This window comes from Streptomyces sp. NPDC111606 (assembly GCF_055656945.1).
Window position 1 is genome coordinate 509,613 of the sequence record NZ_JBVKBY010000002.1, and the last position, 113,061, is coordinate 622,673.

At 69.8% G+C, this 113,061-nt stretch carries 103 protein-coding genes, 2 tRNA genes, 1 pseudogene and 1 riboswitch (2 of these 107 running past the window's edge); of the genes and pseudogenes, 70 read left to right on the plus strand and 36 right to left on the minus strand.

The annotated features are described in order from the left end of the window. The 3 genes in view from ACZ7M7_RS10165 to ACZ7M7_RS10175 are tightly spaced (at most 42 nt apart) and all read right to left on the minus strand, a layout consistent with a single transcriptional unit that may run on beyond the window. Positions 1-172 carry the 5' portion of an Mrp/NBP35 family ATP-binding protein gene (locus ACZ7M7_RS10165; RefSeq protein ID WP_472114685.1) on the minus strand. The gene continues 962 nt to the left of window position 1, outside the view, so the window shows 172 of its 1,134 coding nt (coding positions 1-172); it begins with the start codon at positions 170-172; its stop codon lies beyond the left edge, outside the window. Between the two features lie 42 nt (positions 173-214). Then, positions 215-826 (minus strand): DUF1003 domain-containing protein, encoded by a 612-nt coding sequence (locus ACZ7M7_RS10170; RefSeq protein ID WP_383628185.1) that lies wholly within the window; start codon positions 824-826, stop codon positions 215-217. Continuing rightward, entirely contained in the window at positions 816-2,117 is a 1,302-nt protein-coding gene (locus ACZ7M7_RS10175; protein ID WP_472114689.1) for a magnesium transporter MgtE N-terminal domain-containing protein, read from the minus strand. The genes ACZ7M7_RS10170 and ACZ7M7_RS10175 overlap by 11 nt, the downstream gene beginning before the upstream one ends. Positions 2,118-2,328: 211 nt before the next feature. Here ACZ7M7_RS10175 and ACZ7M7_RS10180 point away from each other — a divergent pair, with 211 nt between their 5' ends. Further along, positions 2,329-3,072: a hypothetical protein gene (locus ACZ7M7_RS10180; protein ID WP_383603159.1), complete on the plus strand. Its 744-nt coding sequence runs from the start codon at positions 2,329-2,331 to the stop codon at positions 3,070-3,072. A gap of 56 nt (positions 3,073-3,128) precedes the next feature. Here the strand turns inward: ACZ7M7_RS10180 and ACZ7M7_RS10185 are convergent, their stop codons facing one another. Next, positions 3,129-3,641 carry a hypothetical protein gene (locus tag ACZ7M7_RS10185; RefSeq protein ID WP_472114692.1) on the minus strand — a complete coding sequence of 171 codons (513 nt, stop codon included), beginning with the start codon at positions 3,639-3,641 and terminating at the stop codon, positions 3,129-3,131. Positions 3,642-3,696: 55 nt separating this feature from the next. Then, positions 3,697-4,812 (minus strand): magnesium and cobalt transport protein CorA, encoded by a 1,116-nt coding sequence (locus ACZ7M7_RS10190; protein ID WP_383603153.1) that lies wholly within the window; start codon positions 4,810-4,812, stop codon positions 3,697-3,699. Positions 4,813-5,320: 508 nt separating this feature from the next. Between ACZ7M7_RS10190 and ACZ7M7_RS10195 the strand changes: the two genes are divergently transcribed. Further along, complete coding sequence (locus tag ACZ7M7_RS10195; RefSeq protein ID WP_383603150.1) at positions 5,321-5,905, plus strand: suppressor of fused domain protein; 585 nt, start codon at positions 5,321-5,323, stop codon at positions 5,903-5,905. A gap of 40 nt (positions 5,906-5,945) precedes the next feature. Here ACZ7M7_RS10195 and ACZ7M7_RS10200 read toward each other — a convergent pair whose 3' ends face one another. After that, positions 5,946-7,172, minus strand: a complete 1,227-nt coding sequence (locus ACZ7M7_RS10200) for an MFS transporter (RefSeq protein ID WP_472114695.1) — start codon at positions 7,170-7,172, stop codon at positions 5,946-5,948. Positions 7,173-7,330: 158 nt separating this feature from the next. Here ACZ7M7_RS10200 and ACZ7M7_RS10205 point away from each other — a divergent pair, with 158 nt between their 5' ends. The 3 genes from ACZ7M7_RS10205 (at position 7,331) to ACZ7M7_RS10215 (ending at position 9,733) form a co-directional block, all read left to right on the plus strand. Beyond that, positions 7,331-7,972: a DUF6758 family protein gene (locus ACZ7M7_RS10205; protein ID WP_383603147.1), complete on the plus strand. Its 642-nt coding sequence runs from the start codon at positions 7,331-7,333 to the stop codon at positions 7,970-7,972. Positions 7,973-8,191: 219 nt separating this feature from the next. Continuing rightward, complete coding sequence (locus ACZ7M7_RS10210; RefSeq protein ID WP_383603144.1) at positions 8,192-9,049, plus strand: PHP domain-containing protein; 858 nt, start codon at positions 8,192-8,194, stop codon at positions 9,047-9,049. 78 nt (positions 9,050-9,127) lie between these two features. Then, positions 9,128-9,733, plus strand: a complete 606-nt coding sequence (locus tag ACZ7M7_RS10215) for a MarC family protein (RefSeq protein WP_383603141.1) — start codon at positions 9,128-9,130, stop codon at positions 9,731-9,733. Between the two features lie 102 nt (positions 9,734-9,835). Here the strand turns inward: ACZ7M7_RS10215 and ACZ7M7_RS10220 are convergent, their stop codons facing one another. Next, positions 9,836-9,988: a hypothetical protein gene (locus ACZ7M7_RS10220; RefSeq protein ID WP_383603138.1), complete on the minus strand. Its 153-nt coding sequence runs from the start codon at positions 9,986-9,988 to the stop codon at positions 9,836-9,838. A 217-nt stretch (positions 9,989-10,205) separates the two neighbouring features. Here ACZ7M7_RS10220 and ACZ7M7_RS10225 point away from each other — a divergent pair, with 217 nt between their 5' ends. Further along, positions 10,206-11,099: an NYN domain-containing protein gene (locus tag ACZ7M7_RS10225; protein WP_472114700.1), complete on the plus strand. Its 894-nt coding sequence runs from the start codon at positions 10,206-10,208 to the stop codon at positions 11,097-11,099. A 39-nt stretch (positions 11,100-11,138) separates the two neighbouring features. On the opposite strand, the gene ACZ7M7_RS10230 is transcribed toward ACZ7M7_RS10225, so the two are convergent. Together ACZ7M7_RS10230 and ACZ7M7_RS10235 are read right to left on the minus strand one after the other, a co-directional pair. Next, the gene (locus tag ACZ7M7_RS10230; protein WP_472114703.1) at positions 11,139-12,044 is read right to left on the minus strand and encodes an alpha/beta fold hydrolase; all 906 of its coding nucleotides are present in this window, start codon (positions 12,042-12,044) and stop codon (positions 11,139-11,141) included. Positions 12,045-12,146: 102 nt separating this feature from the next. Further along, positions 12,147-14,666 (minus strand): DEAD/DEAH box helicase, encoded by a 2,520-nt coding sequence (locus ACZ7M7_RS10235; protein WP_472115219.1) that lies wholly within the window; start codon positions 14,664-14,666, stop codon positions 12,147-12,149. A 472-nt stretch (positions 14,667-15,138) separates the two neighbouring features. On the opposite strand from ACZ7M7_RS10235, the gene ACZ7M7_RS10240 reads away from it, so the two are divergent. Beyond that, positions 15,139-15,921, plus strand: a complete 783-nt coding sequence (locus tag ACZ7M7_RS10240; RefSeq protein ID WP_427840045.1) for a ferritin-like fold-containing protein — start codon at positions 15,139-15,141, stop codon at positions 15,919-15,921. Between the two features lie 171 nt (positions 15,922-16,092). Here ACZ7M7_RS10240 and ACZ7M7_RS10245 read toward each other — a convergent pair whose 3' ends face one another. The 4 genes from ACZ7M7_RS10245 to ACZ7M7_RS10260 all read right to left on the minus strand — a co-directional run bounded on the left by ACZ7M7_RS10245 (position 16,093) and on the right by ACZ7M7_RS10260 (position 18,067). After that, complete coding sequence (locus ACZ7M7_RS10245; RefSeq protein WP_383603124.1) at positions 16,093-16,362, minus strand: hypothetical protein; 270 nt, start codon at positions 16,360-16,362, stop codon at positions 16,093-16,095. A gap of 186 nt (positions 16,363-16,548) precedes the next feature. Next, positions 16,549-16,776, minus strand: a complete 228-nt coding sequence (locus ACZ7M7_RS10250) for a DUF3107 domain-containing protein (protein ID WP_062711803.1) — start codon at positions 16,774-16,776, stop codon at positions 16,549-16,551. 141 nt (positions 16,777-16,917) lie between these two features. Beyond that, positions 16,918-17,559: a TetR/AcrR family transcriptional regulator gene (locus tag ACZ7M7_RS10255; RefSeq protein ID WP_383603121.1), complete on the minus strand. Its 642-nt coding sequence runs from the start codon at positions 17,557-17,559 to the stop codon at positions 16,918-16,920. Between the two features lie 283 nt (positions 17,560-17,842). Continuing rightward, the gene (locus ACZ7M7_RS10260; RefSeq protein WP_383603118.1) at positions 17,843-18,067 is read right to left on the minus strand and encodes a hypothetical protein; all 225 of its coding nucleotides are present in this window, start codon (positions 18,065-18,067) and stop codon (positions 17,843-17,845) included. Between the two features lie 275 nt (positions 18,068-18,342). Here ACZ7M7_RS10260 and ACZ7M7_RS10265 point away from each other — a divergent pair, with 275 nt between their 5' ends. From ACZ7M7_RS10265 to moeZ, 12 genes are all read left to right on the plus strand, one after another. Continuing rightward, positions 18,343-19,398: an alpha/beta fold hydrolase gene (locus ACZ7M7_RS10265; protein ID WP_472114708.1), complete on the plus strand. Its 1,056-nt coding sequence runs from the start codon at positions 18,343-18,345 to the stop codon at positions 19,396-19,398. An 8-nt stretch (positions 19,399-19,406) separates the two neighbouring features. Further along, entirely contained in the window at positions 19,407-21,038 is a 1,632-nt protein-coding gene (locus ACZ7M7_RS10270; protein WP_472114711.1) for a DUF3152 domain-containing protein, read from the plus strand. Between the two features lie 56 nt (positions 21,039-21,094). Next, positions 21,095-21,187: an Ms4533A family Cys-rich leader peptide gene (locus tag ACZ7M7_RS10275; RefSeq protein ID WP_370264589.1), complete on the plus strand. Its 93-nt coding sequence runs from the start codon at positions 21,095-21,097 to the stop codon at positions 21,185-21,187. A gap of 192 nt (positions 21,188-21,379) precedes the next feature. Beyond that, entirely contained in the window at positions 21,380-23,098 is a 1,719-nt protein-coding gene (locus ACZ7M7_RS10280) for an ABC transporter substrate-binding protein (RefSeq protein ID WP_472114715.1), read from the plus strand. Between the two features lie 4 nt (positions 23,099-23,102). Next, positions 23,103-24,098: an ABC transporter permease gene (locus ACZ7M7_RS10285; RefSeq protein WP_472114718.1), complete on the plus strand. Its 996-nt coding sequence runs from the start codon at positions 23,103-23,105 to the stop codon at positions 24,096-24,098. Next, positions 24,095-25,156, plus strand: a complete 1,062-nt coding sequence (locus ACZ7M7_RS10290) for an ABC transporter permease (protein WP_472114721.1) — start codon at positions 24,095-24,097, stop codon at positions 25,154-25,156. Before ACZ7M7_RS10285 ends, ACZ7M7_RS10290 begins: the two co-directional genes overlap by 4 nt. Beyond that, complete coding sequence (locus tag ACZ7M7_RS10295; RefSeq protein ID WP_472114724.1) at positions 25,153-26,817, plus strand: dipeptide ABC transporter ATP-binding protein; 1,665 nt, start codon at positions 25,153-25,155, stop codon at positions 26,815-26,817. Before ACZ7M7_RS10290 ends, ACZ7M7_RS10295 begins: the two co-directional genes overlap by 4 nt. A 212-nt stretch (positions 26,818-27,029) precedes the next feature. Further along, positions 27,030-28,739 (plus strand): DUF3492 domain-containing protein, encoded by a 1,710-nt coding sequence (locus ACZ7M7_RS10300; RefSeq protein ID WP_472114727.1) that lies wholly within the window; start codon positions 27,030-27,032, stop codon positions 28,737-28,739. Beyond that, a complete protein-coding gene (locus ACZ7M7_RS10305; RefSeq protein WP_472114730.1) occupies positions 28,736-30,115 on the plus strand; it encodes a hypothetical protein in 1,380 nt (459 codons plus the stop codon). Before ACZ7M7_RS10300 ends, ACZ7M7_RS10305 begins: the two co-directional genes overlap by 4 nt. 392 nt (positions 30,116-30,507) lie before the next feature. After that, a complete protein-coding gene (locus ACZ7M7_RS10310; protein ID WP_383603093.1) occupies positions 30,508-31,548 on the plus strand; it encodes an NAD-dependent epimerase/dehydratase family protein in 1,041 nt (346 codons plus the stop codon). Then, a complete protein-coding gene (locus ACZ7M7_RS10315; RefSeq protein ID WP_472114733.1) occupies positions 31,536-32,420 on the plus strand; it encodes a spherulation-specific family 4 protein in 885 nt (294 codons plus the stop codon). The genes ACZ7M7_RS10310 and ACZ7M7_RS10315 overlap by 13 nt, the downstream gene beginning before the upstream one ends. Before the next feature lie 63 nt (positions 32,421-32,483). Further along, positions 32,484-33,662 carry an adenylyltransferase/sulfurtransferase MoeZ gene (moeZ, locus tag ACZ7M7_RS10320; RefSeq protein WP_383628210.1) on the plus strand — a complete coding sequence of 393 codons (1,179 nt, stop codon included), beginning with the start codon at positions 32,484-32,486 and terminating at the stop codon, positions 33,660-33,662. A gap of 83 nt (positions 33,663-33,745) precedes the next feature. On the opposite strand, the gene ACZ7M7_RS10325 is transcribed toward moeZ, so the two are convergent. The 3 genes from ACZ7M7_RS10325 to ACZ7M7_RS10335 form a co-directional block, all read right to left on the minus strand. Further along, positions 33,746-35,296, minus strand: a complete 1,551-nt coding sequence (locus ACZ7M7_RS10325; protein WP_472114736.1) for an alpha/beta hydrolase — start codon at positions 35,294-35,296, stop codon at positions 33,746-33,748. 135 nt (positions 35,297-35,431) lie between these two features. Then, the gene (locus tag ACZ7M7_RS10330) at positions 35,432-36,979 is read right to left on the minus strand and encodes an alpha/beta fold hydrolase (protein ID WP_472114739.1); all 1,548 of its coding nucleotides are present in this window, start codon (positions 36,977-36,979) and stop codon (positions 35,432-35,434) included. A gap of 131 nt (positions 36,980-37,110) precedes the next feature. Further along, complete coding sequence (locus tag ACZ7M7_RS10335; RefSeq protein WP_472114742.1) at positions 37,111-39,927, minus strand: lysylphosphatidylglycerol synthase transmembrane domain-containing protein; 2,817 nt, start codon at positions 39,925-39,927, stop codon at positions 37,111-37,113. Positions 39,928-40,113: 186 nt separating this feature from the next. Between ACZ7M7_RS10335 and ACZ7M7_RS10340 the strand changes: the two genes are divergently transcribed. The 5 genes from ACZ7M7_RS10340 to nudC all read left to right on the plus strand — a co-directional run bounded on the left by ACZ7M7_RS10340 (position 40,114) and on the right by nudC (position 50,334). Beyond that, entirely contained in the window at positions 40,114-40,521 is a 408-nt protein-coding gene (locus ACZ7M7_RS10340; RefSeq protein ID WP_472114745.1) for an MGMT family protein, read from the plus strand. 257 nt (positions 40,522-40,778) lie between these two features. Continuing rightward, entirely contained in the window at positions 40,779-44,171 is a 3,393-nt protein-coding gene (locus tag ACZ7M7_RS10345) for an ATP-dependent helicase (RefSeq protein WP_472114748.1), read from the plus strand. A 114-nt stretch (positions 44,172-44,285) separates the two neighbouring features. Further along, positions 44,286-47,822 carry a UvrD-helicase domain-containing protein gene (locus tag ACZ7M7_RS10350; protein ID WP_472114751.1) on the plus strand — a complete coding sequence of 1,179 codons (3,537 nt, stop codon included), beginning with the start codon at positions 44,286-44,288 and terminating at the stop codon, positions 47,820-47,822. A 10-nt stretch (positions 47,823-47,832) separates the two neighbouring features. Then, on the plus strand, positions 47,833-49,236 hold the full coding sequence (locus ACZ7M7_RS10355) for a dipeptidase (RefSeq protein WP_472114754.1): 1,404 nt from the start codon (positions 47,833-47,835) through the stop codon (positions 49,234-49,236). Between the two features lie 156 nt (positions 49,237-49,392). Continuing rightward, complete coding sequence (gene nudC, locus ACZ7M7_RS10360; RefSeq protein ID WP_383603065.1) at positions 49,393-50,334, plus strand: NAD(+) diphosphatase; 942 nt, start codon at positions 49,393-49,395, stop codon at positions 50,332-50,334. Positions 50,335-50,402: 68 nt separating this feature from the next. Here nudC and ACZ7M7_RS10365 read toward each other — a convergent pair whose 3' ends face one another. After that, complete coding sequence (locus tag ACZ7M7_RS10365; RefSeq protein WP_383603062.1) at positions 50,403-50,645, minus strand: mycoredoxin; 243 nt, start codon at positions 50,643-50,645, stop codon at positions 50,403-50,405. Positions 50,646-50,830: 185 nt separating this feature from the next. On the opposite strand from ACZ7M7_RS10365, the gene ACZ7M7_RS10370 reads away from it, so the two are divergent. The 5 genes from ACZ7M7_RS10370 (at position 50,831) to ACZ7M7_RS10390 (ending at position 54,728) form a co-directional block, all read left to right on the plus strand. Further along, a complete protein-coding gene (locus ACZ7M7_RS10370) occupies positions 50,831-53,026 on the plus strand; it encodes an ATP-dependent DNA helicase UvrD2 (RefSeq protein WP_472114757.1) in 2,196 nt (731 codons plus the stop codon). Positions 53,027-53,191: 165 nt separating this feature from the next. After that, positions 53,192-53,518 carry a hypothetical protein gene (locus ACZ7M7_RS10375; RefSeq protein ID WP_383603057.1) on the plus strand — a complete coding sequence of 109 codons (327 nt, stop codon included), beginning with the start codon at positions 53,192-53,194 and terminating at the stop codon, positions 53,516-53,518. 174 nt (positions 53,519-53,692) lie between these two features. After that, on the plus strand, positions 53,693-54,061 hold the full coding sequence (locus tag ACZ7M7_RS10380; RefSeq protein WP_383603054.1) for a WhiB family transcriptional regulator: 369 nt from the start codon (positions 53,693-53,695) through the stop codon (positions 54,059-54,061). Next, the gene (locus ACZ7M7_RS10385) at positions 54,058-54,381 is read left to right on the plus strand and encodes a hypothetical protein (RefSeq protein WP_383603051.1); all 324 of its coding nucleotides are present in this window, start codon (positions 54,058-54,060) and stop codon (positions 54,379-54,381) included. Before ACZ7M7_RS10380 ends, ACZ7M7_RS10385 begins: the two co-directional genes overlap by 4 nt. Positions 54,382-54,518: 137 nt before the next feature. Further along, positions 54,519-54,728 carry a hypothetical protein gene (locus ACZ7M7_RS10390; protein ID WP_383603047.1) on the plus strand — a complete coding sequence of 70 codons (210 nt, stop codon included), beginning with the start codon at positions 54,519-54,521 and terminating at the stop codon, positions 54,726-54,728. Positions 54,729-54,734: 6 nt separating this feature from the next. On the opposite strand, the gene ACZ7M7_RS10395 is transcribed toward ACZ7M7_RS10390, so the two are convergent. Next, positions 54,735-56,102, minus strand: coding sequence for an ABC1 kinase family protein (locus ACZ7M7_RS10395; protein WP_472114762.1), 1,368 nt, complete (start codon positions 56,100-56,102; stop codon positions 54,735-54,737). Next, positions 56,095-57,315 (minus strand): annotated as a pseudogene (locus tag ACZ7M7_RS10400) (ThiF family adenylyltransferase). The gene ACZ7M7_RS10395 and the pseudogene ACZ7M7_RS10400 overlap by 8 nt, the downstream one beginning before the upstream one ends. Positions 57,316-57,635: 320 nt before the next feature. On the opposite strand from ACZ7M7_RS10400, the gene ACZ7M7_RS10405 reads away from it, so the two are divergent. The 4 genes from ACZ7M7_RS10405 to ACZ7M7_RS10420 all read left to right on the plus strand — a co-directional run bounded on the left by ACZ7M7_RS10405 (position 57,636) and on the right by ACZ7M7_RS10420 (position 61,584). Next, a complete protein-coding gene (locus ACZ7M7_RS10405) occupies positions 57,636-58,232 on the plus strand; it encodes a M48 metallopeptidase family protein (RefSeq protein WP_369273287.1) in 597 nt (198 codons plus the stop codon). A gap of 149 nt (positions 58,233-58,381) precedes the next feature. Next, positions 58,382-60,118: a TerD family protein gene (locus ACZ7M7_RS10410; RefSeq protein WP_472114766.1), complete on the plus strand. Its 1,737-nt coding sequence runs from the start codon at positions 58,382-58,384 to the stop codon at positions 60,116-60,118. An 11-nt stretch (positions 60,119-60,129) separates the two neighbouring features. Beyond that, positions 60,130-60,810: an AIM24 family protein gene (locus ACZ7M7_RS10415; protein ID WP_383603037.1), complete on the plus strand. Its 681-nt coding sequence runs from the start codon at positions 60,130-60,132 to the stop codon at positions 60,808-60,810. A gap of 18 nt (positions 60,811-60,828) precedes the next feature. Further along, positions 60,829-61,584, plus strand: a complete 756-nt coding sequence (locus ACZ7M7_RS10420) for an AIM24 family protein (RefSeq protein ID WP_383628229.1) — start codon at positions 60,829-60,831, stop codon at positions 61,582-61,584. A gap of 153 nt (positions 61,585-61,737) precedes the next feature. On the opposite strand, the gene ACZ7M7_RS10425 is transcribed toward ACZ7M7_RS10420, so the two are convergent. Together ACZ7M7_RS10425 and ACZ7M7_RS10430 are read right to left on the minus strand one after the other, a co-directional pair. After that, positions 61,738-62,253, minus strand: a complete 516-nt coding sequence (locus tag ACZ7M7_RS10425) for an NUDIX hydrolase (protein ID WP_383603031.1) — start codon at positions 62,251-62,253, stop codon at positions 61,738-61,740. After that, the gene (locus ACZ7M7_RS10430; RefSeq protein ID WP_383603028.1) at positions 62,250-63,713 is read right to left on the minus strand and encodes a zinc-dependent metalloprotease; all 1,464 of its coding nucleotides are present in this window, start codon (positions 63,711-63,713) and stop codon (positions 62,250-62,252) included. Before ACZ7M7_RS10430 ends, ACZ7M7_RS10425 begins: the two co-directional genes overlap by 4 nt. Positions 63,714-63,906: 193 nt before the next feature. Between ACZ7M7_RS10430 and ACZ7M7_RS10435 the strand changes: the two genes are divergently transcribed. From ACZ7M7_RS10435 to ACZ7M7_RS10450, 4 genes are all read left to right on the plus strand, one after another. Then, positions 63,907-65,025 carry an SDR family oxidoreductase gene (locus ACZ7M7_RS10435; RefSeq protein ID WP_328423660.1) on the plus strand — a complete coding sequence of 373 codons (1,119 nt, stop codon included), beginning with the start codon at positions 63,907-63,909 and terminating at the stop codon, positions 65,023-65,025. Positions 65,026-65,113: 88 nt separating this feature from the next. Further along, positions 65,114-65,575: a molybdenum cofactor biosynthesis protein MoaE gene (locus tag ACZ7M7_RS10440; RefSeq protein ID WP_369273293.1), complete on the plus strand. Its 462-nt coding sequence runs from the start codon at positions 65,114-65,116 to the stop codon at positions 65,573-65,575. 141 nt (positions 65,576-65,716) lie between these two features. Beyond that, positions 65,717-65,884, plus strand: coding sequence for a hypothetical protein (locus ACZ7M7_RS10445; protein ID WP_383603023.1), 168 nt, complete (start codon positions 65,717-65,719; stop codon positions 65,882-65,884). 62 nt (positions 65,885-65,946) lie between these two features. After that, a complete protein-coding gene (locus tag ACZ7M7_RS10450) occupies positions 65,947-67,044 on the plus strand; it encodes a YlbL family protein (RefSeq protein ID WP_472114771.1) in 1,098 nt (365 codons plus the stop codon). A 95-nt stretch (positions 67,045-67,139) separates the two neighbouring features. Here ACZ7M7_RS10450 and ACZ7M7_RS10455 read toward each other — a convergent pair whose 3' ends face one another. Continuing rightward, positions 67,140-67,682 carry a PPA1309 family protein gene (locus ACZ7M7_RS10455; protein WP_383603018.1) on the minus strand — a complete coding sequence of 181 codons (543 nt, stop codon included), beginning with the start codon at positions 67,680-67,682 and terminating at the stop codon, positions 67,140-67,142. Positions 67,683-67,846: 164 nt separating this feature from the next. Here ACZ7M7_RS10455 and ACZ7M7_RS10460 point away from each other — a divergent pair, with 164 nt between their 5' ends. The 4 genes from ACZ7M7_RS10460 (at position 67,847) to ACZ7M7_RS10475 (ending at position 73,460) form a co-directional block, all read left to right on the plus strand. Further along, positions 67,847-70,807, plus strand: a complete 2,961-nt coding sequence (locus tag ACZ7M7_RS10460; protein ID WP_383628351.1) for a UPF0182 family membrane protein — start codon at positions 67,847-67,849, stop codon at positions 70,805-70,807. Between the two features lie 57 nt (positions 70,808-70,864). After that, positions 70,865-70,938 (plus strand) — tRNA-Met (locus tag ACZ7M7_RS10465). Between the two features lie 228 nt (positions 70,939-71,166). Next, a complete protein-coding gene (locus ACZ7M7_RS10470) occupies positions 71,167-73,107 on the plus strand; it encodes a tetratricopeptide repeat protein (protein WP_383603015.1) in 1,941 nt (646 codons plus the stop codon). Positions 73,108-73,386: 279 nt separating this feature from the next. Continuing rightward, positions 73,387-73,460: transfer RNA gene (locus ACZ7M7_RS10475), tRNA-Met, on the plus strand. A gap of 59 nt (positions 73,461-73,519) precedes the next feature. On the opposite strand, the gene ACZ7M7_RS10480 is transcribed toward ACZ7M7_RS10475, so the two are convergent. From ACZ7M7_RS10480 to ACZ7M7_RS10495, 4 genes are all read right to left on the minus strand, one after another. After that, complete coding sequence (locus ACZ7M7_RS10480; protein WP_472114775.1) at positions 73,520-74,668, minus strand: ABC transporter substrate-binding protein; 1,149 nt, start codon at positions 74,666-74,668, stop codon at positions 73,520-73,522. Further along, the gene (locus ACZ7M7_RS10485) at positions 74,665-75,528 is read right to left on the minus strand and encodes an ABC transporter permease (protein ID WP_472114778.1); all 864 of its coding nucleotides are present in this window, start codon (positions 75,526-75,528) and stop codon (positions 74,665-74,667) included. Before ACZ7M7_RS10485 ends, ACZ7M7_RS10480 begins: the two co-directional genes overlap by 4 nt. Beyond that, on the minus strand, positions 75,525-76,319 hold the full coding sequence (locus tag ACZ7M7_RS10490; protein ID WP_472114782.1) for an ABC transporter ATP-binding protein: 795 nt from the start codon (positions 76,317-76,319) through the stop codon (positions 75,525-75,527). Before ACZ7M7_RS10490 ends, ACZ7M7_RS10485 begins: the two co-directional genes overlap by 4 nt. 187 nt (positions 76,320-76,506) lie before the next feature. Continuing rightward, positions 76,507-76,923, minus strand: a complete 417-nt coding sequence (locus tag ACZ7M7_RS10495; RefSeq protein WP_383603004.1) for a Fur family transcriptional regulator — start codon at positions 76,921-76,923, stop codon at positions 76,507-76,509. Between the two features lie 106 nt (positions 76,924-77,029). On the opposite strand from ACZ7M7_RS10495, the gene ACZ7M7_RS10500 reads away from it, so the two are divergent. Beyond that, entirely contained in the window at positions 77,030-78,532 is a 1,503-nt protein-coding gene (locus ACZ7M7_RS10500) for a catalase (protein WP_472114785.1), read from the plus strand. 75 nt (positions 78,533-78,607) lie between these two features. On the opposite strand, the gene ACZ7M7_RS10505 is transcribed toward ACZ7M7_RS10500, so the two are convergent. The 3 genes from ACZ7M7_RS10505 to ACZ7M7_RS10515 all read right to left on the minus strand — a co-directional run bounded on the left by ACZ7M7_RS10505 (position 78,608) and on the right by ACZ7M7_RS10515 (position 81,377). Continuing rightward, positions 78,608-79,000, minus strand: a complete 393-nt coding sequence (locus tag ACZ7M7_RS10505; RefSeq protein WP_383602999.1) for a CBS domain-containing protein — start codon at positions 78,998-79,000, stop codon at positions 78,608-78,610. A 459-nt stretch (positions 79,001-79,459) separates the two neighbouring features. Beyond that, positions 79,460-79,729 (minus strand): hypothetical protein, encoded by a 270-nt coding sequence (locus ACZ7M7_RS10510; RefSeq protein ID WP_472114788.1) that lies wholly within the window; start codon positions 79,727-79,729, stop codon positions 79,460-79,462. Positions 79,730-79,736: 7 nt separating this feature from the next. Next, a riboswitch (cyclic di-AMP (ydaO/yuaA leader) is annotated at positions 79,737-79,873 on the minus strand. A gap of 496 nt (positions 79,874-80,369) precedes the next feature. Further along, positions 80,370-81,377: a DNA polymerase Y family protein gene (locus ACZ7M7_RS10515; protein ID WP_472114791.1), complete on the minus strand. Its 1,008-nt coding sequence runs from the start codon at positions 81,375-81,377 to the stop codon at positions 80,370-80,372. 88 nt (positions 81,378-81,465) lie between these two features. Between ACZ7M7_RS10515 and ACZ7M7_RS10520 the strand changes: the two genes are divergently transcribed. The 8 genes from ACZ7M7_RS10520 (at position 81,466) to ACZ7M7_RS10555 (ending at position 90,751) form a co-directional block, all read left to right on the plus strand. After that, complete coding sequence (locus ACZ7M7_RS10520; RefSeq protein ID WP_472114794.1) at positions 81,466-81,891, plus strand: DUF6233 domain-containing protein; 426 nt, start codon at positions 81,466-81,468, stop codon at positions 81,889-81,891. A 33-nt stretch (positions 81,892-81,924) separates the two neighbouring features. Beyond that, positions 81,925-82,125, plus strand: a complete 201-nt coding sequence (locus ACZ7M7_RS10525) for a hypothetical protein (protein WP_472114797.1) — start codon at positions 81,925-81,927, stop codon at positions 82,123-82,125. A gap of 86 nt (positions 82,126-82,211) precedes the next feature. Further along, complete coding sequence (locus ACZ7M7_RS10530) at positions 82,212-82,421, plus strand: DUF6207 family protein (protein ID WP_472114800.1); 210 nt, start codon at positions 82,212-82,214, stop codon at positions 82,419-82,421. A gap of 69 nt (positions 82,422-82,490) precedes the next feature. Further along, positions 82,491-83,420, plus strand: a complete 930-nt coding sequence (ku, locus tag ACZ7M7_RS10535) for a non-homologous end joining protein Ku (RefSeq protein ID WP_472114803.1) — start codon at positions 82,491-82,493, stop codon at positions 83,418-83,420. Positions 83,421-83,895: 475 nt separating this feature from the next. Beyond that, complete coding sequence (locus ACZ7M7_RS10540) at positions 83,896-84,108, plus strand: hypothetical protein (RefSeq protein ID WP_472114806.1); 213 nt, start codon at positions 83,896-83,898, stop codon at positions 84,106-84,108. A 1,801-nt stretch (positions 84,109-85,909) separates the two neighbouring features. Further along, positions 85,910-88,465 carry an NB-ARC domain-containing protein gene (locus ACZ7M7_RS10545; protein WP_472114809.1) on the plus strand — a complete coding sequence of 852 codons (2,556 nt, stop codon included), beginning with the start codon at positions 85,910-85,912 and terminating at the stop codon, positions 88,463-88,465. Between the two features lie 1,256 nt (positions 88,466-89,721). Then, positions 89,722-90,183 (plus strand): GntR family transcriptional regulator, encoded by a 462-nt coding sequence (locus ACZ7M7_RS10550; RefSeq protein ID WP_472114812.1) that lies wholly within the window; start codon positions 89,722-89,724, stop codon positions 90,181-90,183. A gap of 1 nt (position 90,184) precedes the next feature. Continuing rightward, complete coding sequence (locus ACZ7M7_RS10555; protein WP_472114815.1) at positions 90,185-90,751, plus strand: HD domain-containing protein; 567 nt, start codon at positions 90,185-90,187, stop codon at positions 90,749-90,751. Here ACZ7M7_RS10555 and ACZ7M7_RS10560 read toward each other — a convergent pair. Beyond that, entirely contained in the window at positions 90,739-91,212 is a 474-nt protein-coding gene (locus ACZ7M7_RS10560; RefSeq protein ID WP_472114818.1) for an NUDIX domain-containing protein, read from the minus strand. The two genes, ACZ7M7_RS10555 and ACZ7M7_RS10560, sit on opposite strands and share 13 nt — an antisense overlap. A gap of 3 nt (positions 91,213-91,215) precedes the next feature. Further along, on the minus strand, positions 91,216-91,971 hold the full coding sequence (locus tag ACZ7M7_RS10565; RefSeq protein WP_472114821.1) for a helix-turn-helix domain-containing protein: 756 nt from the start codon (positions 91,969-91,971) through the stop codon (positions 91,216-91,218). A gap of 503 nt (positions 91,972-92,474) precedes the next feature. Here ACZ7M7_RS10565 and ACZ7M7_RS10570 point away from each other — a divergent pair. From ACZ7M7_RS10570 to ACZ7M7_RS10635, 14 genes are all read left to right on the plus strand, one after another. Beyond that, positions 92,475-92,744: a DUF6284 family protein gene (locus tag ACZ7M7_RS10570; protein WP_472114824.1), complete on the plus strand. Its 270-nt coding sequence runs from the start codon at positions 92,475-92,477 to the stop codon at positions 92,742-92,744. After that, the gene (locus ACZ7M7_RS10575; RefSeq protein ID WP_472114827.1) at positions 92,741-92,932 is read left to right on the plus strand and encodes a hypothetical protein; all 192 of its coding nucleotides are present in this window, start codon (positions 92,741-92,743) and stop codon (positions 92,930-92,932) included. The genes ACZ7M7_RS10570 and ACZ7M7_RS10575 overlap by 4 nt, the downstream gene beginning before the upstream one ends. Continuing rightward, entirely contained in the window at positions 92,929-93,351 is a 423-nt protein-coding gene (locus ACZ7M7_RS10580; RefSeq protein ID WP_472114830.1) for a hypothetical protein, read from the plus strand. The genes ACZ7M7_RS10575 and ACZ7M7_RS10580 overlap by 4 nt, the downstream gene beginning before the upstream one ends. Further along, positions 93,348-94,238, plus strand: a complete 891-nt coding sequence (locus tag ACZ7M7_RS10585; RefSeq protein ID WP_472114833.1) for a DUF2637 domain-containing protein — start codon at positions 93,348-93,350, stop codon at positions 94,236-94,238. Before ACZ7M7_RS10580 ends, ACZ7M7_RS10585 begins: the two co-directional genes overlap by 4 nt. Continuing rightward, positions 94,238-94,624, plus strand: coding sequence for an RRQRL motif-containing zinc-binding protein (locus tag ACZ7M7_RS10590; protein ID WP_472114836.1), 387 nt, complete (start codon positions 94,238-94,240; stop codon positions 94,622-94,624). The genes ACZ7M7_RS10585 and ACZ7M7_RS10590 overlap by 1 nt, the downstream gene beginning before the upstream one ends. Continuing rightward, positions 94,624-94,941 carry a hypothetical protein gene (locus ACZ7M7_RS10595; RefSeq protein WP_472114839.1) on the plus strand — a complete coding sequence of 106 codons (318 nt, stop codon included), beginning with the start codon at positions 94,624-94,626 and terminating at the stop codon, positions 94,939-94,941. The genes ACZ7M7_RS10590 and ACZ7M7_RS10595 overlap by 1 nt, the downstream gene beginning before the upstream one ends. A 104-nt stretch (positions 94,942-95,045) precedes the next feature. Beyond that, entirely contained in the window at positions 95,046-97,172 is a 2,127-nt protein-coding gene (locus ACZ7M7_RS10600) for an FtsK/SpoIIIE domain-containing protein (RefSeq protein ID WP_472114842.1), read from the plus strand. A 204-nt stretch (positions 97,173-97,376) separates the two neighbouring features. Next, a complete protein-coding gene (locus tag ACZ7M7_RS10605) occupies positions 97,377-97,841 on the plus strand; it encodes a hypothetical protein (RefSeq protein ID WP_472114845.1) in 465 nt (154 codons plus the stop codon). A gap of 56 nt (positions 97,842-97,897) precedes the next feature. Beyond that, positions 97,898-98,506 carry an XF1762 family protein gene (locus ACZ7M7_RS10610; protein WP_472114848.1) on the plus strand — a complete coding sequence of 203 codons (609 nt, stop codon included), beginning with the start codon at positions 97,898-97,900 and terminating at the stop codon, positions 98,504-98,506. Positions 98,507-98,524: 18 nt separating this feature from the next. Next, a complete protein-coding gene (locus tag ACZ7M7_RS10615; protein ID WP_472114850.1) occupies positions 98,525-99,148 on the plus strand; it encodes an NUDIX domain-containing protein in 624 nt (207 codons plus the stop codon). Between the two features lie 89 nt (positions 99,149-99,237). Next, on the plus strand, positions 99,238-100,101 hold the full coding sequence (locus ACZ7M7_RS10620; RefSeq protein ID WP_472114853.1) for a bifunctional DNA primase/polymerase: 864 nt from the start codon (positions 99,238-99,240) through the stop codon (positions 100,099-100,101). Between the two features lie 2 nt (positions 100,102-100,103). Next, positions 100,104-101,585 carry an ATP-binding protein gene (locus ACZ7M7_RS10625; RefSeq protein WP_472114856.1) on the plus strand — a complete coding sequence of 494 codons (1,482 nt, stop codon included), beginning with the start codon at positions 100,104-100,106 and terminating at the stop codon, positions 101,583-101,585. Between the two features lie 420 nt (positions 101,586-102,005). Further along, entirely contained in the window at positions 102,006-102,245 is a 240-nt protein-coding gene (locus ACZ7M7_RS10630) for a helix-turn-helix domain-containing protein (protein ID WP_433162463.1), read from the plus strand. Between the two features lie 75 nt (positions 102,246-102,320). Continuing rightward, complete coding sequence (locus ACZ7M7_RS10635) at positions 102,321-103,562, plus strand: tyrosine-type recombinase/integrase (RefSeq protein ID WP_472114859.1); 1,242 nt, start codon at positions 102,321-102,323, stop codon at positions 103,560-103,562. 31 nt (positions 103,563-103,593) lie between these two features. Here the strand turns inward: ACZ7M7_RS10635 and hisN are convergent, their stop codons facing one another. After that, positions 103,594-104,394, minus strand: a complete 801-nt coding sequence (gene hisN, locus ACZ7M7_RS10640) for a histidinol-phosphatase (RefSeq protein ID WP_328423638.1) — start codon at positions 104,392-104,394, stop codon at positions 103,594-103,596. 177 nt (positions 104,395-104,571) lie between these two features. Here hisN and ACZ7M7_RS10645 point away from each other — a divergent pair, with 177 nt between their 5' ends. Further along, the gene (locus ACZ7M7_RS10645; protein WP_472114862.1) at positions 104,572-105,183 is read left to right on the plus strand and encodes a TetR/AcrR family transcriptional regulator; all 612 of its coding nucleotides are present in this window, start codon (positions 104,572-104,574) and stop codon (positions 105,181-105,183) included. Between the two features lie 18 nt (positions 105,184-105,201). Here ACZ7M7_RS10645 and ACZ7M7_RS10650 read toward each other — a convergent pair whose 3' ends face one another. The 4 genes from ACZ7M7_RS10650 to ACZ7M7_RS10665 form a co-directional block, all read right to left on the minus strand. Continuing rightward, the gene (locus ACZ7M7_RS10650) at positions 105,202-105,525 is read right to left on the minus strand and encodes a DMT family transporter (protein WP_383602991.1); all 324 of its coding nucleotides are present in this window, start codon (positions 105,523-105,525) and stop codon (positions 105,202-105,204) included. A 154-nt stretch (positions 105,526-105,679) separates the two neighbouring features. Beyond that, positions 105,680-106,690: a ribosome small subunit-dependent GTPase A gene (gene rsgA / locus ACZ7M7_RS10655; RefSeq protein ID WP_383628236.1), complete on the minus strand. Its 1,011-nt coding sequence runs from the start codon at positions 106,688-106,690 to the stop codon at positions 105,680-105,682. 10 nt (positions 106,691-106,700) lie between these two features. Beyond that, positions 106,701-108,020 (minus strand): 3-phosphoshikimate 1-carboxyvinyltransferase, encoded by a 1,320-nt coding sequence (gene aroA, locus ACZ7M7_RS10660; RefSeq protein ID WP_383628238.1) that lies wholly within the window; start codon positions 108,018-108,020, stop codon positions 106,701-106,703. A 122-nt stretch (positions 108,021-108,142) separates the two neighbouring features. Next, positions 108,143-108,865, minus strand: a complete 723-nt coding sequence (locus tag ACZ7M7_RS10665; protein ID WP_472114866.1) for a M50 family metallopeptidase — start codon at positions 108,863-108,865, stop codon at positions 108,143-108,145. Positions 108,866-108,968: 103 nt separating this feature from the next. On the opposite strand from ACZ7M7_RS10665, the gene ACZ7M7_RS10670 reads away from it, so the two are divergent. The 5 genes from ACZ7M7_RS10670 to ACZ7M7_RS10690 form a co-directional block, all read left to right on the plus strand. After that, entirely contained in the window at positions 108,969-109,784 is an 816-nt protein-coding gene (locus ACZ7M7_RS10670) for an SOS response-associated peptidase (RefSeq protein WP_383602979.1), read from the plus strand. A 34-nt stretch (positions 109,785-109,818) separates the two neighbouring features. Continuing rightward, entirely contained in the window at positions 109,819-110,433 is a 615-nt protein-coding gene (locus ACZ7M7_RS10675; RefSeq protein ID WP_472115222.1) for an alpha/beta hydrolase family protein, read from the plus strand. A 257-nt stretch (positions 110,434-110,690) separates the two neighbouring features. Next, complete coding sequence (gene sigR, locus ACZ7M7_RS10680) at positions 110,691-111,386, plus strand: RNA polymerase sigma factor SigR (protein ID WP_369273307.1); 696 nt, start codon at positions 110,691-110,693, stop codon at positions 111,384-111,386. Beyond that, entirely contained in the window at positions 111,383-111,685 is a 303-nt protein-coding gene (gene rsrA, locus ACZ7M7_RS10685; RefSeq protein ID WP_328879414.1) for a mycothiol system anti-sigma-R factor, read from the plus strand. The genes sigR and rsrA overlap by 4 nt, the downstream gene beginning before the upstream one ends. A 107-nt stretch (positions 111,686-111,792) precedes the next feature. Next, positions 111,793-113,061, plus strand: the 5' portion of a protein-coding gene (locus ACZ7M7_RS10690; protein WP_472114870.1) for an HD-GYP domain-containing protein. It continues 21 nt past the right edge of the window; 1,269 of the gene's 1,290 nt are visible here — the first part of the coding sequence; it begins with the start codon at positions 111,793-111,795; its stop codon lies off the right edge, out of view.

The following is a 113,061-nucleotide window of genomic DNA, read 5'->3' on the forward strand; positions in this document are numbered from 1 at the left end:
TGATCGTCTCGCGCATCGGGCAGCCGGAGACCGTCAGGTACACGGTGACCGCGACCGCACCGTCCGCACCGATCTCCACCGACTTGACCATCCCCAGTTCGGTGATGGGGCGGTTGATCTCGGGGTCGTTCACCGTCGCCAGCGCTTCGCGCACCGCGTCTTCCGTAGCCATAGGACGATGGTACGGCGCGGTAGCCATGCCCCGGTAAGCCCGTCAGCGGTCGTCTACGTCACGTCCCGCAGACCGATCTGCCGGGAATACCCCGCGCTCGCGGTGACCGCCGTGCCGGTGACCGTTGCCCCGCTCGTCCAGGTCCTTCAGCAGGTCCTGCAGCTCCGAGCGCATCCAGTCGCGGGTGGCCACCTCGCCCAGGCCGATGCGCAGCGCGGCGATCTCGCGGGTCAGGTACTCCGTGTCGGCGATCGACCGCTCGTTCTGCTTGCGGTCCTGCTCCAGGTTGACCCGGTCGCGGTCGTCCTGCCGGTTCTGCGCGAGCAGGATCAGCGGGGCGGCATAGGAGGCCTGCAGGGACAGGGCCAGCGTCAGGAAGATGAACGGGTACTCGTCGAACCGCAGATCGCCGGGTGCGGCGATGTTCCACAGCACCCACACGATGATCACGATCGTCATCCAGACGAGGAACCGTCCGGTGCCGATGAAGCGGGCGACGCGCTCCGACAGCCGTCCAAAGGCCTCCGGATCCCACTCGGGCAGGATCCGGCGGCGCGGCGGGCGGGGTTGGTCGAGGCGGGTACGGGGCGCCCGGGTGGTCGCGGTGGCGCCCGACACGACGCGCTCGCGCGTGCCCTCGCGCTCAGGAGCCATGCACGGTCACCCCCTCGCCCGCGCCCGCGCCCTCGTCCAGATGGAACTCCGTCTCCCGCCAGTCGTCGGGCAGCATGTGGTCCAGTACGTCGTCCACGGTCACCACGCCCAGCAGCGACCCGGACTCGTCTACGACGGGCGCCGCGACCATGTCGTACGTCGCGAAGAACCCGGCGACGACCGGCAGCTCCGCGTCCGGGTCCAGGGCCTCCAGAGCCTCGTCGACCATCGAGCTGACCAGCGTGTACGGCGGGTCGCGCAGCAGCCGCTGGAAGTGGACCGTGCCGAGGTACTTGCCGGTCGGGGTCTCGTCGGGCGGCCGGCAGACGTAGACCTGGGCGGCCAGGGCGGGGGACAGGTCGGGGTTGCGGACCCGGGCGAGGGCGTCGGCGACGGTGGCGTCGGGGCGCAGGATCACCGGCTCGGTCGTCATCAGACCGCCGGCCGTGTGCTCCTCGTACGCCATCAGACGGCGCATGTCGGCCGCGTCGGCGGGCTGCATCAGGCTCAGCAGCCGCTCCTTGTCCTCCTCCGGCAGCTCACCGAGCAGGTCGGCCGCGTCGTCCGGGTCCATGGCCTCCAGGACGTCGGCGGCACGCTCCTCCTTCAGCTTGCCGAGGATCTCGATCTGGTCGTCCTCGGGGAGCTCTTCGAGAACGTCGGCGAGGCGGTCGTCGTCGAGGGCCGCGGCGACCTCGGCACGGCGCTTGGGGGAGAGGTGGTGCAGCACGTTGGCGAGGTCGGCCGGCCGCAGCTGCTCGAAGGTGGCGAGGAGGCTCTCGGCGCCCTGTCCCTTCTCCTCCAGGGTGAAGCCGGTGACGGCGGACCACTCGACGGTCAGCGACTCGCCCCTGGCCCGCCGGAAGGCACCGCTGCGGCCGCCCTTGCGGACGAACACCTTGTCGATCTCCCAGTCCCGGCGGGCCGGTAGCTGTCCGACCGACAGATCGAGGACGGTGACCTCCTCGCCGGTCTCGACGAGGGTGACGCGCCGGTCGAGCAGCTCGCCGAAGACGAGGCGCTCGGTGGGGCGCTGCTCGAAGCGGCGGACGTTGAGCACGCCGGTGGTGATGATCTGGCCGGACTCGATGCTGGTGACGCGGGTCATGGGCAGGAAGATGCGGCGCCGGGTGGAGAGTTCGACGACCAGGCCGAGCAGGCGTGGCGGGCGCCGGCCGACGCGCAGCATGACGACCAGATCGCGGACCCGGCCCACCTGGTCGCCGTTCGGGTCGAACGCGGCGACGTCGGCGAGGTGCGAGACGAAGATCCGGGGAGCGCCGGCTGCCATTGCTGAGGCTCCTTTGCCTGTCGTTGCGCTTGCCTGTTCGCGGGCTGTGCCGCTTACCCGAATTGCCCGCTCGGGTGGGCTTCAGGCTAGCCCGTCCGGATCCGATACGCCCTGGTGAGCAGTCCGGACGGACTGGCTCCGCCTGGGCCCTGACACCCCGGTACGCTGCGGTACGCCGCTCGGGTCCCACAACAGAAAGGCAGCCCCACCTGTGCCTGCGATTCCTCAGGGTCGTATTCGCCGGGCCGCGATGCTGAGCGCCGTGTGCGCGCTGGTCGTGTCGGGAGCCGGACTGACGGGATGCAGTAGTGAGGACCCGGACGAGGGCACCAACGGGGTCGGCAAGCTGCCGGCCGCCGAGATCCAGCGCAAGACCCGCAAGGCCGCCGACTCCGCAGAAGCGGTCCGCCTCGCCGGGAGCGTGGTCACCAGCGGGCGCACCTACAAGCTCGACATGCAGCTGAAGTCCGACGGTGGGACGGGGTCGGTCACCGCCCAGGGGGCCACCTTCCAGCTGCTGCGGATCGGTGAGCAGCTGTATCTGAAGGCCGACGCCGGGTTCTGGAGCGATGCGGACGGCGCCAAGACCGACGCGGCGGCGGACAAGCTGAACGGCAAGTACGTGAGGGTGCCGGAGGGGGATCCGTCGTACAAGAAGTTCAGCGGCTTCACGGACAAGGGTGTCCTGCTCGACGGCCTGTTGACGCTCCACGGCGCTCTCGCCACCGACGGGCACCACGAGCAGGAGGGCACCCGCATCATCCGCATCACCGGCGACAAGGGTGCCGGCGGCACCCTCGACGTCTCCCTGGAGGGCACCCCGTACCCGCTCCGCCTCACGCGCGCGGGCGGCGGCGGCACCTTGACCTTCTCGGCCTGGGGCAAGGACTTCCCGCTGGAGAAGCCGGCCAAGGACGAGACGGTGGACTACGGCAAGCAGCTGCCGACGTCTTGACGGCGCTGCTCGGTAACCGCCCCGCTCAGTGACCCGCCCGGCGGAGCAGCGGCCGCCTAGCGGCGCCGCTTCTTCTTGAGGAGCAGCCGCGGCAGCCCCGCGGGGATCGGCTCACGTGTCGTCGCCGGGGACGGCAGGGGGGCTTCGGCCAGTGAGCCGTCCGGCAGAGGGGCGGTGCCTCCGGTCGGCTCCAGGCGCAGCACCCGGCACTCGCGGGCCCAGCGGTCCGGCATGGCCTCACCGTCGGGCGCGTTGAGGCGCTTGCCCTTCAGCTCGGCGACCGTCGCCTCCCACTGCTCGGAGCCCGGCGCCAGCTCCACGACCTTCGCCGCCCAGGAGACCAGCCGGCCCCCCTTGTCCTTGCTGCGGACCGTCACCTCGGCCTCGGCCCCGTCGGCCAGCCCCGGCAGCGGCTGCTCGCCCGGCCCGTCGCCGATCACACACGCCGCACCCTCGTGCCACGCGTGCCACAGCGCCCGGGCCGGGGCGCCGGGTCCCCTGACCCAGATGAGGCCGGACTTCTTCGTGGCCTCCTCGACGAGGGCCTGGTCGAGCAGCTCGCTTGTCATGGCCCAAGCCTATCCAGGCGCCTGCGGCCCCGTCGGAGTCGCCGGATCGGGCCGCTCAGAGCCATCCGTTGCGCTTCAGCGTGCGGTGGATGCCCAGGCAGATGGCCACCGTGATGCTCATGATCACCGGGTAGCCGTACTTCCAGTGCGTCTCCGGCATGTAGTCGAAGTTCATGCCGTAGACCCCGCACACCATCGTCGGTACGGCGATGATCGCGGCCCATGAGGTGATCTTCCGCATGTCCTCGTTCTGCGCCACGGACGCCTGCGCGAGGTTGGCCTGCAGGATCGAGTTGAGGAGCTCGTCGAAGCCGATGACCTGCTCGTGCACGCGCGCGACATGGTCGGCGACGTCCCGGAAGTACTTCTGGATGTCCGGGTCGATCAGCCGCATCGGCCGCTCGCTCAGCAGCTGCATGGGCCGCAGCAGCGGCGACACGGCGCGCTTGAACTCAAGGACCTCGCGCTTGAGTTGGTAGATCCGCCCCGCGTCCGTGCCGCGCGGCGTGCCCTTGCGTCCCGGCGAGAAGACCTCGGTCTCCACCTCGTCGATGTCGTCCTGCACCGCGTCGGCGACGGCGATGTACCCGTCGACGACGTGGTCGGCGATCGCGTGCAGCACGGCCGACGGGCCCTTGGCGAGCAGCTCGGGGTCGTCCTGCAGCCGGTGCCGCAGCGCCCGCAGCGAGCCCTGCCCGCCGTGCCGGACGGTGATGAAGAAGTCCCGGCCGGTGAAGCACATGACCTCGCCGGTCTCGACGACCTCGCTGTTGGCGGTGAGTTCGTCGTGCTCGACGTAGTGGATCGTCTTGAAGACGGTGAACAGCGAGTCGTCGTAGCGCTCCAGCTTGGGGCGCTGGTGCGCCTGCACCGCGTCCTCGACGGCCAGCGGGTGCAGCCCGAACTCACTGGCGATACCGGCGAATTCGGCCTCGGTCGGCTCGTGCAGCCCGATCCACACGAACCCTCCGTCCCGCCGTACCCGGCGCATCGCCTCGTGCGGGGTCAGCGGCTGCGGGGTCTCGACGCGGGCGCCGTTGCGGTAGACGGCGCAGTCGACGACGGCGGAGGGCGTCGCGGGGTCGCGGGTGGTGTCGTACGTGCCGGTGTCCTTGCGCAGCGAGACGCGGGACGGGCGGACCACGGCGCGCAGGTCGCGGATCATCGACATGAGCAAGCTCCTTCGCAACGGGCAACGAAGCGTGGGGGGCCGCAGCACGGTTGGAACTACCCGGAATGGGGACGTCCTGACTTCAGGATGTTTGGCACGTCCACAAAGCGGGGAGCACCGCACCGTCGCGGTGATGGGCTTCGTTGCTGATTCAGATCAGACAGATCAGGCAAAGCGAAACGAAGTGCTCTTCCGCGTGAGGACGCGAGCATGAAAGGCGGCGGTCAGCCGGAGGCGGAACAGCCGAATCAGCTACATCAGCGGCGGGAAGAGCGAGTGGTACTGCACGGTCGACTTCGATCCATGACAGCCCCACCTCCTCCGGCCGGTCCCTCGTGAGGGACGATCCATACCCCGTTCGGGGTTCCCCGTAGGGGAGTCTCAATTCGGTGTCAGGACTCGATCGCGAAGCTTCTGCATGCCGTCCCGAACACCGGGCAAGAGTATCAGCCGACTGAAGTGTCAAGGCGCTCCTTTGCCCGGTACTGACGAGTTCTATGCTCGGCTCATGGCTGATGTTCTCCCTCTGGTCGAAGCCCGGTTGCGCTCCGCGCTGGGCGAACCGGACGCACGCGCGGCGGTCACCTTCCTCGGTACGGACCGCATGGAGGTGCTCCGCTTCCAGGAGGGAGACCTCGTGCGCTACGCCACTCTCGGCATGTCCGCGCATCCCATGAACGACCCCAACGCGATGGTCGCCGATCCGGTCAAGGGCCCCCGCGCCGAGCTGGTGCTCTCGGTCCGCTCCGGGCTCGCCGACACCGACAAGGTGCTCCGCCCGCTCGCCGTGCTCGCCGCGTCCCCGCAGGTCGAGGGCGTGATCGTGGCTCCGGGTGCCTCGCTGGACGTCGGTGAACCGCTGTGGCCGGGGGCCCCGTTCACCTCGGTCCTGGTCGCCGAGCCGGGCGGTCTGGTCGAGGACCTGGAACTCGACGAGCCTGCCGACCCGGTGCACTTCCTGCCGCTGCTTCCCATGACCCCGAACGAGGCCGCCTGGAAGCGGGTGCACGGCGCCCAGGCCCTCCAGGAGCGCTGGCTGACGAACGGGACGGACCTCCGGGATCCCGCCCGAACGTCCGTCCCGCTGGACTGACACCGCGTGAGCAACCTCACCAACCGGTGGCTGAAAAGCGTCAGTTGGCGAACACGGCCACGCTGTCCTCGGTGGCGTGCGCCGGCGCCGGCTCCTCGGCTCCGTGCGCCAGTGACTTCCGCCGTACGACGACCACGAGTGAGCCCAGTACGGCTGTGACGGCCGCCACGACGAAGGGGATGCGGAGACTGCCGGTCCACTCCTCGATCCTCGGCGCGAAATAGGGTGCGGCCGCCGCGGCGAACCACCGCACGAAGTTGTAGCCCGCGCTCGCCACGGGGCGGGGCGCGTCGGAGACGCCGAGCGCCAGTTCCGTGTAGACGGTGTTGTTCACGCCGATGAACGCGCCGGACAGGATCGTGCAGACGACGGCGGTGGTGTGGTCGCCGTAGCCGAGGACGAGTACGTCCAGGGCCAGCAGCACCAGTGAGCCGCCGAGCACCTTCAGTGAGCCGAACCGCTTCTGCAGGCGCGGTGCCACGATCACCGAGAACACGGCGAGCAGCAGACCCCAGGCGAAGAACACCGCGCCCGACCGGTACGGGCTCATGTTCAGCACGAACGGTGTGAAGGCCAGCACGGTGAAGAACGTGTAGTTGTAGAAGAACGCCGAGACCGCCACGGACGCGAGGCCGCCGTGGCCGAGGGCCCTGATCGGGTCCAGCAGCGAGGTCTTGCGGGCCGGCTTCGGCTGCTCCTTCAGGAACGCCGCGATGCACAGGAAGCCGACCGCCATCAGTGCGGCCGTACCGAAGAACGGGTAGCGCCAGCTGGCGTCCCCGAGCAGTGCGCCCAGCAGCGGCCCGCATGCCATGCCTAGGCCGAGGGCGGACTCGTACAGCAGGATCGCCGCCGCGCTGCCGCCGGCTGCCGCGCCGACGATGACGGCGAGGGCCGTCGACACGAAGAGCGCGTTGCCGAGCCCCCAGCCCGCCCGGAATCCGACCAGCTCGCCGACCGATCCGGACGTGCCCGCGAGCCCGGCGAAGACGATCACGAACGCGAGGCCGAGCAGCAGGGTCTTGCGGCCGCCGATGCGGCTGGAGACGAATCCGGTGACCAGCATCGCCACGGCGGTGATGAGGAAGTACGAGGTGAAGAGCAGGGAGACCTGGCCGGCGGTGGCGTGCAGGCCGCCGGCGATGGACGGCAGGATCGGGTCGACGAGCCCGATGCCCATGAAGGCCACTACGGAAGCGCCGGCAGTCGCCCACACGGCCCTCGGCTGCCGCAGGATGCTGCCCGCTCCCGCGTCGAAGGGGTCCATTGCGTTCTCCAATCCGCACCGAGGTAGGTGGCCGATGCACAGAGTATGTTAGCTAGTCTAATTAATGCAAGCTACATCTATATTGGATCGGCACGGGTTCCGTCCGGACGGGTGATCGTCCTTGACGTGGCGCAGAAGGGGTAGGACCGTGGGGGCCTATGAGGGGCGAACCCAGTTGCCCGAAGTGTGGTGGCCGGGTCAGGGCTCCCGGACTCTTCGCCGACACCTGGCAGTGCGATGTGCACGGCACCGTGCACCCGGTGCAGCCCGTGATCCCGCCCAGCGTCGAGGCCCTCGGTGTGGTCGTGCATCGCACGCATGTGCCGGTGTGGATGCCGTGGCCGCTGCCGATCGGCTGGCTGTTCACAGGTGTCGCCAGCGCGGGCGACGACCGCAGTGGCGGCCGCGCGACCGCCGTGGCCTGCTCCGGACCCGGTCCGCTGGGCGGCATGGGTGAGCTGATCCTGGTCGCCGAGGAACTCGGCGTCGGCCTCGGCGCGCGCTACGCGGGCATCGACGGTCCGGACCCGGGGTCGTACATGAACGTCGAGAAGCCACCCCAGGCCAAGGTCCTCGCCGCCGGCCGCCCGACCCCGCTGTGGCATGTCGCCGGCGCCCCCGACGACCGTGCCGTCTTCGCCGGTGAGGCGCTCGGTATGTGGCTGTGGGCGGTTGTGTGGCCCGAGCAGTCGGGGTTGCTCATGTACGACGAGCTGGTGCTGACGGATCTGCGGGACGCGGGGGCCGAGCTGGAGCTGGTGCCCTGCGGGGCCTTGTCGCCGCGCTTGCTGGAGCCGTAGCGCTCCGCTGGGCCGGGCCGTAGTGCGCCCAAGAGCTCGGGTGGCCGGGGACGGTCCGCGGCTGCGGGTGGGTTCGTGGCTGATCGCGCAGTTCCCCGCGCCCCTTCAGGGCGTTGCCCGTAGGGGGCGCTCGGGCGGTGCGGGTGTGACAAGGGCTGTTGAAAACCTGGTTATCCTTGAGCGTCCCCTTCCGTACCGTCAGTGAATGGAGTTCGTGTCGTGCGTATCGATCTGCACACCCACTCCACCGCTTCCGACGGCACGGACACTCCCGCCGAGCTGGTGCTGGGCGCCGCCGCGGCCGGACTGGACGTCGTGGCGCTCACCGATCACGACAGCACCCGCGGATACGCCGAGGCCATCGCCGCGCTGCCCCAGGGGCTCACCCTCGTCACCGGCGCCGAGCTGTCCTGTCGTTTCGACGGGATCAGCATGCACATGCTGGCCTACCTCTTCGACCCCGAGGAGCCGGCGCTGCTCGCCGAGCGGGAGCTGGTGCGCGACGACCGGGTGCCCCGGGCCCAGGGCATGGTCGCCAAGCTCAACGGGCTGGGCGTGCCCGTCACCTGGGAGCAGGTGCTGCGGATCGCCGGTGAGGGCTCGGTCGGGCGGCCGCACGTCGCCTCCGCGCTGGTCGAGCTGGGAGTCGTACCGAGCGTGGGTGACGCCTTCACCGAGGACTGGCTGGCCGACGGCGGCCGGGCCTTCGTGGAGAAGCACGAGACCGACCCGTTCGAGGCGATCCGGCTGATCAAGGCAGCGGGCGGCGTCGCCGTCTTCGCGCACCCCGCCGCGAGCAAGCGGGGCCGTACGGTGCCGGAGTCCGCCATCGCGGACCTGGCCGCGGCCGGGCTCGACGGCATCGAGGTCGACCACATGGACCACGACCCCGACACGCGGGCGCGGCTGCGCGGACTCGCCAAGGAGCTCGGGCTGCTGACGACCGGCTCCAGCGACTACCACGGCAGCCGCAAGACGTGCGTGCTCGGCGAGTACACGACGGACCCCGAGGTGTACGGCGAGATCACGCGGCGGGCCACCGGGGCGTTTCCCGTGCCGGGGACCGGCGGGGCCTGAGGCTCACCCCGTCACAGCTCCACCCCGTCACAGCCTCACTCTCGCGTCCCGTTCGTTCCGTTTCTCTGCAAGGCACCCATGTTCGACCTCGCCGTCTTCGGCTCCCTTTTCCTGACCCTCTTCGTCATCATGGATCCCCCCGGGATCACCCCGATCTTCCTCGCGCTCACCTCCGGCCGGCCGGCCAAGGTGCAGAAGCGGATGGCCCTCCAGGCCGTCTGTGTGGCGGGCGGTGTGATCACGGTCTTCGGGCTCCTCGGCCACCAGATCCTCAACTACCTGCACGTCTCCGTGCCCGCGCTGATGATCGCGGGCGGGCTGCTGCTCCTGCTGATCGCGCTCGACCTGCTCACCGGCAAGACGGACGAGCCCAAGCAGACCAAGGACGTGAACGTCGCTCTCGTCCCGTTGGGTATGCCGCTGCTCGCCGGGCCGGGCGCGATCGTGTCGGTCATCCTCGCCGTGCAGAAGGCCGACAGCGTCGCCATGCAGGCGTCGGTGTGGACGGCGATCCTCGCCATCCACGTCGTGCTGTGGCTCGTGATGCGGTACTCGCTGCTGATCATCCGGGTCATCAAGGACGGCGGCGTGGTCCTGGTGACACGGCTCGCGGGGATGATGCTGTCGGCGATCGCGGTGCAGCAGATCATCAACGGCGTCACCCAGGTGATCCAGGGCGCCTGAGCTCTCGAAAGCGTCCCGCGGAACCGCTCCCGGATGCGCGAAGCCCCCGTCGGCGTCAGTGCCGTACGGGGGCTTCGAAGCTACTGCGGTGATCCGCGTCTGTTATGAGGCCGAGGTGTCGGCCGGTCGGATCCACAGCCGCTGTCCGGTGGCGGCAGCCTGCTGAACGATCCGGTTGACGGAGGCGGCGTCCACGACGGTGCTGTCCACGGGCGTACCGTCGAACTCGTCGAGTCGCATGATTTCGAAGCGCAAGGGCTTCTCCCTTCGTCTGGTCATCCTCCTGAGGAGAACTGAGGAGAACTACTTGGTTACACACGTATGCAACGTGCTTCGTGTTACAAACATTCCCTACGCTAAAGAAATTTTTCGAACGTCTAACTACTGACCGGTAAACGGTCGTCCAGAGATCAAGGCGGGACTGACCGGGACCGGTTGTGTTCGCAGCGTGACCGCCGGGACAATGGTGGCGATGAACGACGACCTCGCGGCGCTCGGCGCCCGCATCGACCACATCAACGAGCTGCTGCAACGCATGCTCGCCGAGGTGGCGAAGACGCCCTCGACCCATGCGATCTTCGTCGACGCGGGCTATCTCTACGCGGCCGCGGGACGGCTGGTCGCCGGGACGGAGGACCGCCGGGCCTTCGATCTGGACGCCGAGGGGCTGATCGAGGCGCTCATCGACCGGGCGCGCACGATCTTCGCGGACAGCAGGCTGCTGCGGGTCTACTGGTACGACGGCGCCCGGCGACGCATCCATACCGCGGAACAGCAGTCGATCGCCGAGCTCCCCGACGTGAAGGTGCGGCTGGGGAACCTCAACGCCAACAACCAGCAGAAGGGCGTCGACTCGCTGATCAGGACCGACCTCGAGTCCCTGGCCAGGCACCGCGCCATCAGCGACGCGGCCCTGCTCGGCGGTGACGAGGACCTGGTGTCGGCGGTCGAGGCCGCGCAGGGGTACGGGGCGCGGGTGCACCTGTGGGGCATCGAGGCGCCGGAAGGCCGTAACCAGGCCGAGCCCCTGCTCTGGGAGGTCGACAGCCAGCGCACCCTCGACCTCGACTTCTTCAAGCCCTACGTCTCCCGGCGCACGGCCGCCGCATTCGAGACGGCGGGAGCCCGGCCGACGCGGGAGGACGTCCGGTTCGTCGGCGCCCAGATCGCGGCGAAGTGGCTCGCTGCGCGGGGGCGGGAGTCGCTCGTGGAACTGCTGCCCGGACATCCGTATCTGCCCGGGTCCGTCGACCAGGACCTGCTGGTGGAGGCCGAGGGGCTGCTGCAGTACTCCCTGCGCGGGCAGGCGGATCTGCGGCGGGCGCTGCGGGACGGGTTCTGGGAGCACCTGCAGGCGCAGTACTAGACCAGGCGCAGCAGCACTGGACCAGGTGCCGGACCGGGACTACGCGCCGTACTGGACCTGGGCGCCGGCCCCGTCGACACTGTCCCAGAAGTCGGCGACGGCTTCGGAGGTGCGCAGGGGCTGGTCGGCGTTGGGGGAGTGCTCGGCGCCGGGGATGACGGTGCGGCGGGCGTTCAGCCGTGCGGCCATGTCGTCGAGGAGCGGGACCGGCCAGGTGTCGTCGCTCGCGCCCGACAGGACGTGGAACGGGAGCGGGAGGGCCGCGAGTTCGTCCACGCGGTCCGGCTCCGTGGTCAACTGGCGCCCTGTGGCGAGGAGTTGAGCGGGCTTCGTGCCGAGCCAGCGGCGACGCAGCAGGTCCGGGCCGCCGATGCCGCGCGCCGGCCCGCCGACCTCCTCGGGCGGCCCCATCGCGAGGATCGCCTCCCAGGTCTCGGCCATGGTCATCACCGCGAGCGCGTCCCGCAGCAGCTTCACGCGCTGCTGCTGGGAGTCGGAGATCTGGGCGGGGCCCGACGCCATGAGGGTGAGCGAGCTGAACGGGGTGTGGTCGAGGAGGACGGCCGCGCGGGCGATCTGGCCGCCGAGGGAGTGGCCGAAGAGGTGGAGAGGGGCGTCGAGAGTGCCGAGGGCTGCCACCTGGGCGAGGACGTCCTGCGCCAACTCGCCTCGCGCGTACGGCGCTTCGTCGCGCTCCGGACCGTCCGACTCGTGCTGTCCCCGCCCGTCGACGGCGATCGTACGGTAGCCGCGCGCCGCCAGCGGCTCGTGCATGAGCCTGAAGTCCTCCTTGCTGCCCGTGAACCCGGGAAGCAGCAGGGCGGCACCTCGGATTTCGACGCCGGGAGCGGCGGGGGAGTCGACGACGGCGAAGGCGCCGCGGGAGGTGCGGAGGGCGTAGGCGCGGGCGTTCGGGGGCGGCGTGAAGGCGGGTTGGGTGGTCACGGGGGGAGGGTAGCGGGTGGGCCGTAGGACCCCCACGGGTCGGTCCGGGAAAGCCGACGGCCCGGCCCCGCGCGAGGCGGGACCGGGCCGTCGTACGGGAGATCAGCTCTCCGCGGGCTCCGTGGCGGCCGTGGCCTTGCGGGCACGGCGCACCTTGGGCTTGGCCTCGGCCGCGCCGTCGGCGGCCTCCACGGTCGCCGCCGCCTTGCGGGTACGGCGACGCGGCGCGGGCGCCTCGGTGGCCTTCGGCTCCGCAGCGGCCGTCGGCTCCTGCGTGGCCTGAGCCGGGATCTCGGCGGCCTCCACGGTCGCCGCCGCGGTCTTGCGGGTGCGGCGTGCCTTGGGCTTGGCCTCGGTGGCCTCGGCCGTGTCGACGGCGGCCTCCGCAGCGGCAGTCGCCTTGCGGGTCCGGCGGGGCTTGGCCTCGGCGGCTTCCGGCTCGGTGACGGTCGCGGCGGCCTTGCGCGTACGACGCGGCTTCGCCTCCGTGGCCTCGGCCGTGTCGACGGCGGCCTCGGCGGTGGCCTTGCGGGTGCGGCGTGCCTTGGGCTTGGCCTCGACGGCTTCCGCCGTGTCGACGGCGGCCTCCGCAGCGGCGGCGGCCGTCTTGCGGGTGCGCTTCGGCTTGGCCTCGGCGGTCTCCGGCTCCTGGGCCGTCTGGGCCGGGATCTCGGCGGCCGGGGTGGCCGACGCCGCGGTCTTGCGGGTGCGGCGTGCCTTGGGCTTGGCCTCGGTGGCCTCGGCCGTGTCGACGACGGCTTCGGCCGCAGCCGTTGCCTTACGGGTCCGGCGGCGCGGCTGGGTCTCCGTCGCCTCCGGGGTCTGCGGCGCGGCCTCGGCCGTGTCCACGGCGGTCTCCGCCGGTGCCGTCGTCTTACGGGTGCGGCGGCGCGGCTTGGTGGCGGGGGCCTCGTCGGCCGCAGGAGCCGCAGCGGGCTCGGACGCCTGCACGGCCTCCGCGACCTGCGTGGTCTGCGCCTCCGGCGTCGCCACGGCCGGAGCCGAAGTCGCCTTCGGCTCCGCCGACTTGCGGGTCCGACGGCGGCGCGACTTCGCCGAGGTCTCCTCGGCGGAGTCCAGGGACGGGCCCTCCGCCGTCGTGACCGCTGCCTCCGCGGCGGCCGCGGGCTCGGGGGCCGAGGACGTGGCCGTCACGGCCTGCTCCGCCGATGCGCCGTTGCGGGTGCGGCGACGGCGGCGCGGCGTGCGGGGCTCCCTGACGGACTCCGCCGTGGTGGCCCCGGGGGTCTCCTCCGGAGCTCCGGAACCGACGGCGGGCGCCGACGTCTCGTCCAGCGTTGCTCCGCCACGCGTGCGGCGGCGACGACGCGGCGTACGCGCCGGGCGCTCACGGTCCGACGAGGACGAGCGGGACTCGTCCCGGCCGTCCCGGCCGCCTCGGCCACCGCGACCGCGCGCACCGCGTCCGCCGGTCTCGCCGAGGTCCTCCAGCTCCTCCGCCTCCAGCCCGGCGCGCGTGCGCTCCGAGCGGGGCAGGACACCCTTGGTGCCCGCGGGGATGCTCAGTTCCTCGAAGAGGTGCGGGGACGTGGAGTACGTCTCCGGCGGGTCGTTGAAGCTCAGCTCCAGCGCCTTGTTGATCAGCTGCCAGCGCGGGATGTCGTCCCAGTCGACGAGGGTGATCGCGATGCCCTTGGCGCCCGCGCGGCCGGTGCGGCCGATGCGGTGCAGGTACGTTTTCTCCTCTTCCGGCGACTGGTAGTTGATGACGTGCGTCACACCCTCGACGTCGATACCGCGAGCGGCGACGTCGGTGCAGACGAGGACGTCCACCTTGCCGTTGCGGAAGGCGCGCAGAGCCTGCTCGCGGGCGCCCTGGCCGAGGTCGCCGTGGACCGCGCCGGCCGCGAAGCCGCGCTGCTTGAGCTGGTCGGCGAGGTCGGCCGCGGTGCGCTTCGTACGGCAGAAGACCATGGCCAGTCCCCGGCCGTCGGCCTGCAGTATGCGCGCGACCATCTCGGGCTTGTCCATGTTGTGCGCGCGGTACACGTGCTGCGAGGTGTTCGCGACAGTCGCGCCCGCGTCGTCCGGCGCGGTGGCGCGGATGTGGGTGGGCTGCGACATGTAGCGGCGCGCGAGGCCGATGACCGCGCCCGGCATGGTCGCCGAGAACAGCATGGTCTGGCGCCTGGCCGGCAGCATGTGGATGATCTTCTCGACGTCGGGCAGGAAGCCCAGGTCGAGCATCTCGTCGGCCTCGTCGAGGACGAGCGCCTTGATGTGCTGGAGGTTGAGCTTCTTCTGGCCCGCGAGGTCCAGCAGTCGGCCCGGGGTGCCGACGATCACGTCGACGCCCTTCTTCAGGGCCTCGACCTGGGGCTCGTAGGCCCGGCCGCCGTAGATCGCGAGGACGCGGACGTTACGCACCTTGCCCGCGGTGAGCAGGTCGTTGGTGACCTGCGTGCACAGCTCACGGGTGGGGACGACGACGAGCGCCTGCGGGGCGTCGGTGAGGGCGTCGGGCTTGGCGCGCCCGGCCTCCACGTCGGCGGGGACGGTGACGCGCTCGAGGAGCGGGAGACCGAAGCCCAGCGTCTTGCCGGTGCCGGTCTTGGCCTGGCCGATGACGTCCGTGCCGGAGAGGGCGACGGGGAGGGTCATCTCCTGGATGGGGAAGGGGTTGACGATGCCGACGGCCTCAAGGGCCTCGGCGGTCTCGGGAAGGATTCCGAGCTCTCGGAAAGTCGTAGTCAGGGTGCTGCCTCTTCTGTGTACGCGGTGCGAGGCGAGCGCGGGGGTCTTGACGGACCGTGCCGGGGACGTCGGCTGCCATACGGATTGGCCGTAGGACACGGGACCACTGCCGACGCTCTAGCGCTCGTACCGCTGAGGGTGTCCCTCCGGTCGTCGTACGCATCTGTGCCGTACGACCGGGGAGGGCTGTCGGGTCGGAGCCGATCGGGCCACCGACCGGGCATCCTCATAACGTGCGGCCCGTCGAATACATCAGAGTACTCAGCGGGCGCATTACCACCATACCCCGGAAACGCGCACATGCGATGGCCGAATTGGTCACGTAGTCGGCGTCACAGTGATTGACCAGGGACTTCCGCGGCGTGGAGAGCGGGCTATTGTGCGCTTCATGACGACGCCTGACAACACGCCCGACGCCTCCGACACCGCTGACTCCGCCGTCGAGACCGGCGGCACCGTCGCACACACCGGGGTCGCCGCCCAGGACTGGGCGCAGGCCTCCGCCGATCCGCAGTACCGGGCCGCCGTCGTGGACCTGCTCGGCGCGCTGGCCTACGGGGAACTGGCGGCGTTCGAGCGGCTCGCGGAGGACGCCAAGCTGGCGCCGACGCTGGCGGACAAGGCGGAGCTGGCCAAGATGGCGTCGGCCGAGTTCCACCACTACGAGAAGCTGCGGGACCGGCTCACCGAGATCGGCGCCGAGCCCACGCAGGCGATGGAGCCGTTCGTCGCCGCGCTGGACGGCTTCCACAAGCAGACGGCGCCCTCGGACTGGCTGGAGGGGCTGGTCAAGGCGTACGTCGGTGACTCGATCGCCAGTGACTTCTACCGCGAGGTCGCAGCGCGGCTCGACTCGGACTCGCGCGGGCTCGTGCTGGCCGTGCTCGACGACACCGGGCACGCGTCGTTCGCCGTGGAGAAGGTGCGGGCCGCCATCGACGCGGATCCGCGTGTGGGTGGACGGCTCGCGTTGTGGGCCCGGCGTCTGATGGGGGAGGCGCTGTCGCAGTCCCAGCGGGTCGTTGCCGACCGGGACGCGCTGTCCACGATGCTCGTGGGTGGGGTCGCGGACGGGTTCGATCTTGCCGAGGTCGGGAAGATGTTCTCGCGGATCACCGAGGCGCACACCAAGCGGATGGCAGCGCTGGGGCTGGCGGCTTAGGCGCCGACTGCCCCGCGTGCCGGGGGCCCGCGGCCCCCGGACCCCCGCTGCGGCCCTGGACGGGCCTTGTCCTCAAGTGCCGGACGGGCTGGATTCTGCCGACCGGTGCCGGGACGTGACCCTCGGCCTTCGGAAGGCGTCAGGAACCCGGCGGCCGGTCGTCCTCGGAATCTACGCGGTCGCCGAGTGCCGGCTCAGTCTTCCCGCGGGGCGTACCAGCAGGGAGAGAGAGGCGGCGGAGACGACTGCCGCGCCGATCAGGATCACGAAGAGGTTGCCGAAGTCCAGCGCGGTGTGCGTGATGAACGCGCCGAAGAGGGCGCCCGCCACGCCCGTCGGCAGGACCAGGGAACTCGTCGGCAGACGGTGCGGCAGGCGGCGGGTGGCAGCCCATGCCAGGGCCAGGCCTAGGATCGCGGAGCTGAGCGCTTCCAAGAGCATGCTGGGGTCCCTCCCACATGGCCGACCTGCTCGAACCCGGTCGTAGCCCGTCATACCCCTGACCTGCGGAATGCAATCCTCCTGTGTGATCGACCCGTGCTCCGATCGTGGAGAAACGGGGAGGGGCCCGGCGACCGTGGTCGCCGGGCCCCTCCCGTCACGCCTGTTCTGGCGGCGCCTTCTCGCTCACAGCGCGCCGAAGCCCACCTTGCGCGGGGCCGGCTCGCCGAGCTCCACGTACGCGAGGCGGTCTGCCGGGACCAGGACCTTGCGGCCGTGCTCGTCCACGAGGGTCAGCAGCTGTGACTTTCCGGCCAGCGCCTCGGACACCGCCCGCTCGACCTCCTCGGCACTCTGACCGCTCTCCAGAACGATCTCGCGGGGCGCGTGCTGCACGCCGATCTTGACCTCCACGGCTATGTCCCTCCGACGGTCAGTGAAGTGCGCGATCTTCCGCGCCGTACCCAGCACACATTAGCCCGGTGAGGGGACCTGCACGCTCCGCCCAAGAACGCCAGGAGCGAACAGGGGGCGGGAACAAATGCCCGACAACGCTCAGTGGTGCTCGGTGCCGTGCAGCGGGAAGCCGGCGATGCCGCGCCAGGCGAGGGACGTCAGCAGCTGCACCGACTGGTCGCGCGGCACGCTGCGGTCGCTGTGCAGCCAGGATCGGGCCACGACCTGGGCGAGACCGCCGAGGCCGGAGGCGAGCAGCATCGACTCCGCGCGCGAGAGGCCGGTGTCCTCGGCGATGACGTCGCAGATCGCCTCGGCGCACTCGTTCGTGACCTTGTCGACGCGCTCGCGCACGGCCGGCTCGTTGGTCAGGTCCGACTCGAAGACCAGGCGGAACGCGCCGCCGTCGTCCTCGACGTACGCGAAGTACGCGTCCATGGTCGCCCGTACGCGCTGCTTGTTGTCGGTCGTCGACGCAAGCGCGTTCCGTACGGACTGGATCAGGGACTCGCAGTGCTGGTCCAGCAGCGCGAGGTACAGGTCGAGCTTGCCCGGGAAGTGCTGGTAGAGCACCGGCTTGCTGACGCCGGCACGCTCGGCGATGTCGTCCATCGCTGCAGCGTGGTAGCCCTGCGCGACGAACACCTCCTGGGCGGCGCCCAGCAGCTGGTTCCGTCGGGCACGGCGCGGCAGGCGAGTGCCCCGCGGGCGTGCCGCCTCTGTCTGCTCGATGGCTGTCACGCCGCCTCCCAATGTCGTCCACACGCGGTGTGCGCCGCGCCGCCATCGTACTTTTCGGTAACCCTGGTGTGCGCGGTGCGAGCGCAGAATTTCACGGACCGGACGGTGACGAAAGTCGCACAGAAGGTTTGAAACCCGGCCGGAACGGGCAGCAAATGGTCTCTTTGCTGTTCAACGGCACTCTCTTCCGTGCCCACCTGTACCTTCATTCACCTTCGTTCGTGCAGAGTGGCACCCTGAGCCGGCCCGTGTCACCGGCAGCAGCCGTCGCCGATGGCCGGCGTCACCGATAGTCGTCCTCGTCGATGGAGACGACGCGTGCCTGTTCGATGAGATCGGCCTCGTTGGCCCGGTCCTGGTCCGCGCCGGTCAGCCGGTCGTCCCGGTCGCGCCGGACATCGGCGTGCTGCTCGGCCGTGTCGGCGGCGGGAGCCTCGACGTCGTACTCCTCGTCCTGCTCGGTGTCGTCGTCCACGAAGGTCTCGGGGTCGGTGGGATCGACGGCCATGGCGGGCTCCCTTCCTAGAACGTCCCCGTGGGGCACAACGTCCCTGGGTGAAGCAGGGGTCCACTTCCGGGTGCCCTGCGTACGAGCCTAGGAGACACCGGATCCGGACGCTATGCGATCGGCGGGGGATCCACGGGCAATTCGGGCGTGCTCCGAATGGCTTCCGTGAGCGCGATGCGTCCGGCGGGTTTCCCGGCCGGGAAGCTGCCATGTACGTGTCGACTTGTGACGGCGAACACATGAACCACTGCGTGATCGTCTCGTAACATTGCCGCATGTCTTCGACCGAGCTCCCGTCAGCGCCGGCCGCCAATGTGCTCCCCAAGGTGGCGACCGTCAGGGTCGCCGAGGGGGAGCGGCTGCGATCGGTAGGGCTGCCCGGGATCACGCTGACGGTGCGGTCGAGGCCGCCCGCGCGCGAGGGACTGCCGCCCGCGCTGTACGTCCATGGGCTCGGAGGTTCCTCGCAGAACTGGTCGGCGCTGATGGAGCTGCTCGAGGGCGAGGTCGACTGCGAGGCCGTCGACCTGCCGGGCTTCGGCGACTCGCCACCACCGGACGACGGCGACTACTCGATCACCGCGCACGCACGCGCGGTGATCCGCTATCTCGACGCCTCCGACCGCGGCCCCGTACACCTCTTCGGCAACTCGCTCGGCGGCGCGGTCACCACGCGCGTCGCCGCCGTACGTCCGGACCTCGTCCGTACGCTCACCCTCGTGTCGCCCGCCCTGCCCGAGCTCCGTGTCCAGCGCAGCGCCGTGCCCACCGCGCTGCTCTCGGTGCCCGGCGTGACCGCGCTGTTCACCCGGGTCACCAGGCAGTGGTCGGCGGAGCAGCGGGTCCGCGGCGTGATGCACCTCTGCTACGGCGACCCCGGCCGGGTGACGCCGGAAGGATTCAGCAACGCCGTCCAGGAGATGGAACGACGGCTTCAACTGCCGTACTTCTGGGACGCGATGACGCGTTCCGCGCGCGGGCTGGTCAACGCCTACACGCTGGGCGGCCAGCACGCGCTGTGGCGCCAGGCCGAGCGCGTCCTGGCTCCGACGCTGCTCATCTACGGCGGCCGGGACCAGCTCGTGGGCTATCGCATGCGCAGCAGGGCCGTGCGCGCCTTCCGCGACTCCCGCCTGCTGAGCCTGCCGGAGGCCGGGCACGTCGCGATGATGGAGTACCCCGAGGTGGTCGCCCGGGCGTTCGGTGAACTCCTCGCGGAGACGGGGGAGTCGGACGACGCGGCGGATGCCGGGGCCGCGAGACGGAGTGCGGGTGGGGCCGGGGCCGCCGCGAGCGGCGACGGCACCGTGACCGAGAACGCCGGGAGCTGAGGCGCGACGTGGGACGCCACAGCAGGCGCGGGTCCGCCGCCAAGCCCAAGCGCGACACCGCCGACACAACCGCACGACAGGACCCCCGCGGAGCGCAGCCGGAGCCGGGCACGGCCCAGCGGGGGACTTCCGTGCCGGGCGCGGGGCCCGGTAGAACTCCGGGTGCCCGACCGCCCGGTCCGGCCCCGGGCGCGGGCCCGAGCGGTTGGCCGCAGTCCGGCGGACCTGGCGGTGGTCGCCGGGTGCCGGGGCCGCCGCCCGCCCGGCAGGGGATGCCGCCGGGTGGAGCTCCGGCGTACGGAGGTCGCGGCTTCCCTGACGGCACGCCCGCGCAGGGGGTCCCGAGGCTGCCCGACGGCACGCCCGCACATGGCTTTCCGAGGTTCCCCGACGGCACCCCCGCTCACGGCGTGCCCCGTTTCGCCGACGGCACGCCCGCCCACGGCACCCCCCAGGCCCGAGCCGGCCACCCCGAGCAGCGTGAGTCCGGCGGTGGCTGGGGCGAGTTGAGGGGGCGCACAGGCGTTGCCTACGGCGCGCCGGCGGCCGGCGCCCCGCCCGTGACCGGCGTTCCGGTGCCGCGGCCGCGGCGGGCAGCGCCGTCCGAAGGGCCCCGGCAGGACTACCTCGAGGCCTTCGAAGGCGACGCGGACGTCGACGTCTTCGCGCCCCGTACGACCGAGAGCGCGCACGCCTCCGACCCGTACGCCACCGTCACCGACTGGGACACCAGGACCGGCGCCGGTGGCGCGGACGGCACCGGGACGCATGCCGGCACCGGCGTCGATGACGACGACGCCCCGCCGACCGGCGAGCCCGTGGCGGCGAAGGGCTCCAAGGGCCGGGCCTTCTCCGGCATCGCCGCAGCCGCCGTCGTCACCGTGCTGGCCGTCGTCGTCGCCGGTCAGGTCGCCGAGGGGCAGGACGACGGCGACGTACAGTCGCAGTCCGCCACCGACCAGGAGCGGGACGCCCGGGACTCGGCCTCGCGCGGCGACGGGCGGCCGACGCCGGACAGTTCGCCGAGTGTGCCGGCGCCGCTGACGTACGAGCAGAAGATGGGCGAGACGTACGCGCTCGGCGCCAAGCTCAAGGGGTCGGGCAATTTCGACGCGGTCCCGGGGATCGCCAAGGCGCCCGGCAAGGGGCAGAAGTACACCTATCGCGTGGACGTGGAGCAGGGGCTCGGTCTCGACGGCGAGCTCTTCGCCGAGGCCGTGCAGAAGACGCTCAACGACGACCGGAGCTGGGCGCACAACGGCGCCTACACCTTCGAGCGCATCTACACCGGCACGCCGAACTTCGTGATCACGCTGGCCAGTCCCGGTACGACGGCCGAGTGGTGTGCCAAGTCCGGCCTGGACACCACCGTCGACAATGTGTCGTGCGACTCCGCCGCCACCGAGCGCGTCATGATCAATGCGTACCGATGGGCGCAGGGGTCGGAGACGTACGGTGATCGCATCCACGAGTACCGGCAGATGCTGATCAACCACGAGGTCGGTCACCGGCTCGGCTACTCCCATGTGACCTGCGACAAGGACGGCGAGCTCGCGCCGGTCATGCAGCAGCAGACCAAGTTCCTCGACCACGACGGGATCCGCTGCCGGGCCAACCCCTGGATGTATCCCGGGAGTTGACGGGTGCCTCATACGTCACATTGACATGTGCAGCGAGTTCATACATATTTCTGCACATGTCGACCCGTCACGCCCCCTCTCGCGCCGCCATCGAGCTGGCGCTGATCGGTGTGACCGCCCTGTGTGTGGCCGACATCGACTGTCGCTGACGCCCGCCCCCTGGCGTTCGCGTCGCGATCTTCTTCCTTCACTCCTGTGAGTCGCTGACGGGTTTCCGGCCCGTGGCGTGCTCTTGGGCTGCCGACGACCCGACGCCGGGGCAGACGTCTGTGCACTTCCGTCTCACTCCGCGTCATTTCGTCTCGATATCCGAGACTCATCATTCCGAGAGGTCGTCTCCGATGCGTCAATCGTCCGTCATAGCGCGCCGCGTGGCCGCGGCATCCGTCAGCCTGGTCGTGGCAGCGGGCGCCGCCGCCTGCGGGCCTGAGGACAACGATGCCAAGAGTGCCGGCGGCGACTCCACGCCCCACAAGGGCGGCACGCTCACGGTCCTGAACTCCAATCCGCAGCAGGACTTCGACCCCGCCCGTCTGTACACCTCGGGCGGCGGAAACGTCCCTTCCCTCGTCTTCCGTACGCTCACCACCCGCAACCGCGAGAACGGTGAGGCCGGCGCCGAGGTCGTCCCCGACCTCGCCACCGACACCGGGCGCCCCAACAAGGACGCGACCGTGTGGACGTACACCCTCAAGGAGGGCCTCAAGTACGAGGACGGCACCGCGATCACCTCGGCCGACATCAAGTACGGCATCGAGCGCTCCTTCGCCCCCGAACTGTCCGGCGGCGCCCCGTACTTGAGGGACTGGCTGGTCGGCGCGGCCGGCTACCAGGGGCCGTACAAGAACAAGAAGGGCCTGACGGCGATCGAGACGCCGGACGAGCGGACCATCGTCTTCCACCTGAACAAGCCCGAGGGCGAGTTCCCGTACCTGGCGACGCAGACGCAGTTCACGCCGGTGCCCAAGGACAAGGACACCGGCACGAAGTACGAGGAGCACCCGGTCTCGTCCGGCCCGTACAAGGTCGTGAAGAACGAGAACGACGGCGAGCGGCTCACCCTGGAGCGCAACACCCACTGGTCCGCCTCGACGGACGCGGAGCGCAAGGCCTACCCCGACAAGATCGACGTACGGTCCGGGCTCGACTCGTCGGTGATCAACCAGCGGCTGTCCGCGTCCCAGGGTGCGGACGCGGCCGCGGTCACCACGGACACCAATCTCGGCCCGGCCGAGCTGGCCAAGGTGACCGGTGACAAGGAACTGGCCGCGCGCGTCGGTACCGGACACTTCGGCTACACCAACTACATCGCGTTCAACCCGAAGATCAAGCCGTTCGACAACGTCAAGGTGCGCCAGGCCATCTCGTACGCCATCGACCGGTCGTCCGTGGTGAACGCGGCGGGCGGGTCCGCGCTCGCCGAGCCCGCGACCACCTTCCTGCCGAACCAGAAGTCCTTCGGCTACACGGCGTACGACCACTTCCCGGCGGGTGCGGCCGGCGCCTCGGCGAAGGCCAAGGAACTGCTGAAGGAGGCCGGTTACGCGAACGGGCTGACCGTCACCCTGACCCACTCCAACGCCAAGGACTTCGAGACCAGCCCCGAGATCGCGACCGCGATCCAGGACGCGCTCAAGAAGGCGGGCATCACGGTCAAGCTGCAGGGTCTGGAGGAGAACGACTACTCCGACAAGATCCACAACGTGAAGACCGAGCCCGGCTTCTTCCTCGCGCACTGGGGTGCCGACTGGCCCTCCGGCGGTCCCTTCCTCGCCCCGATCTTCGACGGCCGGCAGATCGTCAAGGACGGCGCGAACTTCAACACGGGCCTGCTCGACGACAAGTCCGTCAACGCCGAGATCGACGCGATCAACAAGCTGACCGACCTCGACGCCGCCGCCGCGCGGTGGGGTGCGCTGGACAAGAAGATCGGCGAACAGGCGCTGACCGTGCCGCTGTTCCACCCCGTCTACAAGCGGCTGTACGGCGAGGACGTCAAGAACGTCGTGATCAGCGACTGGAGCGGCGTGCTGGACATCTCCCAGGTCGCGGTGAAGTAGCGCCGTGAGTGAGGCAGTTCTCGTCACCGAGGCTGCCGAGGCCCCCGGAGCGCCCGCTCCGGGGGCCTCGGGGGCCCGTCAGTTCTGGCGGCGGCTGCGGACGCAGCGCGCCGCCCTCGTCGCGGCGGCCGTCGTCGCGCTCCTCGTCCTGGTCGCGCTCGCCGCGCCGCTGCTCACCGCGATAGAGGGCCAGGACCCGACCACCTACCACCCGTCCCTGGTGGACTCCGCGCGCGGGGGCGTGCCCATCGGGTCCTTCGGGGGAGTGAGCGCCGACCACTGGCTCGGCGTCGAACCGCAGACCGGGCGGGACCTGTTCGCGCGGCTGGTCCACGGCGCCCGGGTCTCCCTCGGGGTCGCCCTGGCCGCGACCGTCGTCCAGGTCGCCATCGGCGTCGTGGTGGGCGTCGCGGCCGCGCTCGGCAGCCGCTGGGTCGATCAGCTGCTGAGCCGGTTCACCGACGTCATCGTGGCGATGCCGCTGATGATCATGGCGTTGGCGCTGCTCGCGATCGTGCCGTCGAGCTTCCCGCGACCCGTGCTGGTCGCCCTCGTGATCGGCCTGATCGCATGGGGCAACATCGCGAAGATCGTGCGCGCCCGGACGCTCACCCTGAAGGGGCTCGATTACGTCGCCGCCGCCCGGCTCAGCGGCTGGGGCACCTGGCGCATTGCACGCCGGGAACTGCTGCCCGGCATCGCCGCACCGGTCATCACGTACGCGGCCCTGCTGGTCCCGGCCAACATCTCCGTGGAGGCCGCCCTGTCCTTCCTCGGCGTCGGGGTGAAGCCGCCGACGCCGTCCTGGGGACAGATGCTCACCGCCGCCGACGTCTGGTACCAGGCCGTACCGCAGTACCTGCTGCTGCCCGCCGGCGCGCTCTTCGTGACCGTCCTCGCCCTCACCGTCCTCGGCGACGGCGTGCGCACGGCGCTCGACCCGCGCGCGGCGTCCCGGCTGCGCGTGGGCACGGGCCGCAAGAGGGAGGCCAAGGCATGAGCGGCTTCCGGGGTCTCACCAAGCTCACCGGGCTTGCCAAGCTCACCGGTCTCACTGGTCTCACCGGTTTCACCGGCTTCGTTCTGCGCCGGACCGTCGGCGTCGTCGTCACCCTGTTCGCCATCTCGGTGATCGTCTACGTCGTCTTCTACGTCACCCCCGGCAACGTCGCCCAGATCACCTGCGGCCCGCGCTGCTCGCCCGCCCAGGTGCAGCAGGTCGCCGAGCAACTGCACCTGAACGACCCGCTGTACACGCGTTACTGGCACTTCCTGCAGGGCCTGGTCGCCGGCCAGGACTACTCGACGGGCGCGTCCGTGCAGCACTGCTCGGCGCCCTGCCTCGGGCTGTCGTACCAGAGCGACCAGCAGGTCACGGAGCTGATCCTGGCGAAACTGCCGGTCAGCCTGTCGCTCGTGCTCGGTGCGATGGTGCTGTGGCTGATCCTCGGCGTCGGCACGGGCGTCCTGTCCGCATGGCGACGCGGCCGTCTCACGGAGCGGCTGCTGACCGGCGTCACGCTCGCCGGCGTGGCCACGCCGGTCTTCGTCATCGGCCTGGTGCTCATGATCGTCGTCTGCGGGCAGCTCCAACTGCTGCCGTTCCCGCAGTACGTCGCCTTCACCGACGATCCCGAACAGTGGGCGTGGAACCTGCTGCTCCCGTGGCTTTCCCTGGCCCTCATCGAGGCGGCGGCGTTCGCCCGTCTCACACGCGCGTCCATGCTGGAGACGCTGGCCGAGGACCACATCCGCACCTTCCGGGCGTACGGCGTGGGCGAGCGGTCGGTCATCGGACGGCACGCGCTGCGCGGGGCCCTCGCGCCGGTCATCGCGCTCAACGCCAACAACTTCGGCGGCGCGGTCGGCGGCGCGGTGCTCACCGAGACGCTCTTCGGCCTGCCCGGCATCGGGCAGGAACTGGTCCACGCGGTCAACGTCGTCGACCTCCCGGTCGTCGTCGGCATGGTCCTGGTCATCGGCTTCTTCGTGGTCGTCGCCAACGCCGTCGCGGACGTGCTGTACGCGGTGGCCGACCGACGGGTGGTGCTGGCATGAGCCTCGTGGACGTCACCGACCTGACGGTCGAGTTCGGGTCCTTGCGGGCCGTCGACGGCCTCTCCTTCCGGCTGGAGCAGGGCGCCGCCCTCGCCCTCGTCGGTGAATCCGGCTCCGGGAAGTCCACGGTCGCCTCGGCGTTGCTCGGGCTGCACCGCGGCACGGGCGCACGGGTCGCCGGGTCGGTCGAGGTCGCCGGTGTCGACGTACGGCAGGCGTCGGACGACGAACTGCGGCGATTGCGCGGCGGGAAGGCGGCCATGGTCTTCCAGGACCCGCTGTCCTCGCTCGACCCGTACTACGCGATCGTCGACCAGATCGCCGAGGTGTACCGCACACACACACGTGCCTCGCGACGAGCGGCACGCGCGCGTGCGGTCGAGGTGCTGGACCGGGTTGGAATTCCGGACGCACCACGCCGATCCCGTTCCCGCCCGCACGAATTCAGCGGTGGCATGCGCCAGCGCGCCCTCATCGCCATGGCGTTGGCCTGCGAGCCCGACCTGCTGATCGCCGACGAGCCGACGACCGCGCTCGACGTGACGGTCCAGGCCCAGATCCTCGACCTGCTGCACACGCTCCGCGAGGAGACCGGCATGGGCCTCCTCCTGGTCACCCACGACGTCGGCGTAGCCGCCGAGAGTGTCGACGAGGTGCTCGTGATGCGCCACGGGCGGTCGGTGGAACGCGGCCCGGTCGCCGACGTCCTGGGCACTCCGGAGCAGCCGTACACGCGCGAACTGCTGCACGCGGTCCCGCGCGTGGATGCGCCGCGCGCCATCCATGAGGGTGCCAAGGGGCCGGAGGGAGCGACGAAGGCCTCGGTGGATGTCGTCCCGCCGGATGTCGTCCTGTCGAATGTCCCGTCGGATGTCGTCCTGGAGGCGACCGGCCTGCGGCGTGAATTCGGGCGCGGGAAGCGGGCGTTCACGGCGGTGGACGACGTGACGCTGACCATCCGCCGCGGCGAGACCCTCGGCGTCGTGGGGGAGAGCGGCAGCGGCAAGACGACCCTCGGGCGGATGCTGGTCGGCCTCCTGGAGCCCACGTCGGGCGAGGTGCGTTACGACGGCCACGCACGCGTGGGCGTGAATCCCGCCGTGCAGATGGTCTTCCAGGACCCTGTCTCCTCCCTCAACCCCCGCCGCACCGTGGGCGAGTCGATCGCCGACCCGCTCCGCGCGCGGGGCGAGGACGACGAGGGGCGCATCCGCGGGCGCGTACGGGAACTGCTGGAGCGCGTGGGGCTCGAAGCGGCGCACTACGACCGCTACCCCCACGAGTTCAGCGGCGGTCAGCGCCAGCGCGTGGGCATCGCGCGGGCGCTCGCCGCCGACCCGCGCGTCATCGTCTGCGACGAGCCCGTCTCCGCGCTCGACGTCACCACGCAGGCCCAGGTCGTGGCCCTGCTGGGCGAGTTGCAGCGTGAACTGGGGCTCGCGCTCGTCTTCGTCGCGCACGATCTGGCCGTCGTACGCCAGGTCAGCGACCGGGTCGCGGTGATGCGGGGCGGACGGATCGTCGAGGAGGGCCCGGTCGACGAGGTGTACGACAACCCGCAGGACCCGTACACCAAGCAGCTCCTGGCCGCCGTACCCGCGCTCGACCCGCGGATCGCGGCCCAGCGGCGGGCCGCGCGACGGGAGTTGGCCGCGGTGTGACCGTCCGAGCCGTTCAGGTGTGACGATGCGTGCGCGTTTACTCTCTTAGCGCGACGGAACGCGACCCGCACGGGAAAGTTACGACCGTTCACCCCTTTTGGTGGCGCGATGGACAACCGTCCGTCGCGCCACCGCCTTGTCCGCTTACGTTCGTCCCGCTGTGAGCCGCCGGGGGAACGGCGGCTCCCCTAAGGGAGATCGGGGGTGTACTCGTGCGCATCGGACTGATTGCGGAGGGTGGCTATCCGTATGTGAGCGGTGACGCCAGGCTCTGGTGCGACCGGCTCGTGCGCGGGCTCGGACAGCACGAGTTCGACATCTACGCGCTCAGCCGCAGCGAGCGCCAGGAGGACGAGGGCTGGATCCCGCTGCCATCGCAGGTCAGCAGGGTGCGCACGGCGCCGCTGTGGGCGGCCGAGGACGACGGGGTGGTGTACGGGCGCCGCGCGCGCCGGCGGTTCGCCGACTGCTACGGCGAGTTGGTGGCGGTGCTCTGCGCAGGGGCCACCACCGAAGCCTCCGGAACCCTCGAGGACGCGTCGGCCACCGAGGCGGACCGTTTCGGCAACGCGCTGTACGGCCTCGCCGAACTCGCCCGCGACGAGGGCGGGCTGGTGGGAGCGCTCCGCTCCGAGTCCGCCGTACGCACCCTCGAGCGCGCCTGCCGGGCGCGGGGCGCCCTGAGCACGGCGCGCGAGGCGCGCGTCCCCGATCTGCTGGCCGTTGCCGGCCATCTCGAACGCGCCCTGCGCCCCCTCTCGCTCGACTGGTACGAGGACGACGGCCTGGGCTCGGTCGACCTGTGCCACGCCACGTCCGGCGGCGCCGCGGCCCTGCCAGCCCTGCTCGCCCGCCACTTCCACGACGTACCGCTGCTGTTGACCGAGTACGGGGTCCGGCTGCGCACGCACTACCTGGCCGAAACCGACTCCTCGCCCACCGTGCGCTCCCTGCTCGCTGCCCTCCACGGCAGGCTCGCCGCCGAGTCCTACGCCCGGGCCGCCCTCATCACGCCGGGCAACGGCCATGCCCGCCGCTGGCAGGAACGCTGCGGCGCCGACCGCGCGAAGCTGCGCACGGTCTACCCCGGCATGGACGCCGACCGCTTCGCGGAGGCCGGCGAGGGCCCTGAGCGCTCGGACCCGGACACACTCGTCTGGGTCGGCCGCGTCGAACCGGCCAAGGACCTGGTGTCGTTGCTGCACGCCTTCGCCGAGGTCCGCAAGGAGGAGCCGAAGACCCGCCTGCGGATCGTCGGCACCGCCGCGGGTACCGAGGGCGCCGCCTATCTCGGCCACTGCAAGGTGCTGGCCGCGCAGCTCTTCCCCGACGAGGCCGAGGGCCCGCACACGGTCGGCCACAACCCGGTCACCTTCGAGGAGATCGGCGGCCCGGAGATCCCGGCCCTCGCCGACGCCTACGCCTCAGGCGCCGTGGTCGTCCTGTCCAGCGTCGTGGAGGGCTTCCCGATCGGCCTGGTCGAGGCCATGTTCTGCGGCCGCGCGACGGTGTCCACCGACGTCGGTGCGGTGGTGGAGGTCATCGGCGGCACCGGTCTCGTCGTACCGCCGCGAAATCCCCGGGCGCTCGCGGAGGCCTGTGTGGCGCTGTTGCGCGACCCCGAGCGCCGCGAGCGCCTGGGTGCAGCGGCACGCGCGCGTGCGCTCGAACTGTTCACCGTCGAGCAGAACGTCGCAGCATTTCACGGCATTTACCTGGAGATCGTCTCGCGCACTCCGGTCCGCCGCGTCGTTCTCGACGACTCCGGCGCCCCCCTGCCCTTCGCCGTCCCCGCCGAGGCCCACGTCCCCGGCCGCTGGACCGACCGAACCGCACGCCTGGTCGCCCGCGGTGGCCCCTCCCGGCCGCCAGGAGCCCCCGTACGCGCCACCGCGCTGCCCGCGACGGGGGGAGCGCGATGAACGGCCTGGGAGGCCTGGACCGCCCCGGCGCCCCCACCAGCCCCGGCGCATGGGACGAGCGCTCGGGGGAGTGGCTCACGCCGGACGCATACGCGCGGGACGACGGGGCGGGAGTGTCGGGCCTGGGGATGGACGCGGCGGCATCGACGGACGCGAGGGAAGGGGCAGCCGACGCGCCGCCCACCACCGCCGCCGACGCCGACGCACGAATCCCTCCCCCCACGCCTGCTCCCACGCGCACCACCGGCACCCGACCAACGGCCACCGACCCCCTCCCCGCCTCCACCCCAAGCCGTCGCGCGGGCGCCGACCCCGTGAAGGCGCTGATGCACCGTCACCGTGACCTGTGCGAACGCGCGGTGGACCCCCTGGACATCGCCGCCGGCCTGGAAGCCCACGGCATCACCGACCGCACCGCCTCCCGCTTCCTGCACCGGGACGTCTTCTCCCTCGCGGAGGAGATGTACGCCCGAGTGCCCCGCGACGCGGAGTCACGCTCAGGCGCCCCGACCCTGGACACCCCCCGCGCCCGAGCCGACTGGATCCTCCTCACCCTCCTCCCCGGAGCCCTCTGCGCGGCGACCGTGACAGCCCTGCACCTCACCCACGGCCAGTCCCGCCTGATCGCGGCCGCCGCAGGAACCCTGGCCGTGGCCCTCGCCGTGCGCGCCGCCCTGGCCCGAGGCCCCCTCGCCGGCAAGGACCGAGCGCATCCCACCACCACGCGGATCAGCTGGCTCATCGCCTACGCCCTCCTCGGCGACGGCCTCCTCCAGGCAGCCGCCGCCGGTGGCCCGGACGCCCTCCCCACCGGCACCGCCGAAGGTCCTTGGCCCCTCACCACAGCCCCCGTACTGGCCCTCGCGCTCTCCTGTGCCCCGGCGGCCTGGTGCGTCCACCTCTTCGCCGTACGAGCCCGCCGCAGACTCTCTGCGAGCCGAGCCCTGGAGGAGTTCGCCACCTCGGCAAAACCCTTGCTCCTGGGCACGTTCGCCCTCTACCTCTGCGCCGTGGCGGCCCTGCTGACCCTCACGACGACCACCCTGAACGAGCCCCTGGCCTACCCCCAGACCCTCACCCTGGGCGCCCTCCTGCTCCTCTCCCGCCTTCTCACCACCCACGGCTTCACCCACGCCCCCGTACTCGTCCTCACCGCCGCAGCCTCTGCCGAGGCAACGGCCCTGGCCTCCCTCTTCGCCGCCCGCCTCCCCGGCTGCGCCTTGCTGGCAACCCCTGTTCAGACCCTGATCGACACATGGGGCCCGGCTGCGATCCCCACCATCGCCTGCGGTGCAGGCGCCCTGACCCTCCTCCTGCACGCCTTGCGCACGGTGACGAGGGCATCGGCACACGCGAAGGCGGACGACGCATGCTGACGCGACAGCCACCACGTCGTGCCCGCACCCGCGTACCGCGGCAGGGGGACGTACCGGGGGGTGCCAGCCCGCAGCGGCGGGCGTCACGAAACGGCCCCTCTCGAGGCGCTGCGACCGCCCGGCCGAGAACGGACACCCCCCGGCGTGGCCCCGCCCCCCAACGCAGCCCCAGGCGCACCGCGAGCCCTCACCCGGCGCCCCGGGCCGCCGCAGGCATACGCCCCCACAGCCACGCCGAACGCCCCTTGTCCCGAAGTCCCCTCCCGCGCGAAGCCACCTCTACCCAAAGCCGTCTCCGGCCCGAAAGCCCCTCTGCCTGAAGTCCGCCCCGAAGGAGAACCCCAAATGATCACCTCCCGACCCGACCACCCCTCGGCCCCGGGAGCCGCCCGATGAGAGTCCTGCTGATCGGAGCCAACGGCTACCTCGGCCGCTTCGTGGCCGACCGTCTCCTCGCCGACCCCGCCGTCCAACTCACCGCGCTGGGCCGCGGTGACGACGCCGACGTCCGCTTCGACCTCGCATCAGGCAGCCCCGGCGCCCTCACCCGCTTCCTCGACGCGGTCCACCCCGGCGTGGTCATCAACTGCGCGGGCGCCACCAGAGGCGGCGCCCGCGAACTCACCCGCCACAACACCGTCGCCGTGGCCACCGTGTGCGAGGCCCTGCGCCGCAGCGGCTGCGGCGCCCGCCTCGTCCAGATCGGCTGCGGCGCCGAGTACGGCCCGAGCCAGCCCGGCTCCTCCACGGCCGAGGACGCCGTCCCCCGCCCCGGCGGCCCGTACGGCGTCAGCAAACTCGCCGCCACCGAACTGGTCCTGGGCTCCGGCCTGGACGCCGTGGTCCTCCGGGTCTTCTCGCCCGCAGGGCCGGGCACCCCCGCCGGCTCCCCCCTCGGCCGCCTCGCCGAGGCCATGCGCCGCGCCATGCAGTCGGGCGACGGCGAGCTCAAACTCACCGGCCTCGGGGCCCAACGCGACTTCATCGACGTCCGCGACGTGGCCCGCGCAGTCCACGCCGCCTCGCTGTCCGCCGCGCAGGGCGTCATCAACATCGGCTCGGGCCGCGCCGTCCGCCTCCGCGACGCCGCAGCCGTGCTCGCCCGCGTGGCCGGCTACGGCGGCGCGCTCCACGAACTCGACGGCCCGCCCGGCCCGTTGCGGGCATCCATCGGCCACCCGCGCCCCGACTCGGACCACTTGTCCCACGTCGGCCACACCGCCCACGGCGCCCACGCGACACACGTGGCCCATGCGGCCCACGCCGCTCAAGCGGGCCAGGTCTCCCCGGGCGCGTACCCGTACCCGGACGGCTGCGGCAGCTGGCAGCAGGCCGACGTACGCACCGCCCGCGACCGTCTCGGCTGGCGCCCCCGGATCAACCTCGAAGAGTCCCTGGGTGATATCTGGATGGAGGCGGCATGCCGTATCTGACCGGCGCCACGCCGACAGCAGCGAACACCGACTTCCGCACCGGCCTCGGCATCCCCGGCTATGCGCACCCCCTGCTCGCCCCGACCGAGTGGGGCGAACTCACCCGCCCCGGCACCCCCCTGGACTGGGTCGTCCTCAACGTCGCCGACGGCCCCGGCGCCCGCCCGGACCCCCACTGCCTGGAGGCCGCCGGCAGGCTCCGCAACGCCGGAATCCGCGTCCTCGGCCACCTCGACGCGGCCCGCCTCGACCCAGCCCACATCGGCACGACCCGCCTCGACAGGGCGCACCTCGACAGGGCTCACCGCGGCACGACCCACGCGGGCAGGACCCACCGCAGCACGGCCCGCTTCGACAGCGGCCACCGCGGCGCGCCCCACGGTGCCGGCCCATTCGACGAGCTGATCGCCGAGGCCCACCGCTACCTCGACTGGTACCTCGTCGACGGCTTCTTCCTCGACCGCTGCCCGACCGAGCGCGCCGCCCTGCCCGAGGTCCGCCGCACGGTCAGCACGCTCCGCGCCCTGCGTGACGAGGCCCACATCGTCCTCGGTCACGGCACCCACCCGCATCCGGGCTACGCCGAGTGCGCCGACCAATTGGTCACCTTTCGCGGCTCGTGGAGCGACTACCGCTGGTCGCAGGTTGCCGAGTGGACGGCCGACTATCCGCCCGACCGCTTCTGCCACTTCGTCCACGGAGTGCCCCTCGGGCATCTCGACGAGGCACTGCGCATCGCCCGCTGGCAGGGCGCCGCGACCATCTGGTTCACCGACCGCACAGATCGCGGCGGGCGCACCGACCCCTGGGAGACCATGCCCGGCTACTGGGACGAAATCGTCTCGCGGATCGGAACAGGTGTCTCGGAATGAAAAAGGCCATGGCACTGTTACGGGGAGAACAATCGTAGTGATAGACCGACCAACGGAGTCCCCGTGTCGCTGCCACCCCTGGTCGAGCCGGCCCCCGAGCTCACCGTAGACGAGGTTCGCAGGTACTCCCGCCACCTGATCATCCCGGATGTCGGGATGGACGGGCAGAAGCGGCTGAAGAACGCCAAGGTGCTGTGTGTGGGCGCCGGCGGCCTGGGCTCGCCGGCGCTGATGTACCTGGCCGCCGCCGGCGTCGGCACGCTCGGCATCGTGGAGTTCGACGAGGTCGACGAGTCGAACCTGCAGCGCCAGATCATCCACAGCCAGTCCGACATCGGCCGCTCCAAGGCCGAGTCCGCGCGTGACAGCGTCAAGGGCATCAACCCGTACGTGAACGTGATCCTTCACGAGGAGCGGCTCGAGGCCGACAACGTGATGGACATCTTCAGCCAGTACGACCTGATCGTCGACGGCACGGACAACTTCGCGACCCGCTACCTGGTCAACGACGCCTGCGTGCTGCTGAACAAGCCGTACGTCTGGGGTTCGATCTACCGCTTCGACGGCCAGGCCTCCGTCTTCTGGTCCGAGCACGGTCCCTGCTACCGCTGCCTCTACCCGGAGCCTCCGCCCCCCGGCATGGTCCCCTCCTGCGCCGAGGGCGGCGTGCTCGGCGTGCTGTGCGCGTCCATCGGCTCCATCCAGGTCAACGAGGCCATCAAGCTGCTCGCGGGCATCGGTGAGCCGCTCGTCGGCCGCCTGATGATCTACGACGCCCTGGAGATGCAGTACCGCCAGGTCAAGGTCCGCAAGGACCCCAACTGCGCCGTCTGCGGCGAGAACCCGACCGTCACCGAGCTCATCGACTACGAGGCCTTCTGCGGCGTCGTCTCCGAGGAGGCCCAGGAGGCCGCCGCCGGCTCGACGATCACTCCGAAGCAGCTCAAGGAGTGGATCGACGACGGCGAGAACATCGACATCATCGACGTCCGCGAGATCAACGAGTACGAGATCGTCTCGATCCCCGGCGCCCGACTGATCCCGAAGAACGAGTTCCTCATGGGCGCCGCCCTGGAGAACCTCCCGCAGGACAAGAAGATCGTCTTGCACTGCAAGACGGGTGTCCGCAGTGCGGAAGTCCTCGCGGTCCTGAAGTCCGCGGGCTTCTCCGACGCCGTGCACGTCGGCGGCGGCGTGATCGGCTGGGTCAACCAGATCGAACCGGACAAGCCGGTCTACTGAGCGAACGGCTTCGCCCCCAGGGCGGAACCGGCTCCGGTGGCGGGGGCTTCGAGCACCACGGGTGCTCGAAGCCCCCGCCACCGTCATGAGCAGACCTTGCCGTCCTTGGGCACCGTCCCCTGAAGCAGGTACGCGTTGATCGCCGAGTCGACGCAGTCGCTCCCCTTCCCATAGGCGGCGTGGCCCTCGCCCTTCCACGTGAGCGTCACACCCACGCCCCTGCCGAGTTCGTCGGCCATTTTCCGGGTGCCCTCGTAGGGCGTCGCCGGATCGCCGGTGTTGCCGACCAGCAGGATCGGTGCCGCACCCGGCGCGCTCACCTCGGGGGTGTCGTACTGTCCGGCCACCGGCCAGTCGTGACACCAGCCCGCCGTGTCCCAGCCCAGCATGGGTCCGAACACGGGTGAGACCTTCTCGAATCGTGGCAGCAGCTTCCTCGCCTCCTCGGCGGTGGGGCGCTGCTTGTCGTCCAGGCACGATATGACCCGTTGCGAGTGGGTCCCCGTGACGTAGTGCCCCGACGGGTCGCGGTCGTTGTACTCGTCGGCGAGCGCCAGGAGCGCCGAGCCGTCTCCCTCCTCGGCCGCATCGAGCGCACTGGTCAGCGTCGGCCAGCTCGCCTCGCTGTACAGCGGCCTGAGGAGACCGGTGAGCGCGAGTGCTTCGGTGAGCTTTCGCTCGGATCCGGTCGGGAGCGGGCTCTCATCGATCCGCTTCAGCAGGTCCACGATCTCCTGCGTGCCCTCCTCGGCACCCCGGCCGGTGGACTCGAGGTAGTTGTTCAGCGCGCGCTGGAAGCCCCTGGCCTGGTTCTCGACGTGCCCCGCCGCGTCGGCGCTCGGGTCGGCGACCGCGTCCAGGATCAGCCGCCCCACATTCTTCGGGAACAAGTGGGCGTAGACGCCGCCGAGTTCGGTGCCGTAGGAGATGCCGAAGTAGTGCATCTTCGGATCGCCGAGGACCTGGCGCATCAGGTCCATGTCGCGGGCGGTGTCGGTGGTCGACACATGTGCCATCAGCTTCCCCGTGGCCTTCTGGCAGCCCTGGCCGAAGGCGGCGGCATCCCGGAAGTAGGCCGTCTCCTCGGCCGGGGTGTCCGGCGTGATGTCCACCGACTCGGCGGCCTGGATCTCCTTGTCGCTGCGGCATCGGACGCCCTCGCTGGCGCCGACTCCGCGCGGATCCCAGCTCACCAGGTCGTACCGCTCGGCCAGTTCGGACGCGTTGGAGGCGTACCACGGCAGGGTGGACACCCCTGAGCTGCCGGGGCCGCCGAAGTTGAACAGGAGCGAGCCGATGCGGTTGTCACCACTCGCCTTGGCGCGGATCAGGGCGAGGTCGATCGTCCTGCCGTCCGGGTCGGCCCAGTCCAAGGGCGCCTTGAGCGTCGCGCACTGCCACTCGTCGCCCGGCGCGGGGGCGCCTCCGGCGGCCTTGCACCGCCCCCAGTCGAGTTTCTGCGAGGTCAGCGAGGCCGGCAGTGTGGTCGCCGAGCCCGTGGAGGTGCCTGGTGAACTCGCGCCACTGGTCTCCCCGCCGGCCTCCGCGCCGTCCGACGACGAGCCGCCGCTGCAGCCCGTCGCCAACAGCACGGCTGCGGCCGTCAGAGCCGTCCACCGTACGAAACGCGCCATGCCACTTCCCCCCTCGCGGGCCGTCCGCACTGTGCCGCGGATGGCGGTCAGGCCATAGTAGGCGGATCACGAAAACGCCGTCGGAGCCTGTGGATAACTCTCTGACCTGCTGTTTTCTTGGCTCTCGGTGCGGTCTCAGGAGCAGACGGTCCCGGCCGCCGGCACCTTCCCGTCCAGCAGATATCCGTTCACCGAGTCCTGCACGCACTTGCTGTTGCTGTTGTACGCCCCATGCCCCTGCCCCTTGTACGTCAGCTCGACGCCCACCCCTTCGCCCAGTGCCTCCACCATCCGCCGCGCGCCCTCGTACGGCGTGGCCGGGTCGCCCGTGTTGCCCACGACGAGGATCGGCGCGGAGCCGGGCGCGCTCACGTCGGGATGGTCGGCGGCGCCCGGCACGGCCCAGTCGGTGCAGCTGAGCATGGACCAGGCGAAGGCGTCACCGAACAGGGGCGAGGCGGCCCGGAATTCGGGCAGCTTCTGCTCCACGTCCGCCGGGGTGTACCGAGGCTTGTCGTCGGCGCAGTTGATCGAGATGTTGGCGGCGGTGATGTTGCTGTACTCGCCGTTCTCGCTGCGCCCGTTCAGCGAGTCGGACAGCAGCATCAGAATCCTGCCGTCACCGTCGTACGCCTGCTCCAGCCCCTCGGTGAGGTACTGCCAGAGGTCCTGCGAGTACAGCGCCTGCGCGATTCCGTTGGTCGCGGCGCTCTGGGTCAGCTCGCGCGGGAAGACGCCCTGGATCGGCTTGCTGTCGAGGTCCTTCAGCAGCTTCGCCATGCGGTTCTTGACGTCCTCTGCGGTGTCGCCGATCGGGCAGTCCTCGACCTTCGAGGTGCAGTCCTCCGCGAAGTTGTCGAGCGCGAGCTGAAAGCCCTTGACCTGCCCGAGTGAGCCCTGCTCTGAGTTCTGCGTCGGATCGACCACCGCGTCGAAGACCGCGCGGCCCACGTTCTCGGGGAACAAGTGGGCGTAGACACCGCCGAGTTCGGTGCCGTACGAGATGCCGAAGTAGTGCAGTTTGTCGTCGCCGAGCACCTGGCGCATCAGATCCATGTCGCGGGCCGCGTCGGTGGTGCGCACATGCGGCAGCATCCCGTCGGAGTTCTCCTCGCAGGCGTCGTTGAACTCCTTGGTGCTGTCCACCAGTTCGGCCCGCTCCGCGGCGTCGTCCGGCGTCGTGTCCTGCTGGAAGTAGGCGTCGAGCTGCTGGTCGTTCTCGCACAGCACGGGCGCGCTGCGGCCGACCCCGCGCGGATCGAAGCTCACCAGGTCGTAGCGGGTGCGCAGCTTCTCGTACCCGTCGCCGAAGGCGGGCAGCGTGGTGACGCCCGAGGCGCCGGGCCCGCCGAAGTTGAAGATCAGCGAGCCGATGCGCCGGTTCGGGTCGCCGCTGGACTGCGCCCGGATCAGCTCGATGTCGATCGTGTCGCCCTTGGGGTCGTCCCAGTCACGGGGCGCCTTCATGGTGGCGCACTGCCATGAGTCGCCGTCCGGCAGAGGTGACGGGCTCCCCGCGCCGCCCTGCGCCTGGGAGGGGGCCGGGCAGCCCTGCCAGCTCAGTTCCTGGGCCGTGAGGTCCTCGTCCCCGGAGCCGTCGTCGCTGCAGCCCGCCAGGAAGGCGGACAGCAGCAGGGCGGCGGCGGTCAGGGCAGCGGCGCGCTTCCGGGGAGGGTTCGGCATGGTCCCATCCTGCGGTCGTACCTGGTGGGGCGCTCGGGGCGCGGTCCGTACGAGGTACGGCTGCGCCTCACCCGCTTCCGTGCCCTTACAACGTACGACGCCCTGGTCCCCGTAGGACAAGACCGCTCGTATCACAGCGCGCCCTTGCGGGTCAGGTGGTTGAAGGCCAGCCAGCCCGGCAGCACCGGCAGCCACAGTGTCAGCAGCCGGAACAGCAGCACCGACGGTGCGGCGACCTCGCTCGGCAGGCCCACGGCGATGAGACCGACCGTCAGGGTGGCCTCCACGGCGCCGACGCCGCCCGGGGTCGGGGCCGCGGAGCCGAGGGCGTTGCCCGCGAGGAAGACGACGGCCACGCTGGCGATGCTGATCGAGGTCCCCTCGCTGCCGAACGCCCTGATCGACGCGTCCAGGCACATCACGAAGCAGGCGGTCAACAGCAGCATGCCGCCGATGCCGGTGACCAGCTTCTGCGGCCGCTGCAGCACGTCGAGCATGCGCGGCACGACACCCGCGAACAGCGACCTCACGCGCGTGACGACGAACTTCCGCAGGAACGGCACCGACGTCACCACGAGCACCAGTACCGCCACCGTCAGCAGACCCGCGATGACGGTCCGGGACGGCGACAGCGACGGCGTCTTCTCGGTGCCGGTCAGATAGCCGAAGGACAGCAGCATCAGGATGTGGCAGCCGAGCCCGAACAGCTGCGACGCGCCGACGCTCGCCACCGCGAGTCCCGGCCGCACGCCCGCGCGCTGCAGGAACCGCGTGTTGAGGGCGACCCCACCGACCGCGGCCGGCGCGACGATCTTCACGAAGGACCCGGCGACCTGCGCCGACACGGTCCGCCGGAACGGCACCCGCTCGGGCACGAACCCCAGCAGCGCCATCGCCGCGGCGAAGTAGCTGGCCGCCGAGAACAGCACGGCCGCGGCCACCCAGCCCCACTGGGCGTTGGCGATGAGCGGACCGAACTCGATGTGTGTGAGCTGCGTCAGCAGGAAGTACGCGCCGATGGCACCGGCGATGAAGCTGATCAGCGTGCGCGGCCGCACCCGCTCCAGCCGGGCCGGTTCGACGGGGGCCTGCGGCCTGATGAGGAGCACCTCGTGGCGGATCTGCGTGAGCAGATCCTCCTCGCGCGCCTCGTCCAGTGCCTCGTCGATGGCCCGCTTCTCGGCCCGCGCTTGCGCCCGTACGGTCTTCTTGTCCGGCTTGTCGAGCTTCTTCTCAAGCTCCTCTTCCGGCTTGTCGAGTACCGGCCCGCCATCGTCCGCGGCCTCCTCGGTGCGTGCGTGCTTGGCGACCCGCGAGGCCTCCAGCACCGCCTCACGCTCGCGCTCGGCCCTCTCGCGGGCGAGTCTGCGCAGCGTCGCGCGTGTGGAGCGGCTCAGCGCGATGGGCTGCAGCATCGGCAGACAGTCGGCCACGGCGTCCGGACCGAGCACGCCCACCGCCGAGGCCACCGCGCGCTCGGCGCCCACGCGCAGGCCGAGCGTCACCAGCAGCTGGGAGATGTCCATGCGCAGCAGCAGATTGTTCGCCGCGATCTCGCCGATCCGCAGGTCGGTGATGATCACCTTGCCGGAACGATCCACCAGAATCGCGTCACCCACCAGTCTGCGGTGGGCGATGCGGCGGGACTGCAGCGCCTTCACCTGGAGCCAGGTGCCGCGCAGCAGGTCGTCGGTGATCTCCTCGTCCGGCAGCGAGTCCAGGGTGTGCCCGCCGGTGTGCTCGTAGACCAGCATCACGGCGTCCGGGCCGAGCTCGGAGGTGGCGATCAGCTTGGGCGCGTTGGCGCCGGCCGCGATCGCCGCGTAGGCGAGCAGCGCCTCCTGCTCCAGGGCCTGGCGCAGCGACTGGAGGCTGCTGCGGGTGGCGAAGCCGCGCAGCGTCAGATTGCGCCACGCGCGGTAGAAGAAGCCCTGGGCCTGCTGCTCCCGGTCGACCACCGTGACATCGAGCGGGCGACCCTCCTCAAGGGTGACGAAGTAGCGCCGGCCTCGGTCGCCGGACTCCTCGGACACCTCCTCGCGGGCCGCGCTCACCGGGCGGAAGCCGACGTGCCTGAGGCCCGCCATCAGGGTCCGCCCCGTGGGCCGGACGTTGGGCGAGCCGACCGCGTACAGCGTGCCGTAGGCGACGGTCCAGCCGATCAGCAGCGTCAGGAGGATCGAGAACGGCGTGGTGTAGCCGGTGACCAGCATGGAGAAGGCGTACAGGACCAGGACCGCCCACAGGACCGCACGCCAGCGGGGTCTGCGGGACATGCCCACGGCCGTCATGTACGCGATGACCGGGGCGAGGTACCCGTGTACCGGGTCGGTCAGGGAACCCACGTCGCCGGGGGAGGGCTGGGTGAGCGCGTCCCGGATGGAGTCCGGGGCGGCCCGCGCGACCCACAGGTCGGTGGCGAGCGTCACGCCGTGAGCGAGGACGGCGGCGAGGACGCCGTCGGCGATCCGCAGCCCGTCCCGCTTGATCAGGCGCTCGATCGCGAAGGCGACGGGCACCAGCAGGATCGCGATGCTGGACACGAGCCCGGCGATCTTGCTGAACAAGTCGGGCGCCTGCCCGGTGCCCTTGTTGATGTCCTGCTCGAGACCCGAGGTGGTGCCGTGCGCGAACGCGGCGATCGCGAGCAGCAGGGCGATGCCCAGCACACCCACGAGGAGCCGCATGAGGTCGGAGGGACGGTGCACACGCGCGGGGAGCAGGGGTTCGTCGCCCTCGACCTCGTCGGCGTGCACCTCTTCGAGGTCGTACCCGGCCTTCCCCTCGACGGCCTTGCGGCCGGCGTCGCTCGCGCCGGCGCCCTTGCCGGGCTCGTCCTTCTTGCCGCCGTCGCCGGAGTCCTTCTTGTCGGCGTTCGCGGTGTCCGGGCGCGACGAAGCGTCAGAGGTGCTTTCCGCGTCCTCCGGGTGCACACCCTGCTGCTTCATCGTCTCTTCTTGGTCTCGTATCACCAGTCACCGCCCGCACGATGGTGGCATGCCCCACCGACACACGGGGGCATGAGGGTGCAAATGCGGGGGCGCACAGTCTGCCCGAAGCTTCGCCTCCGGGCGAGGCATACGCACAGTGGCGAGCGCGTCACATTGTCGGTGGGGTGCGGCAGGATGGGCCGGATGAGCGAGGAGAGCCTTCCGGACGACACCCGCGCGGAGTACGACCGGGCCCGCCCGGAGCACGTGGACCCGCTGCCGGAGTACGCCGAGCGCGTACTCGAGGTCGCCGACCTGATTCCGCCCGGACGTGTCATGACGTACGGAGACGTCGCGGAGTGGCTGGAGCAGGGCGGCCCCCGGCAGGTCGGCCGAGTGATGGCCCTCTACGGGGGCGCCGTTCCGTGGTGGCGGGTGGTCCGCGCGGACGGGGCCCTGCTGCCCGGCCACGAGCTGCGGGCGCTGGAGCACTACCGCGCGGAAAGCACACCGCTGAAGGAGGCGAGCAGGGCCGCCGAGGGCCACATGCCGCGCCTCGACATGAGACGGGCGCGCTGGGACGGCGGCGAACGCGCACAGGGTCACACCTGACAGCTTCCGCCATCGGACGGCCCGCTGTGTGACCTGTGATCCGTACGGGGGAAAGGGGGCACGTCCGTGGCATGACGTACGTTCGTGAGTCGAGGGACGCACGTGCCACGAGTGGCCGGAGGGATGAACCGGAAGCCCTGCTTCCGCGCCACCCCGCGGCGTAGCGTCGGCTGCACGTGTCGCCCTCACCTCGCAGCCACCGCCCTCCACGCGCGAGGAGCGACCCACCAGCACACCCACCAGGACCGGCGAACCACGTGAGCTCCTCTTTCTCCACCAGGCGCCTGTCGCACCCCCAGGTGCGACAGGGGGCCCGTGGCGCTTACCGGCTGGTGCGTACCCCGCCGGTCCGAGTGGCTCCCCCTCGTCTTGACGCCGCACAGCGCGCCGTGGTTGACCATGCCGGCGGTCCGCTTCTCGTTCTCGCAGGTCCGGGCACCGGTAAGACCACCACGCTCGTCGAGTCGGTGGCGGAGCGCATCGCTCGCGGCTCGGACCCCGAGCGCATCCTGGTGCTGACTTTCAGCCGCAAGGCCGCCGTGGAGCTGCGCGACCGCATGGCGCTGCGCATCGGGGCGGCGCGTGCGCCCCAGGCGACCACGTTCCACTCGTTCTGCTACGCACTGGTCCGCACCCACCAGGACAGCGATCTGTTCGTGGAGCCGCTGCGGCTGCTGTCCGGCCCGGAGCAGGACGTGGCCGTGCGGGAGCTGCTCGCGGGCCAGCCGGACCTGGAGCGGCTCGGCCTCGCACATGTGCGCTGGCCGGACGAGCTGCGCGCCTGCCTGACCACCCGAGGCTTCGCCGACGAGGTCCGCGCGGTCCTCGCCCGCAGCCGAGAACTGGGCCTCGGCCCGGACGCCCTGGACGCCTTCGCCCGCCGCATCGGCCGCCCCGACTGGCGCGCCGCGGCGTCCTTCCTCGCCGAGTACCTCGACGTGCTCGACATGCAGGGCGTGCTCGACTACGCCGAGCTCGTCCACCGCGCGGTGCTCCTCGCCCGCCGCCCCGAGGCCGCCGAACGGCTCGCCGCGCAGTACGACGCCGTCTACGTCGACGAGTACCAGGACACCGATCCGGCCCAGGTACGGCTGCTGCACGCCCTCGCCGGCGGCGGACGGACCCTCGTGGCCTTCGGCGACCCCGACCAGTCGATCTACGCCTTCCGGGGCGCCGACGTGAACGGCATCCTGGAGTTCCCGCACGCCTTCCCGCGCGCGGACGGCCACCCCGCGCGCGTGGATGTCCTGCGCACCTCCCGCCGCTCCGGCGCCGCCCTGCTGGCCGCGACCCGGCTGCTGACCCAGCGCATGCCGCTGACCCGCCTGCCGGCGGAGAAGGTACGCGCCCACCGCGAGCTGGCGCCGGTCCGTGAGGGCGGCCGCGTGGAGGTCTTCACGTACCCGACGCCCGGCACCGAGCTGGACAACGTCGCCGACATCCTGCGCAGGGCGCATCTGGAGGACGGCGTTCCGTGGGGCGAGATGGCCGTACTGGTGCGTGCCGGGTCGCGCACGATCCCGACCGTGCGCCGGACGCTCACGGCGGCCGGAGTGCCCCTCGACATCGACGGCGACGACCTGCCGCTGAGGCATGAGCCGGCGGTGGCGCCACTGCTGACGGCACTGCGGGCGGTGGCCACGGCCGAGGCGGCCCTGGCGCCAGAGTCGGCCGACGAGGGCGTACGGCGCGAACCCGAGGGTGAGGACGCAGGGCCGCAGGACGGCGACGCCGTCGGCGACGACTCCACGGACGACGCCGCCACCTCCTGGCTCGACACCGAGACCGCCCTGACCCTCCTCGCCTCGCCCCTCGCGGGCATGGACGCCGCCGACCTGCGCCGCCTCGGGCGGGCCCTGCGCGACGAGGAGCGGGCCGCGGGAAACCCCCTGCCGCGCCCCTCCGACGACCTGCTCGCGCGGGCGCTCGCCGAGCCGGAGCGCCTGGCCGTGCACGACCCCGCGTACGCGCGGGGCGCCCAACGCCTCGGCGCGCTGCTGCGCAAGGCCCGTGAGCGCCTTGCGAGCGGCGGTACGGCCGAGGAGGCGCTGTGGGACCTGTGGGAGGGCACGCCGTGGCCCACGCGCCTGGAGCGGACCGCCCGCCGCGGCGGCGCGGCCGGCCGCAACGCCGACCGTGACCTCGACGCCGTATGCGCACTGTTCGCGACAGCGACCCGCGCGGAGGAGCGCACCGGCGGGCGGGGCGCCCTGAACTTCCTGGAGGAGATCGAGGCCGAGGACATCGCCGCAGACACCCTCACGCGGCGTGCCGTACGCCCCGACGCCGTGCGCCTGATGACCGCGCACCGCTCCAAGGGCCTCGAGTGGCGCCTGGTCGTCGTCGCGGGCGTCCAGGAGGGCCTGTGGCCGGACCTGCGCCGGCGCGGCTCCCTCCTGGAGGCCGACCGGATCGGCCGTGACGGACTCGCCGAACCGCTCACCCCGGGCGCGCTGTTGGCGGAGGAGCGCCGCCTGTTCTACGTCGCCGCCACACGCGCGCGTGAACGCCTCGTCGTCACCGCAGTGAAGGCCCCGGCGGACGACGGCGACCAGCCCTCCCGCTTCCTGACCGAACTCGGCGTGGAACCGAGAGACGTGACCGGCCGCCCACGCCGCCCGCTGTCCGTCGCCGCGCTCGTCGCCGAACTCCGGGCGACAACGGTCGACCCGCGCGCGTCGGACACCCTCCGGGAGGCCGCCGCCCGCCGCCTGGCCCGACTCGCCGCGCTCGCCGACGAGGACGGCCGCCCGCTGGTCCCCGCCGCGCACCCCTATCGCTGGTGGGGCATGTTCGAGCCGACCGAGTCCAAGGTGCCGCTGCGCAACCGCGACCAGCCCGTCGTGCTCTCCGGAAGCGCCCTCGACCAACTCGCCAACACCTGCGCCCTGCAGTGGTTCCTGGGCCGCGAGGTGAAGGCCGACGCGCCCGCGACGGTCGCCCAGGGCTTCGGCAACGTGGTGCATGTTCTCGCCGACGAGGTCGCCTCCGGACACACCCCGGCCGACCTCGACGTCCTCATGGAGCGCCTCGACTCCGTGTGGAACGCGATCGCCTTCGACGCGCCCTGGAAGTCGGCGCAGGAGAAGGGCAACGCGCGCGTGGCGCTCGAACGCTTCCTCAAGTGGCACGTGATGGACCGCGCGGGGCGAACTCCGGTGGCGAGCGAGCACGACTTCGACGTCACCCTGGGCGCGGGCGAGTTCGAGGTGCGCATCCGTGGCCAGATGGACCGCGTCGAGGCCGACGGCGATGGGCGTGCCTACGTGGTCGACTTCAAGACCGGCAAGCAGGCCCCCAGCGCGGCCGAGGTGGCCCGCCACCCGCAGCTCGCCGTCTATCAGCTCGCCGTCAGCGAGGGCGCCGTCGACGAGGCCTTCGACGGCGTACGCCCCGAGCCGGGCGGCGCCGAACTCGTCCAGCTGCGCCAGGGCGCCCCCAAGCGCGACGGCGGCGAGACGCTTCCCAAGGTGCAGGGACAGGAGCCCCTGGAAGGCGCGGAGGGGGAGTGGGTCGGTGACCTGCTGGCCACGGCGGCGGGCAAGGTCCTGGACGAGCGGTTCACCCCCACAGCGGGCCAGCACTGCACCCACTGCGCGTTCCGGGCGTCGTGCAGCGCGCGGCCCGAGGGACGGCACGTGATCGAATAACGCATCGTCAGTAGCTGAAGTGACCGATCGCACCGCCCGTGCTGACCTGCGCTTCTTTCGGCCCGAAGGCTGATCCGGCATCGACTGTCAGTGCCCGCCGCTAGCCTCTCTGAGGTGTCCGCCCGTATCACCGATCCCGAGCAGCTCAAGGAGCTCCTCGGCATCCCGTTCACTCCGGAGCAGACGGCCTGCATCACCGCGCCGCCCGCCCCGCAGGTCATCGTGGCCGGAGCCGGATCGGGCAAGACGACGGTGATGGCGGCACGCGTGGTGTGGCTGGTCGGCACCGGCCAGGTCGCCCCCGAACAGGTCCTCGGCCTGACCTTCACCAACAAGGCCGCCGGTGAACTCGCCGAGCGCGTCCGCAAGGCGCTCATCAAGGCCGGCGTCACCGACCCCGACGTCATCGACCCGGACAACCCGCCGGGTGAACCGGTGATCTCGACGTACCACGCCTTCGCCGGCCGCCTGCTGACCGACCACGGCCTGCGCATCGGCCTCGAACCGACGTCCCGCCTGCTCGCCGACGCCACCCGCTACCAACTCGCCGCGCGCGTGCTGCGCGAGGCCCCGGGCCCGTACCCGGCACTCACCCGCTCCTTCGCCGACCTGGTCAGCGACCTCCTCACCCTCGACGCCGAACTCGCCGAGCACCTCGTACGGCCCGAAGCCCTGCGCGCGTACGACGCCGGGCTGCTGCTCACCATGCAAGGCGCCAGGCTCACCAACGCCGATCTGCGCAAGGTCCCCGAGGCGGCCGCGGCCCGCCGGGAACTGGCCGACCTCGTGCGCCGCTACCGCGCGGCCAAGCGGGAGCGGGACCTGCTCGACTTCGGAGACCAGATCGCCCTGTCGGCACAGCTCGCCGGGATCCCCGAGGTGGGCCCCATCCTGCGCGACGAGTTCCGCGTGGTCCTCCTGGACGAGTACCAGGACACGTCCGTCGCCCAACGCGTCCTCCTTGCGGGCCTGTTCGGGGGCGGCACCGGCCACCCGGTGACCGCCGTCGGCGACCCCTGCCAGGCGATCTACGGCTGGCGCGGCGCCTCCGTCGCCAACCTCGACGATTTCCCCGAGCACTTCGCGCACGCCGACGGCCGCCCCGCCGCCCGCCAGGCGCTCAGCGAGAACCGCCGCAGCGGCGGCCGCCTCCTCGACCTCGCCAACGGTCTCGCCGGGCCGCTGCGCGCCATGCACGCGGGCGTGGAGGCCCTGCGCCCGGCCCCGGGCGCCGAGCGTGACGGCACGGTTCGCTGCGCCCTCCTGCCCACCCATGCGGAGGAGATCGACTGGATCGCCGACTCCGTCGCGCATCTCGTCCGCACCGGCAAGGAACCCGGCGAGATCGCCGTCCTGTGCCGCACGGCGACCGACTTCGCCGAGATCCAGGCCGCGCTCGTCGCCCGGGACATCCCCGTCGAGGTGGTCGGCCTGTCCGGGCTGCTCCATCTGCCCGAAATCGCGGACCTGGTCGCCGTCTGCGAGGTACTCCAGGACCCCGGAGCCAACGCCGCCCTGGTCCGCCTTCTCACCGGCCCGCGCTGGCGCATCGGCCCGCGCGACCTCGCTCTCCTGGGGCGCCGCGCACGGCGGTTGGTGTCCCACGCGCGCGTGGACGGCGACGACGACCCGGACCGCCGCCTAGCCGAGGCCGTCGAAGGGGTCGACCCCGCCGAGGTCATCTCGCTCGCGGACGCCCTCGACACGTTCCTTGAGACGCCGATGGACGGCCACGGTGACGACGACGGGCTGCCCTTCTCGCCGGACGCGCGCGTGCGGTTCGCGCGCCTGGCCACCGAACTGCGCGACCTGCGCCGCTCCCTGTCCGACCCGCTGATGGACGTACTCCACCGCGTCCTCGCCGTCACCGGCCTGGAAGTGGAGCTGTCGGCGTCCCCGCATGCGCTGGCCGCCCGCCGCCGCGAGACCTTGTCCAACTTCCTCGACATCGCCGCCTCCTTCGCGGCCGGCGACAATGAGGCGTCCCTGCTCGCCTTCCTCGGCTTCCTTCGCACCGCGGCCCAGTACGAGAAGGGGCTCGACAACGCCCTCCCGGGCGGCGAGAACACCGTCAAGGTGCTCACCGCGCACAAGTCCAAGGGCCTGGAGTGGGACGTCGTCGCCGTCCCCGGACTGGTCACGGGCACCTTCCCCAGCACCCAGGGCCGCGAGAAGTGGACCGCGCAGGGCAAGGTCCTCCCGCACGAACTGCGCGGCGACACCGACACGCTCCCGGACGTCGCCTCCTGGGACTCCCGCGGCCTGAAGGCCTTCCACGAGGCCATGAAGGACCACCAGCACACCGAGGAACTCCGCCTCGGCTACGTCACCTTCACCCGCCCCCGCTCCCTGCTCATCGGCTCCGGCCACTGGTGGGGCCCCAGCCAGAAGAAACCCCGCGGACCCTCCGACTTCCTGCAGGCTCTGTACGACCACTGTGCGGCCGGGTACGGCGAGATCGAGGCCTGGGCCGACGAGCCGGCCGAGGACGAGGAGAACCCGGCCCTGCACCGGGAGGACGCCGGCCAGCTGTGGCCCCTGCCCCTCGACGAGACGGCCCTGGCCCGACGCCGGGCCGCCGCCGAGACGGTCCTGGCCCACCTGGAGACCCTCACCCTCCACGAGGACGGCCACGCCGTCGCGCACGACCCGGACACGTACGACGATCCGGACTGGCCTCCGCCGCCGGACGACGACGCGTTCGCGGACGATGTGCCCGACGAGGACGATCCCTTCGCCGACGAGACCTTTGGCGACGAGTCCTTTGCCGACGACCAGTCGTCCGAGGCGGACCCCGGCAACCGTGATTCCTGGCCCACCGGCCGCCCGACCATCCCGCACCAGGCGACATCCCCGGAGCCCCCTGCCGGACCACCCGCACGCCGCCGTCTCACGGAACCGGAACCCCTCACCCCTGAGGAGACCCGCACCCTCGCTTCCTGGGACCGCGACCTCGACGCCCTCACCGGAGAGCTCCTGCGCGCCCGCGCGAGCGTCACCGACGTACCCCTGCCCGCGTCGCTGACCGCGTCCCAGCTGATGCGGCTGGCCGCCGACCCGGACGGGTTCGCGCAGGAACTCGCGCGCCCCATGCCGCGCCCGCCTCAACCCGCCGCGCGCCGCGGCACCCGATTCCACGCCTGGGTCGAGGCCCGCTTCGAAGAACTCACGCTGCCCATGCTGGAGCCGGACGACCTGCCCGGCAGCGAGGCCGAGATCGCCGACGAGCGCGACCTGGAGGCCCTCAAGGACGCCTTCGAGCGCACCGAGTACGCGCACCGGACGCCGTACCGGGTCGAGGCCCCTTTCCAGGTCGCGATCGCGGGGCGCGTCGTAAGAGGCCGTATCGACGCCGTCTACAAGGAGGGCGACGGCGACGGGGCGACGTACGAGATCGTCGACTGGAAGACCAACCGGACCCGCACCGCCGACCCGCTCCAGCTGGCCCTGTACCGGCTCGCCTGGGCCGAGCAGGAGGGCGTGCCGCTGGGATCGGTCAACGCCTCGTTCCTTTACGTCCGCAGCGGCGAGGTCGTACGACCGGACGATCTGCCGGACCGGACGGCACTGGAGCGGCTGCTGACCGAGGACCCGGTCACGGAGGCGGAGTGTGAGGAACCGCCCACCGAGGATGTCGGTGCGGGCCGATAGGCTCGTGACCATGAGCCAGACCCCGGACAGCGCTGTCCGCACGTACATCGAGCAGCACCGCGCCGCCTTCCTCGACGACCTCGCCGAGTGGCTGCGCATACCGTCCGTGTCGGCCCAGCCCGACCACGCTCCCGACGTACGCCGCAGCGCTGACTGGCTCGCCGCCAAGCTTAAGGAGACCGGCTTCCCGATCGCCGAGGTCTGGCCGACGGCGGGCGCGCCAGCCGTCTTCGCCGAGTGGCCCTCCGACGATCCGAAGGCTCCCACGGTCCTCGTCTACGGCCACCATGACGTGCAGCCCGCCGCCCTTGAGGACGGCTGGGACAGCGAGCCCTTCGAGCCCGTCGTCCGAGAAGGACGCCTCTACGCGCGCGGGGCGGCCGACGACAAGGGCCAGGTGTTCTTCCACACCCTCGGCGTCCGCGCCCACCTCGCGACCACCGGCCGCACCACCCCGGCCGTGCACCTGAAGCTGCTGATCGAGGGCGAGGAGGAGTCCGGCTCCCCGCACTTCCGCGCTCTCGTCGAGGAGAACGCCGAGCGGCTCGCGGCCGACGCCGTGATCGTGTCCGACACCGGCATGTGGTCCGAGGACACCCCCACCGTGTGCACCGGCATGCGCGGTCTGGCCGAGTGCGAGATCCGGCTGTACGGCCCCGACCAGGACATCCACTCCGGCTCCTTCGGTGGCGCCGTCCCCAACCCGGCGACCGCTGCCGCCCGCCTGGTCGCCGCCCTGCACGACGAGCACGCGCGCGTGGCGATCCCCGGCTTCTACGACGGCATCGTCGAACTGACCGACCGCGAGCGCGAGCTCTTCGCCGAGCTGCCCTTCGACGAGCAGCAGTGGCTGCGCACCGCCAAGTCGTACGCCACCCAGGGCGAGGCCGGGCACACCACCCTGGAGCGTGTCTGGGCCCGCCCCACCGCCGAGGTCAACGGCATCGGTGGCGGCTACCAGGGCCCCGGCAGCAAGACGATCATCCCGTCCTCCGCCATGGTGAAGCTCTCCTTCCGGCTGGTCGCGGGACAGGAGCCCGACCACATCGAGAAGGCCGTCCGCGCGTGGGCCGACGCTCAGGTGCCCGCCGGTATCCGTTGCGAGATCACGTTCAGCGGGGCCACGCGCCCGTGCCTGACGCCGCTGGACCACCCCGCCCTGCAGTCCGTCGTACGCGCCATGAGCCGCGCCTTCGAGGGCCCGGTCCGCTTCACCCGCGAAGGCGGTTCGGGCCCCGCCGCCGACCTCCAGGACGTCCTCGGCGCACCCGTGCTCTTCCTGGGCATCTCCGTCCCCTCCGACGGCTGGCACGCCCCGAACGAGAAGGTCGAGCTCGATCTGCTGCTCAAAGGCGTCGAGACCACCGCCTACCTGTGGGGCGACCTGGCCGCGAACTGGCGTCATGCGCCCTGACCCACCTGGGCCGTCCGGACGGGCATCGCGCGCGGGGCACACTGAAACAGCCGCCCCGCACCGCCGAGCCCCGATGGACCCGGTCGCCTCCCGTCGCACGTCCCGCCGATCCACCCGCCGAAGCACACCGTTCCACTGGGGGAGTTGGAAGCACCCGTGACCACTTCGACCGACCACACCGCCGACCGCCCCATCTCGCTCACCGCGCCGAGCGGCATCGACCGCGCCGCCCACCACCGGCTCGACGAGGCCTGGCTCGCGGCGGCATGGAGCCACCCCACGACCCGCTGCTTCGTGGTCTCCGGCGGTCAGGTCCTCGTCGACGAGACGGCGGACGGCCGCACCGAACTCGTCATGACCCCCTCCTTCGAGGCCCCTCTCACCGAGGCGCACCGCTACTTCCTCGGCATCGACGAGGACGGCGTCAGCTACTTCGCCCTTCAGAAGGACGCACTGCCCGGCCGTATCGACCAGTCCGCCCGTCCGGCCGGCCTGCGCGAGGCGGGCCTGCTGCTGTCACCGCGCGACGCCGGCCTGATGGTGCACGCCGTCGGCCTGGAGAACTGGCAGCGCACCCACCGCTTCTGCTCCCGCTGCGGCGAGCGGACCGTGATCGCCGCGGCCGGCCACATCCGCCGCTGCCCCGCGTGTGGCGCCGAGCACTACCCGCGCACCGACCCCGCAGTGATCATGGCCGTCACCGACGAGGACGACCGCATCCTGCTCGGCCGCCAGGTCCACTGGCCCGAGGGCCGCTTCTCCACGCTCGCCGGATTCGTCGAGCCGGGCGAGTCCATCGAGCAGACGGTGCGCCGCGAGGTCTACGAGGAGGCTGGTATCAGCGTCGGTCAGGTCGAGTACGTCGCCAGCCAGCCCTGGCCCTTCCCCTCCAGCCTCATGCTCGGCTTCATGGCCCGCGCCACCTCCACGGAGGTCAACGTCGACGGCGACGAGATCCACGAGGCCCGCTGGTTCTCCCGCGAGGAACTGCACGCAGCCTTCGAATCCGGCGAGGTCATGCCGCCGTACGGCATCTCGATCGCGGCCCGTCTGATCGAGCTCTGGTACGGCAAGCCGCTGCCGACCCGCAGCGTCTGAGCGCAAAGAGAGGGTGGCCGCCCCGAGCCGGGACGGCCACCCTCTTCATGCGCTTGGATGCGCGTCGGTCACACGCCGATCTTCTGCTTCACCTGAGCCAGCGACGGGTTCGTCAGCGTCGAACCATCCCCGAACAGCACAGTAGGTACCGTCTGATTCCCGCCATTCGCCTTCTCGACGAACGCCGCGGAGTCCGGGTCCTGCTCGATGTTGATCTCGGTGTACGCGATGCCCTCACGCTCCAGCTGCTTCTTCAGCCGCTGGCAGTAGCCGCACCACGTGGTGCTGTACATCGTCACAGTGCCCTGCATGTCTCGCGCGCTCCTCTGATGGCTCGGGGAAACAGGTCGTCCGATGAGGGAACGTACGCGACAGCGGCGCCATTCCCGCCCGGGGTATGGCCGGGCACGTGACGCCTGCCGCATCAGTACGACTAACGGTGCCTGCCTGTGGACAACCGGCACAGCCGTCTCCGGCGACCTGGCAGCATGGCCGTGTGACAGCAGCAACGCACTCCACCCTCTTCCCGCAGGTACCGGACTCTGCCGATGCGGTGCTCGAAGGGCTCGACCCCGAGCAGCGCGAGGTGGCCACCGCCCTGCACGGGCCGGTGTGCGTGCTCGCGGGCGCCGGCACGGGCAAGACCCGGGCGATCACCCACCGCATCGCCTACGGGGTGCGTGCGGGCATCCTCCAGCCCTCCAGCGTGCTCGCCGTCACCTTTACCAACCGGGCCGCCGGAGAGATGCGCGGCCGACTGCGTCAGCTCGGCGCCGCCGGGGTGCAGGCGCGTACGTTCCACTCGGCCGCCCTGCGCCAGCTCCAGTACTTCTGGCCGAAAGCGGTCGGTGGCTCCATGCCGCGGCTCGTCGACCGCAAGATCCAGCTCGTCGCCGACGCGGCCGCCGCCTGCCGCATCCGCCTCGACCGCAACGAGCTGCGGGACGTCACCGCCGAGATCGAGTGGTCCAAGGTCACCCGGACCGTCCCCGCCGACTATCCGCCGGCCATCGCCAAGGCGGGCCGCGACGCCCCCCGCGACCCGGCCGAGATCGCCCAGATCTACAACGTCTACGAGGACCTCAAGCGGGACCGCTCGGTCATCGACTTCGAGGACGTCCTGCTGCTCACCGTCGGCATCCTCCAGGACCGGCACGACATCGCCGACCAGGTCCGCTCCCAGTACCAGCACTTCGTGGTCGACGAGTACCAGGACGTCAGCCCGCTCCAGCAGCGCCTGCTGGAGCTGTGGCTCGGCGACCGGGACAACCTGTGCGTGGTCGGCGATGCCAGCCAGACGATCTACTCGTTCACGGGAGCAACTCCCGACCATCTGCTCGACTTCCGCACCCGTCATCCCGGCGCCACCGTCGTCAAGCTGGTCCGCGACTACCGCTCCACCCCCCAGGTCGTCCACCTCGCCAACGGTGTGCTCGCCCAGGCCCGGGGCCGCGCCGCCGACCACCGCCTGGAACTGGTCTCCCAGCGCGACCCGGGCCCCGAGCCCGTGTACACGGAGTACACCGACGAGCCCGCCGAGGCCGAGGGCGCCGCCCGCCGTATCCGGGAACTCATGGACTCCGGTGTTGCGGCGGGCGAGATCGCCATCCTGTTCCGTACGAACTCCCAGTCCGAGACCTACGAGCAGGCCCTCGCCGACGCGGGCGTCCCCTACCAGCTGCGGGGTGCCGAGCGGTTCTTCGACCGCCCCGAGGTGCGCAAGGCGGGCATCGCCCTGCGCGGCGCGGCCCGCTTCGGCGGCAACGACTCGCTCCTCGATGACGCCGTCGACCTGCCCTCGCAGGTACGGGCCGTGCTGTCGGGCGAGGGCTGGACGACCGAGCCCCCGGCCGGCTCCGGCGCCGTCAGAGAGCGCTGGGAGTCGCTGGCCGCCTTGGTGAACCTCGCCCGCGACTTCGCCGCCGCCAAACCTGGCGCCACCCTTGCCGACCTCGTCGCGGAGCTCGACGAGCGGGCGAACGCCCAGCACGCACCGACCGTCCAGGGCGTCACCCTCGCCTCCCTCCACTCGGCCAAGGGCCTGGAGTGGGACGTCGTCTTCCTGGTCGGCGTCGCCGAGGGCATGATGCCGATCACCTACGCAAAGACGGACGAGCAGATCGAGGAGGAACGCCGGCTCCTCTATGTCGGTGTCACTCGCGCCAGGCTGCACCTCCATGTCTCCTGGGCGCTCACCCGCGCACCCGGCGGCCGCCCGAACCGCCGTCCCAGCCGCTTCCTCGACGGACTGCGCCCCGGCTCGGTCGCCACCGCCGGACGCACCGCCGCCGTCGGTTCCGGTGGCGTCGAGCGCGGCTTCACGAGCAAGCCGGACGCCGCCCCGAGACGCACCCAGCGCTCCCCGGCCCGCTGCCGTGTCTGCGGGCGCACCCTCACCGACGCCGGCGAGATGAAGCTGATGCGCTGCGAGGGCTGTCCCTCGGACATGGACGAGGGCCTCTACGAACGACTCCGCGAGTGGCGTGCGGTCCAGGCCCGGCTCAGCGGGCAGCCGGACTTCTGCGTCTTCACGGACCGGACCCTGATGGCCATCGCAGAGGCGGAGCCAGCCAGTCCGGTTGAGCTGTCCCGCATCTCCGGAGTTCTCACGCGGAAGCTGGAGCGCTACGGAGCCGATGTGCTGGCCATCTGTGCAGGCCAGGAGGTTGGGGAGGGCTCCGACGGGGAATGACACGAACTCGTCGAAAAAATAGTTTGCGCATGCCCCAGCAATCCCCATAGGTTCTTAGCCACGGGAACGGAGGCCTTCTCGGAGGCCCCAATTCCGTGTTCTACTTGCATACCCGTCGGACTGGTTCACCCCAGTCCCCCTAGACGCCGAGAGGAGGCGAGTCCAGTGATCAGCATCAACACCAGTTCCATCAGCAGCGTGAAAATGACCGATCGCTCGGTCGTCGCTTCCCTGTGCATGCTCGGCGTCTCGAACCAGGGCACCGGTCTGTCCGGCATCCGTGCCGCCCGTCCGGCGTCCGCCCTGTCTCTCGCGGGTCTCCCTGTCCGTGAGGGCAATGAGCGACCGACCAAGGCACTGGAAGCGGCAGTAGTGGCACAGGCCAAGGCCTATGCCTTTACGGCGACCGGTGCCGGATTCCGGAAGCAGACGAAGCACCACCACCTGATGTGGGCCTTCCGTGGGCCAGAACCCTGGAGTGATCCAGCCTGATCGTTGATCAGGCCGGCGCCTTCAGGGCCGCGGAACCCCATCCGGGATCCGCGGCCCTTCTGTTTGTCCCCGACCAGGGATGACGGAGCGAAGGGGCCTCGGGACAAGAAAGACCCGGTACCAGCCGCCACCCGGCCCAACAGGGCCGGAACGACCAGACGAGGAAGACGAACCGTGCAACTCGAAGCGCACGCCCCGTCCGTACCGCCTTCAGACGTGATCCCCAAGCCCGGCCTCACGGAGGACCCCACCTTGATCCCGCTCACTGCGCTCACCGCGCTCGACGACGCCATCGAGAACCTCGGCGTGCCCGTCCCCTGCCGTTCCTACGACCCGGAGGTCTTCTTCGCCGAGTCGCCGGCGGACGTCGAGTACGCCAAGTCCCTCTGCCGCACCTGCCCGCTGATGGAGGCCTGCCTCGCCGGCGCCAAGGAGCGGCGTGAGCCCTGGGGCGTCTGGGGTGGCGAGCTGTTCGTCCAGGGTGTTGTCGTCGCCCGGAAGCGGCCGCGTGGTCGCCCGCGCAAGAACCCGGTCACGGCATGAACACCGCAGGAACAATCGACCGTCCCTTCACGCACGACCCCCAGAAGCAGGCCCCGATGAAGCCGTCCACCCACGAGCTCGCAGGCTCCGCGCCTGAAGACTTCACCACCAGTGGCGCGAACGACTCGCGTCAGAACAGGAACCGAGAGATGCAACTCATCCAAGAAGCCCTGGCCCGTGCGCATATGCACGAGCGCCGGTACGTGGCCGAGCAGGAACGCCGGGCCGTGCGCCTGGCGACCGCTCGCCGCATGCAGCGTCGGGCCGAACGGGCCTCGCTGCGTGCTCGCCGCGCGCTCGCCATGGCGGTCATGCAGTAACCGACTCCACCGCCAGACGGTGGCCTCCCGACCAGGGAGGCGGTAGTCCCCGCGGGGGCCGGTTCCGTGCGAACGGGACCGGCCCCCGCAGTGCGTTGTGACCGCGAATCAGCCGGCGGCGGCGATATCGTCGCGGAGTGACGAGTCTTCCCGGAGGCAGTGACAACGGCGGTTCCGCCACGGAGCCCCAGCCCCTCGTGTGCGCCCTATGCGGTACCCGGGCCGAGGCCCCGCAACCCACCTGGACCTGCTCCGTGGAGAACGGCACCCGCCGCTACTTCTGCGACACCTGCTCCCGGGAGAACCTCAGAGCGATCGAGGGACGGCTGGACTCGGCCTGGTGGTAGGGCCGCTCACGCCTCCGCCGCCGCCTCCTCGTCCGTCAGCTCCTCCGGCATGAATCCGGGAAGCCAGTCCTCCAACTCCTCGCGCAGTCGCACCGTCGCTCCCAGCTGGCACAGCACGCCGATGGTGCTCAACGTCACCCGGTGGATGAGGAGATACGCCGGTGGCAGGTTGAGCTGCTTGGCCAGCTGGTAGGCGGGCGAGCGGGGATCGGCCACCCGTCCGGCCTGACTGCGCATCCAGCCGCGGGTGAAGGTGAACTCCTCGACCTGAGCCGGTTCGATGATCGGCAGCAGGTAGTCGAGGACGGCGTTCGGGTCAAGGTCGATCGACTCCTTGACGAAGCCCTCGGCGCAGAAAAGTTCGTAGACCGCCTCCGCCTCGCCGTCCAGGGTCATGCGCAGGGAGTCGCCGATGGGGGTCGGCAGACCGCCCGGGAGCCGGTCGACCGTGCCGAAGTCCAGGACGCCCAGCCGCCAGTCGTCCTCACCCTCCGGGCCGCCCGGCAGGAGGCGGAAGTTCCCCGGGTGCGGGTCGGCGTGCAGGAGCCCGGTGCGAGCCGGGCCGGAGAAGAGGAAGCGGGCAAGGAGCTGGCCGGCGCGGTTGCGTTGCTCCTCGGTGCCGTCGGAGATCACCTCCGAGAGCGGGATCCCGTCGATCCACTCCGTGACCAGGATCTGCTCGCACTGGTGGACCACCGCAGGGACGACGACATCAGGATCGTCGGCGAACTCCTCGGCGTGTGCCTGCTGGGCCTGCGCCTCCAGGCCGTAGTCCAGTTCCTCGGAGACCCGGTCCTTCAGCTCCGCGATCAGGGGCTTGATGTCCATGCCCGGAATCAGCGGGCCCAAGAGCCGAGCGAAACGGCTCAGTTGGTTCAGATCGGACAGCAGGGCCTCGCCGGCTCCGGGGTACTGCACCTTGACGGCCACCTCGCGGCCGTCGTGCCACACACCTCGGTGCACCTGGCCGATCGAGGCCGCAGCCGCGGGCTTGTCCTCGAACTCCAGGAACAGCTCCTGCCAGTCCTCGCCGAGCCGCTCCGCCAGCACCGAGTGCACGGTGCGTGTCGGCATCGGGGGCGCGGCTTCCTGCAGCTTGGTGAGCGCGGCGCGGTAGGGCCCGGCGATCTCTTCGGGCAGGGCCGACTCGAAGACGGACAGGGCCTGCCCGAACTTCATCGCGCCGCCCTTGAGCTCGCCGAGCACCTTGAACATCTGCTCGGCGGTGCGCTGCTGCAGCTCACGGCCGACGATCTCCGCGGACTCGCCGACGATCCGCTTGCCCAGTCCCCAGGTCGCCCGTCCGGCGAAGCCGAGCGGGAGCGCGGCGAGCTTGGCGGTACGGGTGACCGCCTTGCGGGGAAGATCAGACATGCGCCCTCCAGGTACCAGCCGACCACTCCGAGTCCGCCGCACGGCGTGACTCCTTCGGCGGCCGTTGCTCCGCCATTGTCTCGCGCTACTGCTCGTCCTCGGAGGGGTGTTCTCCCTCACCTTTCTCCGTGGCGCCGCACGGGCATGCGTGGTGCGCCCACACCGGCCGTGCGTGCCAGCTCAGACCGGGTAGGGACACCTCCCAGCGTGCACCGGCGCTCGACGGGATCCGTCCATCCAGAAAGGCTAGGGCGTGTGCGGCCGTCAGTCCGGCGACCGTGGTGGCCAGCGTGAGATCGCAAGGGCGTACGTCGCGTGTCCGGCTCGTGCCGGAGCGCCACTGCGCGACCAGGCGGGGCCAGGCCGGGTCCCGCTCGGCGCGCCCCTCGTGGAGACAGCCGGCGCAGGCCGTCTCACCTGGCAGGACCAGTGGGCCAACCACGCCGGTGCCTTCCACCACGCCGGCGAACAGATGGGGCGTACCGGAAGCGATGAGGGGTTCGGCGGCGGACGGGGAGGGGGCGTGCACCGCTACGTCGTCCCGGGGCGCGATGATCACCAGGGAGTGGCCGGCGCCGTCCTGCCCGTGAGGTGACTGGGAGCTCCGGCGCGGTGGCCGGTCCGGTGCGCAGCGGCGTGCGATCCGCCGGGCGGCCTCGTCCCTGCGGTCGCCGACCGTCTCCGCGGGCAGCCCGCCCGGTGCGACGTCCCACGGCTCGACCCGGCCGACGTCGCGCACGTCGACCTCGCCCACCCCCGCGCCCGAGAGCAGCGAGGCCACCATGGCGCCGACCCGGCCGGCGCCCCTCACCTGTACGCGCAGTGAGCGGCGGGCGGCCAGTCGGCCGATCGCCTCGCCCGGCTCGGACGTGGTCAGGGACAGGGAAGCCAGGTCGGGGCGCAACCGGTCCAGGGCATCCTTCTTGCGCCGCAGGGCGTCGCCGGCCGGCCCGCCTCCCTTCGCGTCGTCGAGGAGCCCCGCCCGTGCCAGCCGTCGCACCAGCCCGTCGACATGTCCGTCCGGCAGGTCCATGCGGCGGCCCTCTTCGCGCAGGAGCTCCAGCCCTCGAGTGCCGTTGAGCAGATCGAGGAAACTGCCCGTCGCCGTGTCCATCGGACCCAGCGTCAGAGCGTGCGCCGGAGTCATCCCGAACTGCACCGTGTTGAGATCCCGCCAGCCACGCCTGAGCGCGGGCTTCAGCAGTGGCGCCAGCGGAGCCGATGGAGCCGGCGGAGCCGTTGAAGTCGGCGTGGTCGATGTAGTCGACGGAGCTGTGGAATCTCCCGAAACAGTCGAAACCGTCGCTTGCATGAACAGGCCCCCGTAGCCGTCGTGGAACGTCCCCGTGTGCCGGTGGAGCTCGGTCGCAGCCCCGCCGGTGACAGCCAGCATGCCCCGACGGGGCACCCGGTGCCGAAAGTTGTCCACAGGCGGTGGATATTCGTCGTACAAATCAGACGCACGGTGGGGGATCGGCATGGAACCGTCCCGGAGTCGGGACTTCCCGCATGCGCAGCGGGTAACGTCGGGGCGTGTCCGCCGACCCACTGCACCGCGCCGGAACGCCACAGCGCAGTACGACGAGCCCGCCGTCGAGCGGCTCGGGGGCGAGCGCGATCGAGGTCCGCAGAAGCGCCCGGCGCCGCCGGACGGTCTCGGCGTACCGCGAGGGCGATCGCACCGTCGTGCTCATCCCCGCCCGGATGTCCGAGGCCGAGGAGCAGCGCTGGGTGAACGTCATGCTCGACAAGCTGGCAGCCCAGGAGAGCAAGCGGGTCCTCGGTGACGCCGAACTGGCCGAACGGGCGGAGCGGCTGTCGGCGCAGTACTTCGACGGCCGCGCGCGGCCCAACTCGGTTCGCTGGGTCACCAACCAGAACACGCGCTGGGGCTCGTGCACCCCGGCCGAGGGCAGCATCCGGCTCTCGCACCGTCTGCAGGGCATGCCCGAGTACGTCGTCGACTACGTCCTCCTCCATGAACTCGCGCATCTCCTGGTGCCCGGACACGGGCCCCGCTTCTGGCGGCTGCTGGAGGGGTATCCCCGCACCGAGCGGGCGAAGGGCTACCTGGAAGGCGTGGTCGCCGCCGAACGGTTGCCTCATCTGCCCGGCGCGCGCGGCGAATGACCGCTCCCTGAGGACCCCCGGAGGCGGCGCTTCCGGTTCGCTTGGGCGTGGGTTGTGTACCGGGTCTGTACCGGCTTGGCTCGATGTCCGAGTTTGCCGTTAGCCTGGCGCGACGCAATCACATTCGGGATGGGGGACGGTCGTTACGCATGGCCAGGGAATTCCAACGCGGCCACAAGGCCAGGATCAGTGACCTCACCGCGGGCACGGATCTGTACGTAGGGGTACAGATCGCCGCTCCGGGGCTGTCGTTCGACATCAGCTGCTTCGGTCTCGACGCCGACGAACAGCTCTCGGACGACCGCTACTTCGTCTTCTTCAATCAGCCGAAGTCACCTGAGGAGTCCATCCAGCTCCTCGGCACCCAGGCGGGCGACACGGAGTCCTTCCGCATCACGCTCGACAAGATCCCCCCGCAGATCCAGAAGCTGTCATTCACGGCGACGATCGACGGCGCCGGACAGATGTCGCAGGTCAGCCCCGGGTACATCCGCATCGTCGCAGGCGGCGAGGAGGTCGCCCGGTACGCCTTCAGCGGCGCGGAGTTCTCCACCGAACGCGCCGTGATGCTGGGTGACTTCTACCTCAAGGACGTCTGGCGGTTCGCCGCCGTCGGACAGGGCTTCGACGGTGGCCTCGATGCGCTGCTGAGGAACTTCGGCGGCGAGGTCGCCGAGGAGGAGACGCCGGAAGCCCCGCAGCAGGCCCAGCAGCCGCAGGCCGGTGCGGCCCCCGGCTTCGCGCCCCCCGCCCAGGCCACCGCGCCGCCCGCCTTCGGCGCCCCGGCGCCCGCTCCGGCCCCGGCTGCGCCCGCACCGCAGCCCGCCGCACAGGGCTTCGCACCCCCGCAGGGATCCACGCCGCCGCCTCCGGCCCCGGCGCCCTCGGTGCATGCCCAGCCCACGATCGTCGCGCCGATCACGCCGCCCGGCGGCGCCCCGCCGCCCCCCGCCCCGGCTCCCGCGCCCTACGGCCAGCCCGGGCAGCAGCCGCCGTACGGCCAGGCTCCCGCCCCGAGCGCCCCGCCGCCGCCCGGGTACGCCCAGCCCCAGGCCCCGCAGGCACCGGCCCCGCCTCCTGGCTACGGCCAGCCGACTCCGCCGCCCGGCTACGGTCAGGCGACCCCGCCTCCGGGCTATGGCCAGCAGCCCCCCTACGGGCAGGTCCCGGGCCAACAGGCCCCCTATGGAGCCCCGCAGGGTGCACCTCAGGGCGCACCCCAGGGCCCCGGTGTGGCCGCGGCACTCCAGCAGTTCAAGGAGACGCCCACCGGTCAGCGCTGGACGCAGCAGAACAAGAAGATGGTCCGGGTCGACCTCGGCATCGGCGGGCAGCCCGTGCTGGCCCGGCAGGGCAGCATGGTGCTCTACCAGGGCAAGGTCGACTTCAGCTACAAGGGCGCCGGCTTCTCGGGCCGGATCGTGGGCAACGCGACCGGCCAGGAGATGCAGCTGATGCGCTGCACCGGCCAGGGGCAGGTGTTCCTCGCCGAGAACTCCACGATGCTGCACCCGATCGAGCTCCAGGGCGACGGCATCTGCGTATCCGCCGAGAACGTCCTCGCCTTCGACGAGAGCCTCCAGTACGAGGTCCGCCGTGTCGAGGGTCACGGCATCCCCGGCGGCGCGCTGTTCACGATGCAGTTCACGGGCACCGGAACGATCGTCGTCAAGACGCACGGCACGCCCGTGGTGCTGCCGGTCACGCCCACGACGTTCGCCGACGCCAACGCCGTGGTCGCCTGGTCGTCCGCGGCCCAGGTGATCGTCTCCAGCCAGGTACGGATGCGCCGCAACGCCTACCCCGGCGACACCGGAGAGAGCGTCAACCTCCAGTTCCGGGCCGCTCCCGGCAACTTCATCGTCGTCCAGCCGTACGAGATCTGAGGGAGCCCGTCATGAACCAGCCACTCGCGGGCTTCGCTCCCGCACCCGTCACCGCCCGCATGGAGAATCACGGCAACCACATGGCGAAGATCGCCATGCAGACCGGGAACGACCTCCTCGCGCGCGTGGGATCGATGGTCGCCTACGAAGGCTTCGTCCAGTACGAGCCCAACCCGCCGGCCGTGCGCCAGATCGCCAAGGACTGGATGACCGGCGAGGGCGCACCCCTGATGAAGTGCTCCGGCGACGGACTGCTCTACCTCGCCGACTACGGCGCCAACGTCGTCATCATCAACCTCAACGGCGACGGCATCTCCGTCAACGCCACCAACCTGCTCGCCTTCGACGCGCATCTGACGTGGGGCGTCGAGCGGGTGAAGGGCCTGGCGAAGTTCGCCGGACAGGGCATGTGGAACACCAAGATCTCCGGGCAGGGCTGGGTCGCGCTGACCTCCCGGGGCAAGCCGATCGTCGTCGACTGCGGCGGCGGCGAGGACGAGACGTACGTCGACCCGGACGCGCTCGTCGCCTGGTCCCCGAACCTCAAGGTGAAGGGCAAGCGCAGCTTCAAGGCGCAGTCGCTCATCGGCCGGGGCAGCGGTGAGGCCTACCAGATGGCCTTTTCCGGCCAGGGCATCGTCGTCGTCCAGCCCAGCGAGGACAGCACCGACCGTCTCCGGGTCCGGGGCTGAGGGGGAGCCAGAAACGCCATGCAGAGTCCGCTTTTCGCCTACAACGACCAGCAGACCCAGGAACGCTGGAGCCTGCAGAACAAGCAGATGCTCCGCGTCGCCCTGGAGGGCCACGACGACATCCTCGCCCGCAAGGGGACCATGGTCGCCTACCAGGGCCTGGTCGAGTTCGACGCCGAGTTCCAGAGCAACCAGCAGGGACGCGCGCGTGCACACACCGGTGAGGGCCTCGACCTCATGCGCTGCCACGGGCAGGGCACGGTCTACCTCGCCAACCTCAAGCAGCACGTGCACATGGTGGACGTGGACCAGGACGGCCTGACCGTCGACAGCAGCTACGTGCTGGCGATGGACTCCTCGCTGCACCACGAGGTCATCGCCGTCGACAGCCTCTACGGCATCTCCGGCTCGGGGAAGTACCAGCTCAACATCACCGGCCGTGGCCAGGTCGCGCTGATGACCTCGGGCATGCCGCTGATGATGCAGGTGACGCCCGACAAGTACGTCAACTGCGACGCCGACGCGATCGTCGCGTGGTCGACCGGGCTGCGCGTCCAGATGCAGTCCCAGACGCACTCCTCCGGGGTGTGGCGGCGCCGCGGCAACACCGGTGAGGGCTGGGAGCTCAGCTTCATGGGCAGCGGTTACGCGATCGTCCAGCCCAGCGAGCTGCTGCCGCCGCAGAACGCCCAGATCGGCTCGGGCCTCGCCGCGCAGTACGGCATGGGCCAGCAGGGAGCGCGAGGCCAGAACCAGGGCAACGCCTGGAGCTGATCGCTCCGCGGGTTCGGGCCGAGGGGGTGTGGGGGCTGCGGCGCGCTTGGCTGCCGGCCGTGTGTGGCCGATGGCGCAGTTCCCCGCGCCCCTAGGGGCGCGATCGACCGCCCGTGCGAGGGGCGACCGTATCGGCGGTCGCCCCTTACGCGTTCACAGGCGGGCGCGGGTTGCTTCCAGCAGTCGTACGACCGACTCGTCCGCCACGTCCGCCACCTCGTCGTAGGCGAACCAGCGCAGGTCGAGGGACTCGTCGCTGATCGCCTCCACGGCTCCGGCCGGAGCCAGCGCCGCGTACTGGACGTCGAGGTGCCAGGCGCACGGGGTGGGGTGCCGGTCCAGGCGGACGGGACCGCCGGGCAGCAAGGTCAGCCCCGCGATGCCCGACTCCTCGTTCGCCTCGCGCAGGGCGGCCGCGGCCAGCGTGTCGTCGGCCGGCTCGCAGTGGCCGCCCATCTGCAGCCACATGCGCAACTTCTTGTGCAGGGTCAGCAGCACGCGCCCGCGCGAGGGGTCGATCACCAGCGCGCTCGCGGTGATGTGCCCCTCCCCGCAGGCCTTCCACATTCCGTCCGGATGGGCCTCCAGATGCTCCAGATAGGTCTGGCGCAGGTCCGGCTGGTCCTCGTAGCCCTTCAGCACGAGGACCGCGTCGTCGTACAGGCTCACTCGGTGTCGTCGTCCTTGGAGTCGCCCTGGGCGTCGCCCTTGGTGTCGTCGTCCTTCTTGAGGTCCGGCTTCCCGGTCGAGCCGTGCGCCGCCTCGCCGAGCATCTTGTCCAGCTCGGAGAAGTCGATCTGCTCGCGGTGCACGAAGCCGTCCGGGTCGTCCAGGTCGGAGGCCGTCGGCAGCATGTCCGGGTGGGCCCACACGGCGTCACGGCCGTCGACACCACGCGCGTCCGTGAGCGAGGCCCACAGGCGGGAGGCGTCGCGCAGACGGCGCGGGCGCAGTTCCAGGCCGATCAGCGTGGCGAACGTCTGCTCCGCCGGGCCGCCCGAGGCGCGCCGGCGCCGCAGCGTCTCACGCAGGGCGTCAGCGGACGACAGGCGAGGCTTTGCGGCCGCGTGGACCACTGCGTCGACCCAGCCCTCGACGAGCGCCAGAGCGGTCTCCAGACGGGCCAGAGCCGCCTTCTGCTCCGGAGTGTCCTCCGGCTGGAACATGCCCTGCTGGAGGGCGTCCTGCAGCTGCTCCGGATTCTGCGGGTCGAACTGGCCGACCACGTCCTCCAGCTTGGCCGTGTCGACCTTGATCCCGCGCGCGTAGCCGTCGACCGCGCCGAAGAGGTGCGAGCGCAGCCATGGCACGTGCGCGAAGAGGCGCTGGTGGGCCGCCTCGCGCAGGGCGATGTACAGCCGCACCTCCTCCTTCGGTACGCCCAGGTCCTTGCCGAACGTCTCGATGTTGATCGGCAGCAGGGCGGCCTTGCCCACGGGGCCGAGCGGCAGACCGATGTCGCTGGAGCCGACGACCTCGCCCGCGAGCACGCCGACGGCCTGCCCGATCTGCGTGCCGAACATGGCGCCGCCCATCGAGCGCATCATGCCGATCAGCGGGCCGGCCATGGCCTGCATCTCCTCCGGCAGGACGTCACCCATGGCGGTGCCGACGCGCTCGGCCACCGGGTCGACGAGCTCCTGCCACGCGGGCAGGGTCGCCTCGACCCACTCCGCGCGGGACCACGCCACCGCGGAGCCCGCGCCGGACGGCAGCGCCGTCGCGTCGTCGAGCCACAGGTCGGCCAGGCGGACGGCTTCCTGAACCGCGTTGCGCTCGGCGGGGCCGACGCTCGCGTCCTTCGTGCCGTCCGCGGTGCCCTGGGAGACCGTCTGGCGGGCGATCTGCTTGGCCATGTCCCAGTTCACCGGGCCGCCCTCGTAGGAGAGCATCTGGCCCAGCTGCTGGAACGCGGCGCCCAGGTCGGTGGGGTTCAGGGAACCGAACATGGCAGCGAACGGATTGTCGGCACCGGTGCCACCGAAGCCGCCGGCTCCGGGCAGCCCGCCGAAACCGAACGGGTTGGCCGGGCCCTGACCACCACCGCTCTGCTGGTCCTTCTTCTTGCCCTCGTCGCCGTCGTCCGGCTCCTCCGGCGGAAGGCCGAATCCGAATGGGGTGTCACTCACGGGATTCCTCGGCTGGTAAGGCCACCGGTTTGGCACCGGCGGCGCGACTGCCCGATAACACCACCCAGCGTAGACACCGCGAGCCGTTCGGGCCTCGGTGCTTCGCCGACTCTTGGCCTGCGGCAGGATGGATGCCACCTGGTTCGTACGCGTCACTCGCGTCCGTACTGAAGACAACCGCTGGAGACGCCCGGTGAGTTCCCCTGATCCGCAGGTTCGCGCAGCGCGAAACCAGTCAACCCCTCCCGCGCGCGGCGTGCGCGGCCCCGTCGTCGCGGTGACCGGTGCCGCGTCCGGCATCGGTGCCCTGCTCACCGAGCGGCTCGTCGCGTCGGACGAGGTCAAGCAAGTCATCGCGATCGACGAGCGGCGCGGCGAGTGCGCGGCGGCGCAGTGGCACATCCTGGACGTGCGGGACCCGGCCATCGCGGACAAGCTGCGGGGCGCCGACGTGGTCGTACACCTCGCGCTCGACCTGGATCTGGAGACGGATTCCGCCGCCCGGACGGCATACAACGTTCGGGGGACGCAGACCGTTCTGACGGCCGCGGCGGCGGCCGGGATCCACCGGGTCGTGCTGTGCACCTCCGCGATGGTCTACGGGGCGCTGCCGGAGAACGAGCTGCCGCTGTCCGAGGACGCCGAGCTGCGGGCGACGGCGGAGGCCACCGGGGTCGGGGATCTGCTGGAGATCGAGCGCCTCGCGCGAAGGGCACCCCGGGCCCACCCCGGACTCAATGTGACCGTTGTCCGACCCGCGGTACTCGTGGGCGGCACGGACACCGCGCTGACCAGGTACTTCGAGTCCCCGCGGCTGCTCGTCGTCGCCGGTTCCCGGCCCGCCTGGCAGTTCTGCCATGTCGAGGACCTGTGCAGCGCCCTCGAGTACGCCGTCCTGGAGAAGGTCGACGGGGAACTCGCCGTCGGCTGTGACGGCTGGCTGGAGCAGGAAGAGGTCGAGGAGCTCAGCGGGATCCGCCGTATGGAGCTGCCGTCGGCTGTCGCGCTGGGCGCGGCGGCCCGGCTGCACCGGATCGGACTGACACCCTCCCCGGCCGGAGACCTGGCGTACACGATGTATCCCTGGGTCGTGAGCGGGAGCCGGCTCCATGACGCCGGGTGGCGGCCGCAGTGGACCAACGAGGAAGTGCTCGCTGAGCTGCTGGAGGAGGTCTCCGGCAGGCACACGGTCGCCGGGCGACGGCTCGGGCGCAAGGACGCAACGGCGGCCGGCGCCGCCGGAGCGACGGTGGCCCTGCTGGGCGCGGCGGCGGTGGTGCGCAGGGCACGGAAGGCCCGGCGGCGGATCTGAGGTCCGTACGACCCTCCAAACCTGCACGCGCGTGTGCCGGGCGAATCGGCAATTCCCCGGTGCCGGTGACCTGGGGCACGATGGGGGCATGGCACCCACCCATGATCACCCCGGTGAGCAGGCCGCGCAGGACCCCATCAAGCTGCTCGCCATCCGCGATACGCCGCTCTCCGTGGACGAGGTCTTCCGGCTCGTGGGGGACGACGCCGCCGGCGGCCTCGCGCTCTTCGCCGGGACCGTGCGCAACCACGACGGGGGGGCCGACGTCGACGAGCTCGGGTACTCCTGCCACCCGAGCGCCGAGGCCGAGATGCGGCGCGTCGCCGAGAAGGTCGTCGCCGAGTATCCGGTGCGGGCGCTCGCGGCCGTGCACCGGGTCGGAGACCTCAGGGTCGGGGACCTCGCCGTCGTCGTCGCCGTCTCCTGTCCGCATCGCGGAGAGGCCTTCGAGGCGTGCCGGAAGCTGATCGACGACCTCAAGCACGAGGTGCCGATCTGGAAGCACCAGAAGTTCTCCGACGGCACCGAGGAATGGGTCGGCGCCTGCTGAACCGTCCCCGGACCGGTCCGCCGGAACCCGTCCACCCCACTCCGGTTGCGTAACCGCACCCCTGACGTGAGCGTTGTCAGTGCCAGTGGTTAATCTGCTGATCAGTCAGTTGCGGTCGCTCATTGGGGATGGGAGGACGGCATGGCGGCACTCGCCTGGTTGTTGATTCCGCTCGCGGCTGCGGTCGGCGCCGGCCTGTGGGGCAGTTGGGCCAACCGGACCCGCAAGGCACGGGGCGACGGGCCGGAGCTCGACGGGTATGCCCGGTTCCGCGAGGCCATGGAGAAGAAGGCCTCCTCCCGCACCTGATCGCGGGGGCGGGTTTGCGGCCCTGACGGGGCACTGACAGGCGTGTCACGTACTGTCTTGTCATGCCACGCCGCACCGCGACGATGCTCGCCTCGACCCTGATGCTGATCGCGCTCCTGTGCGCGGGAGTCTTCATCCCCGTGCCGTACGCGGAGATGTCGCCCGGGCCGACGGTGAACACCCTCGGCGATCATGACGGCGAGCCGGTGCTGCAGGTCAACGGTCGCAAGACCTACCCGACGACCGGCCACCTCAACATGACCACCGTCCGGGTCACCAGCGCCGACTACAGGATGAACCTCGTGGAGGCCGTCTACGGGTGGCTGGCGCATGACAACAAGGTCGTGCCGCACGACACCCTCTACCCGGACGGCAAGACCGAGGAGCAGTCCACCCAGGAGAACGCCGAGGAGTTCAGCCAGTCCCAGGAGAGCGCCAAGGTCGCCGCCCTGGACGCACTGGACATCCCGGTGCAGAGCTGGGTGATCGTCTCGACCGTGGTCAAGGGGACGCCCGCCGAGGGCAAGCTGCACGCCGGTGACGTCATCAAGTCCGTCGACGGTACGACGGTGAAGGAGCCCGCCGACGTCGCCGAGCTGGTGACCAAGCACAAGCCTGGCCAGGACGTCGTCTTCACGATCGTGCCGGCCAAGGAGCAGGTCGCCGCCGAGAAGGAGCGACGGACGCCGACGAAGACCGAGAAGATCACGATCCGGACCGCCGAGTCCGACGACAGCGGCGAGAAGCGCGCCGTCGTCGGGATTTCCGCCGGGACCGACCACACCTTCCCGTTCACCATCGACATCAAGCTCGCCGACGTCGGCGGCCCCAGCGCGGGTCTGATGTTCGCGCTCGGGCTCTACGACAAGCTCACCCCGGGCAGCCTGACCGGCGGCAGGTTCGTCGCCGGCACCGGCACCATCGACGACGCCGGCAAGGTCGGCCCCATCGGCGGCATCGAGATGAAGACCGTCGGCGCGCGCGACAAGGGCGCCCAGTACTTCCTCACGCCGGCCGACAACTGCGCGACGGCCGCCAGGGACGTCCCCAGCGGGCTCACGCTGGTCAAAGTCGGCACCATCGACGACGCTCTCGGCGCCCTGAAGGACATCCGCTCCGGCGACACGGCCGACCTGCCGAAGTGCACGACCAAGGACTGAGCGACGAACCTCGAGTACGGCAGCGGGGGCGCCTTTCCCTTCCGGGGGGCGCCCCCACTGCCGTACCGGACCGCCGTCCGCCGTACCGGAGGACCTCAGTCCGCGAACGTGGCCGCCAGGGCCTCCGCGAGTCCCGGAATCAGGTCCGGGCCGGTGAGGACCTCCGTCGGGGTGTCCTTCTCGCGCAGGCGCAGGGCCGATTCGCGGGCGCCGTCGCGCAGCACCGCGACCGTCATGCGGACCTCCTGGCGCTCGGGGTGGTCGGCCACCCACTTCGCGAGCTTGGCCTCGCTCAGGCCCTGCGGGACCTGCGTCTCGGCGGACGGGGGCAACATGAGACGCTCGACGGTGAGCGCGCAGCCGGCCACCGCGTCGGGCCAGGCGATCGTGGCGAGGAACTCATCGAGCGCCTTGCCCGTTTCAATTTCGTCCTGCTCGATCGGGGTCAGGCCGGAGGACTCCTGCTCGTCTCCCAGGCCGAGCTGGGCGGCGAGGCCGGGTTCCTGGGCCCGCAGCCGTGCGGTGTCTACGAGGGCGAAGAGGCGGGCGGGCTGGTCCCAGCCGAGGCCGGAGGCGTACTCGTCGATCTCGAGAACGGCCCGGGTCAGCGGGCTCGCCGCCATGGGAGTGTTGGACATGGTCACAATCCTGCCTCGTTCCCGGCCGGAATCGGGAACTGAGTAAAGGGTGAGTAAGTTGCATAGGTGTGGGCCCGCGATCACGGGGGGCCACGGAGGGTCCACGAAGACGCGGACCTGACGGATCAACAGCGAACCTCGGGGTGCGAACCTTGGCTTTCCAGATGCCGGACCGCGGCGGAGGCCCGACCGGGCCACGGATCAGAGTGGGCCGCCCGTCCCGGCGGGTCCGGACGCTGCTCATGACACTGGGCGTCCTCGCCGTCCTCGGCATGGCCTTCACCATGTTCGCGGGCTTCTGGACGGACTGGCTCTGGTACCGGTCGGTGAACTACTCCTCGGTGTTCACGACCACGCTGTGGACGAAGATCGGACTCTTCTTCGTCTTCGGTCTGTTGATGGCCCTCGCGGTCGGGTTCAACATCTGGCTGGCGCACCGGCTGCGTCCGCCGCTGAGCGCCATGTCGATGGAGCAGCAGAGCCTCGACCGCTACCGCATGGGCATCGCGCCCTACAAGAAGTGGCTGCTGCTGGCGATCACCGCGCTGGTCGGCCTGATCGCCGGTGCCTCCGCCTCCAGTCAGTGGCGGACCTGGCTGATGTGGGTCAACGGCGTGCCCTTCGGCGAGAAGGACCCGCAGTTCCACCTCGACGTCGGCTTCTACGCCTTCGACCTGCCCTGGTACCGGTTCCTGCTCGGCTTCGGCTTCGCCGCCGCGATCCTCTCCGTGATCGCCGCCGCGCTCACCCACTACCTGTACGGCGGGCTGCGCATCACCAGCCCGGGCGCGCGTGCCACGGCCGCGGCCACCGGCCATCTGTCGGTCCTCATCGGCATCTTCGTCGCCCTGAAGGCCGTCGCGTACTGGCTCGACCGGTACGGGCTCGCGGTGAAGTCCAGTGACTTCAAGGCGACCGACAACTGGACCGGCCTCAGGTACGTCGACGCCAACGCCTATCTGCCGGCCAAGACGATCCTGTTCTGCATCGCCGTCATCTGCGCGCTGCTGTTCTTCGCCACGCTGTGGCGGCGCACCTGGCAGCTGCCCGTCATCGGCTTCGGCCTGATGGTGCTCTCGGCGATCCTCATCGGCGGCCTGTACCCGGCGATCGTGCAGAAGTTCCAGGTCCAGCCCAACGAGCAGGCCAAGGAAGCGCCGTACGTCGAGAAGAACCTCAAGGCGACGCGCGACGCGTACGGCATCGACGGCACCAAGGTCACCGAGTACCCGGGCACGAGCAAGACCGAGGACAAGACCAAGCTGCGCGACGACGTGGACGCCACGGCGAGCATCCGCATCCTGGACCCGAACATCGTGTCGCCCACGTTCCAGCAGCTCCAGCAGATCAGGAACTACTACGCGTTCCCGACCAACCTGGACGTCGACCGGTATGCCAAGGACGGCAAGGACCAGGACACGGTCATCGGTCTGCGCGAGATCAACCTCAACGGCATCCCGAAGCGCAACTGGATCAACGACCACTTCCGTTACACCCACGGATACGGCGTGGTCGCCGCCGAGGGCACCGCCGCCGACTCCCAGGGCCGACCGGACTTCACCGAGTCCGACCTGCCGTCCAAGGGCGACCTCGGGACGTACGAGCAGCGGGTCTACTACGGCGAGAAGACCACCATGTACTCGATCGTCGGCGGTCCCCAGAAGGAGATCGACTACTCCGACGACAGTGGTGAGAAGACCTACAGCTACAAGGCCGACAGCGGGGTCAGTCTCTCCAACCCGGTCAACCGGGCCGCGTACGCGGTGGCGTTCGGAGAGCCGCAGATCCTGTACTCCGGTGCGATCGGTGACGGTTCGCGCATCCTGTACAACCGCACGCCCAAGGAGCGCGTCGAGGCGGTCGCCCCGTGGCTGACCATCGACGGTGACGCCTATCCGGCGGTCGTCGACGGCCGTATCCAGTGGATCGTCGACGCGTACACGACGACGAACGGCTACCCGTACTCCTCGCGTACGACGCTCGGTGACACGACGGCCGACTCGCTGACGGCGAGCAACAACCAGCGGGCGGTGGTGGCCCAGCAGAACCAGGTCAACTACATCCGCAACTCGGTCAAGGCGACGGTCGACGCCTACACCGGCGAGGTCAAGCTCTTCCAGTGGGACACCAAGGACCCGGTCCTCAAGACCTGGATGAAGGCGTTCCCGGACACGGTGAAGTCGAAGAGCGAGATCTCGAAGTCGCTGATGGACCATCTGCGCTACCCGCAAGACCTGTTCAAGGTCCAGCGCGAGCTGCTCACCCGCTACCACGTGAAGGACGCCACGACGTTCCTCAGCGGCAGCGAGGTCTGGCAGGTGCCGGACGACCCGACCAACAAGTCGGGCAGCGCGGTGCCGCCGTACTACCTGAGCATGAAGATGCCCGACCAGAAGGCACAGGCGTTCTCGCTGACGACGACGTTGACGCCGAACGGCCGGGACAACCTCAGTGCCTTCATGGCGGTCGACGCCGAGGCGGGCACCAGTGATTACGGCAAGATCAGAATTCTGAAACTGCCGACCAACACCACGGTCAACGGGCCCAGTCAGGTCCAGAGCCAGTTCAACTCCGAGCAGAACATCGCCGAGACGATCAGGCTGCTGAGAGGCGGCGACTCGGAGGTCGAGTACGGCAACCTGCTGGCGGTCCCGCTCGACGGTGGACTGCTCTATGTGGAGCCGGTCTACGTGCGTGGTGGCGGACTCAAGTACCCGCTGCTGCGGAAGGTGTTGGTGTCCTACGGCGGCACCACCGCCTTCGAGGACACGCTCGGCGAGGCCCTCAACAAGGTCTTCGGAGCGGAGGGCCCGACCACCCAGCCACCGGACGAGGGCGAGGACGAGGGCGGCGGCACGACGCCTCCGCCGACGTCCACCAACCCGACGGTCCAAGAGGCGCTGAACGACGCCCAGGACGCCTTCGAGGCCGGCCAGGAAGCTCTCCAGAAGAACGACTGGGAGGCCTACGGCAGGGCGCAGAAGGATCTCGAGGACGCGCTGAAGCGGGCCGAGGACGCACAGGCGCAGGCCGACAAAACCGGCGGCTCCGGCGGTGGCGGCGGAGGCGGCGGTGCGAGTCCGAGTTCCAGTCCGAAGCCGAGCAGCAGTCCCAGCGGTACTTAGGGACGACGGCTGATCGAATAGCCCACCTCGCGCCGTGATACGGTTGCAGAACAACGGCGCGGGGTGGAGCAGCTCGGTAGCTCGCTGGGCTCATAACCCAGAGGTCGCAGGTTCAAATCCTGTCCCCGCTACTGAAGTCGGCGAATATTTCGTACGACAGCGAAGGCCCGGATCCTCTTGAGGATCCGGGCCTTCGTCGTGTGCGAACGCATGTGCCGCAAGGCTGGACGGTCGCGCCGCCTCGGGGAGTTGGGGGAACTGTGTTTGACTTGTCTCTCTGTGGGCATGTCGACAAAACGCTGAAGTGACCTCACTGGCTGCGGTATACCAGGTGTACCCAGGTTGCAGGTGGTGCGACGATGGACGTTATGGGGGACAAGGCAACTCTGTTGGAGACAGGGCGGTTTGTGCAGCCTGCCGACTTTGTGCAGCCGACGGGCGATTTTGTGCGGTCCACGGACGGTGCCTCCCAGCCGATGGGCGGCCTCTCGCAGCAGGTGAGTGACCTCACACAGCCGGACGGCGAGTTCGCGCTCGACCGGCCCACGGACCAGGACGAGACCGGGGACGCCGCCGAGGAGGCGCGGCAGCGGCTCGCCGCCGAGAGCGGGGACGTCGAGGCGATGAGCGTCCTCGGGGCCATGCTGCTGCGCCGCGGTGATCTCGACGGCGCCGAGGCTCATCTGCGTGCCGCCACCGCAGCCGGGGACCGGGCCGCAGCCAACAATCTGGGAGTTCTTCTTCACCAGCGCGGGTACGCCGACGAGGCCGCCGGGTGGTGGCGGATCGCCGCCGTCGCCGGGTCGGCCGCGGCCGCGCACGCGCTGGGGCGCCATCACCGCGAGCGGGGCGACGAGCCCGCGGCCGAGTACTGGCTGCGGCAGTCCGCCGAGCAGGGACACGCGCTGGGCGCCTACGCGCTCGCCGATCTGCTGGAGCACCGCAGCGACGGGACGGCCGAGCAGTGGATGCGGGCCGCGGCGGAGCGCGGGCACCGGGAGGCGGCGTACCGGCTGGCGCGCGCGCTCGACCGGCAGGCGGTGCGGGCGGAGGAGGGCGAACTCGACAACGGTGTCGCGCCGGACGAGTCGCTGCTGGCGGAGGCCGAGCAGTGGTACCGGCAGGCCGCCGCGCGCGGCCACCGCCGGGCCGCGCTGCACCTCGGGGCGATCCTCGAGAAGCGCGGGGAGCTCAAGGAGGCCGGGCGCTGGTATCTGACGTCCGCCAAGGACGGGGAGGCGCGGGCAGCCTGCGCGCTCGGATTCCTGCTGCGGGACGCGGGGGACACCGAGAGCGCCGCCGTGTGGTGGCTGCGGGCCGCCCAGGACGGCGACGGCAACGCGGCGAACGCGCTGGGCGCGCTGCACGCCGAGCGTGGCCAGACGCAGACCGCCGAGCGGTGGTACCGGGCCGCGATGGACGCCGGTGATGTGAACGGCGCGTACAACCTCGGGCTGCTCTGTGCCGAGCAGGGGCGTACCGCGCAGGCCGAGCAGTGGTACCGGCGTGCGGCGTACGCCGGGCACCGCGAGGCGGCCAACGCGCTGGCGATCCTGCTGCTGCAGGGCGGGGACGCGCTGGGCGCCGAGCCGTGGTTCTCCAAGGCCGCCGAGGCCGGGAGCGTGGACGCCGCCTTCAACCTGGGGATCCTGCACGCCGGGCGGGGCGAGGAGCGGGCCGCGCTGCGGTGGTACGAGCGTGCCGCGGCGGCCGGTCACACGGAGGCGGCGCTGCAGGTCGGCATCGCGCGGCTGCGGGACGGGGACGAGCTCGCCGCCGAGCGGCATCTGCGCTGTGCGGCCGGGGGCGGCAGCGCGGAGGCCGCGTACCGGCTGGCGACCGTGCTGGATGCGCGCCGCCCGCCGGAGCCTGCGCATGAGCTGGGGGAGCCGGCGCACGAGAAGACCGAGTGCGAGGAGTGGTACGAGCGGGCGGCCTCTCAGGGCCATCGGCGGGCCCAGGTGCGGGTGGGCATGCTCGCCGCGGCCCGGGGCGATGTGGTGGAGGCGGCCCGGTGGTACCGGGCCGCCGCGGAGGCCGGGTCTCGCAACGGCGCCTTCAATCTCGGGCTGCTGCTGGCCCGGGAGGGGAGCGAGCCGGAGGCGGCCGTGTGGTGGACGCGGGCAGCCGACGCCGGGCACGGGCGGTCGGCTTTGCGGCTCGCTCTGGTCTACGCGCGTCGTGGCGAGCTGGCGGAGGGGAAGCGGTGGGCCGACCGGGCCGTGACGCTTGGGCCGCGAGAGGTTGCGGAGCGGGCGGGCCGGTTGCGGGACGCTCTGCGGGAGGAGCTCTCGGCGTGACGCTGCGCTGAGCCTGGGCGGATCGTTGGAGCGGGGGTCGTTTTCGGGGCCCGGCGTTGGGGTTGCCCTCGGGGAGTTTCGCCCCCGCCGCCCCTACCCGTCCCGTACCTGGGGGCTGCCGCCCCCAGACCCCCGCTGTCGGCCGAACGGCCTCGTCCTCAAACGCCGGACGGGCTGGGATGCCGGGCCGGTATGGAAAGGCCCCAGACCCCTGGGGCCGGCCCCACGACAAGCGATTTGCCTCTGTCCGCATGCTTGACGTAATGTTCAGTTCACCGACGCGGGGTGGAGCAGCTCGGTAGCTCGCTGGGCTCATAACCCAGAGGTCGCAGGTTCAAATCCTGTCCCCGCTACTGAAGGCCTAGGGCCGGGATCCGAAAGGGTCCCGGCCCTAGGTGTATTCCGGGGTGTGTCAGGGTGCGTGGCCCACCGCCTCCTCGTACAGGGCCCGGTTCACCGTCCGGGACTCAGGGAGGGCGTCTCCCTCCCCCACCCCCTGCGCCTTGTACGCCGACTGCAGGCGGGTCGTCGTATCGGCGCGGATTTCCCAGTCCATGCGGAGCGGTGGGGTGGATCGCAGGATGGACTCGTCCGACTTCAGGATGTTGGCGAGATATGTGACGAAGGTCGCATCCTGCTTGTAGTCCGACGCGAAGTAGGTGTTCACCGTGCGGATGTAGGCCCGGATCAGGGCGACTCCCGCGTCCAGGTCGTCCTGCAGCAGCGTGCGGCCGTACAGCATGCCGCCCAGTGGTTCGCCCGGTGGCTGACCGCCCAGGAAGGCGTAGCCCCGCTCGCCGTCCACCTTGCGCCAGACCGGGTCCAGGAGCCAGGCCGAGTCGACGCCGCCGTTCTGCAGGGCCGTGAGGACGTCGGCCGAGCCCAGTTGCTGGTACTGGATGTCGGCGAGGCCGCCACCGTGCTGCTCCAGGGCCTTCTCCATGGGGTACGCGATGACCGAACCCTTGCCGATCATCGTGCCCAGCTTGCGGCCGGCCATGGCGACGCGGCTCGCGCTCTCGCCCTCCTTCAGGCGCACCCACAGGCCGCTCTTCGACTTCGGGTCGGGCGAGAAGTTACCGGCGACCCACTTGATGTCGAAGCCGCCCTTGACGCCGTTCATGACTGCCGCCTCCGGGGCCGCCCACAGGGCGTCGATGTCCCCCTTGGCCAGCAGCGGGAGCGCGTCCGGGGTCGGCAGGACCTTCAGCGTGACGTCCAGGCCCTCCTTCTTGAACTCGCCCTTGTCGAGAGCGACTTGCAGAGGAGCGACGTACTCGGCGCTCAGCGTCCCGGTCGCGATCGTGAGTTTGCGGGGCTCGGGCACGGGCTGTGGGGGAGGGGCGCCCGGGAGGCAGCGGGCCGGGGTTCGGGTCGGGGAGAGGTCCTTCGGGTCCGTCCAGGATTTCTCGCCGCAGCCCTCCACCGGGCGGATGGTGCGCTGTCCGGCGCCCGCGTTCGAGGAGGAGTCCGACTCGTACGGGGACGAGCAGGCCGCCGACGCCAGCAGTGCCGCGGCGGCGATGACTGCGCCGTATGCGTGTGCAGTCCTCCGCTTCATGACTGGCCCCTTCCGCGGTCCCTCGGTGCCCAGGGGGTGAGCAGGCGGCCGGCGAAGCGGATCAGTTCGGAGAAGAGAACCCCGAGGATCGCGACGCAGACGATGCCGACGAACATCACGTCGTTCTGGAACAGGGCGCGTGAATCGAAGATCAGATGGCCCAGGCCGTTCGTCGCGGCGATCTGCTCCGACGCGACGATGACCAGGACCGCCACGCCGGCCGCGATACGCGCCCCCACCAGGACGGCGGGCAGGGAGGCGGGCAGCAGGACGTGGCGGAACATCTGCCACCGCGAGGCGCCGAAGACCTGGCCCGCGTCGCGGTGGCCGGTGGGGATGGACATGACGGCGGACATGGTGGAGATCCAGACGAAGAAGAACACCGTGGCCGCGACCAGGGCCACCTGCGGGCCCTCGCCCAGGCCGAACATGTTCAGGAAGATGGGGAGCAGGGCCAGCTTCGGTACGACATACAGGGCGTCCAGGAGTGGTTCCAGGGCCGCTCGTATCAGAGACAGGGAACCCATCAGCAGGCCCAGGGCGTAGCCCGCCGCCGTGCCCACCACGTATCCCGCCAGGACGCGTTTCAGCGTCGCCCACACGTCCGGCCACAGGTCGCCGGCCGCCGCCCGGTCCCAGCCGTCGGCGAGGATCGTGGAGGGGGCCGGGTAGACGCGGTCGTCGATCCAGGCCTGGGACGCGGCCAGTTGCCACAGCAGGAGGAGGAAGAGGGGGACGGCGAGCGCCAGCGACAGCTCCAGGGCGCGCCTGCGGCGGTGGGTGCGGGCCGGGTGCAGTTCCTGAGGGCCGGGGCGGCGGACCAGGACCGACTCGGCGGGCGGCTTCGCGAGTGTCGTCATGCCGGTACCGCCTCCTTGCGCAGCAGGTCCCACAACTCGCTCTTCAGCGCGGTGAACTCGGAGGTGGCGCGGATGTCGCCGGTGCGCGGGCGCGCGAACGGCGGGCGGTGCTCGGCGATGATCCGGCCCGGGCGGGCGGACATGACCAGTACCCGGTCGCCGAGGACGATCGCCTCCTCCAGGCTGTGGGTGATGAAGAGCGTGGTGGTCCGCAGCGACTGGGTGATGTCCAGGAGTTCGTCCTGGAGGATCGTGCGGAGCTGGGCGTCGAGCGCGGCGAATGGCTCGTCCATCAGCAGCAGTTCGGGCTCCACGGCCAGCGCCCGCGCGATCGCCACGCGCTGGCGCATGCCGCCGGAGAGGGCGGCCGGGTAGGCGGCCGCGAAGTCCGACAGGCCCATGCGGGCCAACCAATCGTCGGCACGGGCGTTCGCCTCGCGGCGCGGGACGCGTTGGACGTCCAGGCCGAAGCGGACGTTCGCGCGGACGGTCTTCCAGTCGTAGATGCCGTAGTCCTGGAAGATCATGGCGGCCGGGCGGCTGCTGGACGTACGGATCTCCAGGGTGCCCGTGCTCGGGCGGAGCAGGCCGGCGGCGATGCGCAGCAGGGTCGACTTGCCGCAGCCGGAGGGGCCCACGACACAGACGAACTCGCCGGGGGCGACGGTCAGATCGAGGGGGCCGAGAGCGTCGATCGTGTGGGGGGTTCGGCCGAAGGCGCGGGTGAGGTCACGTGCCTTGAGCGCGGTGCTCGGTGGATTCGACTGATTCTGCGGATACGGCTCTCCCACTTCGGTCTCCTCGCGGAGTGCGGAACGGACGTGTGGGTGATGCATGGGGGATGCCGTTGACCATATGACGACCCGTCAGATTCGGAAACCCGTCAGATTCAGAAACCCCGTCCGCTTCAAAAAGCGTGTGCGAGCGGGCAGCACAAAGCCCCGGCACTCACCGGTGCCGGGGCTCAGGGGGTGGCCGCTAGGCCTTGGTGCAGTTCGGGCAGAGGCCGCGGTACGTCACCTCGACGTCCGAGACCGTGAAGCCGAAGCGCTCGGAGTCGGGGAGGTCGGCCATCGGGTTGCCCGTCGGGTGGACGTCCCGGATGGAGCCGCACTGGGCGCAGACCAGGTGGTGGTGGGGCCGGTGGGCGTTCGGGTCGTACCGCTTCGCGCGCTTGTCGGTGGAGACCTCGAGCACCTCGCCGAGGGTGACCAGCTCGCCCAGCGTGTTGTAGACGGTCGCCCGGGAGATCTCGGGCAGCTTGGCGACGGCACGGGCGTGCACCTCGTCGGCCGTCAGGTGGACGTGATCGCCGGCGAGCACCTCGGCCACGACACGCCGCTGCGCGGTCATCCGCCATCCGCGTCCGCGCAGCCGTTCCAGAAGGTCACTCATGCAGAACACCTTAACAGCAGCAGGACCAGCTTCCGAATGGATGTGACTTTGGAGCATGGCTTGACTTAGATAAAGTCCAAGATAGGATCGAGATCGACTTTGGCTCATGGGGCAGGAGTGGCCGGAGTCGCTCGTACCAACGCAGGAGGCGCACGTGATCCAGGGACCGCTTACGACGGAGGCCGGTGCTCCGGTTGCCGACAACCAGAACAGCGAGACCGCGGGCGCCGGCGGCCCGGTCCTCGTCCAGGACCAGCTCCTGCTGGAGAAGCTCGCCCACTTCAACCGGGAGCGCATTCCGGAGCGGGTGGTGCACGCCCGCGGCGCCGGCGCCTACGGCACCTTCACGGTGACCGCCGATGTCACCCCGTACACGCGCGCCGCGTTCCTTTCCGAGGTCGGCAAGCGGACGGAGACGTTCCTGCGCTTCTCGACGGTGGCCGGCAGCCTGGGCGCGGCGGACGCCGTGCGCGACCCGCGCGGCTGGGCGCTGAAGTTCTACACCGAGGAGGGCAACTACGACCTCGTCGGCAACAACACCCCGGTGTTCTTCATCAAGGACGCCATCAAGTTCCCGGACTTCATCCACACCCAGAAGCGCGACCCGTACACGGGAAGCCAGGAGGCGGACAACGTCTGGGACTTCTGGAGTCTGTCGCCCGAGTCGACGCACCAGGTGACCTGGCTGTTCGGTGACCGCGGCATCCCGGCGTCGTACCGCCACATGAACGGCTACGGCTCGCACACCTATCAGTGGAGCAACGAGGCCGGCGAGGTCTTCTGGGTCAAGTACCACTTCAAGACCGACCAGGGGATCAGGAACCTCACCCAGGCCGAGGCGAACGGGCTCGCCGGTGAGGATCCCGACTCCCATCAGCGTGACCTGCGCCAGGCCATCGAGCGCGGTGAGTTCCCGAGCTGGACCGTGCAGGTGCAGATCATGCCGGCGGCGGACGCGGCGACGTACCGCTTCAACCCGTTCGACCTCACCAAGGTGTGGCCGCACGAGGACTACCCGCCGATCGAGATCGGCAGGCTGGAGCTCAACCGCAACCCGCAGAACGTCTTCGCCGAGGTCGAGCAGTCGATCTTCAGCCCCGCCCACTTTGTGCCGGGCATCGGCCCGTCCCCGGACAAGATGCTCCAGGGCCGCCTCTTCGCGTACGGCGACGCCCACCGCTACCGCGTCGGCATCAACGCCGACCACCTACCGGTGAACCGCCCGCACGCCACCGAGGCGCGCACCAACTCCCGCGACGGCTTCCTGTACGACGGTCGCCACGGCGGCGCGAAGAACTACGAGCCGAACAGCTTCGGCGGCCCGGCCCAGACCGGCCGTCCGCTGTGGCAGCCGTTCGCCGGCTTCACGGCCGGCACGGGTAACCACGAGGCGCCCGTGCACGCCGAGGACGACGACTTCGTGCAGGCGGGCAACCTCTACCGCCTGATGTCGGAGGACGAGAGGGAGCGCCTGATCGCCAACCTGGCAGGTGCCCTCGCGCAGGTCTCGCGCGAGGACATCACCGAGCGGGCGATCGGCAACTTCCGTCAGGCCGACGAGGACTTCGGCAAGCGGCTGGAGGCCGCGGTCCAGGCCCTGCGCGGCTGAAACGACAACCAGCACTGGACCGCTTGCCGTGGCCGGTGGGCCGGGCCCCTTCGGGGGTCCGGCCCATCCGGCGTCCTAGGCGGGCACGTGCTGCCGTGCGGGTGCCCAGCAGCGGATGATGTCGCGGACCGAGACGATGCCCACGGGTTCCTCGTGGTCCAGGACGATCAGATGCCGGAAGCCGCCGTGCGCCATGGCGCGGGCCGCCTCCTCCAGGGTCCATGACGGGGCCGCGAACACGACGTTGTTGGTGGTGTGGTCGTGGGCGCGCTCGGCGTCCGGGTTCTGTCCGAGGCCGACGGAGTTGAGGATGTCGCGTTCGGTGAGGATGCCGATACCGCCGGCATCGGGGTCGTGGACCACGGCCGCGCCGATCCGACGAGCGGACATCAGCGCGGCAGCCTGGCGAAGGGTGTGGGTGGGGCCGATGGTGAGGACCACGGTGCTCATGGCGTCACGTACGAGCATGGATGGAGCCACCTCCTGAAGTGCCCCCGCACCGTTTGTTCATTGTTTCACAAATTCACAAGTGGGGGGACTCTCAGAGTGACAGGTAAAGAGGGGGTCAACAAGGGGGCGCTCAGTAGCGCTCGTAGTGATCGACTGCCTTGGCATGGTGGGGAGTTGTACCTGCACTTGGCGGGGACCTGCGAGGTTGCAGTCGATGATGGTTGCCGTTTGTCGTCCTGGGCCGTTCTCGGACGGCCCACCGACGGCCCAGCTTCGTGGCGAGCGTGGTAGCGCCTTCCTTCGGAGTTCGCAAGGTCGGGTGGCTGTTACCGATCATGAAAAAGAGGTCTTGGTCTGGGGACCAAGACCTCTCACTACTACGAGCGCCCTTTCGCGGGGTTGCCGCCTAGGGGCCGCTCCGCTGTCGTCCCTGCTTGGTGGTGGGGACTAGTCAAAACTCTTGGCAGTAGGTACCGACTACGACTCCTTGCGGACGTACCTGATGACTCCGAAGATGAAGCCGGACAGCACGATCGTTGCCACTACGCCCGTGCTGATCGCCCCGTAGTACGAGGCGTGATCCATTGTCCTTCGGAGGACGCCAGCGGTGCCGCCACCGATGATCCCCACCAGGATGATGATCACAGCCTCGAACTTCCGGATCTTTTTTGATCCGTCGTCCCCGTTCCCGCCGCTGGAACCGGAACCAGCCCCCGAGGCCTGGGAGCCGTTCTGCGTTGCCGTCATGGCTTTCTCTGCCTTCGTCAGTCGCCTGTGAAGGATGACCTGTCGGATTCGGGCTGGCGAAGTTGCCCGGCCGTGGTGCCCACGGCTTCACCCCAAGGGCTGCTCGTCCCGACCGTGGCTTGGTCGTTCCAGCGACCCGTCATGCTGGGTCCCCCACTCCTGCCGTCTCCGTGTGATCGACTGAATCCGGGGCGACGGCAGGACTCGACGTCCGCCCCGGACCGCCCCGCCGTTCAGGTAGCGAGGCTGTCTCGTGGGATGGATAGTGACTCAGGTCTCAGCGAAACGCCCAACCGAAACAGGTGTTTGTGGCGATACTCACCAACGAAGTATTTGGTAGGACAATCTGACTAATCTGCCCTGGTCAAACGGATGTTGACACTCCGTCAGAGGTGCTGGTTGAGCTTGGCAGGTGGATGCGCGTAGATACTCCCGGAGGGTCTTCAGTGTGAGTCGTTGCCCGGGATATGGATGTACGCGACACTCATGGGCGGCTCCGGGCGCTCACCATGTCTTGGGGGCGATTGCGCCGGCGCAGCAGCAAGTCCTCTATGGAGGGCCAGTGCGGCAGCGCTGTGCCGAATCGAGCGCGAGCCCGGGCGGGTTGAGGACCACAACTGACCTCCAGGAGCGGCTCGGGTCACGAGGCGCGGCGGAAGACGGTGGCGGGGCCGATGATGCGGGGGCCGAACTTGTCGCGGACGCGGTCGATGGCCGCTTCGGCGATGAGTCGGCACTCGCGGGCTTCGTCGAAGGTGATCTGGGTTGCGACTTGGTCGGCGTCGATGAGGTCCTCGCCCTTGAGGGCCAGCGCAGTCAGGCGTCCGCGTTGCAGGCCGGCCGCGTCCATGAGCTGGTAGGCGATGAGGCGCAGGTCGTCGTCGTGTCCGGACGGTTCGGCGAGGCGACGGGTCTTCTCCCAGCGGCCGCCACCGGCGAACGTCAGTGTGAGGGTGAGCGCACGGGCCGCCTGGTCGCGGCCGCGCAGCAGTTGCCCGAGGCTCACAACGAGGTCGAGGAGGGCGGCGCGGGCGTCGGCGCCGTCCAGCGTGTGCTGGGCAAACCTCCACCGGACGGTCGCGGCCGCGGGCAGGGCGCGGGGGACGACGGGTCGGGGGTCGATGCCGCGGGCCCGGTCGGCGGCGGTGCGGCCGGCGCGGCCGCCCAGCAGTCGCTGCACCGTGGCCGGCGGCACGGCGGCGAGCAGGCCGACGCTGTGGATGCCGTAGTCGATCAGCGTTTCGGCCTGGCGGGGGCCGATGCCGTGCAGGGCGTCGACCGGCAGCGGGGCCAGCCACGCGCCGGCCTCGCCGGTTTCGACGGCCAGGACTCCGCCGGGCTGTGGGATCTGGGCGGAGGCGGTGGCCGCGACCGTGATCGAGGGGCCGATGCCGACCCTTACGTCGACACCCAGGCGCGAGAGGGAACGTACGCGCAGGACCTCGCCCAGTCGGTGCGTGTCCGTGCCGTAGTAGCGCAGCGCGCCCTTCAGTTCCACCAGGGCAGCCGTGGGCGGCAGCGCCTGCACGACCGGGGAGAACTCTGCGAGCAGCTCCAGGACCTGCCGGTAGGCCTCCTCCGGCAGCCGGTCCGGGCAGCGCACATGCATCACCGTCGACACCCGGGGAGCCGTTCCGTCTTTGGTCATCACCCTCACCTCCCACACCGCACGTTATCGAACGTAAAATCGAACACGCGAGGGTGACAGGCCGGATCGCGGGCATAGAATCAAAAATGTGTTCGACGATCTGCCGCCCGACCTGGAGCGGCTCCATACGCTGCGTGTCTGGCATGCCCTCTGGGTGGAGCGCATCGACCGCAAGATCGCAGCCGTTCAGCGGCGCCAGGCCGAAGAGGAGCACGGCCGGCGCAATCGGCCGGAGCGGCCGGACTGGATCGTCGAACTCGGCATCGGCGCCGACCGCACCCCCGTGCAGGTCCACGCCGGCGACTGCTACATCGCGGGCAAGCGGCGCCGCGCGGTCAGCCGCGACGAAGCCCGCCAGCTCCTCGTCGCAGGCCTCGAAGCGTGCACCCACTGCGACCCCGACACCCGGCTGCACATCCTCGACTTATCCCGGCTGCGCAGCGCAGGCCCTTCACGCCCGGCACGCAAGATCGAACAACCGCGGCATCCGGGGCGTATTCTTCGACCGCGGTGACGCATGACCGTCACCCGGAACAGGACCCACACGATGACCACACCCCCGCCCCGGATCACCGAGCCGGACCCGTCCGCGCTCGCCTGCTCCGGCGACCAGGTCGGCCCGTGCTGCGCGTGCCATCGCAAGACCCACCGCTACGGCCGCGGCGGCAGCCCGCTGTGCCAGTGGTGCATGGCAGCGGCGAAAGAGAAGTGGGGCCCCAACGTACGCATGGCCAGCAACCGCCCCTGACCCCCGCATCGCCGGTCGGGCACCCAGTTGGGTGAAGCACTCCCGATCGCAGAACCACCCAGGGCCGCCACCGCGTGGTGCCGTCCATGAGGCCGATCAACGAAACACATGTAGCAGAGCCGGGACTGGCCGTGGTCGAGGTCGCGGCCGCCGACGACGCGACCGCCTTCGCCGTCCAGCAACTGCTCGCCGGACGCTGCGCTCTCGCGCCAGCGGAACGAACGACACGAGTACCCGGAGAGCCGGGCGTGCGGCTGCGCTGCTTCCTGGACCTGCGCCAGGCCCCAGGCTTGTAGCGGCACGCCTGGCGGGATGGCTGTGGCGTCGTAGGCTGATGTTGCTCGGGGCAATCGCGGAGGTCAGTCATGCCCCGATCGATCTGGTCAGGTGCCATCAGCTTCGGCCTGGTCACGGTGCCGATCAACGTGGTCAGCGCCACCGAGGACCACAGCATCCGATTCCACCAGTACCACCTGGAAGACATGGGCCGGGTCCGCGTGCGCAAGTACTGCGACATCGAGGACCGCGAGATCGCGCAGGCCGAGATCGGCAAGGGCTACCAGCTGACCAAGGAACAGGTCATCCCGATCAGCGACGAGGAACTGCGCGAGATCCCCCTGCCGACCGCCAAGGCGATCGAGATCGAGGCCTTCGTACCGCTGGATTCCATCGACCCCATCCGGATCGGCGAGGGCTACTACCTCCAGCCCTCCGGCCAGGTAGCGGCCAAGCCCTACCGGCTTCTCGTTCAGGCTCTTGGCCGTTCATCGAAGGTCGCCATCGCCAAGTACGCCTGGTCCGGGCGGGAACGCCTGGGCGTACTGCGCGTGAAGGACGACGTGATCGTGCTGCACGCCATGCGCTGGCCCGACGAGATCCGCGACCCCGCCGTGCTGCTGCCCGAGCCGGTGGAACTGACTGAGGACGAGATCGACGGCGCACTGGCCCTCATGGACAGCATGACCCGCGACGACTTGGACGATCCCGAACTCTTCCGCGACACCTACACCGACGCCCTGGTCCAGGTGATCGAAGCCAAACGGGACGACAAACCCCTGCCCCAGGCGCCCGCGCCCGAAGAGACGGGCGGCAAGGTGCTTGACCTGATGACCGCCCTCAACGAATCCGTGGCCAAGGCACAAGCCGCCCGCGGCACGGGCCGGGCCGACGTACACGAGATGCCGAAGAAGAAGACCACGGCCAAGACAACAGCGAAGAAGCAGCCCGCCAAGAAGACGCCCACGAGGAAGACCACGGCGAAGAAGACAACGACGCGACGGCCACGCAGCGCGTAGGGAGTGGTCCCTAGCTCGTTCGGGGACACCTGGGGCAACCCTTCCCAAGCAGCAGGCACCCTTACTATCCGGCCTAGCCATCTTGCAGCCCGTCGTGAGCCATGATCGTAATCGAATCAAGAGTGGCTACGGAATAGATCACGGGAACGCGTCCGCGCCATGGGAATGCTGCGGAGTCCTCTAGGGCCGTATGCGCAACGGTGGTAAGTCGCGGCGGGACTTTGATAGGCAGAAAGCCGACCAGGCCGGAGCGTGTACGACTCCATGGTCTCCGTCTGCTCTCTCGTCCGCCCGACGGAGCCTACGTCCGCCAGTAGGCGCTGGCAGGCAGAAAGCGTAAATGGACCATGCGGCAGGGCCTCCCGGGTGCACCGCCCCTACACTGCTCTCCGAGCGTGTGGCCGGTTACGGGCCGTCGGGGGACGGGGTATTCAGTATGGTTGTCAAGTTGGTGGCCTCTGCGATCATGCTGCCCGTGGCGCTGATCGCCGTAGCCGCAGCCGAAGCTTTCGCTTTGTTTCTGATCGCCCTTCTGATCGTTTTCGGCTTCCCGGCTGTCATAATCGCAGCAATGTTCGGAAGCCAACTCTCCGACGGGTTATCTGAGCAGTTTCAATGGGTCATAGGAGAGATGCTTGATTGCCCTGTCCGGATCTTCTCGAAAATGTACGGGAGTATCTGGGGGTGATCCGGTGATCCGGTGATCCGGTGATCCAGCCAGAAGACCGCGGCCAAGAAGGCAACGGCGCAGAAACAGCCCACCTCGAAGACATCCGCGCGACGACCGCATAGCGCCTTGGAGGGCTGCGCTGGCCAACCTCAGTGCAGGGCATCTGAGAGAGGGTGGCCAGATCTTCTCAGCTCAGTGCCAGTAGGTGAGGACGTCGGCGCGGCGTACTTCGGAGGAGCCTTCCGGGATGTAGAGCACGGTCCACGGCTTCTCGTCGGAACGCATGGGTGAGCCCACGCCCCACCCGACTAGCTCGCCGGTCTTACCCTTGCACTCCCAATTGATTCGCTTGCCAACCACGGTGCGCTGTGCACCGGGCAGGCCTGCGCAACGCAGCGTCGCCCCGCTCGCCGGATCGCGGAGTGTAAGGGCCCACGGCACCGTTCGTAGCTCGCTGGTCGGCGGGGGACCGGCTGTCACTGTGACCTGCTCAATTTTGGTTGCGCCGGTGTCCCAAGGGGAGCTGATGCATGCAGCGGCAGGTACGTAGGCCCAACAGGGGTCAAGGATGGTGTTGCCTGCGAAACACCGAAGTGCCTCGGGATCGCTGGACAGTCGAGATCGGCCCGGGCATTGGGCTGCCGCGAAGGTCTTGTCCCGCTCGTAAGGGCTTTGAAGGTCGCCGCGACTAGAGAAGAGGCTGATGGACTTCTCGCTGGTGAGTTTGGGCGAGGGTGACGGGTCGGGTTCGAATAGCCCAGTAATCCACGCGACCACGACGCCACTGATGATTGCAGCGGTCAAACCCGCAAGCCACGGCCACAGATGCCGCCACCAGCGCTGACTGGCATCCGGCTCTTGGCCGCCTTCGCTCATGCATCGAGCATGCCTGCCCAACATGGATTCCTGTGGATTTCGCGTCTCGCCGGCTGGCTACGTCCCCTTTTGGGGGACTGAGACGCAGCAGCCGACTGGAATGAGAGTGATGCAGCCTCGACCAAGAGGCGTCTGCCCTGGCGCTTCACTCTCCGAGTAGGAGGCTACGACCTCTTCGTCCCGAACGCGATCAGGGCCTTCGTGACCGTGCTTCTGGGCTACTGACCTGCACGTGTTGGCGTCAGAGCTGTCCATCACCGTCCGGGACGATCCGGGTGGCGCTACCTAGTTTGGCCCCCCGTTTGGCCCCCCAACGTGAGGTGGCTGACTGCTGTATCCGCACTGGTCGGATGAGGGCGTGAAGCCTTTCAAGTCGACGACCGGCAGCAGAGAGGAGGGTGAGGCGTGCCGCGCTCGCATCGGCTAGCACTGAGGCCGGCTTCGGGATTCCAACCCGAGACCTACGCATTACGAGTTGTCCGATCTTGGTCCGGGGGCGTCCGCGGGCGTCCGCCACGGGTCTTGCGCGCCTGTTCAGCCGCCATGCCGGACGGGCGTGGATATCAGCGGACCGTCCCGGCGTGAAGGTCAACTGAGACCGGAACTGAGACCACGGGCAGATTCGTCAGGCCGGCGTCCGACCGTCCCGCATCGTTCGGTCCCCTCACCGTCGCCTCACAAGTTCCGTCTCGGCGCCTTTAATCTGCCTCGGGCACCAGGCTCTCTGGCTGCGATGGCCAGCGATCCTGCGACACCTGCCGCCGTCCGCTGACCCAGCCCCCTACGGCGCTCACACGTCAGCCCGCCTGGCGGCGAGTACTGCTTGGCGGGTGTGGGCATGGATGTATTCCAGGTCAGTTGTAAGACAGGTCACGCATTGGTCATCTAGAATGACCTCCTTGCCTCGCGAGAACGATCTACATGGGCTTTTTTTGGGGGAGACATGAGTTCGAGCGCCACTCGCCTTACCTGCTTCGCGCTTCTTTCCGCCATGGAAGAGGACTTGCGAAGCGCAATCCTGGAGGAAAATACCGAAGGCGAGGATCCTCGCGCCGTGCTCGGTGAGGCTCGTTATGAGCGATCGGTGAGTCGAATTACCCGCGAACTGGGCAGCCAGCAAAAGTTCACGATCGCCAGCTTGACCCCCTACTTGGATTTCGCCGAATCCTACGAAGTGCTGTCAAAATACAAGAAGGGTCTGCCTGAGCAGGTGCAGGAGTCCATGCGGATTTTTGCGCCACACCTGAATAAGTTGACACAGGTGCGCAATAGGGTCGCTCACACTCGACCGATGGAGATCGACGATCTCGCAGTTGTGCACGATGTAGCGAGGAACATCTATTCAGCAGCCCCATCTTTCTGGGAAAAGCTGAGCAACACTCTCGCAAAACTTCAGGAGGATCCAGCATACGTTCTGGGGTTGACCATTAATCTGGTGACAGACCCAGATACGGCTCCTCAACACAATCTCCCCGCTCCCGAATTCGACGAGACTGGCTTTTTCGGCCGCCGCGCAGAACTTGATCGGATCAAAAAGGCGATCAAGGGCGCGTACCCGGTTGTCTCGATTCTGGGTGACGGCGGAATCGGAAAGACATCCATTGCACTGAAGGCCGCATATGAACTGCTCGACGACCCACGGAACCCATTCGATGCGCTTGTATGGGTAACCGCAAAAGCGACCATCCTCACTGTTAACGAAATTCAGCGCATTAGCGGTGCCATCGAGAACTCCCTGGGCCTTTTCGCTTCAGCAGCCGAGCAGCTAGGCGGCAGTGAGGCCAAAGAGGCGGCCGACCCAGTGGCTGAAGTTCTTTCATACTTGGAGCACTTCAAAGTGCTGCTGATCTTGGACAACATGGAAACTGTTCTGGATCAGCGTCTACGCGACTTCCTTCTCGACCTCCCAATGGGGAGCAAAGTAATCATTACGAGTCGCATTGGGTTGGGGATCGAAAATCCTGTTTCCTTGGCCCCCCTGTCAAACGATGATTCAACGCGCCTACTTCTGAAACTTGCCAGAGTTCGTAACGTGGAGACTCTGCAGAACCTCCGTCCGCCAATCTTGAATAGTATGGTGCAGGCAATGAAGGGACACCCTGCATACATCCGTTGGTTCGTGGCTGGCGTGCAGTCCGGCAAGCGGCCTGAAGAGCTTCTCCACGAGAACGATCTTCTTCTTGAATTCTGCATGTCCAACGTGTACGGACACCTCAAAGAAAATGCCCGGTCAGTTCTGCGATCCATGCAGGTACTTCCGGGGCGGCGGAGTCAAGCCGAACTCGCCTTCCTCAACAACTATTCTGCGGGAGACATTCAATCGAGTTTGCTGGAATTGATTACCACAAACTTCATTCAGATGCAGGGAACATCAACGGGCCAAACCACTGAAACGACGTACCAACTCACAGATTTCGGCAAGCAGTACCTGGACAAGCGGCACTCGGTCGGATCGCTTGAACGGGCGACGTACGAAGGGCGTAGCCGAGATTTGTCCGATCTAGGCATGAGGCTACAGGCGGAAAGCACCGCATCCCCATACGATCCTCAGACACTTGATATTCAGGGACCAGGAGACTTCAGCACGGCCCGTCTTCTTCGTGATGCCTTGCGGAGCTACGATCGGGGTGACGCGGACGGCGCATTGTTGATCTGCCACGAAGCCCAGAAACTTTCGCCCGGGTATCACGAGTCCTGGCGCGTTGAGGCATATATCCAAACCGGCCTGCGTGACGTGACAGCGGCCCGCGCCGCATACGAACGGGCATATGAGCTTACACCCGAGTCAGCCACACTGAGCTATCTCTACGGGTCCTTCCTGGTTAACGAAGCAGTGGACCTAACTTTGGGTCTTAAACTTCTCCAAAAGGCGGCTACCCTCGCCCAAGTTCCACCTATTGTGGTGAATGAAATCGCTTGGGCCCACATTCAGCTTGGAGACTTTGAAGCTGCGATTACTAGCGCCTCCCACGCTATTACGCTCAAGCCGGATACACACGAGGGTTCTGCCGCAATGGCGATGGGAGCACGCGCCGGAGTTTATGAGGCTGAGAAGAGAATCAGAAGCGCACAGCTCGACGCCGCCGTAGAGATCATAGAGGTCGCGGTCAACCTCGTAGAATCGGGGCGGATGGAGATGCTAAGCGGGGAACCCGAAGATCGAATCGCACAGTTGGTCGACATTAGCGAAGGACTTCTTCGGCGAGTAGACGACGACTTCCTTATTGGAAGCCTTGAAAACTTTTCCGCTCGCCTCAAGGATCGATTGCGATCAATTGATCCGAATCTGCTGGAACGCAGAGTCGGACAAGTCACAAACATTCCGCCAGATAAATTGTTTGGCTTCACTCGCTCCTGGGGAAGGGACTATTTCTTCCATCTCAAAGATTTGCTGGACGAAGCAGAGTGGCCCTACCTCGCCCCGGGCGTCTCGGTGGCTTTCTATCCCGACGAAGGGCAGAAGGGGCCACGAGCCACTGCCCTGCGCTGGCTTGGATAAGCAGACTCTGTAGCTACCTGCGACTCCTCGCCCGGCTCGCTGAGCGTGGGAAGCTGAGAGGGACGGCGTGCACCCCTTCGAGGTAGCGACGTCTCAATTTGCGCCGAATGGAACGAATCTATTCCACAGAATTGAAGCGCCTCCAGTCCCGCACTTCAGGAGGCCACATGGTTACAAAACTTCCAAATTCAACCTCGTCAGCATAAGCGGAGAGTCGATAGGCCCGCTCGTCAACTATCTGCACACTAAGAGGAATTGCATAAGCGGTTAGTCGAACCCTGATCTCCGCTTGCTCTCCGGCGAAAGATGAGCCCTGGATCCACTCGATCGGAAAATTCCCCGTTGGCTCACCCACGGGAATGTAGAGGGTAAATGCGCTGCTAGCATCCGTCCGATGCCAGACTCGATCATCCCCTAGCTCACCGTCGCTTTGATATACCTTCAGGCCTTTGTTGATGCTCCTTGGAAAACCGCTACGCGGGTCCCTGTCTTTATAACTCAGCCAAACTTCAGCTCGCAAATTTGCGAGCCTTAGGTTACTAGCTCGACAGTAGAATCGAATTGCAATTACAGCATCGGTCGGGCGCGTCGCGCTCACGTCAGCGAGCGACGGGCTAATACTCGCACGCTTCCTCCAAACAAAGGCCGTCAACGTATATATCTTGATGAAGGCCACAGAGATGACGAGAGCGGGCACCAAAAGTCCTACGATCGAAGTGAAAGTGGATAGCAGCTCGTGAGCCTCGTTGCCCTTTTGGATATCAAGACTCCCCGAGCCCATGCAAGCCTGAAGGGATTGCTGAGTTAATCGAGAAATCTCCCTGCTGTCCTGAATCCTGTCGCCTAGGCTTCTGGATGATTTCATAGTGATCGTTTGCAGGAGCGTCACAATAAAAGCGACAAGAGTCAGCCCGACAACCAAGAGAGATACGAGTAAGAAGGCTGACCGGTCAGCGATCCACCAGCGAAGCGACTTGCGTGGCCCTTTCGGCTCCACCGGCCAAAGATTTAATCTAGCCATATAGATCCTCTACCGCGCCAGCCAGGCCGCTCAGCTTGGCCACACCCCGGTGTCGTCCTACTCGACCGTTAGTGTGGTGCCGCCACTCCCCCTGATACAGGGCCAACTGCGTTGCCCCACGTCGATTACGTTCAGTATCGACCCGATGACGCCCGATGTGAATACTCGATCCACAAGTAGGGGCCCGAGCGTGGGAAGCTTTAGCTAGTCAGCGAGAGACGGGGAGGGACAACACGTGTCGGAGCACGTCAGCCCACGGGGGACCTTCGTGAAGATCGCAGATGCGGTGAAGGCCCGGATCGAGGCAGACCCCGACATGTCGGAGCTTCCGTCTGCTGCTGATCTAATGCGTGACTACAAGATCTCGCGCGGGGTTGTGCTCCGGGCATTCGCCGTCCTGCAGAAGGGTGGCGTCGCCGAACCCGTTCCAGGTGGGCGGTGGCGCGTCGTACGAGATGGCGGGCGGGCAGACCGTCGCCCACTGGAAGAGCGCATCGCCGACATCGTTGCGGCTGAGGGCCTTGAATCCGGGGCAGCCTTCCCAAGCGCGTCTGTACTGGCTCAGCGGTTCGGAGTCTCACGCCCCACTGTGACGAAGGCGCTCGACAAGCTGGAAGCCGCCGGCGTGCTGGCGAGTGGAGGACAGGGCAAGGTGCGGACCGTCCGCGCCGTGCCGATTCGAGAGGAGCGTTCGTAGCTTGTCGGACCTGACGGAGTGGGCCTATCCCCTCGCTGAGTCATTGCTCGCCGAGCCGCTACCGCGACGGTGGCAACACTCGCTGGGGGTGGCCGAGCGAGCACGCACCATCGCTCTCATCCTGGGGCAGGATGCCGAACTGCTAGAAGCCTCAGCGGTCCTTCATGACATCGGCTATTCGCCGGAACTGGCCAAGACGGGTTTCCACCCGCTTGACGGCGCCCGCTACCTCCGTGACGTGGCGAATGCCGACGAACGGGTCGTGAAGCTGGTGGCTCATCACTCGTGCGCCTGGATGGAGGCTGAGGCTCGCGGTCTGCGTGAAGAGCTAGAGGGCGAGTTCCCCCGCGAGCCAGCGCACCTCAATGACGCTCTCTGCTTCTGCGACATGAACACCACACCGGACGGCACGCCCACGAATCCAGTCGACCGCGTTAACGAGATCGCCGGTCGATACGGGCCCGACAGCCTGATCGGCACGTTCATTCGCCGTGCCGAGCCGGAGATCCTCGCGAGCACGTCGCGTGTCCTCGAACGCGTCGCCGCCGCGAAGCGTCAGCCGATGTAAGGAGCGGTCCGCGTCCGGTCCATCGCGTGCTCAATCCGGAGCCGCATCGTGGGGTGGATGTCCAGCTTCGACAGATCCGCTGGGTCGACCCAGCGGACCTGTGTCGTCTCGTTGCTCGTCCGCACCTCACCACCAACCGGGCGCGCCCGGAAGCAGATGCTGAACTGCTGGCGGATCTCGCCGTCGTCGTACTGCATCCGGTGACCAGGGTCGGTGTAGATCCCGGACATGTCGACGACTTCCGCCTTGATCCCGGTCTCTTCCCAGACCTCACGCACGACGGTGTCGCTGATGGACTCGCCCACGTCGTGCCCACCGCCGGGGAGCGCCCAACGGCCGTTGTCGGACCGCTGGATCATCAGCACCTGTCCCGAGTCGTTCTGCACGAATGCCACGACAGACGGCACCACAGAGTTGGCCGGCGGGGCGTCGGGGTCGTGAAGGTAGTCGATGCGGCCCATGGCTCATGCTCCCGTGATGTCGTGTTCAGTTACTGGCCTGGCGCCCTCCCAGGTCTGCTGAACGCTATTGGCGAATGTGTCGAAGAGCCCGCCCCCGGGGAGTCGCCGCACGTGCAGAACCGGAGCCAGGTAGGCGCCGATGCCGTACACATGCGTGTTGACGAGCATCTCGTCATCCGCACGGTAGATCGAGTTGTAGAGCACCGTGTCATGCAGGCGGAACGTGATCTCAGGATGGCTGGTGAACAGGGGGCGGTAGTTGACTAGTGCGTTGCGGATCTTGCCGTCCATGATGCGGTGCCCCTCGTCGATCCCGCGCCGGATGACGGCCTCGCATGCAGGGTCGCCCATGAGGACGCGTATGGCGACGCTCTGCGATTTCGCTTTGAGGACTGACAAGAAGCGTGGGTCTTCCGCCAGGCCGATGCCTGCGTAGACAAGGATGTCGATGCGTTCCTTCGCGCGCTCGCACATCTCCCGCCATAGGTCGGCCGGTACGACGTGGCGATGCGGGTACGCCGTGAGAATCTCCGCCTTGCACAGGTCAGTTGCGCTGTCGAGCGAGCGTGAGTCATCCCACAGCGTCGTCACGTCGACGTTCAGCGCGGACGCAGTGGCGTACTGGTGGCGCCGATAAGGCACCTTGCCCTGCGTGATCCAGCGCTCGACTGTCTTGGGGTTGACCTCGATTGCTTCCGCGAGCTGTTGCACGGTCATGTTCTGGGCCAAGAGAGCCGACCGCAGACGCTCGTTGGACATCTCCACCCCCGATGGGACGTCTAGGGACCTCTTGAAGGTAGCCACATCAACCTGAGCTGTCCACGCAGGGGGTAACCAACTCCCCTGACCTGGACCGATTCTGATGGTGCACCAAGAAGTCCCGGTGTGAAGCCAAGAAGTTCGGCCGCCGTACTTGACGGCCCCATGTGCAGTACCTGTAAAACAGGTACTGCAAACACAACGCCCGGAGGGCTCCGTGAAACGGGCTCGAAGGAAGCGATTGATCTTTGACAACTTCACACAGGGAACTGCCGGTAACCCGTGGTCCGCCTGCCCGAAGGGGTCGGAAACAAGGTGGAGAAGACCGGCGTGCTCCGTACGGCATCCGACCGGTTCGACTCCGGTCCGGGGCGCCGGTCGCTTCAGCGGCCCGCCGCACCGCCTATGTGCGGCATTCACCTTCAGCGGCGCGCACCCCCGGAGCGTAGGACCTCCGGGGGTGCTGTTCGGGCCGTTGCTACCTGGTAGGGAGAACACGACCCATGGATCACATCGTGACTATTCAGGACGCTGTTACCGCGTTCGCCGACTTCATGGAGCCGACGGACGCGGAGCTGGCACTCACGTCGATCGAAATGCCGCTGATCCTGGCGGAGGTCGACCTGTTGGACGCGCAGATCGTCACCATCGACCGCACGCCGACCGAGCTGGACGCGCGGCGTGTCCGCCGCGCCCGGCGTCGGGTGCTGGCCGCCCGACGGGACCTGGCCAACAGCCCGGCCGCCGCGATGCTGCAAGGGGGTGCGGCATGAGGGCGAACACCTCCCCGACCGGCCTGGCCCTGCTGCTGATCGTGCTGGGCCTGCTGCTCTCCTTCACCAGCGTCACGGCCGCGTTCGTCACCGACGAGCGCGTCTGGCGCTACCTGATCGCGGGCGGCTGCTTCGTGCAGTTCCTCGGCTGGTTCGTCCACGGCGGCCGGAACGGGAGCAGGCGATGAGCCGCGTTGAATTGAGCCTGCATGAGCGGGCGCAGGTCGAGGCGGCGCGGGAGACGCTCGCCGCGATCGTCGGGGCGAGGCTGACCGACGCGTCCGCTGCCGCCTACATGGTGGGCCGTCTGGAGGTGTCGCTTCGGTCTCTGCTGGAGATCCTCGACGCCAACCAGGAGCCGGCCCGCCGTTGCCCGGCCGCGCACCCGCAGGACCCGGCGCCGTGCGGTGGCCCGGTCGTCGTGACCGTCCTGGACTCACAGAACGCAGGTGCCGACGGTTGCGAGCTGCACGCCACCAGCATGCTGGCCTCGATCACCGGCGCTCGCCCGGTCGCCAAGCCGGACGCCCCCGCCGGGGTGGCCTTGCGTATCTTCCGGGCCGCGAAGCACACCCGCCCCTTCCCGTGGCGGGAGGGCCGGTCATGAACCTTCACCGCAAGGGACGCGCCGCCCTGGTCCTCGCGCTGGTCGTCGTGGTCGGTATGGCGTTTCGGGTGTCGTGGAACGCGCTGCGGGACATCGCCGGCGCGGTCGGCGCGGACGAGACGGCCGCGATGCTGTACCCGTTCGTGGTCGACGGCCTGATGGCCCTGGCCCTGATCGCGACGCTCGTGCTCACCGCCGATGCGCGGAAGTTCGCGCTGCGGGTGCTGGGCACCTACACGCTCGCCTCCCTGGTCCTCAACTACGTGCACGGTCTCGTACCCGAACTCCACAGCGACGGGGGCGCCCGGGTCGACTGGACGCGGCTGGCCGACTGGGACCCGGCGAACTGGGCCCTGGTCCTGCTGGCTACGTCGCTGCCGGTCGGGTCGATCTACTTCGGTTCCGATCTGGTCGCCAAGGTTCTGCATCACCGCCCCACCTCGATCCCACCCCCGATCGAGAATGCGGAGGAATCTACCGATACCGCAATGAAACGGTCTACGGCTGACCTGCCCGAATCGACTCCCGCGCCGATCACCGCGACGGTCGTGCGGGTGCCCGATCAGGGTCCGGTCGACCATCTGAAGTCGGCTCCGGTGTTCAAGCCGATCCCGCAGGGCGCCACTGTCCCGCTCGCCTCGATCGAGCGGCGTACGGTGCCTGCCGAGTCGAGCCGATCCCGTCGGGCGACCGGTCGACTCCCCGACGCTGCGAAGTCGCCCCGACTCAAGCGCACTCCCGATCAGTTGCTCACCGAGGCGCGCAAGGCGACGGCCGATTGGCCGGACGCGAAGGTGACCGCAGAGGGCATCCGCCGGGCCATCCACACCTCGCCCGCCAACGCGCGGATGCTGCGGGACACCCTGCTTGCCGAGCGGGCCGGCTGATGTCGGCCGCGTGGGGCAAGTGTTTCGACCCGTCCGGCGCCCGCTACGGCATCCCCACCTACCCGTGGCGCCTGGCGCCGGACGGCCTGGCCACCCGCCGGCAGTTACGGGCTGAGGGTCTGCGTCCGGGTGGTCAGCCGATAGCGGCGCAGGCCATGCGGATGAACCGCCGCACCGGCACCCCGAGGGTCGCTTACCTCTACCGCGTCGACCGCGCCAAGCCCGTGCGGCCGATGACGTCGCGGAAGTGGGGCGCGCTGGCGCTGGCGATGCTCGCCCGCCGCACCTGCCCGACCTGCGGGATCACCTTCGACTACTGCATGCCGCGCTCGCTGGGCTGCTGCGTGCTGTGCGCCTACCCCGACGACGCTCCGAGGAGTACGTGATGAGCAAGGCCGACATCCGCCGCCTGGACAAGGAAATCCAGCGGACCCAGAAGAAGTTGGAAGCCGTGCAGAACGGCGAGTGGTGGCCGCTGACCAGCCGCGAACGGCTCTCGATGAGCCGCGCGATGGCTGGCGGCGCCCGCAGCGTCTACCGCGACCGCAGCACGACCGGCGCGGAGAACCGGATGGACTCCATCGGTTCTTCCGTGGAGCGGCGGCTGAACGCGGAGTTGACCGCCCTGCACGGTGAGCGTCAGCGACTCATCACCGAGCAGGCCCGCGCCAAGGCGCAGAAGAAGTCTTCCGGCTGGTTCTGACCAGCCGAAACCGCCGGGGTGGCCGCCACCTGCCAGGGACACGGCCACCCCGGCTCTCACCTCAACTCCCGCCCCGCATCGGGGCAGTCAGGAGCACTCCCAGCATGGCTGAGAACGTCGTTCACCTCTACAAGACACCCGAACCCATTGACCCGGAAGCGCAGGTCACGACGCTGACCGTGGTTCCGGACGCGCCGCCCGCACGGACCGTGCCGCTGTGGGTGCGCTCCGGCCGCGCGGTGAAGACCGCCGCCACCCACCAGCGCACCAGGAGCGCCGGCCGCGCGGTTGCCCGGCACGGCCTGTACACGTTCAACGGGGGCCGGATCGTGGCCCGCCGCACCTGGGACGGGCGTACCGGCGCCCGCTACGAGCGCATGATCCGGGCCGCCGAAGCCGCAGGGAACAACGAGCTGGCGGAGGAATGGGAAGAGCGTCTCCAGCGCTTCCGCGACGCTCGCCACCGCCGGCGCATGGATCTGCTGCACTCCCCGATCGAGGTCGCCAAGGGCGCCGCCGTTGGCACCGGCATGGGCACCGGGGCCCTGGTCGCGCTCGGGATCGTGATGGCCATCAACAACGGCGACGTCAAGGACGTCATCACCCCACTCGCCGCCACCATCGACTTCATCGCCCTGCTCATCCGGATCGTGCAGATCGTGTGGGGTCCCGCGCTATTCCTCGGACCGCTGTTCGCCCTGCTCGCCCTGTGGGCCGTCGGCTCCAAGCAGCAGGCAGCCCCTCAGTGGGCACTCCCGGCCAACGCACGATCGAGCGAGGGTGAGCCGATCACCCCCTCGATCGTGGTCAAGGCCCTGCGTGACCTGGGCATCCCCGCCCTGCGCACGGCCATCAAGGAGATGGGCGATGCCGGCGCGTCGATGCTCGGGCCGATCCGGATCGCTGGATGCGGCGTGGAAGTCGACGTGACCCTGCCGTCCGGGGTGGCCACGAACGAGGTGCAGGGCCGTCGGCGCAAGCTCGCGGAGAACCTGACCCGGCACGAGCACGAGGTGTTCATCATGATCCCCGAGGCGGCCCGCACGGTCCGCCTGTGGATCGCCGACTCCGGGGCGCTCGACGAGCCGATCGGGCCGTCGCCGCTGGTCACCGACGAGACGATGACCGCCGACTACAAGAAGGGCCGCGCCCCGTGGGGTTTGGACCTGCGTGGGGATGCGGCCGAACTGAGCGTGTATCAGCGGCACATGCTGGTCACCGGCCGATCCAACCAGGGTAAGACCGCCGCCCTGCGCGCGCTCGCGCTGTGGCTGTCCCTGGACCGCTCCGTGCAGTTCTGGCTTGCCGACCTCAAGGGCGTCGGCGACTGGAGCATGTTCGAGGGCATCGCCGACGTGCTGATCGAGGGCCCCTCCGACCAGCACGTGATCGAGGCGACCGAGATGGTCGAGGACGCCGTGACCGAGATGAACCGGCGGATCGAGGCCCGCCGCATCGACCCCAGCGCGGTCTTCCCGCCGCTGATCGTGCTGGTCGATGAGGCACAGAAGGCGTTCATGTGCCCGGCCATCGACGAGCAGAAGCGCCCCTACGGCGGCTCCAAGGCCACCAGCCGGTACTTCATGGCCGTCCGGGAGATCCACAACCAGGGTCGTGCGGTCGACGTGCTGATGTGGCAGGGCACCCAGGACCCCACCGACCAGAACCTTCCCAAGCTGGTCCGCGAGGGCGCCCACACCCGGGCCTCCCTGGTCCTGGGCAGTGAGTCCCAGGCGAAGATGGCGCTCGGGGACAAGGCCGTTGAGGACGGGGCCGCCCCGCACATGCTGCGCCAGGGCCTGGACAAGGGAACCCTGGTCGTGGCCTCGGACGGCATCGAGATGCCCAAGGGCCAGTCGTCCATCACGGTCCGCACGCACTTCATCGACGACGACCCCGCCGACGCCATCGCAGAACGCGCCCGCGCGCTCCGTGGCGGCGTCACCACGCTGCGCGTCATGGACCGCAGCGAACCCCGCGACCCGCTCGCCGACATCGCCAGCGTGGTCGGGGCGGACGCGCGGGTGCTCACCCAGGACGTCCTCAAGCGGCTCGGTGTGCTCGACGTGGACACCTACGGCAAGTGGTCGTTCCTCGACCTTAAGCGCGTTCTCGACAGCACCGGAGCCGAGCCCTACAAGTCCGACGGCCGCATGGTCGTCGGCCGTGACCGGCTCGCCCGCGCCCTCGCCAACCGCGACGAGCAGGGTTCCGCTTCCGCCTCCGAGTGACAGGGAGCCGACCCCGCCCGGGGCAGGGAGGCAGGGAGAACTCCCTGACCCCCTCCCTGACCCGCCTCCCTGCACCTGACCTGCACAAATGATCAGTCAGGGAGTCAGGGAGGCACCCCAGGTCAGACCCCGAAAAACCCCTCCACAGAGCACCCCCAAGGGGGTGCCTCAACCTCCCTGACCCTGCACCGGAAGGGATTCCGCATGTACCCCGAGCCTGCCCAGCACGCCCCCGCTCATGGGGTCGTGGAGGTCCACCAACCCACCCCCATCACTCCCGCCGCCGTGACGCCGGCGCCGCTCGTTCCCCTCCAGCCGGGCACCGTCCCGGCCGTGGCGAGCGTGGTCATGCCGGACGGCCGCGTGGTCACCGGCTACGCCATGAGCCCCATGCAGCCAGAACCCGTCGCGGCCAAGCCCGTCGTCTCCCGCGCCGCGGTGAACGTCGCCCTCGGGGGCGTCGGGTTCCTCGCCGCGTGCGGCGGACTGCTCCTACTCACCACGTTCATCACGGCACTGACCGCACTGATCACTCAGCTCATCGTCCTCGCCGCCGTGATCTTCGGCGGATGGATCGCCGTTCAGGTCTTCAGCGCGAGCAGCCACAAGGGCGGCACCACCGTCAACATCCGCAAGGCCGTGATCAAACGCAACCACTTCCACGGCTGAGAGGCAGGGATCTTGTGACCGCCCCGCCCCAGGCACAGCGGCTTCGCATCGAGCCGATGAAGTGGAAGACCGCGTGCGCCTACGTCGAGGCGCACCACCGCCACCACGACCCGCCACAAGGGCATCAGTTCTCCCTCGGGGTCCGCGCCGACGACGGTCGCGTGGTCGGCGTAGCCATCGTGGGCCGTCCCGTCAACCGCAACTTCGACAACGGGCTCACCGTTGAGGTGACCCGCGTCGCGACGGACGGCACCGCGAACGCCTGCTCGGCTCTGTACGCAGCGGCCTGGCGCACCGCCCGCAGCGCTGGCTACCGCCGCGCCATCACCTACACCCAAGACCGCGAGAGCGGTGCGAGCCTGCGCGCCGCCGGCTGGCGCAAGGTCACTGATCTCCCCGCTCGCCCCGGATGGAATGCCCCCAGCCGCCCCCGCCACGCACGGGGAACGGAAAACGTCGCCCGAGCCCTGTGGGAGATCACCACACACAACGCGTCGTCCCTGCCCGAACCGCGTGACGAAACCCGTGATGAAACGCCCACGCCTGGACGCCGAAAGCGCTGCCCAGAGTGCACGAGCCCCATCGCGGCAGCTGCCACCGGACGCCCCCCGCGCTACTGCTCACCGGCCTGCCGCCAACGCGCCTACCGCCGCCGCCAACGCTGAAGCCAAGAACGGAGATCCATGTTCGACATCCGCATCATCTGCGACCCCGCCGACGAACCCGAGATCGTCCACGCCCTGACCACCGCGTTCGAGTGCGACCCCATCGAGCGGCGGACCGCCCGCGGCGGACCCCGCATCCGCCTCTACACCAAGGCGTTCCACCCCAACCCCGCCGCCCTGCTCAATGAGCCCGAGACCACCAACCGATCAGTGAGCACGGAAGAGCAGCCCGAAACCGTCCGCTACACCGCCGACGTGGTGTGCATCCGAGGAGGAGCCGTCCTGCTGATCGAGCGGGGATGGCCGCCCCACAAGGGACAACTCGCCCTGCCCGGCGGGCACGTCGACCCCGTCGAGACCTCCCGCACCGCCGCCGCGCGCGAGCTGCTGGAGGAAACCGGCGTCCGTGTCGACCCCGACGACCTGGACCTGATCGGCATCTACGACACCCCCGACCGTGACCCCCGCGGCCGGTACGTCACCGCCGCCTACCTGGTGACCGTCCCCGACGACACCACCGCGCAGGCCGGAGACGACGCCGCCGCCATCCACTGGACATCGCTCGACGACACCGGGTTTCTCGCCTTCGACCACAGCGACATCGTGGCCGCCGCACGACGCCGGCACACCGCCCCCTTCTAGCTACGCCAAGGGCGGCCCCCGCATCTCGCCAAAGAACCGGGGCCGCCCTTGTCCACCTGCCATCAACAGACCTGTGGAGGTCTCCCAGCATGACGCAACCGACCGACATCCGGGGAGAGCACCTGCGTACCGCTCTCTCCCTGGCAGCCTCCGGCGTGCCGGTGCTGCCGTTACGGGCCAAGGCGCCGTTCGGGAACTGCCGCCGCTGCGCCGACAACGCGTGCGGCGGCCGGCCGAACATGAAGACCGCCGGGCCCTGCGCCTGCCCCGGCCCCTGCCACGCATGGGCCGCCGCAACCACCGACCCGGACGTCATCCAGTCCGGCGTCTGGCGCCACGCATGGATGCGGGCGACCGGTGTCGCCTACCACCCGGGCGGGGCGTTGCTGACGGTCGTGGACCTGGACAACGCCGACGCGGTGATGTGGGCCCGAGCGAACCTGCCCGCCACACAGACCGTGCCCAGCACCCGTGGTGAGCACTGGATCTACCAAGGCCCCATGCGCTCCGTGAACGCGGTCCGGCCCGGCATCGACATCAAGTCCACCATGGCCTACGCCCGTTGGCTCGGTCCCGGCTCCGGCGTCACGGCCGCCCTCCCGGACGCCGTGCGCGCACTGGCAGTAAAAGTAAAGGAGCCGTCTGCGGCCCGCAGGGCGCCACAGACGCTCACAGCGCCCCTCACGGGAGGACAGGGCGAGTGCCGCCACCGCACGCCCACCTACCTCGAACGTGGCATCGTCATGGCGGAGCAGCGCATCAGCGAAGCCCGCAGCGCGATTCACACCACCGTCTACCGCACCTTCCTCGCCGTGCTGTCCACCCATGGCCGGTGTGGCTGCCTCACCGAGGCTCACGTCGCGCGGCTGTTCACCGCCGCGCAGGCCAAGGGCGAAACCCCGAGGCACTGCACCGACGCGTGGATCAACGCCCTCACCGCTCTGGGGATGTAGCCATGTCCGAGGACGAAAAGAACCCCGCACGGCAGGTCATCACCGACTACGCGCAAGCGCACTTCCGCTACTTCCGCACCGTCGACGGGACCGTGTACGCGCAGCGCAACGGCCACCCCGTCGCCCGCCCGATCCGCTCCCAGGGCACCACCGGCAGCCACCGCCAAGAACTCATGGTCGGCCTGTTCAGGGACGGACTGGGTGTCTTCAACGGAACCGCGCTCAAGGAGGCGCTCGACTTGATCGAAGCACTCGCACTCACCGAGGACGTACAGCCCACCCACATCCGCGTCGCTCCCGGATTCGACGGCGCGACCTGGCTCGACCTGGGCCGCGACGACGGCACGTCCGTCCGCATCCACCCCACCGGATGGGACATCCTCACCCCCGACCCGCAAGAGGTGTGCTGGCGGCGCACCCAGCTCACCGGCGAACTCCCCGTACCCGCCCGCGACACCAACGGCAAGGGCATCGACGCGCTGCTGCGGCTCTGCAACTTCGCCGGCGCCGAGACGGAGTGCCTGGCCATCGCCTGGCTGATCGGCTGCCTGGAGCCGTCCGTGCCCGTGCCGGCCCCGTTCCTCACCGGCCCCCAAGGAGCGGGCAAGTCCACCGGCGGCCGGATGCTGGTGCGGATCATCGAGGGGATGAGCGGGGACCTGCGGCGGGCACCGAAGGACGAGGAGAACATGATCACGGCCGTCGCTGCCGGCTGGGTGACCGCCCTGGACAACCTCTCTCACCTGTCCCCGGACCTGTCCGACCTCATGTGCTGCATCGTCACCGGAGCCGAGAGCATCAAGCGCGCGCTGTTCACCGACGGGGACGTCGTCCGCTCCCGCTACCGCCGCCCCATGCTCCTGACCGGCATCGACGTCGGCGTCATCCGCCCCGACCTCGCCGAACGCCTCCTCCCACTCCGACTCGTAAGGCCACGGGTGCGGCGCACCGAGGCCGAACTGTGGACGGAGTACGCGGACATCCTCCCGGTCGTGCTCGGCTCCCTGCTCGACCTGACCGTGAAGGTCCGCGCAGCTGAGGCGGAGACACCGACCGACCTGCGCATGGCGGACTTCGCCCACCTGTGCGCGCAGCTCGACGCGGCAACCGGCCTCGGCGCACTGGCCGCCTACCGGGCCAGCCTGGACGACCTCAACGACGACGTCATCGAGGGCGACCTTCTCGCACAGACCGTGCTGGCGCACGCAGCGGACATGGAAGCGGGAGCCGAGCAGCAGATGACGTCCACCCAGTGGCTGCACTGCCTCAGCGGCGTCTACACCGCGGACGACCTGCGCCCGCTACCCAAGGGCTGGCCGACCACCGGCAAAGTGCTCTCCGACCGCCTCAAGCGGCTTCAGCCGACCCTCGCGGCCCGAGGCGTCCTCATCGACTTCGGCCGCACCCGAGAAGGCCGCTACACCGTCATGACCCGCCAACCGGCCCCACCAGCCCACGAACAGCAGCGCTTTTCTGGCTCCTGACCGCACAAGCAAGAGGAGCACCCGTCGCCATGTGTGCTCCTCTTGCTGTTCGGCGGCGGCGCCGCCCTGCGCTGGACGTGCCGCGTAGCGGCTCCTTCTTCACGCACTGAGCCGCACCACACCACCAACAAAACACCCCTCCTTTTTCCCTAAGTAGGGAAGCGCTGCGTCACAGCGTCACACGATCATGAAAACCCCCTCGTGACCTGCACAGACGAGCGTGACGCAGACGGTGATTCCTGCGTCACGCCTGCGGCACCGCGTCACGCGTGACGGACAGCCTGCGTCACCCGTGACGCACCCCGAGCGCCCTGCGTCACGCAAACCCGCAGGTCAGCGGTCTGAATGACGCAGGTGACGCTGTGACGCAGAAATCCGAACCTCGGACACACAGCCAGGCCCTCCCCGACTGGAGTACCTATGGCACAGCCGACAGCCCCCGACCCCCGCGCCACCCTTCGGGGCGGCCTCCCCGACCGGTACCTCAACCCCGACGACGTCGCTGAGATCTTCGACGTCCCCAAAGAGACCCTCTACCAGTGGCGCAAGAAGCGCGTTGGACCGCCCAGCTTCCGCATCGGCAAGCACGTCCGCTACGACCCCGCCGACGTACTCGCCTACGTCACTGGTCGGAAGAACGCCGACCACAACGCCGCCTGACAAACCCACCAGATACCGAGGGGAGAGCCGCTGCTAGCGGCTCTCCCCTCGGTATCTGAGAAAGGACCGCCGCGCATGGCAGGTCACATTCAAGACCGCTGGTACAAGACCGAAGCCAACGCTGCCGGCAAGACCGTTCGGGTCAGGACCGAGCGCCACGGTAAGGGCATGCGGTATCGCGCCCGCTACGTCGGCCCTGACGGTACTGAGAAGTCCAAGAGCTTCCCCGACGGACAGAAGCGTGTTGCTGAAACGTGGCTTAGCCACATTGAGGCGGACATGTCGCGCGGCCAGTACATCGACCCGCGTGCCGGTCGCCTAACAATCCGGCAGCACGCTGATCGTTGGTTGGCATCGCTCACCCAGGACCCCGGCACCTTCGTGGGCACCGAGCAGCGAATCCGTCTGCACGTCCTGCCGCACCTCGGCAGCCGATCGCTCGACTCGCTGAGGCCCGTCCACATCCGCGAGTGGTTGCGGAGGCTCCAGGATGGGGGAGTGGCACCCGCCTATCAGCGGGTGATCTTCGCGAACTTCAACGCGATGCTTGGGGCGGCCGTCGACGACCGTCTGATCCCGGAGAACCCGTGTCGTTCCTCCTCCGTAAAGGTGCCCAAGCTCGAACCGCGCCGCATCGTGCCGTGGCCACGTGAGCGCGTCTTGGCAGTTCGTTCCGCGCTGCCGGAGCGCTATCGCGGCATGGTGGACCTGGCTGGCGGCTGCGGCATGCGGCAGGGCGAAGTGCTCGGGCTTGCGGCGGACGACGTGGATTTTGTCGAGGGCGTAGTTCACGTCGTCCGCCAGGTGAAGCTCATCAACGGCCGGCAGGTGTTCGCGCTGCCCAAGGGCGGCAAGACGCGCACGGTACCTCTGCCGGAATCCGTAGCTCAGGCCCTAGAGGCACACATCGCGCGGTACCCGCCCGTCGCTGTGACGCTGCCGTGGCGGTCGGTGGATGGTCCTCCGACTACGGCGAGGCTGTGCTTCCCCAACGCTGAGGGCCGCGCTGTCATCCGCACCACCTTCAACACCAAGTCGTGGCAGCGCGCCCTCGACACGGCGCGCGTGCCGCGCGGCCGTGAGAACGGGATGCACGCGCTGAGGCACTTCTACGCGTCCGTGCTGCTGGACGCGGGGGAGAGCGTCAAGGCCCTGTCGGAGTACCTGGGGCACCATGACCCTGGCTTCACGCTGCGGACGTACACGCACCTGATGCCGAGCAGCGAGAAGCGGACGCGGGAGGCAGTGAACCGGGCCTTCGAGGGCGGCCCGGACCGCGATGACGGCCCCACGACGGCCCCGAGGGGCCGAAAGTGAGGGAAACGCGCAGGTCAGAAGGGAAACTCCGTCAGTAGCGCTCGTTGAGATACCCCAGGAGCTCGTCGTGCAGCAGGCCGTTCGACGCGGCCGCGTTGCCGCTGTGGGGGCCGGGGCGGCCGTCGAGGCCGGTGAAGGTGCCGCCTGCCTCGGTCACGACGATCGCGGTGGCGGCCATGTCCCACAGGGACAGTTCGGGTTCGGCGCACAGGTCCACCGAGCCCTCGGCGACCATCATGTACGGCCAGAAGTCGCCGTACGCGCGCGTGCGCCACACCTCGCGCGTGAGGTCGAGGAAGCCGTCGAGGCGCCCCTGCTCCTCCCAGCCGCTGAGTGAGGAGTACGCGAACGAGGCGTCCGTCAGTTTCGAGACGCGGGAGACGCGCAGGCGGGAGGCGGAGGACAGGCTGCGGCCCGTGAACGCGCCGTGCCCCTTGGCGGCCCACCAGCGGCGGCCGAGGGCGGGGGCGGAGACGAGGCCCACGACCGGCTGGTAGCCGCCCTCCGAGGCCTCGGTCAGGGAGATGAGGGTGGCCCAGACCGGGACGCCGCGTACGTAGTTCTTGGTGCCGTCGATCGGGTCGATCACCCAGCGGCGGGGGCCGGTGCCCTCGATGCCGTACTCCTCTCCGAGGACCGCGTCTCTCGGGCGGGCGCGCTGGAGCTGTCCGCGGATGAGGTCCTCGGCGGCCTTGTCGGCCTCGCTCACCGGGGTCATGTCCGGCTTGGTCTCGACCTTGAGGTCGAGTGCCTTGAAGCGGTCCATGGTCGCGGCGTCGGCGGCGTCCGCGAGGACGTGGGCGAGGCGGAGATCGTCGAGGTAGTCCGGCATGGAACGAACGCTATCTGTCGTGGTCGGGCTGGGGCTACAGGGCCCGGTGGATCAAGTCGCCGGGCCGAGAGCCCGCGCACCCCGGCCGAATGGCGCCCCCGCGTGCCCTCGCGAACCCTTGACAGTGCCGCTGTGCGCGTCAAATCTGGGCGCAGAGCCGCTCCTCCCCAGGAGGCGATGATGCCTGCAGCGCGGGAATCCCTGCTGGACGCCGCTTACGCGGCGCTGGCGCGCAGGTCGTGGTCTGCCGTGCGGATGGTGGACGTGGCCGCCGCGGCCGGCGTGTCCCGGCAGACGCTGTACAACGAGTTCGGGAGCAAGGAAGGCCTGGCCCGCGCACTCGTGAGGCGAGAGGCCGACGGGTACCTCGCCGGCGTCGAACGCGCCCTCGCCACCCCCAGCGACGCCCGCGACCGGCTCACCGCCACCGCGGAGTGGACCGCCGGACTCGCCCGCGACAACGCCCTCGTCCGCGCCATGCTCACCGGCTGCTGGAGCGAGCGGCTGCCCTCGCCGACCCTGTCCGCGGTCCCGTCCTCCTCCGCCGTGCCGGCCCAGCGGCGGGCCGACGGGCCGCTTCCGTCACCCGGCGACTTCGTGGGCATGGTCCGCGACCGTGCCGTGGCGGTCCTCGCCGGCCCCGGCGTCAACAAGTCCGACACGGCCGACCTCGCGCGCTCCTGCGAACTCGTCGTCAGGCTGGCCCTGTCCTGCGTCGCCGCGCCACCCGGCGAGGGCGGTGTCGCCGACCTCGTACGCAGCGCGCTGCACCGGCAGTTGGCGAGCTGACCGCGGCCGGAACCGGGCTCAGTGCGCCGAGCCCGACAGCTGCAGGCCGACGACCCCCACGATGACCAGGCTGATCGACACGATCTTCAGCGTCGACACGATGTCACCGAGGAAGATCATCCCGTAGATCGCCGTACCCGCCGCCCCGATCCCCGTCCACACCGCATACGCCGGCCCCACGTCCAGCTTCCTCAGGGCCAGCGTCAGCAGCCCGAAACTGCCGAGGGCGAAGATGCAGAACGCGACCGTCGGCCACAGGCGGCTGAAGCCGTGCGACAGCTTCAGGCAGACGGCGAACCCGGTTTCGAGCAGCCCCGCCACGATGACCAGCAGCCACGCCATGTGCTGTCCTCCCGTATCCCCGCGTTCTGTGACCGCTTCGTCAGGTTAGTCAGGATTTGGTCAGGCTTGGTTCCGGCTCGGTGCGATTATGCCCTTACCAGCCCTACAGGGAGACAAACAACGCGGAGGTCAGTCGCCTTCCTCCGTCGGCCGCTCAGTCACCTTCCGTGGGTTCGCGCGTCGCCAGCAGCCGCCGCAGCGAGTACAGCCGTGCCTGATCGGCGTGCCCCTCCGCCACCCAGTCGTCCAGCGCGCAGTCCGGTTCATCATGACTGCACGCACGCGGGCAGCCCTCGGTTCCCGGTTCCAGGTCGGGGAACGCGTGGATCACCCGGGACGGGTCGACATGAGCCAGGCCGAAGGAGCGGACGCCGGGGGTGTCGATCACCCAGCCGTCCACCTCCGCCAGCGGCAGTGCCAGCGCGGACGTCGTCGTGTGCCGGCCCCGGCCCGTCACCGCGTTCACATGACCTGTGGAGCGCCGCCGTTCCTCCGGCACCAGCGCGTTCACCAGCGTCGTCTTACCGACACCGGAGTGTCCGACGAACGCCGTGACCCTGCCGCCCAGTTGCTCCCGTACGCGGTCCGCCGCGCCGCCGTTCTCCAGCTCGTCGCGGCTGGTGACGACGTACGGGATGTCCAGGTCGCCGTACAGCTCAAGGAGTTTGGCGGGTGGGGCCAGGTCCGACTTCGTCATCACCAGCAACGGTTCCAGGCCGCCGTCGAACGCCGCCACCAGACAGCGGTCGATCAGCCGCGGCCGCGGCTCGGGGTCGGCGAGGGCGGTGACGATGGCGAGTTGGTCGGCGTTGGCCACGACCACGCGCTCGAAGGGATCGTCGTCGTCGGCCGTCCGTCGCAGCACCGACGTCCGCCCTTCGATCCGTACGATCCGCGCGAGGGTGTCCTTCTTGCCGGTCAGATCGCCGACCAGTGCCACCCGGTCACCGACGACCGCGGCCTTGCGGCCCAGTTCGCGGGCCTTCATGGCCATCACGATCCGGTCGTCCACGAGGACGGTCAGACGGCCCCGGTCGACGGTGAGGACCATGCCCTCGGCGGCGTCCTCGTGCTTGGGGCGGATGTTCGTACGGGGCCGGGTGTTCCGACGGCCGGGACGGGTGCGGATGTCGTCCTCGTCGGTGTGCTTGCCGTAGCGGCGCATGGCGGTGTCCCTAAGCCCCGAGCATCCCGGTCCACAGTTCCGGGAAGTCCGGGAGGGTCTTCGCCGTCGTCGCCACGTTCTCGATCCGTACGCCCTCGACCGCGAGGCCGATGATCGCGCCGGCCGTCGCCATGCGGTGGTCCTCGTAGGTGTGGAAGACCCCGCCGTGCAGGCGGCGCGGGCGGATGTGCAGACCGTCGGCGGTCTCGGTGACGTCGCCGCCGAGTTCGTTGATCTCCTTGGTCAGCGCGGCCAGGCGGTCGGTCTCGTGCAGCCGCAGGTGCGCGACGCCGCGCAGGGTGGACGGGGAGTCCGCGAGGGCCGCGACCGCGGCGATGCCCGGGGTGAGCTCGCCGACCTCGCTCAGGTCCACGTCGATGCCGTGGAGGGCACCCGAACCGGTGAACACGAGCCCGTACTCGTTGAGTTCGCAGGTACCGCCCATCTCGGTGAAGATCTCGCGCAGCCGGTCACCGGGCTGGGTGGTCCGGGTCGGCCAGTCCGGGACGAGGACCTTGCCGCCGGTCACCAGCGCCGCCGCCAGGAACGGCTGGGCGTTGGACAGATCCGGCTCGATGGTCAGGTCACGGCCGAGCAGGGCGCCCGGCGTGACCCGCCAGACGTTCGGCTCGCCGCCCGACTCCGGGGTGTCGACCTGGGCGCCGACCGCGCGCAGCATGTCGACGGTCATGCGGATGTGCGGCATGGAGGGGAGGGAGGAGCCGGTGTGCCGGACCTCCACGCCCTGGTTGAAGCGCGGGCCGGACAGCAGCAGAGCCGAGACGAACTGGGACGACGACGAGGCGTCGACCTCCACCGGGCCGCCCTCCAGCGCACCCCCGCCATGGACCGTGAGCGGCAGCGCGCCGCGCCCGTCGTCGTCGATCCGGGCACCGAGGACGCGCAGGGCGTCGATCACTCCGTGCAGAGGACGCTCGTACGACCTGGGGTCGCCGTCGAAGCGGATGGGGCCGTCGGCCAGCGCGGCGACCGGCGGCAGGAAGCGCATCACCGTGCCGGCGTTGCCGACGTCGACCGTGGCCGGGCCCCGCAGGCCCGCGGGGAGCACCCGCCAGGCCTCGCCGGTGCCCTCGGGTCCCACGCCCTCCTCGATACCGACGCCCATCGCCCGCAGCGCGCCGGCCATCAGCAGGGTGTCGCGGGAACGCAGGGGGCGGCGCAGCCAGCCGGGCTCGCTCGCCAGGGCGGCGAGGACGAGGGCGCGGTTGGTGACCGACTTGGACCCCGGCACGTGGACCGTCGCGTCGACGGCTCCGCTCGCGTGCGGGGCGGGCCATAGGGCGGCGTGGGCGGCGGGGTTTTGGGCCATGGGTTCACTTTATAAGGAGGGGGTGGTGCAGGCCGTTGTTCGGGTGCGGCGCCGTTGGGGCTGGTCGCGCCCGCGCGGCGGAGCGCACAGCGGGACAGCCCCGCGCCCCTCGAGGCCGGCCGTCACACCCCGAGCAGCCAGCGACCGCCGCCTATCAGCGAGCACAACGACACCGCGTGGAACAGGAAGAACCACAACCACGCCGGCACATGCGTCAGGCGCGACAGCTGGTCCGCGTCCGAGTCCCCCGCCCCGCCCCGGGACCTCTTCGCCTGCAGCTCGAACGCCGGGCGCACCCCGCCGACCAGCAGGAACCACACCACCACGTACGCGAACGCCGCCTGTACCTGAGGTCCGGTCAGCCAGGACACCAGGACGAAGGTGCCGCCGGTCACGAACACCGTCAGCGCCCCGTACGCGTTCCGGATCATCACCAGCATCGCCACCAGCAGGGCTGTCGCCAGCCACAGCAGGAGCGTGATCCGGCCCCCGCCCAGCAGGGCGGCGCCGCCGAGGCCCAGCAGCGGGGGAGCCGTGTAGCCCGCGGCCGCGGTGAGGATCATTCCGATGCCGTGCGGCTTGCCGCGGCTGACGGTGAGGCCGCTGGTGTCGGAGTGCAGGCGTATGCCGGTCAGCGTCCGGCCGGTCAGCAGCGCGATCAGGCCGTGGCCGCCCTCGTGGGCGATGGTGATGGCGTTGCGTGAGAGACGCCACAGCGGGTGCGGGATCACAACGGCCAGCGCGACGACCAGGGCGGCGATCACCACCCACAGGTCGGGGTCGGGCTGAGTACCGGAGACCTCGTCCCAGAGGGAGGCGAGCGAGGCGGATGCGGTGCTGTCCATGTAAGGCGGTGGCTCCCTGTGGGCGAGTCAAAGGGGTCGGCGCGTAGTGTCGTCGTTGACGGGTGGTGGTCGGGCGGCGGGTGGGCCTGGCAGTGTGGCACGTATGTGCGGACGGTATGCGGCGAGTCGTGGGCCCGAGGATCTCGCAGGAATCTTTGAGATCGAGAAGTGGGAGCCCGAGGAGACCCTCGATGCGGATTACAACGTGGCTCCGACCAAAGAAGTTCACGTCGTCCTCGACCGTCCTTTGAAAGACGCGGACGACCCGCGGCCGGTTCGCCAGCTGCGCAAGCTCAAGTGGGGCCTGGTGCCCAGCTGGTCCAAGACCCCCGAGAGCGCCTTCAAGATGATCAACGCCCGCGCGGAGACGGTGCACGAGAAGCCGTCGTACCGGCGGGCCTTCAGCTCCCGGCGCTGCATCATCCCCGCCGACGGCTACTACGAGTGGGTCACCGGCACGCAGGAGCGGGACCTGGAGGTCGAGGGGAAGCGGAAACGGGCGCGCAAGCAGCCGTACTTCGTGCTGCCCGCCGACGGCTCGGTGTTCGCGATGGCCGGGCTGTACGAGTTCTGGCGGGACCGGACGCTGCCGGACGAGCACCCGCAGGCCTGGTGGGTGACCTGTTCCGTGATCACGACCGAGGCGGAGACGACGCCGCTGGCGGTGGCTCCCGCGGAGGGGCCGTCCGTGCTGGCCGACATCCACCCCCGGATGCCGCTGATGCTGACGCCGGACCGCTGGGACGCCTGGCTCGACCCGGCCCGCAAGGACCCGGAGGAGCTGCGGACACTGCTCGACCCGCCGCCCGCCGGGCTGATGCGTGCCTACCCCGTCTCCACGCTGGTCAGCAACGTCCGCAACAACGGCCCGGAGCTGCTGAAGGAGCTGGCGGGGCCCGAAGAGGGCACACTCTTCTGATGTGACGACCGAGTCTGACGTGACGACCGAGATCATGGGTACGGACGCCGGGGACGCCCGCATCACCTGGCACCCGGCGAAGAAGGCCCGGCTGGTGCTGGCCGTGAGCCACGGGGCCGGCGGCGGCATCGGGGCGCGGGACCTGCGGGCGCTCGCCCGGGCCCTCCCGGCCCACGGCGTGACCGTCGCCCTCGTGGAGCAGCCCTGGCGGGTGGCCGGCAAGAAGGTGGCGCCCGCGCCCAGGACCCTGGACGTCGGCTGGCGGGGCCTGTGGCCCGCGCTCGCCGCGCCCGGGCTGCCCGTGGTCTCCGGCGGGCGCAGCGCCGGCGCGCGCGTCGCCTGCCGTACCGCCACGGAGCTGGGCGCCCACGCCGTACTCGCGCTGAGCTTCCCCCTCCACCCGCCGGGCAAGCCCGAGAAGTCCCGCGCCGACGAACTGCTCGGGGCAGGAGTGCCCACCCTGGTGGTCCAGGGCGGGAACGATCCGTTCGGAAAGCCGGAGGAGTTTCCCGACGGTGACTTCGAGCTGGTCGAGGTGCCGTACGGCGATCACGGGTTCGCCGTGCCCAAGCGCGCGCCCCTCGATCAGGACGAGGCCGTGGCGATCGTCACGGACGCGGTCGTGAAGTGGGCCGGGTCACTCGGGTAAAGACTCGGGAATGTCGGGGCCCCGGGCTCTGTTGTGGCGGACAGCGGTGCTGAACCAGCAGCGCTCACGTCGTAGGAGAGGAAGTCCGCCGCATGGGTTCGACCTTCTGCCCGACCACCGGCAGCCGCGCCGACCTGGAGTGGACGGTGCTGCATGCGGCCAGGACCGCTCCTATTCGAGGGGCGGCAGGTACGGCAGGTCGTCTATCCTCCGATTCAGGTGGGTCCGGATTCGGCCCTGCCCGGAATCTTGAGGAGGTGGGTCCGGTTCCCGGTACCGACGCAGGGACCGACAACGGCCAGGCGGAGCAGCCCGAGGGCCAGGGCATGAGCGGGGACACGTCCGCGGAGTCGACCGCCGAGCGCAGCGCGCGCTTCGAGCGGGACGCGCTGGAATTCCTCGACCAGATGTACTCGGCCGCGCTGCGCATGACGCGCAACCCTGCCGACGCCGAGGACCTGGTGCAGGAGACGTACGCCAAGGCCTACGCGTCCTTCCACCAGTTCCGTGAGGGCACCAACCTCAAGGCGTGGCTGTACCGGATCCTCACCAACACCTTCATCAACTCGTACCGCAAGAAGCAGCGCGAACCCCAGCGCTCCGCGGCCGAGGAGATCGAGGACTGGCAGCTCGCCCGCGCCGAGTCGCACATGTCGACGGGCTTGCGCTCCGCGGAGTCGCAGGCGCTCGACCACCTGCCCGACTCGGACGTGAAGGAAGCGCTCCAGGCGATCCCCGAGGAATTCCGCATCGCCGTGTACCTCGCCGACGTAGAGGGCTTTGCGTACAAGGAGATCGCGGACATCATGGGGACACCCATCGGTACGGTGATGTCCCGGCTGCACCGGGGCCGCCGTCAACTGCGCGGCATGCTCGAGGACTACGCCCGTGAGCGCGGGCTCGTCCCGGCCGGCGCCGGAGAGTCGAACGAAGCGAAAGGCTCGGGCTCATGAGCTGCGGAGAGCCGCACGAGACGGACTGCAGTGAGGTACTCGATCATCTCTACGAGTTCCTCGACAGTGAGATGCCGGACGTCGATCGCGACAAGTTCAAGCAGCACTTCCGGGAGTGCTCGCCGTGCCTCGAGAAGTACGGCCTCGAAGAGGCCGTGAAGAAGCTCGTCAAGCGGTGCTGCGGGCATGACGACGTGCCGACCGACCTGCGCGCCAAGGTCATGGGCCGGATCGACCTGATCCGCTCGGGCCAGGCCGTGCCCGACCACGACGTGACGGCAACGCCGCAGGAATCCTGAACGCACGGCCGTCACTCGAACGTGCTAATCCCGCCGTCATGGACTGCGGACCTCCCCTGCCCGCCCTAGGGTCCCGTGCTTGAAGCGCGTTGCCGGGGAGGGGCGTTATGGAGGCGACACCCACACGGGTACGTGGCTACGTCGTCTGTGTCGCCCTCGGCGCCCTGTTCTGCCTGCACACGCTGCCGTCGGCGCGTGCCCCCTGGTGGGCGCCGGCCCTGCTCGCCGTGCTCTACGCCGGGGGCGCGCGGCTGTCCGGGTCGTTCTATCCCGTGCTCCTCGCCGGGGCCTTCCTGCTGCCACCGTCCGCCGCCGCACTGGTCGCGGTGCCGGGGGCACTGATCGCCCCGGTCGCCGGCCGACCGGACCTGCTGCGACGGGCGTGGCGGGCGGCGCAGCTCGTGATCGCGGTGTGGGTGGCCGCCCGCGTGCACTGGGCACTGGGCGAGCACGAAGCCGCACAGGCGTCCGACTTCCCGTACGCGCTTGCGCCCGCCGGAGCCGCGGTGCTGGCGTTCTGCCTGGTCCTGACGGCGCTCGACGGCGGGATCCGGACGCTCGGCGACCGCGTGCCCGCACGGCGGGCCTGGCGCGGGCTGTTCCTGCGGTCGCTCGCGCCGATCGCCGTGCACGGTCTTGCCGGGCTGATGATGGCCGTGCTGTGGCGCAGTCCGTACGGTCCCGTCGCCGCGTTGCTCGTGCTGCTGCCGATGTGTGTGTCGTGGTGGATGTTCGCCCAGTACCACCGGGAACGCGCGGCTCATCAGGCGACCATCCGGGCGCTCGTCCAGGCCGTCGACATCAAGGACGGCTACACCCGCGGCCACAGCGAGCGCGTCGGGCAGGCCTCGATGATGATCGCGCGGGAGCTGGGCATGGCCGACGAGCGCGTCGAGGTGCTCCGCTTCGCCGGGATCCTGCACGACGTCGGGAAGCTCGGGGTGCCCACGCGGCTGCTGCGCAAGGACGGGCCGCTCACGCCCGACGAACGGCGGGTCATCGAACTGCATCCCGAGTACGGACACGAGATGGTCCGCGGGATCTCCTTCCTCGGCGAGGCCCGGGCCGCCGTACTGCATCACCATGAGCGGCTGGACGGGAGCGGGTACCCGTACGGGCTGATGGGCGGCCAGATCCCGGAGCCGGCACGGGTGGTGGCGGTCGCGGACGCCTTCGACGCGATGACGTCCAACCGGTCGTACTCGCGGGCCCGGCCGGTGCCCGTGGCCCTGCGCGAGCTGGAGAAGTGCGCGGGCTCGCAGTTCGACCCCCGTATGGTCACCGCCCTCGTCAGGGCCGTGGACCAGCACGGATGGCATCCCGCCGTGACCGCCGACGAAGCCTCCGGGCGCCCTCCCCGCCCGCCGGTCGCCAGT

What these genes read in the sequence shown, in the direction of transcription:
- ACZ7M7_RS10170 (WP_383628185.1), bottom strand. Translation starts at nt 826, where the DNA reads ATGGCTCCTGAGCGCGAGGGCACGCGCGAGCGCGTCGTGTCGGGCGCC.
- ACZ7M7_RS10175 (WP_472114689.1), bottom strand. Translation starts at nt 2,117, where the DNA reads ATGGCAGCCGGCGCTCCCCGGATCTTCGTCTCGCACCTCGCCGACGTC.
- ACZ7M7_RS10185 (WP_472114692.1), bottom strand. Translation starts at nt 3,641, where the DNA reads ATGACAAGCGAGCTGCTCGACCAGGCCCTCGTCGAGGAGGCCACGAAG.
- ACZ7M7_RS10190 (WP_383603153.1), bottom strand. Translation starts at nt 4,812, where the DNA reads ATGTCGATGATCCGCGACCTGCGCGCCGTGGTCCGCCCGTCCCGCGTC.
- ACZ7M7_RS10195 (WP_383603150.1), top strand. Translation starts at nt 5,321, where the DNA reads ATGGCTGATGTTCTCCCTCTGGTCGAAGCCCGGTTGCGCTCCGCGCTG.
- ACZ7M7_RS10200 (WP_472114695.1), bottom strand. Translation starts at nt 7,172, where the DNA reads ATGGACCCCTTCGACGCGGGAGCGGGCAGCATCCTGCGGCAGCCGAGG.
- ACZ7M7_RS10205 (WP_383603147.1), top strand. Translation starts at nt 7,331, where the DNA reads ATGAGGGGCGAACCCAGTTGCCCGAAGTGTGGTGGCCGGGTCAGGGCT.
- ACZ7M7_RS10215 (WP_383603141.1), top strand. Translation starts at nt 9,128, where the DNA reads ATGTTCGACCTCGCCGTCTTCGGCTCCCTTTTCCTGACCCTCTTCGTC.
- ACZ7M7_RS10225 (WP_472114700.1), top strand. Translation starts at nt 10,206, where the DNA reads ATGAACGACGACCTCGCGGCGCTCGGCGCCCGCATCGACCACATCAAC.
- ACZ7M7_RS10235 (WP_472115219.1), bottom strand. Translation starts at nt 14,666, where the DNA reads ATGACCCTCCCCGTCGCCCTCTCCGGCACGGACGTCATCGGCCAGGCC.
- ACZ7M7_RS10245 (WP_383603124.1), bottom strand. Translation starts at nt 16,362, where the DNA reads ATGCTCTTGGAAGCGCTCAGCTCCGCGATCCTAGGCCTGGCCCTGGCA.
- ACZ7M7_RS10260 (WP_383603118.1), bottom strand. Translation starts at nt 18,067, where the DNA reads ATGGCCGTCGATCCCACCGACCCCGAGACCTTCGTGGACGACGACACC.
- ACZ7M7_RS10265 (WP_472114708.1), top strand. Translation starts at nt 18,343, where the DNA reads ATGTCTTCGACCGAGCTCCCGTCAGCGCCGGCCGCCAATGTGCTCCCC.
- ACZ7M7_RS10275 (WP_370264589.1), top strand. Translation starts at nt 21,095, where the DNA reads ATGTCGACCCGTCACGCCCCCTCTCGCGCCGCCATCGAGCTGGCGCTG.
- ACZ7M7_RS10280 (WP_472114715.1), top strand. Translation starts at nt 21,380, where the DNA reads ATGCGTCAATCGTCCGTCATAGCGCGCCGCGTGGCCGCGGCATCCGTC.
- ACZ7M7_RS10290 (WP_472114721.1), top strand. Translation starts at nt 24,095, where the DNA reads ATGAGCGGCTTCCGGGGTCTCACCAAGCTCACCGGGCTTGCCAAGCTC.
- ACZ7M7_RS10295 (WP_472114724.1), top strand. Translation starts at nt 25,153, where the DNA reads ATGAGCCTCGTGGACGTCACCGACCTGACGGTCGAGTTCGGGTCCTTG.
- ACZ7M7_RS10305 (WP_472114730.1), top strand. Translation starts at nt 28,736, where the DNA reads ATGAACGGCCTGGGAGGCCTGGACCGCCCCGGCGCCCCCACCAGCCCC.
- ACZ7M7_RS10310 (WP_383603093.1), top strand. Translation starts at nt 30,508, where the DNA reads ATGAGAGTCCTGCTGATCGGAGCCAACGGCTACCTCGGCCGCTTCGTG.
- ACZ7M7_RS10315 (WP_472114733.1), top strand. Translation starts at nt 31,536, where the DNA reads ATGCCGTATCTGACCGGCGCCACGCCGACAGCAGCGAACACCGACTTC.
- ACZ7M7_RS10325 (WP_472114736.1), bottom strand. Translation starts at nt 35,296, where the DNA reads ATGGCGCGTTTCGTACGGTGGACGGCTCTGACGGCCGCAGCCGTGCTG.
- ACZ7M7_RS10330 (WP_472114739.1), bottom strand. Translation starts at nt 36,979, where the DNA reads ATGCCGAACCCTCCCCGGAAGCGCGCCGCTGCCCTGACCGCCGCCGCC.
- ACZ7M7_RS10335 (WP_472114742.1), bottom strand. Translation starts at nt 39,927, where the DNA reads ATGAAGCAGCAGGGTGTGCACCCGGAGGACGCGGAAAGCACCTCTGAC.
- ACZ7M7_RS10340 (WP_472114745.1), top strand. Translation starts at nt 40,114, where the DNA reads ATGAGCGAGGAGAGCCTTCCGGACGACACCCGCGCGGAGTACGACCGG.
- ACZ7M7_RS10355 (WP_472114754.1), top strand. Translation starts at nt 47,833, where the DNA reads ATGAGCCAGACCCCGGACAGCGCTGTCCGCACGTACATCGAGCAGCAC.
- ACZ7M7_RS10365 (WP_383603062.1), bottom strand. Translation starts at nt 50,645, where the DNA reads ATGCAGGGCACTGTGACGATGTACAGCACCACGTGGTGCGGCTACTGC.
- ACZ7M7_RS10385 (WP_383603051.1), top strand. Translation starts at nt 54,058, where the DNA reads ATGAACACCGCAGGAACAATCGACCGTCCCTTCACGCACGACCCCCAG.
- ACZ7M7_RS10395 (WP_472114762.1), bottom strand. Translation starts at nt 56,102, where the DNA reads ATGTCTGATCTTCCCCGCAAGGCGGTCACCCGTACCGCCAAGCTCGCC.
- ACZ7M7_RS10410 (WP_472114766.1), top strand. Translation starts at nt 58,382, where the DNA reads ATGGCCAGGGAATTCCAACGCGGCCACAAGGCCAGGATCAGTGACCTC.
- ACZ7M7_RS10415 (WP_383603037.1), top strand. Translation starts at nt 60,130, where the DNA reads ATGAACCAGCCACTCGCGGGCTTCGCTCCCGCACCCGTCACCGCCCGC.
- ACZ7M7_RS10420 (WP_383628229.1), top strand. Translation starts at nt 60,829, where the DNA reads ATGCAGAGTCCGCTTTTCGCCTACAACGACCAGCAGACCCAGGAACGC.
- ACZ7M7_RS10440 (WP_369273293.1), top strand. Translation starts at nt 65,114, where the DNA reads ATGGCACCCACCCATGATCACCCCGGTGAGCAGGCCGCGCAGGACCCC.
- ACZ7M7_RS10445 (WP_383603023.1), top strand. Translation starts at nt 65,717, where the DNA reads ATGGCGGCACTCGCCTGGTTGTTGATTCCGCTCGCGGCTGCGGTCGGC.
- ACZ7M7_RS10450 (WP_472114771.1), top strand. Translation starts at nt 65,947, where the DNA reads ATGCCACGCCGCACCGCGACGATGCTCGCCTCGACCCTGATGCTGATC.
- ACZ7M7_RS10455 (WP_383603018.1), bottom strand. Translation starts at nt 67,682, where the DNA reads ATGTCCAACACTCCCATGGCGGCGAGCCCGCTGACCCGGGCCGTTCTC.
- ACZ7M7_RS10460 (WP_383628351.1), top strand. Translation starts at nt 67,847, where the DNA reads ATGCCGGACCGCGGCGGAGGCCCGACCGGGCCACGGATCAGAGTGGGC.
- ACZ7M7_RS10470 (WP_383603015.1), top strand. Translation starts at nt 71,167, where the DNA reads ATGGACGTTATGGGGGACAAGGCAACTCTGTTGGAGACAGGGCGGTTT.
- ACZ7M7_RS10480 (WP_472114775.1), bottom strand. Translation starts at nt 74,668, where the DNA reads ATGAAGCGGAGGACTGCACACGCATACGGCGCAGTCATCGCCGCCGCG.
- ACZ7M7_RS10485 (WP_472114778.1), bottom strand. Translation starts at nt 75,528, where the DNA reads ATGACGACACTCGCGAAGCCGCCCGCCGAGTCGGTCCTGGTCCGCCGC.
- ACZ7M7_RS10495 (WP_383603004.1), bottom strand. Translation starts at nt 76,923, where the DNA reads ATGAGTGACCTTCTGGAACGGCTGCGCGGACGCGGATGGCGGATGACC.
- ACZ7M7_RS10500 (WP_472114785.1), top strand. Translation starts at nt 77,030, where the DNA reads ATGGGGCAGGAGTGGCCGGAGTCGCTCGTACCAACGCAGGAGGCGCAC.
- ACZ7M7_RS10505 (WP_383602999.1), bottom strand. Translation starts at nt 79,000, where the DNA reads ATGCTCGTACGTGACGCCATGAGCACCGTGGTCCTCACCATCGGCCCC.
- ACZ7M7_RS10510 (WP_472114788.1), bottom strand. Translation starts at nt 79,729, where the DNA reads ATGACGGCAACGCAGAACGGCTCCCAGGCCTCGGGGGCTGGTTCCGGT.
- ACZ7M7_RS10515 (WP_472114791.1), bottom strand. Translation starts at nt 81,377, where the DNA reads ATGACCAAAGACGGAACGGCTCCCCGGGTGTCGACGGTGATGCATGTG.
- ACZ7M7_RS10525 (WP_472114797.1), top strand. Translation starts at nt 81,925, where the DNA reads ATGACCACACCCCCGCCCCGGATCACCGAGCCGGACCCGTCCGCGCTC.
- ACZ7M7_RS10530 (WP_472114800.1), top strand. Translation starts at nt 82,212, where the DNA reads ATGAGGCCGATCAACGAAACACATGTAGCAGAGCCGGGACTGGCCGTG.
- ku (WP_472114803.1), top strand. Translation starts at nt 82,491, where the DNA reads ATGCCCCGATCGATCTGGTCAGGTGCCATCAGCTTCGGCCTGGTCACG.
- ACZ7M7_RS10545 (WP_472114809.1), top strand. Translation starts at nt 85,910, where the DNA reads ATGAGTTCGAGCGCCACTCGCCTTACCTGCTTCGCGCTTCTTTCCGCC.
- ACZ7M7_RS10560 (WP_472114818.1), bottom strand. Translation starts at nt 91,212, where the DNA reads ATGGGCCGCATCGACTACCTTCACGACCCCGACGCCCCGCCGGCCAAC.
- ACZ7M7_RS10565 (WP_472114821.1), bottom strand. Translation starts at nt 91,971, where the DNA reads ATGTCCAACGAGCGTCTGCGGTCGGCTCTCTTGGCCCAGAACATGACC.
- ACZ7M7_RS10570 (WP_472114824.1), top strand. Translation starts at nt 92,475, where the DNA reads ATGGATCACATCGTGACTATTCAGGACGCTGTTACCGCGTTCGCCGAC.
- ACZ7M7_RS10575 (WP_472114827.1), top strand. Translation starts at nt 92,741, where the DNA reads ATGAGGGCGAACACCTCCCCGACCGGCCTGGCCCTGCTGCTGATCGTG.
- ACZ7M7_RS10580 (WP_472114830.1), top strand. Translation starts at nt 92,929, where the DNA reads ATGAGCCGCGTTGAATTGAGCCTGCATGAGCGGGCGCAGGTCGAGGCG.
- ACZ7M7_RS10585 (WP_472114833.1), top strand. Translation starts at nt 93,348, where the DNA reads ATGAACCTTCACCGCAAGGGACGCGCCGCCCTGGTCCTCGCGCTGGTC.
- ACZ7M7_RS10590 (WP_472114836.1), top strand. Translation starts at nt 94,238, where the DNA reads ATGTCGGCCGCGTGGGGCAAGTGTTTCGACCCGTCCGGCGCCCGCTAC.
- ACZ7M7_RS10595 (WP_472114839.1), top strand. Translation starts at nt 94,624, where the DNA reads ATGAGCAAGGCCGACATCCGCCGCCTGGACAAGGAAATCCAGCGGACC.
- ACZ7M7_RS10600 (WP_472114842.1), top strand. Translation starts at nt 95,046, where the DNA reads ATGGCTGAGAACGTCGTTCACCTCTACAAGACACCCGAACCCATTGAC.
- ACZ7M7_RS10605 (WP_472114845.1), top strand. Translation starts at nt 97,377, where the DNA reads ATGTACCCCGAGCCTGCCCAGCACGCCCCCGCTCATGGGGTCGTGGAG.
- ACZ7M7_RS10610 (WP_472114848.1), top strand. Translation starts at nt 97,898, where the DNA reads ATGAAGTGGAAGACCGCGTGCGCCTACGTCGAGGCGCACCACCGCCAC.
- ACZ7M7_RS10615 (WP_472114850.1), top strand. Translation starts at nt 98,525, where the DNA reads ATGTTCGACATCCGCATCATCTGCGACCCCGCCGACGAACCCGAGATC.
- ACZ7M7_RS10620 (WP_472114853.1), top strand. Translation starts at nt 99,238, where the DNA reads ATGACGCAACCGACCGACATCCGGGGAGAGCACCTGCGTACCGCTCTC.
- ACZ7M7_RS10625 (WP_472114856.1), top strand. Translation starts at nt 100,104, where the DNA reads ATGTCCGAGGACGAAAAGAACCCCGCACGGCAGGTCATCACCGACTAC.
- ACZ7M7_RS10630 (WP_433162463.1), top strand. Translation starts at nt 102,006, where the DNA reads ATGGCACAGCCGACAGCCCCCGACCCCCGCGCCACCCTTCGGGGCGGC.
- ACZ7M7_RS10635 (WP_472114859.1), top strand. Translation starts at nt 102,321, where the DNA reads ATGGCAGGTCACATTCAAGACCGCTGGTACAAGACCGAAGCCAACGCT.
- hisN (WP_328423638.1), bottom strand. Translation starts at nt 104,394, where the DNA reads ATGCCGGACTACCTCGACGATCTCCGCCTCGCCCACGTCCTCGCGGAC.
- ACZ7M7_RS10645 (WP_472114862.1), top strand. Translation starts at nt 104,572, where the DNA reads ATGATGCCTGCAGCGCGGGAATCCCTGCTGGACGCCGCTTACGCGGCG.
- ACZ7M7_RS10650 (WP_383602991.1), bottom strand. Translation starts at nt 105,525, where the DNA reads ATGGCGTGGCTGCTGGTCATCGTGGCGGGGCTGCTCGAAACCGGGTTC.
- rsgA (WP_383628236.1), bottom strand. Translation starts at nt 106,690, where the DNA reads ATGCGCCGCTACGGCAAGCACACCGACGAGGACGACATCCGCACCCGT.
- aroA (WP_383628238.1), bottom strand. Translation starts at nt 108,020, where the DNA reads ATGGCCCAAAACCCCGCCGCCCACGCCGCCCTATGGCCCGCCCCGCAC.
- ACZ7M7_RS10665 (WP_472114866.1), bottom strand. Translation starts at nt 108,865, where the DNA reads ATGGACAGCACCGCATCCGCCTCGCTCGCCTCCCTCTGGGACGAGGTC.
- ACZ7M7_RS10670 (WP_383602979.1), top strand. Translation starts at nt 108,969, where the DNA reads ATGTGCGGACGGTATGCGGCGAGTCGTGGGCCCGAGGATCTCGCAGGA.
- ACZ7M7_RS10675 (WP_472115222.1), top strand. Translation starts at nt 109,819, where the DNA reads ATGGGTACGGACGCCGGGGACGCCCGCATCACCTGGCACCCGGCGAAG.
- rsrA (WP_328879414.1), top strand. Translation starts at nt 111,383, where the DNA reads ATGAGCTGCGGAGAGCCGCACGAGACGGACTGCAGTGAGGTACTCGAT.